At 70.9% G+C, this 111982-nt stretch carries 108 protein-coding genes, 9 tRNA genes, 1 other RNA gene and 5 pseudogenes (2 of these 123 only partly in view); 55 read left to right on the forward strand and 68 right to left on the reverse strand.

All coding sequences use genetic code 11. The features are described from left to right. Nucleotides 1-345 carry the start of a caspase, EACC1-associated type gene (locus tag LQ326_RS21385; protein WP_234538888.1) on the reverse strand. 1683 nt of this gene lie to the left of the window's left edge, so the window shows 345 of its 2028 coding nt (coding positions 1-345); the start codon lies at nucleotides 343-345; its stop codon lies beyond the left edge, outside the window. Next, nucleotides 342-710: an effector-associated constant component EACC1 gene (locus LQ326_RS21390; RefSeq protein WP_234538890.1), complete on the reverse strand. Its 369-nt coding sequence runs from the start codon at nucleotides 708-710 to the stop codon at nucleotides 342-344. Before LQ326_RS21390 ends, LQ326_RS21385 begins: the two co-directional genes overlap by 4 nt. A 333-nt stretch (nucleotides 711-1043) precedes the next feature. Here LQ326_RS21390 and LQ326_RS21395 point away from each other — a divergent pair, with 333 nt between their 5' ends. Together LQ326_RS21395 and LQ326_RS21400 are read left to right on the forward strand one after the other, a co-directional pair. Next, nucleotides 1044-1247, forward strand: a complete 204-nt coding sequence (locus LQ326_RS21395; RefSeq protein WP_181803533.1) for a helix-turn-helix domain-containing protein — start codon at nucleotides 1044-1046, stop codon at nucleotides 1245-1247. A 7-nt stretch (nucleotides 1248-1254) separates the two neighbouring features. Next, nucleotides 1255-1719: a Clp protease N-terminal domain-containing protein gene (locus LQ326_RS21400; RefSeq protein ID WP_234538891.1), complete on the forward strand. Its 465-nt coding sequence runs from the start codon at nucleotides 1255-1257 to the stop codon at nucleotides 1717-1719. A gap of 12 nt (nucleotides 1720-1731) precedes the next feature. On the opposite strand, the gene LQ326_RS21405 is transcribed toward LQ326_RS21400, so the two are convergent. Further along, nucleotides 1732-2253, reverse strand: coding sequence for a GNAT family N-acetyltransferase (locus LQ326_RS21405; RefSeq protein WP_234538892.1), 522 nt, complete (start codon nucleotides 2251-2253; stop codon nucleotides 1732-1734). Between the two features lie 120 nt (nucleotides 2254-2373). Between LQ326_RS21405 and LQ326_RS21410 the strand changes: the two genes are divergently transcribed. Then, nucleotides 2374-2964, forward strand: coding sequence for a Uma2 family endonuclease (locus tag LQ326_RS21410; RefSeq protein WP_234539025.1), 591 nt, complete (start codon nucleotides 2374-2376; stop codon nucleotides 2962-2964). Between the two features lie 61 nt (nucleotides 2965-3025). Here LQ326_RS21410 and purL read toward each other — a convergent pair whose 3' ends face one another. Genes purL through purS form a run of 3 tightly spaced genes read right to left on the reverse strand, consistent with a single transcriptional unit; the run spans nucleotide 3026 to nucleotide 6245 of the window. After that, on the reverse strand, nucleotides 3026-5284 hold the full coding sequence (gene purL / locus LQ326_RS21415) for a phosphoribosylformylglycinamidine synthase subunit PurL (RefSeq protein WP_234538893.1): 2259 nt from the start codon (nucleotides 5282-5284) through the stop codon (nucleotides 3026-3028). Beyond that, entirely contained in the window at nucleotides 5281-5985 is a 705-nt protein-coding gene (purQ, locus tag LQ326_RS21420) for a phosphoribosylformylglycinamidine synthase subunit PurQ (protein ID WP_234538894.1), read from the reverse strand. Before purQ ends, purL begins: the two co-directional genes overlap by 4 nt. Then, nucleotides 5982-6245, reverse strand: coding sequence for a phosphoribosylformylglycinamidine synthase subunit PurS (gene purS, locus LQ326_RS21425; RefSeq protein ID WP_015659417.1), 264 nt, complete (start codon nucleotides 6243-6245; stop codon nucleotides 5982-5984). The genes purQ and purS overlap by 4 nt, the downstream gene beginning before the upstream one ends. Nucleotides 6246-6571: 326 nt before the next feature. Between purS and LQ326_RS21430 the strand changes: the two genes are divergently transcribed. The 5 genes and pseudogenes from LQ326_RS21430 to LQ326_RS21450 all read left to right on the forward strand — a co-directional run bounded on the left by LQ326_RS21430 (nucleotide 6572) and on the right by LQ326_RS21450 (nucleotide 8304). Next, entirely contained in the window at nucleotides 6572-6889 is a 318-nt protein-coding gene (locus LQ326_RS21430; protein WP_181803544.1) for a histone-like nucleoid-structuring protein Lsr2, read from the forward strand. A gap of 135 nt (nucleotides 6890-7024) precedes the next feature. After that, nucleotides 7025-7096, forward strand: a tRNA-Gly gene (locus LQ326_RS21435). Nucleotides 7097-7178: 82 nt separating this feature from the next. Further along, nucleotides 7179-7254, forward strand: a tRNA-Gly gene (locus tag LQ326_RS21440). A gap of 264 nt (nucleotides 7255-7518) precedes the next feature. Continuing rightward, nucleotides 7519-8209, forward strand: a pseudogene (locus LQ326_RS21445) (DNA-binding response regulator). Nucleotides 8210-8231: 22 nt separating this feature from the next. Further along, nucleotides 8232-8304, forward strand: a tRNA-Gly gene (locus tag LQ326_RS21450). 72 nt (nucleotides 8305-8376) lie between these two features. Here LQ326_RS21450 and LQ326_RS21455 read toward each other — a convergent pair. The 6 genes from LQ326_RS21455 to ffs form a co-directional block, all read right to left on the reverse strand. After that, on the reverse strand, nucleotides 8377-9276 hold the full coding sequence (locus LQ326_RS21455; protein WP_234538895.1) for a phosphoribosylaminoimidazolesuccinocarboxamide synthase: 900 nt from the start codon (nucleotides 9274-9276) through the stop codon (nucleotides 8377-8379). Between the two features lie 92 nt (nucleotides 9277-9368). After that, nucleotides 9369-10865, reverse strand: coding sequence for a N,N-dimethylformamidase beta subunit family domain-containing protein (locus LQ326_RS21460; protein ID WP_234538896.1), 1497 nt, complete (start codon nucleotides 10863-10865; stop codon nucleotides 9369-9371). A gap of 352 nt (nucleotides 10866-11217) precedes the next feature. Then, a complete protein-coding gene (locus LQ326_RS21465) occupies nucleotides 11218-13035 on the reverse strand; it encodes a M48 family metalloprotease (protein ID WP_234538897.1) in 1818 nt (605 codons plus the stop codon). 276 nt (nucleotides 13036-13311) lie between these two features. Beyond that, a complete protein-coding gene (purD, locus tag LQ326_RS21470) occupies nucleotides 13312-14568 on the reverse strand; it encodes a phosphoribosylamine--glycine ligase (protein ID WP_234538898.1) in 1257 nt (418 codons plus the stop codon). A gap of 170 nt (nucleotides 14569-14738) precedes the next feature. Next, nucleotides 14739-16991, reverse strand: coding sequence for a DNA polymerase III subunit gamma and tau (locus LQ326_RS21475; RefSeq protein WP_234538900.1), 2253 nt, complete (start codon nucleotides 16989-16991; stop codon nucleotides 14739-14741). Between the two features lie 48 nt (nucleotides 16992-17039). Further along, nucleotides 17040-17134: signal recognition particle sRNA small type (ffs, locus tag LQ326_RS21480), an RNA gene on the reverse strand. A gap of 73 nt (nucleotides 17135-17207) precedes the next feature. Between ffs and LQ326_RS21485 the strand changes: the two genes are divergently transcribed. Continuing rightward, nucleotides 17208-17295 (forward strand) — tRNA-Ser (locus LQ326_RS21485). A 67-nt stretch (nucleotides 17296-17362) separates the two neighbouring features. Here the strand turns inward: LQ326_RS21485 and LQ326_RS21490 are convergent. Next, nucleotides 17363-18101, reverse strand: a pseudogene (locus tag LQ326_RS21490) (tyrosine-type recombinase/integrase); the annotation flags it as partial. A gap of 240 nt (nucleotides 18102-18341) precedes the next feature. Here LQ326_RS21490 and LQ326_RS21495 point away from each other — a divergent pair. From LQ326_RS21495 to LQ326_RS21505, 3 genes are all read left to right on the forward strand, one after another. Then, the gene (locus LQ326_RS21495) at nucleotides 18342-19265 is read left to right on the forward strand and encodes an alpha/beta fold hydrolase (protein WP_234538902.1); all 924 of its coding nucleotides are present in this window, start codon (nucleotides 18342-18344) and stop codon (nucleotides 19263-19265) included. A gap of 295 nt (nucleotides 19266-19560) precedes the next feature. Next, on the forward strand, nucleotides 19561-21996 hold the full coding sequence (locus LQ326_RS21500) for a helicase C-terminal domain-containing protein (RefSeq protein WP_234538903.1): 2436 nt from the start codon (nucleotides 19561-19563) through the stop codon (nucleotides 21994-21996). 211 nt (nucleotides 21997-22207) lie between these two features. Next, nucleotides 22208-22717, forward strand: coding sequence for a DinB family protein (locus LQ326_RS21505; RefSeq protein WP_234538905.1), 510 nt, complete (start codon nucleotides 22208-22210; stop codon nucleotides 22715-22717). Between the two features lie 29 nt (nucleotides 22718-22746). Here the strand turns inward: LQ326_RS21505 and LQ326_RS21510 are convergent, their stop codons facing one another. The 6 genes and pseudogenes from LQ326_RS21510 to LQ326_RS48745 all read right to left on the reverse strand — a co-directional run bounded on the left by LQ326_RS21510 (nucleotide 22747) and on the right by LQ326_RS48745 (nucleotide 27922). After that, on the reverse strand, nucleotides 22747-24618 hold the full coding sequence (locus tag LQ326_RS21510; RefSeq protein WP_234539026.1) for a copper resistance CopC/CopD family protein: 1872 nt from the start codon (nucleotides 24616-24618) through the stop codon (nucleotides 22747-22749). Between the two features lie 232 nt (nucleotides 24619-24850). Continuing rightward, a pseudogene (locus tag LQ326_RS21515) lies at nucleotides 24851-25159 on the reverse strand (SDR family NAD(P)-dependent oxidoreductase); the annotation flags it as partial. 98 nt (nucleotides 25160-25257) lie between these two features. Beyond that, complete coding sequence (locus LQ326_RS21520) at nucleotides 25258-25746, reverse strand: cupin domain-containing protein (protein WP_234538907.1); 489 nt, start codon at nucleotides 25744-25746, stop codon at nucleotides 25258-25260. Further along, nucleotides 25718-26365, reverse strand: coding sequence for a GNAT family N-acetyltransferase (locus LQ326_RS21525; RefSeq protein ID WP_234538909.1), 648 nt, complete (start codon nucleotides 26363-26365; stop codon nucleotides 25718-25720). The genes LQ326_RS21520 and LQ326_RS21525 overlap by 29 nt, the downstream gene beginning before the upstream one ends. Beyond that, nucleotides 26358-26741: a penicillin acylase family protein gene (locus LQ326_RS48740; protein WP_372496912.1), complete on the reverse strand. Its 384-nt coding sequence runs from the start codon at nucleotides 26739-26741 to the stop codon at nucleotides 26358-26360. The genes LQ326_RS21525 and LQ326_RS48740 overlap by 8 nt, the downstream gene beginning before the upstream one ends. 170 nt (nucleotides 26742-26911) lie before the next feature. Then, entirely contained in the window at nucleotides 26912-27922 is a 1011-nt protein-coding gene (locus tag LQ326_RS48745) for a penicillin acylase family protein (RefSeq protein ID WP_372496913.1), read from the reverse strand. 142 nt (nucleotides 27923-28064) lie between these two features. On the opposite strand from LQ326_RS48745, the gene LQ326_RS21535 reads away from it, so the two are divergent. The 4 genes from LQ326_RS21535 to LQ326_RS47955 all read left to right on the forward strand — a co-directional run bounded on the left by LQ326_RS21535 (nucleotide 28065) and on the right by LQ326_RS47955 (nucleotide 30073). Further along, a complete protein-coding gene (locus LQ326_RS21535) occupies nucleotides 28065-28694 on the forward strand; it encodes an HhH-GPD-type base excision DNA repair protein (protein ID WP_234538910.1) in 630 nt (209 codons plus the stop codon). A gap of 50 nt (nucleotides 28695-28744) precedes the next feature. Beyond that, nucleotides 28745-29398, forward strand: a complete 654-nt coding sequence (locus LQ326_RS21540; RefSeq protein ID WP_234538911.1) for an HdeD family acid-resistance protein — start codon at nucleotides 28745-28747, stop codon at nucleotides 29396-29398. Nucleotides 29399-29536: 138 nt separating this feature from the next. After that, nucleotides 29537-29881 (forward strand): hypothetical protein, encoded by a 345-nt coding sequence (locus LQ326_RS21545; RefSeq protein WP_234538912.1) that lies wholly within the window; start codon nucleotides 29537-29539, stop codon nucleotides 29879-29881. A gap of 60 nt (nucleotides 29882-29941) precedes the next feature. Further along, nucleotides 29942-30073 carry a hypothetical protein gene (locus LQ326_RS47955; protein ID WP_268207356.1) on the forward strand — a complete coding sequence of 44 codons (132 nt, stop codon included), beginning with the start codon at nucleotides 29942-29944 and terminating at the stop codon, nucleotides 30071-30073. A 41-nt stretch (nucleotides 30074-30114) separates the two neighbouring features. Here LQ326_RS47955 and LQ326_RS21550 read toward each other — a convergent pair whose 3' ends face one another. Beyond that, nucleotides 30115-31758, reverse strand: coding sequence for a helicase HerA-like domain-containing protein (locus LQ326_RS21550; protein WP_372496920.1), 1644 nt, complete (start codon nucleotides 31756-31758; stop codon nucleotides 30115-30117). A 115-nt stretch (nucleotides 31759-31873) separates the two neighbouring features. Between LQ326_RS21550 and LQ326_RS21555 the strand changes: the two genes are divergently transcribed. Both LQ326_RS21555 and LQ326_RS21560 read left to right on the forward strand, forming a co-directional pair. After that, a complete protein-coding gene (locus tag LQ326_RS21555) occupies nucleotides 31874-32170 on the forward strand; it encodes a type II toxin-antitoxin system VapB family antitoxin (RefSeq protein ID WP_003999914.1) in 297 nt (98 codons plus the stop codon). 111 nt (nucleotides 32171-32281) lie between these two features. After that, the gene (locus LQ326_RS21560) at nucleotides 32282-32947 is read left to right on the forward strand and encodes a LytR C-terminal domain-containing protein (protein WP_234538914.1); all 666 of its coding nucleotides are present in this window, start codon (nucleotides 32282-32284) and stop codon (nucleotides 32945-32947) included. A gap of 184 nt (nucleotides 32948-33131) precedes the next feature. On the opposite strand, the gene upp is transcribed toward LQ326_RS21560, so the two are convergent. Continuing rightward, nucleotides 33132-33767, reverse strand: a complete 636-nt coding sequence (gene upp, locus LQ326_RS21565; RefSeq protein WP_093508193.1) for a uracil phosphoribosyltransferase — start codon at nucleotides 33765-33767, stop codon at nucleotides 33132-33134. A 124-nt stretch (nucleotides 33768-33891) separates the two neighbouring features. Between upp and LQ326_RS21570 the strand changes: the two genes are divergently transcribed. The 4 genes from LQ326_RS21570 to LQ326_RS21585 all read left to right on the forward strand — a co-directional run bounded on the left by LQ326_RS21570 (nucleotide 33892) and on the right by LQ326_RS21585 (nucleotide 35700). Next, a complete protein-coding gene (locus LQ326_RS21570; RefSeq protein WP_234539027.1) occupies nucleotides 33892-34089 on the forward strand; it encodes a hypothetical protein in 198 nt (65 codons plus the stop codon). Nucleotides 34090-34533: 444 nt separating this feature from the next. Then, nucleotides 34534-35061, forward strand: coding sequence for a tRNA adenosine deaminase-associated protein (locus tag LQ326_RS21575; RefSeq protein ID WP_234539029.1), 528 nt, complete (start codon nucleotides 34534-34536; stop codon nucleotides 35059-35061). A gap of 56 nt (nucleotides 35062-35117) precedes the next feature. Then, the gene (gene tadA / locus LQ326_RS21580) at nucleotides 35118-35549 is read left to right on the forward strand and encodes a tRNA adenosine(34) deaminase TadA (RefSeq protein ID WP_234538915.1); all 432 of its coding nucleotides are present in this window, start codon (nucleotides 35118-35120) and stop codon (nucleotides 35547-35549) included. 66 nt (nucleotides 35550-35615) lie between these two features. Then, a tRNA-Ser gene (locus tag LQ326_RS21585) sits at nucleotides 35616-35700 on the forward strand. A gap of 46 nt (nucleotides 35701-35746) precedes the next feature. Here LQ326_RS21585 and LQ326_RS21590 read toward each other — a convergent pair. Beyond that, on the reverse strand, nucleotides 35747-35959 hold the full coding sequence (locus LQ326_RS21590; RefSeq protein ID WP_234538916.1) for a PLDc N-terminal domain-containing protein: 213 nt from the start codon (nucleotides 35957-35959) through the stop codon (nucleotides 35747-35749). Nucleotides 35960-36258: 299 nt separating this feature from the next. Between LQ326_RS21590 and LQ326_RS21595 the strand changes: the two genes are divergently transcribed. The 5 genes from LQ326_RS21595 (at nucleotide 36259) to LQ326_RS21615 (ending at nucleotide 39890) form a co-directional block, all read left to right on the forward strand. Then, nucleotides 36259-36435, forward strand: a complete 177-nt coding sequence (locus tag LQ326_RS21595; protein ID WP_234538917.1) for a hypothetical protein — start codon at nucleotides 36259-36261, stop codon at nucleotides 36433-36435. 18 nt (nucleotides 36436-36453) lie between these two features. After that, the gene (locus tag LQ326_RS21600) at nucleotides 36454-36747 is read left to right on the forward strand and encodes a Dabb family protein (protein WP_234538918.1); all 294 of its coding nucleotides are present in this window, start codon (nucleotides 36454-36456) and stop codon (nucleotides 36745-36747) included. A gap of 185 nt (nucleotides 36748-36932) precedes the next feature. Continuing rightward, nucleotides 36933-37790: an RNA polymerase sigma factor SigF gene (locus tag LQ326_RS21605; RefSeq protein WP_234539031.1), complete on the forward strand. Its 858-nt coding sequence runs from the start codon at nucleotides 36933-36935 to the stop codon at nucleotides 37788-37790. Between the two features lie 328 nt (nucleotides 37791-38118). Beyond that, the gene (locus LQ326_RS21610) at nucleotides 38119-39045 is read left to right on the forward strand and encodes an RNA polymerase sigma factor SigF (RefSeq protein WP_234538919.1); all 927 of its coding nucleotides are present in this window, start codon (nucleotides 38119-38121) and stop codon (nucleotides 39043-39045) included. Nucleotides 39046-39200: 155 nt separating this feature from the next. Next, the gene (locus LQ326_RS21615; protein WP_234538921.1) at nucleotides 39201-39890 is read left to right on the forward strand and encodes a hypothetical protein; all 690 of its coding nucleotides are present in this window, start codon (nucleotides 39201-39203) and stop codon (nucleotides 39888-39890) included. 90 nt (nucleotides 39891-39980) lie between these two features. On the opposite strand, the gene LQ326_RS21620 is transcribed toward LQ326_RS21615, so the two are convergent. Next, a complete protein-coding gene (locus LQ326_RS21620) occupies nucleotides 39981-40187 on the reverse strand; it encodes a hypothetical protein (protein ID WP_234538923.1) in 207 nt (68 codons plus the stop codon). A 206-nt stretch (nucleotides 40188-40393) separates the two neighbouring features. Between LQ326_RS21620 and LQ326_RS21625 the strand changes: the two genes are divergently transcribed. From LQ326_RS21625 to LQ326_RS21635, 3 genes are all read left to right on the forward strand, one after another. Further along, on the forward strand, nucleotides 40394-40981 hold the full coding sequence (locus LQ326_RS21625; RefSeq protein ID WP_234538925.1) for a MarR family winged helix-turn-helix transcriptional regulator: 588 nt from the start codon (nucleotides 40394-40396) through the stop codon (nucleotides 40979-40981). 94 nt (nucleotides 40982-41075) lie between these two features. Further along, entirely contained in the window at nucleotides 41076-43559 is a 2484-nt protein-coding gene (locus LQ326_RS21630; protein WP_491074089.1) for an MFS transporter, read from the forward strand. A gap of 106 nt (nucleotides 43560-43665) precedes the next feature. Next, nucleotides 43666-44487, forward strand: a complete 822-nt coding sequence (locus LQ326_RS21635) for a YceI family protein (protein WP_234538929.1) — start codon at nucleotides 43666-43668, stop codon at nucleotides 44485-44487. Nucleotides 44488-44571: 84 nt separating this feature from the next. Here LQ326_RS21635 and LQ326_RS21640 read toward each other — a convergent pair whose 3' ends face one another. Beyond that, nucleotides 44572-44835 (reverse strand): hypothetical protein, encoded by a 264-nt coding sequence (locus tag LQ326_RS21640; RefSeq protein WP_234538931.1) that lies wholly within the window; start codon nucleotides 44833-44835, stop codon nucleotides 44572-44574. 67 nt (nucleotides 44836-44902) lie between these two features. Here LQ326_RS21640 and LQ326_RS21645 point away from each other — a divergent pair, with 67 nt between their 5' ends. After that, nucleotides 44903-45376: a PPOX class F420-dependent oxidoreductase gene (locus LQ326_RS21645; protein ID WP_234538933.1), complete on the forward strand. Its 474-nt coding sequence runs from the start codon at nucleotides 44903-44905 to the stop codon at nucleotides 45374-45376. A gap of 25 nt (nucleotides 45377-45401) precedes the next feature. On the opposite strand, the gene LQ326_RS21650 is transcribed toward LQ326_RS21645, so the two are convergent. The 6 genes from LQ326_RS21650 to LQ326_RS21675 form a co-directional block, all read right to left on the reverse strand. Next, a complete protein-coding gene (locus LQ326_RS21650; protein ID WP_234538935.1) occupies nucleotides 45402-46136 on the reverse strand; it encodes a TetR/AcrR family transcriptional regulator in 735 nt (244 codons plus the stop codon). Between the two features lie 317 nt (nucleotides 46137-46453). After that, on the reverse strand, nucleotides 46454-48778 hold the full coding sequence (locus LQ326_RS21655) for a glycosyltransferase family 39 protein (RefSeq protein ID WP_234538937.1): 2325 nt from the start codon (nucleotides 48776-48778) through the stop codon (nucleotides 46454-46456). Next, complete coding sequence (locus LQ326_RS21660; RefSeq protein ID WP_234538938.1) at nucleotides 48775-50280, reverse strand: bifunctional glycosyltransferase family 2/GtrA family protein; 1506 nt, start codon at nucleotides 50278-50280, stop codon at nucleotides 48775-48777. Before LQ326_RS21660 ends, LQ326_RS21655 begins: the two co-directional genes overlap by 4 nt. A gap of 14 nt (nucleotides 50281-50294) precedes the next feature. Further along, a complete protein-coding gene (locus LQ326_RS21665) occupies nucleotides 50295-51953 on the reverse strand; it encodes a sensor histidine kinase (protein WP_234538939.1) in 1659 nt (552 codons plus the stop codon). Beyond that, nucleotides 51950-52690, reverse strand: a complete 741-nt coding sequence (locus LQ326_RS21670; protein ID WP_234538940.1) for a response regulator transcription factor — start codon at nucleotides 52688-52690, stop codon at nucleotides 51950-51952. Before LQ326_RS21670 ends, LQ326_RS21665 begins: the two co-directional genes overlap by 4 nt. A gap of 314 nt (nucleotides 52691-53004) precedes the next feature. Continuing rightward, nucleotides 53005-53892 (reverse strand): DUF2797 domain-containing protein, encoded by an 888-nt coding sequence (locus LQ326_RS21675; RefSeq protein WP_234538941.1) that lies wholly within the window; start codon nucleotides 53890-53892, stop codon nucleotides 53005-53007. A 215-nt stretch (nucleotides 53893-54107) separates the two neighbouring features. Between LQ326_RS21675 and LQ326_RS21680 the strand changes: the two are divergent. After that, nucleotides 54108-54278 (forward strand): annotated as a pseudogene (locus LQ326_RS21680) (site-specific integrase); the annotation flags it as partial. A gap of 94 nt (nucleotides 54279-54372) precedes the next feature. Here LQ326_RS21680 and LQ326_RS21685 read toward each other — a convergent pair. Next, nucleotides 54373-54445 (reverse strand) — tRNA-Arg (locus LQ326_RS21685). 244 nt (nucleotides 54446-54689) lie between these two features. Next, nucleotides 54690-54780, reverse strand: a tRNA-Ser gene (locus tag LQ326_RS21690). 172 nt (nucleotides 54781-54952) lie between these two features. On the opposite strand from LQ326_RS21690, the gene LQ326_RS21695 reads away from it, so the two are divergent. Beyond that, nucleotides 54953-55369 (forward strand): SSI family serine proteinase inhibitor, encoded by a 417-nt coding sequence (locus LQ326_RS21695; RefSeq protein WP_234538942.1) that lies wholly within the window; start codon nucleotides 54953-54955, stop codon nucleotides 55367-55369. Nucleotides 55370-55656: 287 nt separating this feature from the next. Beyond that, complete coding sequence (locus LQ326_RS21700; protein ID WP_234538943.1) at nucleotides 55657-59808, forward strand: hybrid sensor histidine kinase/response regulator; 4152 nt, start codon at nucleotides 55657-55659, stop codon at nucleotides 59806-59808. Nucleotides 59809-59915: 107 nt separating this feature from the next. On the opposite strand, the gene LQ326_RS21705 is transcribed toward LQ326_RS21700, so the two are convergent. The 8 genes from LQ326_RS21705 to LQ326_RS21740 all read right to left on the reverse strand — a co-directional run bounded on the left by LQ326_RS21705 (nucleotide 59916) and on the right by LQ326_RS21740 (nucleotide 67929). After that, nucleotides 59916-61571, reverse strand: coding sequence for a long-chain fatty acid--CoA ligase (locus LQ326_RS21705; protein ID WP_234538944.1), 1656 nt, complete (start codon nucleotides 61569-61571; stop codon nucleotides 59916-59918). 134 nt (nucleotides 61572-61705) lie between these two features. Further along, nucleotides 61706-62275, reverse strand: coding sequence for a SigE family RNA polymerase sigma factor (locus LQ326_RS21710; protein ID WP_234538946.1), 570 nt, complete (start codon nucleotides 62273-62275; stop codon nucleotides 61706-61708). Between the two features lie 216 nt (nucleotides 62276-62491). Then, a complete protein-coding gene (locus LQ326_RS21715) occupies nucleotides 62492-63658 on the reverse strand; it encodes a lipid-transfer protein (protein ID WP_234538947.1) in 1167 nt (388 codons plus the stop codon). Continuing rightward, a complete protein-coding gene (locus LQ326_RS21720) occupies nucleotides 63655-64119 on the reverse strand; it encodes a MaoC family dehydratase (RefSeq protein WP_234538950.1) in 465 nt (154 codons plus the stop codon). The genes LQ326_RS21715 and LQ326_RS21720 overlap by 4 nt, the downstream gene beginning before the upstream one ends. Next, complete coding sequence (locus tag LQ326_RS21725) at nucleotides 64109-65239, reverse strand: acyl-CoA dehydrogenase family protein (RefSeq protein WP_234538952.1); 1131 nt, start codon at nucleotides 65237-65239, stop codon at nucleotides 64109-64111. Before LQ326_RS21725 ends, LQ326_RS21720 begins: the two co-directional genes overlap by 11 nt. A gap of 1 nt (nucleotide 65240) precedes the next feature. Beyond that, nucleotides 65241-66200: a bifunctional MaoC family dehydratase N-terminal/OB-fold nucleic acid binding domain-containing protein gene (locus tag LQ326_RS21730; protein WP_372496914.1), complete on the reverse strand. Its 960-nt coding sequence runs from the start codon at nucleotides 66198-66200 to the stop codon at nucleotides 65241-65243. Further along, nucleotides 66169-67356 carry an acyl-CoA dehydrogenase family protein gene (locus LQ326_RS21735; RefSeq protein WP_234538956.1) on the reverse strand — a complete coding sequence of 396 codons (1188 nt, stop codon included), beginning with the start codon at nucleotides 67354-67356 and terminating at the stop codon, nucleotides 66169-66171. Before LQ326_RS21735 ends, LQ326_RS21730 begins: the two co-directional genes overlap by 32 nt. 255 nt (nucleotides 67357-67611) lie before the next feature. Then, nucleotides 67612-67929 carry a hypothetical protein gene (locus LQ326_RS21740; protein ID WP_234538958.1) on the reverse strand — a complete coding sequence of 106 codons (318 nt, stop codon included), beginning with the start codon at nucleotides 67927-67929 and terminating at the stop codon, nucleotides 67612-67614. Nucleotides 67930-68300: 371 nt separating this feature from the next. Here LQ326_RS21740 and LQ326_RS21745 point away from each other — a divergent pair, with 371 nt between their 5' ends. Together LQ326_RS21745 and LQ326_RS21750 are read left to right on the forward strand one after the other, a co-directional pair. Further along, nucleotides 68301-69176, forward strand: a complete 876-nt coding sequence (locus LQ326_RS21745; protein ID WP_234538960.1) for a bifunctional DNA primase/polymerase — start codon at nucleotides 68301-68303, stop codon at nucleotides 69174-69176. A gap of 262 nt (nucleotides 69177-69438) precedes the next feature. Then, complete coding sequence (locus LQ326_RS21750) at nucleotides 69439-69759, forward strand: hypothetical protein (RefSeq protein ID WP_234538963.1); 321 nt, start codon at nucleotides 69439-69441, stop codon at nucleotides 69757-69759. A 228-nt stretch (nucleotides 69760-69987) separates the two neighbouring features. On the opposite strand, the gene LQ326_RS21755 is transcribed toward LQ326_RS21750, so the two are convergent. The 11 genes from LQ326_RS21755 to LQ326_RS21805 all read right to left on the reverse strand — a co-directional run bounded on the left by LQ326_RS21755 (nucleotide 69988) and on the right by LQ326_RS21805 (nucleotide 76496). After that, nucleotides 69988-71166 (reverse strand): tyrosine-type recombinase/integrase, encoded by a 1179-nt coding sequence (locus LQ326_RS21755; protein ID WP_234538964.1) that lies wholly within the window; start codon nucleotides 71164-71166, stop codon nucleotides 69988-69990. Next, a complete protein-coding gene (locus LQ326_RS21760; RefSeq protein ID WP_234538965.1) occupies nucleotides 71166-71375 on the reverse strand; it encodes an excisionase family DNA-binding protein in 210 nt (69 codons plus the stop codon). Before LQ326_RS21760 ends, LQ326_RS21755 begins: the two co-directional genes overlap by 1 nt. A 2-nt stretch (nucleotides 71376-71377) precedes the next feature. After that, nucleotides 71378-72754, reverse strand: a complete 1377-nt coding sequence (gene repSA / locus LQ326_RS21765) for a replication initiator protein RepSA (RefSeq protein WP_234538967.1) — start codon at nucleotides 72752-72754, stop codon at nucleotides 71378-71380. Next, nucleotides 72751-72993, reverse strand: a complete 243-nt coding sequence (locus tag LQ326_RS21770; RefSeq protein WP_234538969.1) for a hypothetical protein — start codon at nucleotides 72991-72993, stop codon at nucleotides 72751-72753. Before LQ326_RS21770 ends, repSA begins: the two co-directional genes overlap by 4 nt. Then, nucleotides 72990-73196 (reverse strand): hypothetical protein, encoded by a 207-nt coding sequence (locus tag LQ326_RS21775; protein WP_234538972.1) that lies wholly within the window; start codon nucleotides 73194-73196, stop codon nucleotides 72990-72992. Before LQ326_RS21775 ends, LQ326_RS21770 begins: the two co-directional genes overlap by 4 nt. 90 nt (nucleotides 73197-73286) lie before the next feature. Further along, entirely contained in the window at nucleotides 73287-73613 is a 327-nt protein-coding gene (locus LQ326_RS21780) for a SpdD-like protein (protein ID WP_234538973.1), read from the reverse strand. Nucleotides 73614-73634: 21 nt separating this feature from the next. Next, nucleotides 73635-73790 (reverse strand): DUF4175 domain-containing protein, encoded by a 156-nt coding sequence (locus LQ326_RS21785; RefSeq protein ID WP_234538974.1) that lies wholly within the window; start codon nucleotides 73788-73790, stop codon nucleotides 73635-73637. 13 nt (nucleotides 73791-73803) lie between these two features. Further along, nucleotides 73804-73995, reverse strand: coding sequence for a mobile element transfer protein (locus LQ326_RS21790; protein WP_234538975.1), 192 nt, complete (start codon nucleotides 73993-73995; stop codon nucleotides 73804-73806). Nucleotides 73996-74016: 21 nt separating this feature from the next. After that, on the reverse strand, nucleotides 74017-74703 hold the full coding sequence (locus LQ326_RS21795; protein WP_234538976.1) for a DUF2637 domain-containing protein: 687 nt from the start codon (nucleotides 74701-74703) through the stop codon (nucleotides 74017-74019). An 84-nt stretch (nucleotides 74704-74787) separates the two neighbouring features. Beyond that, nucleotides 74788-76131 carry an FtsK/SpoIIIE domain-containing protein gene (locus LQ326_RS21800; RefSeq protein WP_372496921.1) on the reverse strand — a complete coding sequence of 448 codons (1344 nt, stop codon included), beginning with the start codon at nucleotides 76129-76131 and terminating at the stop codon, nucleotides 74788-74790. Between the two features lie 17 nt (nucleotides 76132-76148). Further along, nucleotides 76149-76496: an SCO3933 family regulatory protein gene (locus LQ326_RS21805; protein ID WP_234538978.1), complete on the reverse strand. Its 348-nt coding sequence runs from the start codon at nucleotides 76494-76496 to the stop codon at nucleotides 76149-76151. Nucleotides 76497-76921: 425 nt separating this feature from the next. On the opposite strand from LQ326_RS21805, the gene LQ326_RS21810 reads away from it, so the two are divergent. Next, nucleotides 76922-77962, forward strand: a complete 1041-nt coding sequence (locus LQ326_RS21810; protein WP_234539032.1) for an NsdA family TPR-like regulatory protein — start codon at nucleotides 76922-76924, stop codon at nucleotides 77960-77962. On the opposite strand, the gene LQ326_RS21815 is transcribed toward LQ326_RS21810, so the two are convergent. Next, on the reverse strand, nucleotides 77946-78740 hold the full coding sequence (locus LQ326_RS21815; protein WP_234538979.1) for an NUDIX domain-containing protein: 795 nt from the start codon (nucleotides 78738-78740) through the stop codon (nucleotides 77946-77948). The two genes, LQ326_RS21810 and LQ326_RS21815, sit on opposite strands and share 17 nt — an antisense overlap. A 630-nt stretch (nucleotides 78741-79370) precedes the next feature. Between LQ326_RS21815 and LQ326_RS21820 the strand changes: the two genes are divergently transcribed. Beyond that, nucleotides 79371-80591, forward strand: coding sequence for an IS110 family RNA-guided transposase (locus tag LQ326_RS21820; RefSeq protein ID WP_234539033.1), 1221 nt, complete (start codon nucleotides 79371-79373; stop codon nucleotides 80589-80591). A gap of 302 nt (nucleotides 80592-80893) precedes the next feature. On the opposite strand, the gene LQ326_RS21825 is transcribed toward LQ326_RS21820, so the two are convergent. Beyond that, nucleotides 80894-81520 carry a ribonuclease D gene (locus LQ326_RS21825; RefSeq protein WP_234539034.1) on the reverse strand — a complete coding sequence of 209 codons (627 nt, stop codon included), beginning with the start codon at nucleotides 81518-81520 and terminating at the stop codon, nucleotides 80894-80896. 7 nt (nucleotides 81521-81527) lie between these two features. Next, nucleotides 81528-82307, reverse strand: coding sequence for a hypothetical protein (locus LQ326_RS21830; protein ID WP_234538981.1), 780 nt, complete (start codon nucleotides 82305-82307; stop codon nucleotides 81528-81530). A 275-nt stretch (nucleotides 82308-82582) separates the two neighbouring features. On the opposite strand from LQ326_RS21830, the gene LQ326_RS21835 reads away from it, so the two are divergent. Beyond that, nucleotides 82583-83209, forward strand: coding sequence for a hypothetical protein (locus LQ326_RS21835; RefSeq protein ID WP_234538982.1), 627 nt, complete (start codon nucleotides 82583-82585; stop codon nucleotides 83207-83209). Between the two features lie 241 nt (nucleotides 83210-83450). Here the strand turns inward: LQ326_RS21835 and LQ326_RS21840 are convergent, their stop codons facing one another. Next, entirely contained in the window at nucleotides 83451-84002 is a 552-nt protein-coding gene (locus LQ326_RS21840; RefSeq protein WP_234538983.1) for a hypothetical protein, read from the reverse strand. A 327-nt stretch (nucleotides 84003-84329) separates the two neighbouring features. Between LQ326_RS21840 and LQ326_RS21845 the strand changes: the two genes are divergently transcribed. Then, on the forward strand, nucleotides 84330-84536 hold the full coding sequence (locus tag LQ326_RS21845; protein ID WP_234538984.1) for a hypothetical protein: 207 nt from the start codon (nucleotides 84330-84332) through the stop codon (nucleotides 84534-84536). 216 nt (nucleotides 84537-84752) lie between these two features. On the opposite strand, the gene LQ326_RS21850 is transcribed toward LQ326_RS21845, so the two are convergent. Together LQ326_RS21850 and LQ326_RS21855 are read right to left on the reverse strand one after the other, a co-directional pair. After that, complete coding sequence (locus LQ326_RS21850) at nucleotides 84753-85067, reverse strand: hypothetical protein (RefSeq protein ID WP_234538985.1); 315 nt, start codon at nucleotides 85065-85067, stop codon at nucleotides 84753-84755. A 593-nt stretch (nucleotides 85068-85660) separates the two neighbouring features. Further along, nucleotides 85661-85939 (reverse strand): hypothetical protein, encoded by a 279-nt coding sequence (locus LQ326_RS21855; RefSeq protein WP_234538986.1) that lies wholly within the window; start codon nucleotides 85937-85939, stop codon nucleotides 85661-85663. 78 nt (nucleotides 85940-86017) lie between these two features. On the opposite strand from LQ326_RS21855, the gene LQ326_RS21860 reads away from it, so the two are divergent. Continuing rightward, the gene (locus LQ326_RS21860) at nucleotides 86018-86773 is read left to right on the forward strand and encodes a GntR family transcriptional regulator (protein ID WP_234538987.1); all 756 of its coding nucleotides are present in this window, start codon (nucleotides 86018-86020) and stop codon (nucleotides 86771-86773) included. 168 nt (nucleotides 86774-86941) lie between these two features. Here the strand turns inward: LQ326_RS21860 and LQ326_RS21865 are convergent. Both LQ326_RS21865 and LQ326_RS21870 read right to left on the reverse strand, forming a co-directional pair. Next, nucleotides 86942-87026 (reverse strand) — tRNA-Ser (locus tag LQ326_RS21865). A gap of 60 nt (nucleotides 87027-87086) precedes the next feature. Next, nucleotides 87087-88568, reverse strand: a complete 1482-nt coding sequence (locus LQ326_RS21870; protein ID WP_234538988.1) for a S1C family serine protease — start codon at nucleotides 88566-88568, stop codon at nucleotides 87087-87089. 257 nt (nucleotides 88569-88825) lie between these two features. On the opposite strand from LQ326_RS21870, the gene LQ326_RS21875 reads away from it, so the two are divergent. The 3 genes from LQ326_RS21875 to LQ326_RS21885 all read left to right on the forward strand — a co-directional run bounded on the left by LQ326_RS21875 (nucleotide 88826) and on the right by LQ326_RS21885 (nucleotide 91802). Then, nucleotides 88826-89680, forward strand: a complete 855-nt coding sequence (locus LQ326_RS21875) for a glycerophosphodiester phosphodiesterase (RefSeq protein WP_234538989.1) — start codon at nucleotides 88826-88828, stop codon at nucleotides 89678-89680. Between the two features lie 199 nt (nucleotides 89681-89879). Further along, on the forward strand, nucleotides 89880-90518 hold the full coding sequence (locus LQ326_RS21880; protein WP_234538990.1) for an ATP-binding protein: 639 nt from the start codon (nucleotides 89880-89882) through the stop codon (nucleotides 90516-90518). 294 nt (nucleotides 90519-90812) lie between these two features. Beyond that, entirely contained in the window at nucleotides 90813-91802 is a 990-nt protein-coding gene (locus LQ326_RS21885) for a DUF5926 family protein (protein ID WP_234538991.1), read from the forward strand. A gap of 381 nt (nucleotides 91803-92183) precedes the next feature. Here the strand turns inward: LQ326_RS21885 and LQ326_RS21890 are convergent. Beyond that, nucleotides 92184-92693: pseudogene (locus tag LQ326_RS21890) on the reverse strand (hypothetical protein); the annotation flags it as partial. Between the two features lie 54 nt (nucleotides 92694-92747). Continuing rightward, nucleotides 92748-93422: a bifunctional DNA primase/polymerase gene (locus tag LQ326_RS21895; protein WP_234538992.1), complete on the reverse strand. Its 675-nt coding sequence runs from the start codon at nucleotides 93420-93422 to the stop codon at nucleotides 92748-92750. A gap of 646 nt (nucleotides 93423-94068) precedes the next feature. On the opposite strand from LQ326_RS21895, the gene LQ326_RS21900 reads away from it, so the two are divergent. Then, nucleotides 94069-95454, forward strand: coding sequence for a PP2C family protein-serine/threonine phosphatase (locus LQ326_RS21900; protein ID WP_234538993.1), 1386 nt, complete (start codon nucleotides 94069-94071; stop codon nucleotides 95452-95454). 189 nt (nucleotides 95455-95643) lie between these two features. Beyond that, the gene (locus LQ326_RS21905; protein WP_234538994.1) at nucleotides 95644-97113 is read left to right on the forward strand and encodes an aminopeptidase P family protein; all 1470 of its coding nucleotides are present in this window, start codon (nucleotides 95644-95646) and stop codon (nucleotides 97111-97113) included. A 261-nt stretch (nucleotides 97114-97374) separates the two neighbouring features. On the opposite strand, the gene LQ326_RS21910 is transcribed toward LQ326_RS21905, so the two are convergent. Continuing rightward, nucleotides 97375-97947: a GNAT family N-acetyltransferase gene (locus LQ326_RS21910; RefSeq protein ID WP_234538995.1), complete on the reverse strand. Its 573-nt coding sequence runs from the start codon at nucleotides 97945-97947 to the stop codon at nucleotides 97375-97377. 38 nt (nucleotides 97948-97985) lie between these two features. Then, nucleotides 97986-98435 carry an ATP-binding protein gene (locus LQ326_RS21915; RefSeq protein ID WP_234538996.1) on the reverse strand — a complete coding sequence of 150 codons (450 nt, stop codon included), beginning with the start codon at nucleotides 98433-98435 and terminating at the stop codon, nucleotides 97986-97988. A 300-nt stretch (nucleotides 98436-98735) separates the two neighbouring features. Here LQ326_RS21915 and LQ326_RS21920 point away from each other — a divergent pair, with 300 nt between their 5' ends. The 9 genes from LQ326_RS21920 (at nucleotide 98736) to LQ326_RS21960 (ending at nucleotide 108864) form a co-directional block, all read left to right on the forward strand. Then, nucleotides 98736-99599: a hypothetical protein gene (locus tag LQ326_RS21920; RefSeq protein WP_234538997.1), complete on the forward strand. Its 864-nt coding sequence runs from the start codon at nucleotides 98736-98738 to the stop codon at nucleotides 99597-99599. Nucleotides 99600-99848: 249 nt separating this feature from the next. After that, nucleotides 99849-100625 carry a YcnI family copper-binding membrane protein gene (locus LQ326_RS21925; RefSeq protein ID WP_372496916.1) on the forward strand — a complete coding sequence of 259 codons (777 nt, stop codon included), beginning with the start codon at nucleotides 99849-99851 and terminating at the stop codon, nucleotides 100623-100625. A gap of 106 nt (nucleotides 100626-100731) precedes the next feature. Beyond that, a complete protein-coding gene (locus LQ326_RS21930) occupies nucleotides 100732-101385 on the forward strand; it encodes an SCO family protein (RefSeq protein WP_234538998.1) in 654 nt (217 codons plus the stop codon). A 23-nt stretch (nucleotides 101386-101408) separates the two neighbouring features. Beyond that, a complete protein-coding gene (locus LQ326_RS21935; RefSeq protein WP_234538999.1) occupies nucleotides 101409-101888 on the forward strand; it encodes a copper chaperone PCu(A)C in 480 nt (159 codons plus the stop codon). 14 nt (nucleotides 101889-101902) lie between these two features. Next, a complete protein-coding gene (locus tag LQ326_RS21940; protein WP_234539000.1) occupies nucleotides 101903-103915 on the forward strand; it encodes a copper resistance CopC/CopD family protein in 2013 nt (670 codons plus the stop codon). Nucleotides 103916-103923: 8 nt separating this feature from the next. Continuing rightward, on the forward strand, nucleotides 103924-105204 hold the full coding sequence (gene efeB, locus LQ326_RS21945; protein ID WP_234539001.1) for an iron uptake transporter deferrochelatase/peroxidase subunit: 1281 nt from the start codon (nucleotides 103924-103926) through the stop codon (nucleotides 105202-105204). A gap of 122 nt (nucleotides 105205-105326) precedes the next feature. After that, nucleotides 105327-106262: a prephenate dehydratase gene (gene pheA / locus LQ326_RS21950; RefSeq protein ID WP_234539002.1), complete on the forward strand. Its 936-nt coding sequence runs from the start codon at nucleotides 105327-105329 to the stop codon at nucleotides 106260-106262. 530 nt (nucleotides 106263-106792) lie between these two features. Beyond that, on the forward strand, nucleotides 106793-108070 hold the full coding sequence (gene serS, locus LQ326_RS21955) for a serine--tRNA ligase (RefSeq protein WP_234539003.1): 1278 nt from the start codon (nucleotides 106793-106795) through the stop codon (nucleotides 108068-108070). Next, nucleotides 108067-108864, forward strand: a complete 798-nt coding sequence (locus tag LQ326_RS21960; protein ID WP_234539004.1) for an HAD family hydrolase — start codon at nucleotides 108067-108069, stop codon at nucleotides 108862-108864. The genes serS and LQ326_RS21960 overlap by 4 nt, the downstream gene beginning before the upstream one ends. 91 nt (nucleotides 108865-108955) lie before the next feature. On the opposite strand, the gene LQ326_RS21965 is transcribed toward LQ326_RS21960, so the two are convergent. The 5 genes from LQ326_RS21965 to LQ326_RS21985 all read right to left on the reverse strand — a co-directional run. After that, nucleotides 108956-109043, reverse strand: a tRNA-Ser gene (locus tag LQ326_RS21965). A gap of 302 nt (nucleotides 109044-109345) precedes the next feature. Further along, nucleotides 109346-109570 (reverse strand): SGM_3592 family protein, encoded by a 225-nt coding sequence (locus LQ326_RS21970; protein WP_234539006.1) that lies wholly within the window; start codon nucleotides 109568-109570, stop codon nucleotides 109346-109348. A gap of 79 nt (nucleotides 109571-109649) precedes the next feature. After that, nucleotides 109650-110369 carry an ABC transporter permease gene (locus LQ326_RS21975; protein WP_234539007.1) on the reverse strand — a complete coding sequence of 240 codons (720 nt, stop codon included), beginning with the start codon at nucleotides 110367-110369 and terminating at the stop codon, nucleotides 109650-109652. Between the two features lie 10 nt (nucleotides 110370-110379). After that, a complete protein-coding gene (locus LQ326_RS21980; RefSeq protein ID WP_234539009.1) occupies nucleotides 110380-111291 on the reverse strand; it encodes an ABC transporter ATP-binding protein in 912 nt (303 codons plus the stop codon). After that, on the reverse strand, nucleotides 111288-111982 hold the 3' portion of the coding sequence (locus LQ326_RS21985) for an ABC transporter permease subunit (RefSeq protein WP_234539010.1). It continues 214 nt past the right edge of the window; 695 of the gene's 909 nt are visible here — the last part of the coding sequence; its start codon lies beyond the right edge, outside the window; it ends in the stop codon at nucleotides 111288-111290. The genes LQ326_RS21980 and LQ326_RS21985 overlap by 4 nt, the downstream gene beginning before the upstream one ends.

Raw genomic sequence — 111982 nt, forward strand, 5'->3', positions numbered from 1 at the left:
CAGAGTGAGCAGCAGCTGCCGTTCGTGGCGGTCGATGAGCCCGTGACCGGCGTAGTAGACGATCAGCGTGTCCTCGGCGAGCGCGGCCGCCTCGCGGATCGGGCCGACCAGCTCGGCCGGGGAGGCGGGGTTGGCGACCGTCCGGATTCGCTTCCGCTCGTCGTCGGGGATGCCCCAGATATCCGGGTCGGTGAGCGCGGCGCGCAGCTCCTTGAGGTTGAGACGGACGCTGCGCAGCGGATCCAGGCGGCTGTAGTCGTCCACGCCGATCAGGACGCAGGCGGAGCGCTCCGGGTCGATCCGGCCGAAACTCTCGACGGCGGACGTCCGCGTGCTGTCCGTCACCGCGGCTCCCCGTCCGCGTCGTCGGCCGCGTCGTCGGCCGCGTCGTCGGCTTCCGCGAACCTGCGCATCAGCTCCGCCACCTGGTCGGGATCCCCGGTGATCTCGACGCTGACCCGGCTGCGGGGCCGGTGGCTCCGCAGCCAGGCCAGATACGACAGGTGGAGCTGGCCCACGCTGCTCACGGTGGACAGCACCGCGAGAACGGCGTCCAGGCCGGGGCCCATCCGGCCCGCGCCCGCCCCGGCCTCCGCCACCCGGGTCACCCGGACCTGGCCTCGCAAGGCGCGGTCGGCCGCCAACCAGTCGTACAGGGACAGCAGTTCTTCCTCGCGCGCGGATCCCGCCGCTTCGAACCTGATCTCCATCCGGCTGCTCCCCCAGCTCGCTCACGGATGCGCCCGCCCTCCAACTACCCCATGGACATCGGCAGTTGGCAAGTCACTTTTCCGGAGGGTAGCGGTGACACGACTGCCCCCGAAGAGCTGACTCCACTCCTTCACCGCATATCCCCGCAAGCCCTTCCCGACCAGGCCGAAGGCGGCGCCGGCCCGTTCCGGCGCACCGGCGGCGACGGCCTCGGTGTCCTCGATGTTCTCGCCCTCGGCGAGTCGGCGGTGGCGCAAGTAAGGGCGACACACCGAAAGCCTCCTTGTCAGTCTGGGTTGACAACCTCGATCCGTCAATCCAGACTGACAGACATGGAAGCACAAGAGCTCTCGGAGCGCCTCAGGTCGCACGACCCCGCGGTGGGACTGCGGGCCGTGGGTGCCCTGCACCGACTGGCCGAGCAGGTCGAGGCGGCAGCGGTCGTGCGCGCCCGCGAACAGGGCTGGTCCTGGGAGCAGATCGGGGACGCCCTCGGCGTCTCCCGGCAGTCCGTCCACGCCAAGTACGGGAAGTGAGACGACCATGTTCGAACAATTTGCGGCAGAGGCCCGGGCGACCGTCGCGTCGGCGCTCGAAGAGACCAAGCTGCGCGGCGACCGCCGCATCGGTACCGAGCACCTCCTGCTGGGAGTGCTGCACGATCCGGGCGCGGTCCGGGCCCTCGGTACCGACCTGGAGACCGCACGAGCCGCCCTCGACGCCCTGGACCGGTCCGCGCTGGCCGTGGTCGGCATCGACGTACGAGGGATCGAGCGGGCACCGATTCCCGCGTCACGCAAGCGCACACCCCTCACATCGGGCGCCCGCGCCGTGCTCCCCCACGCCCTGGCCGAGACGAGGAAGGCCGGCAGTCGCCGCATCACACCGGAACACCTGCTGCTGGCCCTGCTCGACTGCCGGCGGCCGGATCCCGTGGCGGAACTGCTGACAGAGCTCGGCATCGACCGCACGGCCGTCCGCGCCCGCATCCGGCAGACGGAGCGCTGAGGCGTCGGGCCCTCAGCGTCGGTCAGGGGCGAGGTCGGAAGCCGGGGTGATCACCCAGTGGTTGCTGTGGATGACCCGGTCGGCGAAGTCGACGTCGACCTCGCCGAGAAGGCGGAAGCCGAGGGAGCGGCAGATGCCGTTGGAGGGGCCGTTGACCGTCGCCGGGAAGGCATGGATGTCGCCCCAGCGGTCCTCGTCCCGGGCCTGTTCGAGAAGCGCGCGGGTGGCGAGCTTGCCGAGCCCGCGCCCCTGGAACTCGGGCAGCACCATCCACCCGATCTCCGAGACCGGCTCCCCGCCCTCGTCGTGCGCCCAGACGCACACACCCCCCGCGACGACCTCGGGAGCGCCCGGATCAGGGACGATCATCTTGATCCAGGAGGTACCGGCCGCCGCCTCCTCGGCATCCCGGCGCACCTTGTCCTCCATCCCGTCCCTCGGCAACGGCCCGCCGAGGTCCCTCATCATCACGGGGTCGCAGCGCATGCGGACATAGGCGGCCACATCGTCCGGGGTGACGTCACGCAAGTGCATGTCAAAAGGATGCGGTGTCCGGCTCGAACCCGAAAGGTTCCGGCCCCTTGATCAATCCCACGGGTGGTCCTCCGTGTCGTCGTGAGTGACCGTGATGATCGCGACGGCCGGTGGGTGCGGCTGCGGTGCGTACACGTACGCCACGGCGAGCCCAGGCATGGCTTCGCGGGGTTCGAGACGATCGCCTCCGCCGCTCCCGAGACCGTCACGTTGGAGTTCGCAGGCGGACGGATCGAAGTCAGGACGGCGGCGGACGGAGATCACGACACCGTCGTGACCTGGCTGGCCCGGCGCTGCATGCAGGCCAGGCCCGACCTGGACCTCTACCAGGGCCGAGGACTCCGGGTCGAGGCCTACCGAGAAGGCAGGGCGAAGCCCGATGCCGTGCTCGCGCCCGAGGCGCACTTCGCAGGGCACGGCGAGTGGGCCGACCCGGACGGCGCACTCATGGTCGTCGAGGTCACCTCGTACGACTCGGACACCGACAAGCGGGACCGGCACGAGAAGCCGACCGCGTACGGTCAGGTCGGAATCCCGCTGTATCTCCTGATCGACCGGGACTCCTGCACGGTCACGGTGCACAGCAATCCGGACCGGCAGGTCGGCGGCTATCGCGATGTCCACACCTCGAAGTTCGGCGAGAAGGTGTGCGTCCCCGAGCCGATGAGCATCGAGTTGGACACGGAGATCCTCAAGAACTACGTGCGGTGAACCGCGAAGACCCCGCCCGGAACCTGAACCCGGGCGGGGTCTTCGTCGTCGTACGGCCGGACTACGCCAGCAGCGCCTCGATCGTGCCCTCGTGCGCCTCGCGCAGCTCGGCCAGGGTGAGTTCGAACTCGCCCTGGACCTCGACGGAGTCGCCGTCCACGACACCGATGCGGGTCGCCGGCAGGCCCCGCGCACCGCACATGTCGTTGAAGCGGACCTCCTCCGAGCGCGGGACCGCGACGACGGCGCGGCCGGCCGACTCGGAGAGGAGGAAGGTGAAGGCGTCGAGGCCGTCCGGTACGACCAGCCGCGCGCCCTTGCCGCCGAGCAGCGCGGACTCGACCACGGCCTGGATCAGACCGCCGTCGGACAGGTCGTGTGCCGAGTCGATCATGCCGTCGCGGGAGGCGGAGATCAGGATCTCGGCGAGCAGGCGCTCACGCTCCAGGTCCACCTTGGGGGGCAGGCCGCCCAGGTGGTCGTGGACGACCTGGGACCAGGCCGAGCCGCCGAACTCCTCCCGCGTGTCGCCGAGGAGGTAGAGCAGCTGGCCCTCCTCCTGGAAGGCGACCGGCGTGCGGCGGGCGACGTCGTCGATCACGCCGAGAACCGCGACCACCGGGGTCGGATGGATGGCCGCCTCGCCGGTCTGGTTGTAGAGCGAGACGTTGCCGCCGGTCACCGGGGTGCCCAGCTGGAGGCAGCCGTCGGCGAGGCCGCGCACCGCCTCGGCGAACTGCCACATCACCGCCGGGTCCTCGGGCGAGCCGAAGTTCAGGCAGTCGGAGACGGCGAGCGGCTTGGCGCCGGTCGTCGCCACGTTGCGGTAGGCCTCCGCCAGGGCGAGCTGGGCGCCCGTGTAGGGGTCGAGCTTGGCGTAACGGCCGTTGCCGTCCGTGGCGATGGCGACGCCGAGGCCGGTCGCCTCGTCGACGCGGATCATGCCGGAGTCCTCGGGCTGCGCGAGGACCGTGTTGCCCTGCACGAAGTGGTCGTACTGGGAGGTGATCCACTTCTTGGAGGCCTGGTTGGGGGAGGCCACCAGCCGGAGGATCTGGCCCTTCAGCTCCTCGCTCGTCGCCGGGCGCGCGAGCTTGTTCGCGTCGTCCGCCTGGAGCTCGTCCTGCCAGGACGGGCGGGCGTAGGGGCGCTCGTAGACCGGGCCGTCGTGGGCGACCGTGCGCGGGTCGACGTCGACGATCTTCTCACCGTGCCAGAAGATCTCGAGCCGGTCGCCGTCGGTGACCTCGCCGATGACCGTCGCGATGACGTCCCACTTGGCGCAGATCTCCAGGAAGCGGTCCACCTTCGCCGGCTCCACCACCGCGCACATGCGTTCCTGCGACTCGCTCATGAGGATTTCCTCGGGCGAGAGGGTGGAGTCGCGCAGCGGGACGTCGTCGAGGGTGACGGTCATGCCGCCGGAGCCGTTCGAGGCCAGCTCGGAGGTGGCACAGGACAGACCGGCCGCGCCGAGGTCCTGGATGCCGACCACGAGCTTCTCCCGGAAAGCCTCCAGGGTGCACTCGATGAGGAGCTTCTCCTGGAAGGGGTCGCCGACCTGGACCGCGGGGCGCTTGGAGGGCTTCGCGTCGTCGAAGGTCTCGCTCGCGAGGATCGACGCACCGCCGATGCCGTCGCCGCCGGTCCGGGCGCCGTACAGGATGACCTGGTTGCCCGCGCCGGAGGCCTTGGCGAGGTGGATGTCCTCATGCCGCATCACGCCGATGGCACCGGCGTTGACCAGCGGGTTTCCCTGGTAGCAGGCGTCGAAGACGACCTCGCCGCCGATGTTGGGCAGGCCCAGGCAGTTGCCGTAGCCGCCGATGCCGGCGACGACACCCGGCAGGACGCGCTTGGTGTCCGGGTGGTCGGCCGCGCCGAACCGCAGGGGGTCGACCACGGCCACCGGCCGGGCGCCCATCGCGATGATGTCGCGGACGATGCCGCCGACACCGGTCGCGGCGCCCTGGTAGGGCTCGACGTACGACGGATGGTTGTGCGACTCGACCTTGAAGGTGACCGCGTAGCCCTGGCCGACGTCGACGACGCCCGCGTTCTCGCCGATGCCGACGAGCAGGGCGTCCGACTGGGGCGCCTTCTCGCCGAACTGGCGGAGGTGGACCTTGGAGGACTTGTACGAGCAGTGCTCGGACCACATGACCGAGTACATGGCCAGCTCGGCGCCGGTCGGGCGGCGGCCGAGGATCTCCACCACCCGCTCGTACTCGTCCTTCTTCAGGCCGAGTTCGGCCCAGGGCAGCTCGACGTCGGGGGTCGCGGCCGCGTGCTCGACCGTGTCCAGAGGCGTCCGGCTCATGCGCCCACCAGCTTCTTGAGGATCGAGGTGAAGAAGGGAAGGCCGTCGGTGCGGCCCGTGCCGATCAGCGGCTCGACGGCGTGCTCGGGGTGCGGCATGAGGCCGACGACGTTCCCGGCCTCATTGGTGATGCCGGCGATGTCGCGGAGCGAGCCGTTGGGGTTGCCGTATCCGTCACCGGCTTCGCCGCCGACGACGTACCGGAACGCGACCCGGCCCTCGGCCTCCAACTGGTCGAGCGTGTACTCGTCGGCGACGTAGCGGCCGTCCATGTTCTTCAGGGGGATGGAGATCTCCTGCCCCTCGCGGTAGTCGGCCGTCCAGGCCGTGGCCGCGTTCTCCACCCGCAGCTTCTGCTCGCGGCAGATGAAGTGGAGGTGGTCGTTGCCCAGCATTCCGCCCGGCAGCAGGTGCGCCTCGGTGAGGACCTGGAAGCCGTTGCAGATACCGAGGACCGGCAGCCCGGCCTTCGCCTGCTCGATGACCGTCTCCATCACCGGCGAGAAGCGGGAGATGGCGCCGGCCCGCAGATAGTCGCCGTAGGAGAAACCACCGGGAAGGACCACCGCGTCGACCTGGTGAAGGTCCTTGTCCTTGTGCCAGAGGGCGACCGGTTCCGCGCCCGCGAGACGGATCGCGCGCTGGGTGTCACGGTCGTCGAGGCTTCCCGGGAAAGTGACGACGCCAATACGAGCGGTCACTTCGCCGCCTCCGCGACTTCCTCCACCTTGACGGTGAAGTCCTCGATCACGGTGTTGGCGAGGAAGGATTCCGCAAGATCATGGATGCGGGCGAGCGCGGCCTCGTCGACCGGCCCGTCAACTTCCAGTTCGAATCGCTTTCCCTGACGTACGTCGGAGATGCCTTCGAAACCCAGGCGCGGCAGCGCACGCTGGACCGCCTGGCCCTGGGGGTCGAGGATCTCCGGCTTGAGCATGACGTCGACTACGACGCGTGCCACTTGCACTCCCGGTGTGTGGTGCTGAGCTGGTTCCTTCAGACTACCCGCACAGAATTTCTACGCGGGTAGAGTTGTAGGAAACTACGTGAGGCGCGTCACGATCGGGTGACAGCGGGGGATCCACACGAAAAATTCTGGGAAAGTTCCCCGGGTTCGCCCACGACATCTATTGCGCCGGGACACGCGGACGGATTTAGTCGGGCTTCACTTTGTATTGCCAGGCACTGTACAAATGAATTGGCAATAGCCGATACTCGGCACGTCACCGCCATCGCCGTCATCGCCGATGAGCTGTAAAGACGTGCCACACGAAGGGACCGATATTCGTGGCGCAGAAGGTCGTGGTCACTCTCTTTGACGACATCGACGGCTCGGAAGCGGCGGAAACGATCGCCTTCGGACTCGACGGCAAGTCGTACGAGATCGACCTGAATCAAGCCAACGCCAAGCAACTGCGCAAGGCCCTGGAGCCGTACGTGGTGGCCGGCCGCAAGCGGTCGAAGTCGGGCAAGGCGTTCAAGCAGACGGAGGTCGCCCCCGACCCGGCGGCCGTCCGCGCCTGGGCACAGGCGAACAAGATGGATGTCCCGGCCCGCGGCCGCATCCCGAAGAAGGTGTACGAGGCGTTCAGCGCCGCCCAGTGACAGGGCGGCCGGCTGCCCTCAGGGGGTGTCAGCCACCCCTGGGGGCAGCCGACTTGCGCTACCCCCCTGCTGATCAGCTAATGTCTGGAGCACGCCGAGGGGCGCGGCCGAAAAGCCGAAACCCACGGAGTACATGCGGGTGTAGTTCAGTAGTAGAACATCCCCCTTCCAGGGGGAAGGCGCAGTGTGCAATTCCTGTCACCCGCTCTGGCACCACCGGTCCTGAGGATGCTTGTGGATCAGGTAGGCTGGTGCCCGCACCGATCGGTGGGAGCCGGTCGGGAGCAGTGCGGACGTAGCTCAGTTGGTAGAGCGCAACCTTGCCAAGGTTGAGGTCGCGAGTTCGAGCCTCGTCGTCCGCTCCAGCTCATAGAGGAAACCCCGGTCATGCGACTGGGGTTTTCTTGTGTGCTCCGGCCCCTTACCGCCCCCGGCATTTGTCATGGCGGGCTCCGTCCCGCCCGCGTCCCCGGAGACGCGGAAGCCATGGACCGGGAACACATGGAACACATGATGGAGATCACAGATCTCGGGCTTCTCCACGGGGCGGATTCGACGCGTACCCACGGGGCGGGTTCGAGGCGGTCCGCGGAACATCCTTCTCCGTGGCCCGCGGCGAGATCTTCGCGCTGCCCGTCACCTGCAGCGCCGGAAAGACGTCCACGGTCGTACGGCTGCTGCCCGCGGGCGACGAGCATCTGCCCCGGGGCGCCCTGGCCGCGCTGCCCGGGCTCGGCGAGGGCGAACTGGTCGTCGTCGCCGAGGCGGCCGCCGGCCCGGAGGCGCCCGCCTCGACGCGGGCCCGTCGCCCGCGGCCCGGAGGCGCCCGCCGTGGCGCCGCCCGTCGCCCCGATGTCGCGGTGCCCGAGCTCCAGATGCCCGGCGCCGATGGGCCGATGATGTGAGGGTCGCCACATCGCTCCGTGCCGAACTGCCCGGCTGCCAGCTGCTGATCGGCACCGGTCGCGGGTGGGCCGGCCCTCCGAAGCGGACCTGGCGACCGCGGTGCGGGGGTGCGTCCTGAAAGCGGTGAGCGCGCAGCGGCTCGCGTGGATCCTCCGGGCCGGGCACGCCGGAAACCGTTACGTCGAGCCGGTGTTGGCCGCCGGCACGATCTCCGCCGGGGACTCGCAGCCGACCGCGCGGGAGGCCGAGGCGCCGCCGTCGGCGGCCGACGGCGCACCGGTCGCCGAGAGCGCCGAGCGGGCCGCGCTGTCGCCGGGGACCGTGCGGAACCATCTCTCCTCGGCCGTCACCAAGCCCGGTGCCGAGAACCGTCATGCGGCAGTGCGTCTCACGCGGGAGCGAGGTTGGGTATAGTTGCTCTCGCGCCACGGCGCATGCGGACGTAGCTCAGTTGGTAGAGCGCAACCTTGCCAAGGTTGAGGTCGCGAGTTCGAGCCTCGTCGTCCGCTCAGAAGAGAAGGCCCCCGGTTTCCGCCGGGGGCCTTCGGCGTTCCCGGGCCGAGGGCCCGGGAACGCCTCCGTCACGACCAGGTGTTGCCCGTCAGCCGCTCGTACGCCTCGATGTACTTCGCGCGGGTCGCCTCGACCACCTGCTCCGGCAGCGGCGGCGGGGGCTGCTCGCTCCCGCGGTCCCAGCCGGACTCGGCCGAGGTCAGCCAGTCGCGCACGTACTGCTTGTCGAACGACGGCTGGGCGCGGCCCGGCTGCCACTCGTCGGCCGGCCAGAAGCGGGACGAGTCCGGGGTGAGGACCTCGTCGGCGAGGACCAGGATGTCGTTCTCGAAGCCGAACTCGAACTTCGTGTCGGCCAGGATGATCCCGCGGTCCCGGGCGATGTCCCGGGCGCGGCCGTACACCGCGAGGGTGGCCTGGCGCAGCTGGGCGGCGGTCTCGGCGCCGACCTGGCGGGCGACCTCCTCGTACGACACGTTCTCGTCGTGCTCGCCGACCTCGGCCTTGGTGGCCGGGGTGAAGATCGGGGCGGGCAGCTCGGAGCCGTCGACCAGGCCCTCGGGGAGGGCGAGGCCGCAGACCGTGCGGGACTCCTGGTACTCGGCCAGACCCGAGCCGGTGAGGTAGCCACGGGCCACGCACTCGACCGGGAGCATCTTCAGGGACTTGCAGATCAGGGTGCGACCCGCCCAGTCGGCGGGGGCGCCCTCGGGCAGCTCGGTGCTGATGACGTGGTTGGGGACCAGGTCGGCGAGCTTGTCGAACCACCACAGGGAGAGCTGGGTCAGGACCCGGCCCTTGTCGGGGATCTCGGTCGGCAGCACCCAGTCGTACGCGGACAGGCGGTCGCTGGCGACCATCACGAGGTCACCGGCCTCGTTCTGGTACAGCTCGCGCACCTTGCCGGTGTGCAGATGCACCAGACCCGGCACCTCCAGGGGCTCGGGCTTTTCGACGAATCCGGACACGGTTCCTCCCCGTGGTTCTGTACAGGTGCCCTCGATTCTCCCGTATGCCGGGTTGCGCACGGACAGCGGGGCCGCGCGGCCACCTGTGCGGGTCAGTCGTGTTTGCAGATGCGGTCCAGGAGGTTGGCGGTGGCGCGCTGGACCCGGGGGTCGACGTGGCCGGGGCGGTCCAGGGCCGGGGACCAGGCGAAGGTGCCGGAGGCGAAGACCAGGGCGCCGGAGGGGGCGCGGTAGAGGGAGGTCTCCTGGTGGCGCAGGACGCCGCCGTTGTCGGTGTAGGGGGAGTGGGCGAGCAGGATGCGCTCCTCGTGCTCGGGCAGCGCGGTGCGCGGGAAGTAGCGGTCGGCCTCGCCGGCCACCAGACCCGGGAGTCCGTCGCCCTCGTGCGCTCCGGTGCCCTCCCAGAGCCAGTGCCCCGCGTTGCGCACGATCAGGGGGTACGGCTCGGGCACCCGGCCCGCGTACTGGATGCCGACCGTCTGCTGTTCCGGCCGGTCGATCTCACGCCAGAGCACGGGCTTTCCCGGGCCCTTGCGCTTTCGGCAGGTCAGCAGGCGGTTCTCGACCCCGGACGGGGAAGGCCCCAACTCCACCTGCCAGTACATCGTGTTGGCGGAGAGGAAGACGAGGCTCGTGCCGCTGTCGCGGGCCAGTTCGACCGTGCGGCGCATCTGCGGCGACCAGTACTCGTCGTGGCCCGGGAAGACCAGGCCCCGGTAGCGGGTGGGGTCGACACGGCCGGCGTGCAGGTCGCGGGCGTCGGCGTAGGCGAGGTCGTAGCCGTAGCGCTCGGCCCAGCGGATGAAGTCGTAGGCGTGGCCGACGTGCAGGGGCAGGCCGGCGCCCGCGTACGGCCGGTCGAAGGAGACGGTGGTCGCCGCGTCGGCCTCGCCGAGCAGCCGGCCCCGCTCGTCCCAGGCGTGGTAGAGGCTGGCGCCGGTGTGGCCGTCCTCGGGGTAGAGGTTGTACGCCTGCCAGGTGATGTCCGGCAGCAGGAGCAGCAGGTCGGCCGGGTGGTCGTCGCGGATGGTGAAGGGCACGTGGGAGCGGTAGCCGTCGGCCGTGGTGAGCACGGCGACGTACGCGCCGATGCTCCAGTACGACGGGACCTGCAGCCGCCACGACAGCCACCAGTGGTGGCAGGAGACCGTGCGGTCGGCGGTCAGCGGCGGCGGCTGGACGATGCCGGACAGCCGGGGGCTGGTGGTGATCTTGGATGCGCCGTCGCCGCCGTAGTGGCCGATGCGGTAGATGTCGACGCTGAATTCCTGTGGCGGATCGACGGTGATGTGGAAGTCGACGGCCTCGCCCGGGGCGACCGCGCCGGTCGAGGTGAATCCTTTGATCTGGCGGTGCACGTCGTCCGCCGAGCGCGGGCCGCCGATGGCGGTGCGCGGTGCGGGGACCCTGGGGTTCTCGCCGGTGGGCTGTGGCCGGCTGGGGTCCACGTACCAGGGGACGACATGACCGGTGTCGTCGAAGTAGGTCTCACTGCCGCGCAGCCAGGGAACGGGACCCTGGCCGAAGGGATCCGTGACGGCGTGCGCGAGTGCTCCCGACTCCCAGCGGCGGATCTGGTCCGATGCCATGGTGGCTCCCCTCCCGCGTGCCCCCGCGAAGTGTGCCGATACGAGCCGATGTGCGATGTGGGCGCACGTGCTGTGCTGTCGTACCTGTGTCCTGCGCCGTTGCGCCCGCGTCCTGCGTCGTCGTACCTGTTTCGGGCGCTGCCGTCTCGCCGATGGCGCCGTGTCCCGCCATGCGTGCCACGCGTGCCATGCGTGCGGTGCCGCGACTGTGGCGTCTGCCTTATGTCGGGTGCGCTTGCCACATCCGCGAACGATCCCAGCACATCACATAACGCACGCGTACGGTCACGGTTCGTCGTGAATTTGCCTGAAGTGGAACACTTCACTCCGCTAAAGCACCGAAAAGCCGAGGTCAGACCAGTCGGAGCGGTTTCTCCGGCCGTATTCCGGACTTGACCAGCCAGGCCCGCAGCGGGGCCGGGTCTCCCTCCTCGATGAGGCTGAGAACTCTGGGCGTCAGGTCGGCGGCCCGCTCGCCGCCGACCAGCAGGGACGGGCCGTCGAGCCAGTCCAGGCCGGGGGTGGCTCCGGCGGTGTCCACGGCCGCGCAGCACACCATCGCCGTCACGTGGTCGGCGAGGAGTTCGCGGGCGGTGCGCGGGGGCTGGAGCGGGAAGAGGGGCAGTGCGCCGTCGTCCCACAGAGGGCTGCCGGGGCCGCCCTGGCCGCCGGGGGCGGGGCCGCCGGAGGGTGGCACCGCGGCGGCCGTCGTCCCGGGCGTGCCCTCGTGCTCCTCGCGGGCGAGGGCCGCGGTGAGGCCGGCGGCGAGAGCGGCGCTGCGCTCGGTACCGGCGGGCTCGCCGGCTTCCTCGTCCTCGCAGCCGGGGGTGCGGGAGTCCGCGTCGTACGCCGGAGGGCACGGGCGGCTGCCGGCGGCGGACGGGACGGTCAGGTGGTCCAGGACGCGGGCCAGGGTCGGGCCGTCCGGCTCGGGGGCGGCGGGATCCGGGGTGGCGCGGACCCCGAGGGCGTCCAGGACGCGGTGCAGGCGGGCCGCCTCGGTGCGCCAGGTACGGTCGACGACCTCGTCCGGGTACTCCTGCCAGGCCACCGGCGACCAGGCCGGGCCGGGCTCGGCGGGGCCGCCGTGGAAGAGGCGGGCGGCGAGCAGCGAGGCGGCCTCGTCCACCAGCCCCGGCTCCTCCAGCAGGTCGCAGGCGGGCCGCTCGCCGAGCCGGGAGGCGAAGCCCTCGGCCAGCCGGTCGCGCCGGGACAGCTCGGTGAGGGCCGCGACCACGCCCGCGTCCAGCCGGGAGGGCCAGCGGCCCATCCGCCAGGCGGGCAGCGCGACCCGGGTGAGCAGGCGGTCCCAGCCGGCGTACGCGAGGCCGACCTGTTCCTGGGCGACGATCCGCAGTCCGTAGTCCACGGCCTGGGCCCGCTCAGCGGCCGCGGCGGCGACCCCGCGCTCCATCAGTGCCGCGTGCTCCCGGCAGCCGCGCAGCAGCAGCCGGGCCACCCAGCCGACGCCCGCGCACACCAGGCGGGCGGCCGGACATCGGGCGGGCGTCGCGGAGACGCCCACCGCCGCGTCCAGGCCTCGCACGAAGCGGCGGGCGGCCGCTATGTCCGGGTGCGCCGAGGGGCCCGTACCGGCGACGACCGGGGCGAGGACCGCGCGCAGCTCGCCGACGCGCATCCACCACAGGAACGGGGAGCCTATGACGAGGACGGGGGCGGCCGGGGTGCGGCGGTGCGGACCCGGGGTGCCGAGCTCGTCGCCGCCCTTGGGCGCGGGCGGGCCGTGCGCCGGGTGGGTGCGGTCCTCCAGCCAGCTGTCACAGTCCGGGGTGAGCGCTATGGCGGAGGGCGCCGGCACGTCGAGGCGGTCGGCGAGGTCGCGCATCATCCGGTACAGGTCCGGAGCGGACTCCTCCGGGATCGGGACGGTGGGGCTCACGGCCGGGCGGGCGCGGGCCACGACCAGGGCGACAGCGGCGGCGGCCAGCAGCACCAGTACGGCGAGGGCGCCGACGATCCAGCGGGCGGTGTCCCAGCCGTGGCCGACGAAGTGGCCGGTGGAACCGCCGGTCAGCAGGATCACCGCGGCCGCGGCGGGCAACAGGGCCATGGCCAGGGCCCGGCCGCGGATACGCAGCACGGCGAGCGCCCGGCTGCGCGCCGCCTGCGCTCCCGCCTCCGCGCCGATTCCGACGCTGGTACTGGTCACGTCCCGACCTCACCCCCTCCCTGCTGTCCTCGGCCTGTCCTGGCTGTTGCTCACTCCCCCACTGTGGCACCCGTCACTGACATCGCAATGCCGGTGGGCCAAGTGCCGGAACGCTTGCGCCGCACCCTAGTTGGGGCCTCGGCCCCCGTCAGCCGGATGGGGCATCGGTCACTCGATGGAATGGCTTTGGTCAGAGGTGATCGACAGACAGCAATGATCAGGCCCCGGATTTCGGGGTCCGGGGCCTGGTCGGGAACGGGTCTGCGGGAACCGGGGTCAGGCCTCCCCGGCCGCCGCCTTCGCGGCGATGTCCGTACGGTGCTGGGAGCCGTCGAGTCCGATCCGGGCCACCGCCGTGTACGCCCGCTCACGGGCCTGGGTGAGGTCCTTGCCGGTCGCCGTGACGGAGAGGACCCGGCCGCCGGCGCTGACCACGTCGTCGCCGACGCGCTTGGTCCCCGCGTGCAGGACGTAGGCGTGCGGCGCGTCCACGGCGGCGATCTCGTCGAGGCCGGTGATGGGGTCGCCGGTGCGCGGGGTGTCCGGGTAGTTGTGCGAGGCGACGACGACGGTGACGGCCGCGTCGTCGCGCCAGCGCAGCGGCGGCAGGTCGCCGAGGCCGCCGTTCGCGGCGGCGAGCAGGACGCCGGCCAGCGGGGTCTTCAGACGGGCGAGGACCACCTGGGTCTCCGGGTCGCCGAAGCGGGCGTTGAACTCGATGACCCGCACACCGCGCGAGGTGATCGCGAGGCCGGCGTAGAGCAGACCGGAGAACGGGGTGCCGCGGCGCCGCATCTCGTCGACGGTCGGCTGGAGGACGGTCTCCAGGACCTCGTCGACGAGCTTGGGGTCGGCCCAGGGCAGCGGGGAGTAGGCCCCCATGCCGCCCGTGTTCGGGCCCTCGTCCCCGTTCAGGGCGCGCTTGAAGTCCTGGGCGGGCTGCAGCGGGAGGACCGTCTCGCCGTCGGTGATCGCGAAGAGGGAGACCTCGGGGCCGTCCAGGAACTCCTCGATGACGACACGGTCGCAGGCGGCGGCGTGCGCCTTTGCGGCCTCCAGGTCGTCCGTGACGACGACGCCCTTGCCGGCCGCGAGTCCGTCGTCCTTCACGACGTACGGCGCGCCGAAGGCGTCCAGCGCCTCGGCGACCTCCTCGGCGTTCGTGCAGACGTACGAGCGGGCCGTGGGCACTCCGGCCCCGGCCATCACGTCCTTGGCGAACGCCTTGGACCCCTCGATCCGTGCGGCCGCCCCGGAGGGGCCGAAGACCGGGATGCCCGCCTCGCGCACGGCGTCGGCGACCCCGGCGACCAGGGGGGCCTCCGGGCCGACGACCACGAGGTCGGCGCCGGTCTCCCGGGCCAGCTCGGTGACGGCCGCGCCGTCCAGGGCATCGACCTGGTGCAGCTCGGCCACCTCGGCGATGCCGGCGTTGCCGGGGGCGCAGTGCAGCGCGGTGACGTCGGGATCGAGGGACAGAGAGCGGCACAGGGCGTGTTCGCGGGCGCCGCTGCCGATGACGAGGACCTTCACGGGGGCCAGCGTAGCCGGGTGGGCCGACTGGAGGTTCCTCCAAGGGGCCGGAGCTGCGGGGTGGCCGCCCGCTGAAGTGGCCGTCCTTGGGGGCTGCCGCCCCCAAACCCCCGCTTCGGCCTGAACGGCCTCGTCCTCAAACGCCGGACAGGCTGGGAGTGAACCCGGCGTCACTCGTTCTGGAACTCCTCCACCACCGTCGCCCCCAGTTCCTTCACGATCAGTTCGTGGCCGGAGAGGGCCGACTCGTCGAGGTCGGGGTCGTCCTCCTCGGGGATGTCGTCCTCGGGGGCTACCGGGGGCGGTTCCGGGGCGGTGGGGGCCGGGGCCGGCGCCGACGGGGAGGAAGGCCGGCTCTGGGCCGGGCCCGTTGCCGGGGCCTGCTGGGCGGGCGCGGGACGGGCCGGGGCCGCCGGGGCGGCACTGCCGTAGCCGGATGCCGCGGGCGCGCCGTAGCTGGCGGACGGCCCGCCGCCGTAACCTCCGCCGGGCGGCGGAGCTGCGCCGCCGCCACCTGTCGGGTCGACGACCGCCTCGATCCGCCACTGCACGCCGAACTGTTCGCCCAGCGCCTGCCGCAGCACCTCCTCGCTGCCACTGCTCGCGAAGTTGTCCCGGGCGCCGGCGTTGACGAAGCCGAGCTGGAGGGTGGTGCCGTCGAAACCGGCGACCTGGGCGTTCTGGCTGAGCAGGATCCAGGTGAAGCGGCGGCGGTTCTTGACCGCTTCCAGGATGTTCGGCCAGAGCACCCGCGGGTCGAGACCACCCGCAGGGGCGGCGGGAGCGGGAGCCGAAGCGGCGGTCGGGGCCGGGGCGGGGGCCGGCTGGGCCGCCCGCGTCGCCGGGGACGGCGGGGATGGCGGGGCCTGCTGAGCCGCCGGAGCGCCCGTGGCCGTCGGCCAGCCGCCGGGGCGGCGGGTACCGCCGCCTGCGGGGGTTGCCGTCGGCCAGGCGCCGGGCGCGGGAGGGGGAGGGGTAGGGGCGGAGGCAGGGGCAGCGGCAGCCGCCTCCGCGGCGACCGGAGGCACTGGGGCCGGTGCGGGTGCCGGGCTCGCCGCGGGGGCCGGGGTGGGCGCCGGGGGCGGGGTCGGCGCCTGGGTCGGGCTCGGCGCCTGGGTCGGGCTCGGCGCCGCTCCCCCTCGTACGGCCGCGCGGGCCGCGGCCGGGCCGCCCGCCTGCTGCACAGGAGCCGGGGGCGGCGGCAGGTGCGCCTCCGGACCAGGGACGTATCCCATGGCGGGCGCACCGCCCCCGCCCGAGAAGTTGACGCCCCGCTCCAGCCGGTCGAGGCGGGCCATCACGGACCGCTCGTCCCCGTACGCCGCCGGCAACAGCACGCGGGCGCAGATCAGCTCCAGCTGGAGGCGCGGGGACGTGGCGCCGCGCATCTCCGTAAGGCCCTGGTTGACGAGGTCGGCGGCGCGGCTGAGCTCGGCGGCGCCGAAGATGCCGGCCTGGGCCTGCATCCGTTCGAGAACGTCTGCGGGGGCGTCGAACAGCCCCTTCTCGGCGGCGTCCGGGACGGCGGCGAGGATCACCAGGTCCCGCAGCCGCTCCAGCAGGTCGGCGACGAAGCGGCGCGGGTCGTTGCCCCCCTCGATGATCCGGTCGACGACCTCGAAGGCCGCGGCGCCGTCGCCCGTCGCGAAAGCCTCGACGACGGAGTCGAGCAGCGACCCGTCCGTGTACCCCAGCAGAGAGGTGGCCATGGCATACGTCACACCGTCTGCACCGGCCCCGGCGAGCAGCTGGTCCATGACGGACATGGAGTCACGCACGGATCCGGCGCCGGCCCGCACGACGAGCGGCAGCACGCCCTCCTCGACGGGGATCTTCTCCTGGCCGCACACCTCGCCGAGGTAGTCCCGGAGAGTCCCCGGCGGCACCAGCCGGAACGGATAGTGATGGGTCCGCGACCGGATGGTCCCGATGACCTTCTCGGGCTCGGTCGTGGCGAAGATGAACTTGAGATGCTCCGGCGGCTCCTCGACGACCTTGAGCAGCGCGTTGAAGCCGGCCGACGTGACCATGTGGGCCTCGTCGATGATGTAGATCTTGTAGCGGCTGGAGGCGGGCCCGAAGAAGGCCTTCTCGCGCAGCTCACGGGCGTCGTCCACACCACCGTGAGAGGCCGCGTCGATCTCGATGACGTCGATGGAACCGGGCCCGTTGCGCGCCAGGTCCTGGCACGACTGGCACTCCCCGCACGGAGTCGGGGTGGGACCCTGCTCGCAGTTCAGGCACCGGGCCAGGATCCGCGCGCTGGTCGTCTTCCCGCACCCACGCGGCCCGCTGAACAGGTACGCGTGATTGACCCGGTTGTTCCGCAGCGCCTGCTGCAACGGGCCGGTGACATGCTCCTGCCCGATGACCTCGGCGAACGACTCCGGGCGATAGCGGCGGTACAGCGCGAGAGACGACACACCTACGAGGTTATAGGCGCCCACTGACAACCAGCCCCGCCCGCAAACGCAAGGGCCCCCCACGCACCCGCCAGAGCCAACCTACCCTTGCTGCCTTCCGGCCCTGGGGGAGTTCAGTCAGATAGCGCCGCGTGAGGGGCTCCGCACAGAGTACCCGACGTCAGCAGGTGAGAACGAGTTCGCGAGCACTCCTCTCGGTCATGTAATGTTTCCGGCGGAGGATTCGCCTAGAGGCCTAGGGCGCACGCTTGGAAAGCGTGTTGGGGGCAACCCCTCACGAGTTCGAATCTCGTATCCTCCGCCAGTGCCTCACCGGGCACGATGTCGAAGGGCCCCACCGCTTGCGGTGGGGCCCTTCGACGTTGTCCGTCTCAGTTCGTTTTCGGGAGCCCCCAGAGCGCATCGCCAACTTGCCGCGCGACCTTTCGGAGAGTGGTCCCGGTCACGTGCATGTACCGAGCGCGCATCCGGGCCGTTCCTCCGGGCTCCCACCCCATGATCGAGTCGATCACGACGTCCGGGACGCCGAGGATCAGGAGCACGGTCGCGGCGGTGTGGCGAGCGTCATGAAGACGGCCGTCTCGTACGCCGGCGTCCCGGAGAAGCCTCTTCCGGACATGGAAGTCGGTGTTGGGGCTCAGCGGTCCGCCGACCGGCGAGGCGAAGACGTACCCCTTGCCCTGCCGGTCGGCACCGGCCGCCCCCGTTTGCTCCCGCTTGGGGCAGTAGCCCGCCTTCCGGCCGCAGGGTTCGCCGCCGCAGCCGTGCGCGTGCTTCGGCCGGAGCCGGTTCTTGCGGATGCGGGCGTACCCCGCGTCGAGGTCGACGTCTTCCCAGTGCCCCGAGCGCCTCACCTTGCCGAAGGCCGAGCGCCAGGGCGACGACCCAGCCCGCGCTGCTGCGGAGCTTGGCCGCCTCGACGAGGAGGCTCTGTACCTCTTCGATCGTGTACGGCTCGATGTCCTCCTCTTCCAGGCGGGGAGCCTTGGCGATCTCGGCCGCGTTGGTGACGACGTGCCCGCGCCGGACCGCTTCACCGACGGCGACCCGGATCGTGCGATGCGCGTGATGGGCGGTGCCGGCGGAACTCCCGGAAGCCTGCGTTCTCCGAGACGTACGGCTTGGCGACGTTCTCAGTGCTCAGCACAGGCCTGGAGCCGGGGTGTCACCCGTGCGAGCTACGCGCGAGAGACATCTGGGGGGTGACGCCTCCGGGCTGCCGAATCCCTAGCGTCTGTGGTGTCGCCGCCGCACACCGGCGGCGGCGCCGGACAAGGGTCCGCGCACCGTCCGGGTGCAGGCCCGGAACCCACACCTACTGCGACTTTCCTCGTTCTGCCTGGAGGCCCCGTGAACCGCATACTCAAGACCATCGCCGTGGCTGCCACGTTCTCCGCCGTGGCCGGCGCGGGCTTCGTCAGCCACGGGGAACTCACCGCCCGGACGCGGACGGAGACGCAGACACTGAACGTGGTGGCCGCCACGACGGTGCGGCACGGACACCTGGACTCGTTCACGGGGACCGAGAAGATCCTCGTCAACGGCTACTCGGTGAACGTCTCGTGCTCCGGCCGTCCGGTGGCTGACCGGCCGGTCATCATGCTCATGGCCGGTGCGGGCGACGGGCTGGACACGATGGCCGGCCTGCAGGAGACCTTGAGCAAGGAGGACAGGGTCTGCTCCTACGACCGGCTCGGCGAGGGCCAGAGCGACCAGCCGAAGGGCCCCCAGACCATCCGCGACAGCGGCAGGATCCTCACCGGCGTGCTCGACCGGATCGCCGGTGATCGCCCGGTCGTGCTGGCCGCCCACTCCCTCGGCGGACTGATCGCCGGCCGGTACGCCCCCGACCACCGGGACCGGGTCAAGGGTCTGGTTCTGATGGACGCCACGCTCCCGGCCCTGAAGGCGAGCATCCTGAAGGTGATCCCCGAGACCGCCACCGGGATCGCGGCCGAGGTGCGTGCCCAGGCCATCGCGGTCAACGAGGGCCAGAACCCGGAGCGGCTCGTCGTCCCCGACGCCGAGGTCCGCTCCGCGGGGAACATCCCGGTGCAGATCATCAAGCACGAGGCAGCGTTCGGCGACATCCCCGACTACGGCCCCGCCCTGGAGCAGGCGTGGGCCGAGGGCCAGCAGCAGTGGCGCGCGCTCTCCAGGCGCAGCGTCCTCAGCACCGCCGCCGGCAGCGGTCACTACATCTACGTCGACCGCCCCGACCTCGCCGTCAAGGCTATTCAGACGGTCACCGCCCAGGCCGCCGCTGCTCGGTAGCCGCAGAGGGCTTCGGCCGCCGCGCTGTCGATCCAGCCCATCTCCGCCCGGGAAGCAGACAGCAACAGGTCAGGCGCTGACACCGCTGCGCCACGGGTCAGCCGACCGATCGCCCATAGAGGACCCGAGCTTCCCAAGCTCAGGGCTCAGGCCGAAGTCCCAAGGCAGCGCTTCCGCTTTCCGGGGGATGCTCCCCTCATGTGGGCCCGCTGATCACTGGCGTACGCCATCCTGGAAACCGGCGCCGGGACTCCGGCCCGCCGCGACATCCCTGGTCTTACGAGGTGCACACCACGTGAAGTCACGATCAACACTGACGGCATGGCTGGGCAGCCTCGACGCCTCTCGGCTGGCACGCGTACTCGGGACGCGGAAGGATGCCGTCTCCCCTCCCGAGCCGCGCTCAGTGGGAGAACTGGCGGACCGGCTTCAGCGCCCGGGATCGGTGGCACTGGCCCTGCCGCGGCTCGCGCTGCCGCATCTCCAGGTGGCCGAGGCGCTGGCGGCGCTGGCGGCGCCCGCGGCGCGCGATGCCCTGGCGGAACTGCTGGGAGTGGTCGGCGAGGAATCCACCCGCGAACTGGACGCCGTGCTGGAAGTGCTCGCCGATCACGCTCTGGTCTGGCCGGACGGCACCGGGCGGCTCCGTATGGCCGGACCCCTGCGGCAGGCCTGGGACACGCCCCTGGGGCTGGACGCGCCGCTGGAGCAGCTGCTCGCCGGCGCGACCTCCGACGAACTGCGCGGCATGCTGGCGGCACTGGGCCTCAAGCCGCCGGGCACCAAGCCCCAGCGACTGGCCGCACTGGTGGGACACCACAGCGACCCGGAGCAGGTTGTCTCGGTGGTCTCGAAAGCCCCCGCGGCGGCCCGGAAGCTGCTCGACCGCCGAGCGGAGGGTGTGTCGGGGCAGACCCGGTTCGTCGTGTTCGGCGCTCTCGGCCCCGGTCTCGAACCGGGCGAGCGATGGGCGCTGGAGCGGGGACTCCTGATCCAGGACCGTCACCGCCACGGTCCGGCGCGCATGCCGGCCGAGGTCGCGCTCGCACTGCGCGGACCGGGCTGGCACGCCCCGTTCGAACCCGTCCCGCCTGCCACGCGCCTGGCGTCCATCACCTCGACCGAGGTGGACCACGAGGCGTCGGCCGCGGCCACGGCGTTCGTGTCGCACGCCGCCTCGGTTCTGTCGGCCTGCTCGGCGACCGCGCCCGCCCGGCTGAAGTCCGGCGGGATCGGCGCGCGTGAACTGGCCCGCATCGGCAAGGCGGTCCAGACCGACGACGCCGTCGTACGCCTCACCCTGGAGACCGCGTACGCCGCGGGTCTCCTGGGCCGGGACGGCGATCGCGTCGCACCCACCGACGCGTATGACGCCTGGGCGGAACAGGAGCCCCCGGAGCAGTTCGCCGTACTGCTCCAGGCCTGGCGGAACCTGCCGCTCACCCCGACCCAGGCACGCGACGAGGACAACAAGGCGCTTCCCGCTCTTTCGGGAGCACCGCCCTGCGACGGCTGCGCGCAGGCTCGCCACGGGCTGCTGGCCGCAGCCGCGCGGCTGCCGGCAGGACAGGGTGCGACGGCCACCTCGGATCTGGGGCCCCTGATCACGTGGTACCGCCCGCTCGCCCACTCGTCGCCCTCGGACGGAACACCCTTCGCCGCCGTGATCCGTGAGGCCGAGCTCCTGGGCGTACTCGCCCGCGGTGCCCTGTCCGCCCTCGGCATCCACCTCGCAACCGGCGACACGGAGGGGCTGGGCATCGAGTGCCGGCGACTGCTGCCCTCGGCCACCGCGACGGCACGGATCGGCGCGGACCTCACCGCCGTCGTCACCGGCACACCGTCCGCGCGGCTGGCCTCACTCCTGGACTCCGTCGCCGACCGCGAGACCAGCGGCACGGCATCGGTGTGGCGGTTCGGCGCCGCCGGCATCCGGCGGGCCCTGGACGCGGGCCGTCGCCCCGAGGACATCACGGCCGACCTGGCCGCCGTCGCCGCCGGGCCCCTGCCGCAGCCCCTGTCGTACCTGATCGCCGACACCGCCCGCGGCCATGGGCGGGTGCGCATAGCCCCCGCCGCCTGTGTCCTCCACAGCGACGAACCCGCCCTCCTGGCCGAACTCGTCGCCCACCGCAGGCTCGCGCCGCTCGGACTGCGACAGCTGGCACCGACGGTGCTGGTCAGCCGCAGCCCGCTCGACACGACTCTCGGCGCGCTCCGGGCCGAGGGATACGCCCCCGTCGCCGAGACTGCCGAGGGCACGGTACGGATCGAGAAGGCCGAGTCCCAGCGGGCCGCCGCCGCTGTGCCGGCTCCGCGCGGCACCGGCGCGAGGGGCAACGGCCGGGCCAACGCCACAGCCGCGGCGAAGGCATCCGCCGTGGCCGACCCGAGCATCCTGGCCGCCCAGCTGCTGCAGGCTCCGCCGACGCCTCCCGAACCCGCGCCGTTCGACGGCGGACCGGCCTTCGCCACGGACACGGAGGAGATCGTCGCAGGGTGGGCGAAACGCCTGCCGTACAGCGACGTCCGTCAGCTCGCCCATGCCATCGACGCCGGTGAACCCATCACCGTCGAGTACGTCGCCGCCTCGGGAAACCGGACGATGCGCACCCTCAGCCGCCTCATGCTCGACCCGCCCTACCTCGAAGCGTGGTGCCATCTGCGGGACGACGAGCGCGTTTTCACCCTCTCCCGAATCCACGGCGTCATGAGTCCCATGCCCGAATAGGGGCCGAACAGGGGGCCGTTGCTCTTCCTCGGCTCGGTCAAGTGGGGCAGGGGCCGGAAGCTGAACCCCTGGTCGCGGTTCGGGTTCCGAAGGGCGACCGGGTACAGTCTCCGCTCATCTCTGGAGGGACTGCCGCCGTCGTACTTGTCCGGGCCGTTTTTCTCGTCGGGGCGGGCGAACGGGGGACCGGAATGGATGAGGAGTGGGGTCGGTGAGCGGCGACGAGCGGGTGGGACCGCCCAGTTTCGGCACTGAGCGGGACACACTGCGGGCTTTTCTCGACTACCACCGGGCGACCCTCGCCATGAAGTGCGAGGGGCTCACCGACGAGGAGTTGCGGCGGCGGTCGATGCCGCCGTCCACGTTGTCGCTGCTCGGTCTGGTGCGGCACATGGCGGAAGTGGAACGCGCCTGGTTCCGCCGGGTGTTCGAGGACCAGGGCGCGCCCATGGTGTGGTCCGACGAGATCGACTTCCAGGCGGCGTACGACGCGAGCGGGTCGACCAGGCAGGAGGCGTTCGCCGCCTGGGAGGCCGAGGTGGCGACCTCGCGCCGTATCGAGCGTGCGGCCGGCTCCCTGGACCAGGCCGGATACCAGCCGAGGTGGGAGGAGGAGGTGTCGCTGCGCATGGTGATGCTGCACGTCCTCCTGGAGTACGGCCGCCACAACGGGCACGCCGACTTCCTGCGCGAGGGCGTCGACGGGACCGTGGGCGCCTGAGCGGGCAGGCGCCCACGGTCGGGGTTCGGCTAGGCGGCGATCCGGATCTTCTTCGTCACCGTCACCTGGTCCAGGTCGGACACCCTTACCGTCACCGACATCGTCCACTCGCCCGCGATCGGGAGGTTGACGGAGTCGGCGGCCCAATAGCCGCCGCGGTCCGTCACGTTGGCGGGCAGGGGACCGATCTTCTGGGCGGCGAGGGTGAAGGAGAGGCGGAGTTCGGGAACGGAGGAGATGCCGCCGTCGGGGCCGAAGGCGACCGCCTGCACCGAGTTCGCGCCGACCCGGCCCGGGTCCAGGGTGATCTGTACCTTGCCGTGGCCGTTCGGAGTGCCGACGTCGAAGGGGACGACGGCGACGGCGGCCGCGGGGATGCCGGTCGTGCCCGGCGCCGTACCCGACTCGGCCGCCTCGGCCGCGGCCCGGCCGGGCAGGGTGCCGGTGAGGATCGTGGTGATGCCCAGGACGGCGACGCCGACGGCCACTTCGGTGAGGATCGAACGGCGCAGGGCGGCCTGGTGACGGCCGGTGGAGGTGGCGGGCGGTTCGTCCGGGCTTGACGGTTTGCCGAGGGGGGACGGTTCGGCCACGGGTGGTGGGTTCTCGGCAGTCGGTGGGTTCGCCGGGGCCGGGGCGCCGACCGGCAGGGGGACGCGGTCGGGGGTGGGCACGGCCGGAGCCGTTGCCGTCGCCAGTTTCGCCGTCCAGCGGCGGGACCGCGAGGCCGCCGCCAGCAGCAGGGTCACCGCGGCCAGTTTGAGGAGGAGGAGCCGGCCGTACGACGTGTCGGTGAGCGCCTGCCAGGAGCCGAGGCCGCGCCAGGACTGGTAGACGCCGGTGCCGACGAGGACCGTCACCGCGGCGAAGGCCACGCGGGAGAAGCGGGCGACCACGGCGGCGGGCAGGGGCGTGGCGGAGCGCTGGAGGGTGATGAGGAGGGCCGTGAGGCCGCCCAGCCAGAGCGCCATGGACAACAGGTGCAGCACGGAGGACGTCATCGCCAGCGGGACCTGGATGCCGGCCGAGGCATGTTCCGCCGCCGCCCAGGTCAGGGCCAGGGCGAGGGAGAGGACGGCGGCCGTGGCGAGGAGGGGGCGGGACGGGCGGGCCCCGTTCACGCGCTTGCGGAGGACGAGGTACAGGGCTGCCGTGAGGGCCAGGAGGGCCACCCGGGTCAGCAGGGCGAGGCCGGGGCGGCCGGTCGCGGACTTGGCGAGGGCGGAGAGGTCGAAGGCCGTCGCCGGGGAGGTGCCCTCCTCGTACGGGGAACGGAGGACGAAGAGGAAGAGGGTGGAGGCGAGCAGGGCCCACCAGGCCGCGCGGACCGGTCGGCGCAGAGGGGCGGGGTCCGGCGGGCGGCAGACGGCCATGAAGGCGACGGCGCCTATGAGCAGCGCCACGGCTGTGTACGCGACGTAGCGGCCGATGTTGTAGAGGCTGCCGGTGACCGGGTTCTCGTCGGCCCCGATGGCGACGGTCGCCCTGGTCGCCGACGGCTTGCCCACGGAGAAGGTGAGGGCGCCGGAGATGGGGTGACTGTCCGCCGAGACGATCCGCCACGCCACGGTGAACGTGCCGGTGCGGAGTTTCTTCGGGAAGGTGATCCGGGCGGTGTCCGAGCCGGCCGGGCCGTGTTCGGCCTCGCCGGTGGTCACCCGGTGGTTGGTGGGGTCGTACACCCGGAACGAGTCGTCGAGGAGGCCGACGGACTCGGTGAAGGTGAGGGTGATGGACCGGGGCGACGACTTGAGTACGGCGCCGTCGGCGGGGTCGCTGCCGCGCAGGGCCGCGTGCGCGGCCGCGGGGGTGGCAGAGCCCAGGAGGAGGGCGGCGAGGAGAGTGCCGAGGAGCGCGAGGGCGCGCAGGGTCCTGTTCCCGTGGTTGCCGGTCGGCGTCACCCGCCGCTTGCCGTGTCCTTCGCTCACGTCACCCGCTCCGAGTTCGGAAACACGCGTTCCCAGGTCGTACGGCTGAGAGGTCTGTGGCGCTCATTCTTCTGCGGGATCGGCGGGATCTGCGGGTCGGCGGGGGGCCGCGGCAGCGCCGCCGCGCGGACGCGATCAGCCCCCTGCCAACTCGTATCCCCCGCCGACCCGCCTGGTGCGGCTCCGCACCCCTGCGCGGGGCACCTCACCACGTCGGGCGCGCCGACACGCCGCCGTCGGCCACCAGGTCGTGGCCGGTGATCCAGGACGCGAGCGGCGAGGCCAGGAAGACCACCGCGTTCGCCACGTCCTCCGCGCTCCCCAAGCGGCCCGCGGGCACCGCCTCCTGCCATCGCCGCACCCCCTCCGGCCAGGCCTCCGCCGGCCCTTCCCGGTCGATCAGGCCCGGGGAGACCGTGTTGACGCGGATGCCGGAGCGGCCGTATTCCAGGGCCGCCGCCCTCGCGTGCATGACCACCGCCGCCTTCGCCGTGCTGTAGTGGGCGTGGCCGGCCAGGCGCCGGGCGATGACCCGCCCGATGCCGCCGCTCGCGCCCGTGACCAGGGCGGTCTGTCCGTCCAGCAGATGAGGCGGATGAGGCAGGTGGGTCTTCATGGGCGGCAGAGTTCCGTGATGCGGGCGGCTTCGGACGGGTAACGCGTCGTGAGGTGGGCCGGGTCCCCGTGTTCGTAACCCTCGAAGGTGAATCCGGGGGCCATCGTGCAGCCGAAGAGGGTCCAGGCGCCCGGGGGTGCCACGCGGGCGCCCATCCAGGTGCCGGCCGGGACGGTCAGCTGGATGTGCTGGCCGCCGAGGAGGTCGGGGCCCAGGACCGGGGTGCTGGTGGTGCCGTCGGGGGCGAGAAGCAGGAGGTTCAGGGGGTCGCCCAGGTAGAAGTGCCAGATCTCGTCGGTGGGGAGGCGGTGCAGGGCCGAGTGGTCGGCGGCGGTGAGGAGGGCGACGATGGCGGTGCCCTCGGGGCGGCCGTCGGCACGTGCGGGACCGGCCCAGGTCTGCCGGAACAGGCCGCCTTCGCGGGGGATCGGCTCCAGGCCGTAGAGGGCGATGAGGTCATCGGGGGTCGGTGTCGGGAAGGACATCTTGGAAGGCTACCGGCCGGGTGAGAAAAGCCAGTTGAGTGTGCTTTTCGGGCAGGTGGACGTCGGGGAGGTCGATCTCGGGGAGTACGACGGCGGGGCCGGGCTCGAAGCCGTGGCGCCGGAAGCGGGCGATCGCCTTCTCGTTGCGGACGTCGGGGTCCACGACGATGCGGTGCCGGCCGGGAGCGCGCAGGACGTACGCCGTGAAGGCGCTCAGCAGGGCCTGCGTCCAGCCGGGGCGGGGGCCGTCGGGGCCGGCCGGGGCGAGGAGGACGTGGATGCCGATGTCACCGGGGCGGACGTCATAGCACTCGCTCACCCGGTCGGCCACGGGGTCGTACGTCTGGAGCAGCCCCACCGGGGTGCCGCCCTTCTCGCCGGGGTGGGTGAGAAGGGCGAGGTATGCGTGGTGGGTGTCGAGGGCGGCCATGTGGGCGTAGATCCCGGCGACCTGGGAGCGGGTGAGGCCGGTCATGCCCCAGAAGGCGGCGCGTTCCGCACTGACCCAGGTGTGGACGACGTCCGCGTCGCGCTCGGGGTCGAGGGGACGCAGGCGGACGGTGCCGAACCCGGGGGCGGGGTGTTCGAAGGCAGGGTGGTGCTCGTGCTGCTCAGACATCGGCGTCCTCCGCGCGTTCTGTCAGGTGTACGCGTTCCAGGCGGGTCCAGTCGGTGACGACCGGCGCCAGTTCTCCCTTGAGCCACAAGGGGAGTTGGTCGGTGTGGTGCGGTGCGCCGGGGACGCCGTCGGCGCCGGACGGGACCACCCAGAGGCTGTCCTCGCGGTGGGCCAGGTCCCAGACGTAGCGGGCGGCGGGGCCCCGCGCGGAGCGGTCGGTGAGGCCGGGGACGGCGGAGGTGCACAGCACGCAGTCGTGGTCGCCGGACAGCGCCGGTCCCTCGGACGGCGACGGGTCGGGCAGCGCCCGCCAGGGGGCGAGGCGGTGGGTGTCCCCCCAGGTGCCGGCGGGCAGGTCGGCCGCGACGTCCTCCACGGCCGCGCGGACGGCGGCGGGGCGGTCGACGCCGTACAGCTCATCCGCCCTCAGGAGGTGTTCGAGGGCGAAGCCGATACGGGGGGTGAGGGCCAGCCACGGGAGCAGGACCTCGGGGTGGGCCGGGGGTTCGGCGAGGGCGGCGAAGGCGGGGCGGGCGTGGGGCGTCCCTATGAGGGGCCGGCGGCGTTGGCGGGTGCCGGTGTGGGGGAGGGGGGTCCCGTGGTTTCCGTGGCTTTCGCTGGGCCGGTTTCCGAGTTGTCCGGGGCCGCGGTGATGATCGGGCCCCGCGGGGTTTCGAGTACTTCGATGCGCAGCGGGGGGTTGCCGGAGATTTCGATGGTCTCCGTGTGTTGTTCGACCGGGGTCCAGGCGCCGTCCGGGGCGAGGGCCTGCACGCCGGTCTCCGTACGCCGCAGGCGCTCCCGGTAGACGTCCTGGTAGTCGGCCATCGCGTTGGTGACGGACCAGGCGACCGTGCCCGTGTGGGCGAAGTGGGCGATGCCGGGGACGCCCGGGACCGCCAGGCCGACGACGTCGAAGTCGGGGCAGGAGAGACGGATCTGCTGGTAGATCCCGGGGGCCTCGATGAAGCGGTGGGGGTCCCCGGCGAGGAGGGCGTGGCCCGTGGTGGTGCGGGAGCCGGCGAGGAGCCAGCCGTTGCTGCCGGAGGTACCCGGGCCGTCGGTGGCGAACAGGGGGATCGCCACCTCGCCCAGGTGCCGTACCGCCTCCTCGCGCCACAGCTTGGCCGGGAAGCCGGCGAACAGGATGCGGGTGGTCAGCCAGATGCCGAGAGGATGCCACGGCTCCCAGGTACCGGGGGCCAGGCCGGTGCGGGCGAACTCGGGCGCACGGGCGGCGCCGGCCGGCAGGCCCTCGTTGACGCCTGCCACGTACGCCCGTACCCAGTCCGCCGTCTCCGGGTCCCGTCTCTCCAGCGCCTCGAAGCAGCGGCTCGCCGTGTCCGCCAGGCGGGCCCGGCGGGCGAAGACGTCCCAGGCGACGGCCTCGGTGCCGAGGAAGGACGCCGACGTGCCCTGCGCGCGGTGCCGTTCCACCTCCAGTTGCCAGGCCCGGTCATGGGCCGTGACCCGGCCCTGCGCTCTGGCGAGTTCGCGGACATCACCCGCCCGCAGATGCGGGATGCCCCAGGCGTCGCGGTACGTCTCGATGGCCACCCGATGACCCCCTTGTATGAGGTTAGCCTTACCTAAGCAACTTGCGGAGGGATCGTACGTGAGGGGAAGCCGGACGGGAGGGGCGGGGGAGGCCCGCACCCTCGGTCGCGCGAAGCCGGTCCGCGCGCGGGATCATCGAGCCATGGACGCCAACGCCAACGCCCCCGCCCTGCGCCTCGCCCAGGACCCCGAGGCCGACGAACTCCTCAGCCGCAGCAGGCTCGCCGCGCTCACCGGCATGCTGCTCGACCAGCAGGTGCCGATGGAGTGGGCCTTCAAGGGGCCGGCGACCATCGCACAGCGCATGGGTACGGACGATCTGGACGCCCATGAGATCGCCGCCCAGGATCCGGAGGCGTTCGCCGCGCTGCTCTCCGAGAAGCCGGCGGTGCACCGGTACCCCGGTTCCATGGCGAAGCGGATCCAGCAGCTGTGTCAGTACCTCGTCGAGCACTACGACGGTGACGCCGAGGGCGTCTGGCGTGACGTCGACAGCGGGACCGAGCTGCTCAAGCGGCTCCAGGAGCTGCCGGGGTTCGGGAAGCAGAAGGCGCAGATCTTCCTGGCGTTGCTGGGCAAGCAGCTGGGGGTGACGCCGAAGGGGTGGCGGGAGGCCGCGGGGGCGTACGGGGAGGCGGCGGCGTACCGGTCGGTGGCCGACATCACCGGGCCCGAGTCCTTGGCGAAGGTGCGGGCCCACAAGCAGGAGATGAAGGCGGCGGCGAAGGCGGCGAAGGGCGGGGGCAGCGGCAAGCAGGACGGGGTCACCTGATCAGCCGCTCCCTGCTGGCCCGTCCGCCTCCCCCGGTCTCAGCTGGAACCATGACCGAGCCCCCAAGCACCGGCGGCCCCGCCGACGACGACCGGAAGGCGCATGCCACCGGCACCGTTCGGCATGAGCCCGAACCGCCCTTCGAAGGACCGCTGCACGCCCTCTCCCGGGCCGCCTGGCAGATCGTCCTGGTCACCGGGATCGCCTCCCTGATCCTCGGTGTCCTGGTCCTCGTCTGGCCCGGCGCCTCGCTGCTCGCCGCCGGTGTGCTCTTCGGCATCTACCTGCTGATCTCCGGTGTCTTCCAGTTGGTCGCCGCGTTCGGCACGCACCGGGCGACCTCGCTGCGCGTGCTGGCCTTCATCAGCGGTGCGCTGTCGATCCTGCTGGGCCTCTTCTGCTTCCGCGGCCCCATGGAGTCGATCCTGCTGCTCGCCCTGTGGATCGGCATCGGCTGGCTGATCCGCGGGATCACCCAGACCATGGCCGCCGTCTCCGACTCCCGGATGCCCGCCCGGGGCTGGCAGGTCTTCCTCGGGATCGTCACGTTCATCGCCGGCATCGTGCTGATCGTCTCGCCGTTCAAGTCGGTCGCGGTACTCACCCTCGTCGCCGGCATCTGGCTGGTCGTCGTCGGCATCGTCGAGATCGTCACGGCCTTCGGCATCCGCGGCCGCGCCAAGCAGATCCCACAGACCCTGTGAACGCGGGCTTCGCGGGCGCCGGCTCCGCGGACGCGGGGCCGTCCGCTTCGTCAACCTCGCGCCCCGCCAGTACGCCGAGCGAGCGGATCTCGTGCCCAGCGCGATGAACACCGCCCCGAACAAGGGGACATGACCCCCATGAGCAGCGGTCGATCGAGGGGACGCCACCCGCGGCCAGGCCCCGCCTGGCCGCGGGCGCTCGTGCTGCTGCTCGTCCTGCTGCTGGCCGGCGTCCCGACCGCGGCCGAGGCGCTCGCGGCCGCCACCCCGGCCGTATCGGCGGAGAGCGTCGAGCACGACGTCCTGGACACCCCGCTACGGCCCCCCGCCCGCGCCGTCCACCGCGCCGACGTACCCCAGCGTCCCGCGCCGCTGACCGACCCGGCGCCCGCCGGCCCGGCGGACCACCGCCGTCCCTGCCCGCCGGCACCGCGTCCACCGGACGCCACGCCCCTCCTGCGCACCGTGGTCCTGCGCTGCTGACCGACCCGCTGTCCCGCATTCCACCCCCAGGTCAGTCAGCTCTACGCAAGGAACACAGTCATGTCCTCAGACCTGTACGCCGTCCTGCGCGCCCTGCTGCGCGCGGAGGCCGTTCGCAGCACGCCGAAGCCGGAGGAGACGAAGACGGCGGAGCCGCCGCGGCCGCGGCCGCAGGAGCAGAAACGCGGTTGACCGTGCGCAGGTGAGCGCGGCGGCCCGTGCGGGGCTCCGGCTCACCTGCGCCTGCGGGCCGTACCGAACAGCGACCGCGTGATCTCCCGGCCGAGCTGGGTGCCCACCGACCGGGCGAGGGACTTGAACATCCCGCTGCTGACCACCTGTTCGACGAGAGAGGGCTCTTCCTTCCGGTCGGCGGCGGCCCCGGCGGCGGCCTTCGGCTCGGCCGGCGCCCGCCGCAGCCTCTCGTACGCCGACTCCCGGTCCACAGCCTGTGCATAACGTCCGTGGAGCGCCGACCCGCGCACCGCCGTGTCCACCTCCGCCGCGGGCACCGGCCCCATCAGGGACTCGGGGGCCCGCAGCCGGGTCGCCGCGACCGGGGTCGGGGCGCCGGTCTCGCTGAGCACGGTGACCACGGCCTCGCCGGTGCCGAGCCCGGTGAGCAGCTCTTCGAGGTCGTACGACGACTTCGGGAAGGTCCGCACGGTGGCCCGCAGCGCCTTCTGGTCCTCGGGGGTGAAGGCCCTGAGCGCGTGCTGGACACGGTTGCCGAGCTGGCCGAGGACGTCGGACGGTACGTCCTTCGGGGTCTGCGTGACGAAGAAGACGCCGACCCCCTTCGAGCGAATGAGGCGCACGGTCTGGGTGATCGACTCCAGGAACGCCTTCGAGGCGTCGTTGAACAGCAGGTGCGCCTCGTCGAAGAAGAAGACCAGCCCCGGCCGGTCGGCGTCGCCGATCTCGGGGAGATCGTGGAAGAGGTCGGCGAGCAGCCACATCAGGAAGGTCGAGAAGAGGAGGGGGCGGTCCTGGACGGCGGCCAGTTCGAGGACCGAGACGATGCCCCGGCCGTCCGGTGCCGTACGCAGCAGGTCGGCCGTGTCGAACTCCGGCTCCCCGAAGAAGTCCGCCATGCCCTGCGCCTCGAAGGCGGTGAGCGAGCGCAGGATCACCCCGGCCGTGGCCGTCGACAGCCCGCCGATGTTCTTCAGTTCCGCCTTGCCCTCGTCGGAGGTGAGGAAGGCGACCACCGCCCGGAGGTCCTTGAGGTCGATCAGCTCCAGGCCCTTCGTGTCGGCGTAGTGGAAGACCAGGCCGAGGGACTGCTCCTGGGTCTGGTTGAGCTGAAGCACCTTCGACAGCAGCAGCGGGCCGAAACTGGTGATCGTCGCGCGGACGGGGATGCCGTGGCCGACGCCGCCCAGCGCGAGGAACTCGGCGGGGAAGCCGGTCGCGGTCCACTGCTGGCCGACCTCGCCCGCCCGGCCGGTGACCCTGTCGTTCGGCTGCCCGGGCCTCGCGACGCCGGACAGGTCGCCCTTGACGTCCGCCAGGAACACCGGGACACCGTGCGCCGAGAGCTGCTCGGCGATCAGCTGGAGCGTCTTGGTCTTGCCCGTGCCGGTGGCACCGGCGACCAGGCCGTGCCGGTTGAGCATGGGGAGAGGGATGCGAACGGGGACGTCGGGACGGCACCGCCCGTCCCAGAGCAGGGCACCGAGCTCCAACGCCTGACCGGCGAAGGCGTACCCGGCGGCGATCCCGGCGACCGCGGGGTTCTCGGCACCCGCAGGGTTCTCGGCGTCCGCGGGACCCTCGGCACCCACCGATCCCTCGACACCCACCGGGCCCTCGGCGGCCGCAGCGTCCTTCGCCGGGGCCGGGGCACCGGCCTTCTCGGCCTCACCGGCATTCATCATCGGACCTCCTGATACCTTTTAGACCGTTTGATGACCTTTAAGGCGTCTTTTCCAGCGTCGCACTCGGTCGCCATGGCTGCGCCCGGAACGTCTGGACCGGTAGGCTTTCCGTGTGATCTTCAAGCGCATCGGAAACGGCCGGCCGTACCCCGACCACGGCCGGGAAAGCACCCGGCAGTGGGCGGACGTCGCACCGCGCCCGGTCCGCCTCGATCAGCTCGTGACGACCAAGGGGCAGCTCGACCTGGAGACCCTCCTCGCCGAGGACTCGACGTTCTACGGCGACCTCTTCGCGCACGTCGTGAAGTGGCAGGGCGACCTGTACCTGGAGGACGGGCTGCACCGAGCGGTCCGCGCCGCCCTCCAGCAGCGTCAGGTGCTGCACGCGCGCGTACTCGAACTCGACTGACACCCGTCGGCCGCCCGGCATTTGGCACCGGTTGACCCTTTCGGGTTGGAGCGGGCACCGTCGGATGATCATCTATTAGTCAACGCACCCGTGGCGCACTACGCTGCGCTCATGAGCATGCTGACTCCCCCCGGCATGGGCGGCCAGTACCGGATCACAGGGGACAAATACCCTCGCATGCGCCCACGCCGGCGGCGTGCCCGGCTCGTCCTCTCCGTGGTCGCCTCCGTCACCGTGCTCGGCCTGGTCGGCTGGGGCACCCTGCAGCTCATCGACGTCTTCACCGGCGGTGGCGGAACCGCCTCGGCGGCCGGCGCGTCGGACGACTGCGTCAAGCGGGCCGCCGCCAGTTCGAGCCCCGCGGCCGGGGCCTCGGCCGGAACGTCGGCCACGGTGCTGCCGAAGCCGGCCCAGATCACGGTGAACGTCTACAACGCCACGACCCGCACGGGCCTGGCCAAGGACACCGCGGACGAACTGAAGAAGCGCGGCTTCAAGATCGGCGACGTCGGCAACGCGCCGGCGAAGTTCGACCAGAAGGTCAAGGGCACGGCGATACTGGTCGGCCCGGCCTCGGCCCTGAAGACCTCGCTCCCGGTCCTGGCCACCCAGGTGACCGCCGCCGGCCAGCGCACGGAGGCCGGCCGCAAGGGCACCGCCGTGGACCTGATCCTGGGCGACGCCTTCAAGACCCTGACCCCCCAGGCGACGGCCGCGAAGGCCATCACGGCCCTGTCCGCCCCCAGGCCGACGGCGTCGACGAAGAAGAGCTGCTGAGACCCGGGCACCGCAGGGCACCACCGCCGTGGCCGGTCACCGTGGTCACCGTGGCCGCGGAAGGCCCTGAACGGGCGCGCGGCGGGGTTGGATCCGCGGTCGCCGCCGCGGGGCGCGACAAGCCACGACGGCCCGCGGCCGCCGACGCGCCCGCCTCCCTACGACACCCGAGCGAACGGGCCGGCTACTCGGCCGCCCCGTACAGCCGGTCCCCCGCGTCCCCCAGCCCCGGCACGATGTACCCCTGCTCGTTGAGGTGGTCGTCCACGGCCGCCGTCACGACCGTGACCGGCGTTCCCGCCAGCTCCCGTTCCATCAGTTCGACGCCCTCGGGCGCGGCCAGCAGGACGACCGCCGTCACGTCGTCCGCGCCGCGCCTGATGAGCTCGCGGATCGCCGCCACCAGCGTGCCGCCCGTGGCCAGCATCGGGTCCAGGACGTACACCTGACGCCCGGAGAGGTCCTCCGGCATCCGCGAGGCGTACGTCGACGCCTGCAGCGTCTCCTCGTTGCGGATCATGCCCAGGAAGCCGACCTCGGCGGTCGGCAGCAGCCGGACCATGCCGTCCAGCATGCCGAGCCCGGCCCGCAGGATCGGCACCACCAGCGGGCGCGGCCGGGCGAGCTTGACGCCGGTCGTGGCGGCCACCGGGGTCTGGATGTCGACGGCCTCGGTCCGCACGTCCCGCGTCGCCTCGTAGGCGAGCAGGGTGACCAGTTCGTCGGCGAGCCGCCGGAACGTCGCGGAGTCGGTGCGCTGGTCGCGCAGCGTGGTGAGCTTGTGAGCGACCAGGGGGTGGTCGACGACGTGGAGACGCATGTCCACAACAGTAACCGCGCCCCAAGCCCGCCTCGTGCAGGCCCGCGCAGGCGCACCCTGGCATCAAACCCCCCGTCCGGGGGAAAGTGGAGGTGTCGGACTGGGGTGGTGTGACGTGCCTGAACTGCCAGGGCCGCCTGAGCGGCCCGACCGCGCCTACGGCGCGCCCGAGGGCGAGACGGAGTCCGAGCGGCGGCGCCGCCGGGCCCGGTTCCTGCGCGAGCTCGCCGAGGCGCGGGCGCTGCGTGACCGGGTCCAGCCCCGCCGCGCCAAGACGGCCCGGCTGCGGCACGCGATGCGTATGCGGACGTTCCGCTGGTAGGACCGGCAGGACCGGTTGGGAATCGCCAAGGCCCACCGGCCCCGCGCCAGGAATCGGCGGGAATCGCCAGGAGTCGCCAGGACGCGGCGACACTCGGCGACACTCGGCAAGAGTCGTGAAGCCGATCCTTCGGTAAAGATCCACTGCTGGTGGCGCGTTGCGGTCCGTCACGGGGAAGGCCGTGCGTGGGCCGCGGGAAAACCCGCGTACGATCCGCAGGTGGCGGCAACGAGTGCGCTGGTGACTGCGTTGACGGACGCGCGGACGCCTCTTTGCATACGTGCGATCAAAACTGCCAGACACAGGGAGCCGAAGACGTCCCCTGAACGCCTTGTTTCTGCCACGATTCCGAGTGGGCGGGGCTCGGAGCACAGCTCTCCCCGCCCAGAACCTCCGCCGGGGGGACCCCCAACCGGCACGCCTATGACCAGTGGGAGAGTCACGGTGTACTTCGCCGCACTGCTCGCGCGCACCGAAGACGGGTGGGAAGCGAGCGACACAGAACTCGACGACGTGGAGACCCTGTCGGACCTGGCCGACCTGGCCCGGGAATCGGCCTCGGAGGCCGACGACACGGTGCTCGTCTTCATCGAGCAGGAAGACGCGTGGTTCGGCGTCGTCCGCGTCGACGGAGAGGAGGACCCCCGGGTCTTCGTCTCCAACGCAGCCGCCGCCGCCCGCAGCTCGTACGGTGAGCTCCTGCTCACCGACGAACTGCTCGGAAGGGAGCCCAAGGCCGCCGCCGACGACCTGGACGCCCTCGACCTCGACGGCACCGAGGACGGTGAGCCCGATGCCGAGGAGGACGACGACGCGGACGGTTCCGCCGTGCCGGCCGGCCCGGTCGGGGACGCCGCGATCCTGGACGACCTGGGCGTGAGCGCGAAGGAGCTGCTGTCCCTGGACGAGGACGCGCTCAACGAGATCGCCGACGCCCTGGGCGCCTCCGACGTCCTGGAGACCGTCCGCTGACCTTCCACGAGGCACCCGGGTCCCCCGACCCGGTACGCGACCGCTGGCGGGCCGCGATGCGGCTCGCCCTGGACGAGGCCGGCCAGGCCGTCCGGGGCGGGGACGTCCCCGTCGGCGCCGTCGTGCTGTCCCCGGACGGTACGACGGTCCTCGCGGCCGGGCACAACGAACGCGAGGCCACCGGCGACCCCACCGCGCACGCCGAGGTCCTCGCGCTGCGCCGGGCCGCCGCCGCGCTGGGGCAGTGGCGGCTCACCGGCTGCACGCTGGTCGTCACGCTGGAGCCCTGCACGATGTGCGCCGGCGCCCTGGTCCAGTCCCGGGTGGACCGGGTGGTCTACGGCGCCCGCGACGAGAAGGCCGGAGCCGCCGGGTCCCTCTGGGACGTCGTCCGCGACCGGCGCCTGAACCACCGTCCCGAGGTCGTCGAGGGCGTCCTGGCGGCCGAGTCCGCCCGTCTCCTCACGGACTTCTTCCGCACCCGCTGACGCGCCCTCGACGGCCCCTGAATACCGATTTCGGAGCGCGGCCTCCTGTGCTGTAAGGTCTCCCTCGGTAGCGTGTCCGAGCGGCCGAAGGAGCTCGCCTCGAAAGCGAGTGTGGCGCAAGTCACCGAGGGTTCAAATCCCTCCGCTACCGCTGTCACACGAAGGGCGGCTCCGCATCGGAGCCGCCCTTCGTGCGGTCAGGGCCGGGAGACCAGGTGCTCGGGGCGCTTGCCCGCGTAGTTCCAGACGAGGGCCCCGAAGACCGGGGCGTGCAGCAGGAACAGCAGCCAGAGCCACTTCGGGACGTACCTGACCCGCTCCGCCGGTGTGCGGACACAGTCGAGCGCTGCCGCCACGACGAACATGATCAGCAGGGTGACGAGGCCGAAGGCCATCGCTGTCATCAGCATCCGCGTTCTCCCTCTCGACTCCGGCTGCGCCGGGTTCGCGTTCGTTGCCTCGGCCCTTCATCGGACCGGACCCCGCGAGCGGTTCACGCTCCGGAGATCCGGCGATGCGGAGATCCAGAGACCCGGCGATGCGGAGACCCAGCGGGTCGGAGATCCGACGAGATCCGGCGGTGCGAAGTTCGGAGATTCGGAGATTCGGAGAAAAAAACCCGGCATCCAACGTGCCGTTGGTCATACAAAACGATCGGAGGGTTACACTCGCGCCCGGCAACCGGGGGAACGGACAGGGGAGAGGCCAGGTGGCGGTGAACGCCAAGAAGATCGCCGTCTACGTGCTCGTGATCTTCGCGCTCTACGTGATCATCACGGACCCGCCCAAGGCGGCGGACTGGGTCCAGATAGTCTTCCAGGGCATATCGGACGCCGCGAAGTCCGTCGGGAACTTCTTCACCTGGCTGGCGGACGGGGCGAAGTAGACGCACTGGGAGTGCCCCATGATCCGCCACCTGGTCCTCTTCAAGCTCAACGAAGGCGTCGAGCGCGACGATCCGCGGGTCGTCGCGGGCGCGGCGGCCTTCTTCGCCCTCGGCGACCGGATCGGGGAGCTGCGCTTCTGGGAGTGCGGCTGGAACGTCAGCGACCGCCCCATCGCGCACGACTTCGCGATCAACTCGGCGGTGGACGACCTGGACGCGCTCAAGCGGTACGTGGAGCACCCCGACCACCAGGCTGCCGCCGCGATGTGGCGGGAGTTCGCCACCTGGGTGATCGCGGACTACGAATTCTGAGCCGTACGGACGCCTCCCCAACCTGAGCCCCTCGCCTGCGACGGCGGGGGGTTTTGCTGTGTCTTATGCCCCAACTTGCCAGTATTAATACCCAACACGACGTTATCAGGTGCTTGCGCACAGTGCACATGTCTTGTGATGCTATGACCGCTTTTGACGGATGATTGACCGATGAAGAGGTGGCGTTGACCGTGTCGGCCAGTTCTGCGCCGCCCCAGGAAGAGGCGCCCGCCTCCACCCAGACTCCCGCCCAAGCCGCCGCCCCCGCCCCGGAGAAGCGGCGGGGTGCCGACACCCGGGCGCTGACCCAGGTGCTCTTCGGCCAGCTCAAGGAGCTCAAGCCGGGCACGCCGGAGCACAACCGCGTGCGTTCGGCGCTCATCGAGGCGAACCTCCCGCTCGTACGCTACGCGGCCGCCCGCTTCCGCTCCCGCAACGAGCCCATGGAGGACGTCGTCCAGGTCGGCACCATCGGCCTCATCAACGCCATCGACCGCTTCGACCCGGACCGGGGCGTGCAGTTCCCGACCTTCGCCATGCCGACCGTCGTCGGCGAGATCAAGCGCTACTTCCGGGACAACGTCCGCACCGTGCACGTACCGCGCCGCCTGCACGAGCTGTGGGTCCAGGTCAACAGCGCGACCGAGGACCTGACGACCGCCTTCGGCCGCTCCCCCTCCACCGCCGAGATCGCCGAGCGGCTGCGGATCAGCGAGGAGGAGGTGCTCTCCTGCATCGAGGCCGGCCGGTCGTACCACGCGACCTCCCTGGAGGCCGCCCAGGAGGGCGACGGGCTGCCGGGCCTCCTCGACCGCATCGGCTACGAGGACCCGGCCCTGGACGGCGTGGAACACCGCGACCTGGTCCGCCACCTGCTCGTCCAACTCCCCGAGCGGGAGCAGCGGATCCTCCTGCTGCGCTACTACAGCAACCTCACCCAGTCCCAGATCAGCGCGGAGCTCGGCGTCTCCCAGATGCACGTCTCCCGCCTCCTCGCCCGCAGCTTCCAGCGCCTGCGCTCGGCGAACCGCATCGAGGCGTAGGGCCGGTCCGGCGGGCTCGTTACCGGTCCGAGACCCGCTCCGGGTGACTTGGTACGACCGTAACCGCAAACAGGATCGAGCCATCACCAGTAAGAGCGAATCGCTCACCTGCGCACTTTCCGACAGTTGAGGGGCGAAAAAGCGTCAGACCCTCTTCATCCAGGGCGGATTCACGTTTCACATGTCGACATGTCACTACAGCGTGTTGCCGACATGTGACATTCTGCCGGAAGCGCGTTTGCCGGGCCTCCGGCTCCGGTATTCAGGTGAAGGCATCGTTCCTCCAGGGAACGCCGCCGCGACCGTCCCGCGACCCAAAGGGGGTGGCATGTCCGCAGACCAGGGCAGCTCGAAGGTGCTCACGCCCACGAAGAGCGAGGCAGCGCCCAAGGAGCTCGACGCCATCGACGTGCTCGACAGCATCGATGGCGCCATCGACGGCGCTCCGGCGCTGGAGGCCCCTCCGACCCCGGAACTCCCGGTGGCCCCGGAGATCATCGACACCCGCACCCTGTCCCGCTCCCTGTTCCTGCGCCTTGCCGCACTCGAAGAGGACAGCCCCGAGCGCGCCTATGTCCGGGACACCCTGATCGAGCTCAACCTCCCCCTCGTGCGCTACGCGGCGGCCCGCTTCCGCAGCCGCAACGAGCCGATGGAGGACATCGTCCAGGTCGGCACCATCGGCCTGATCAAGGCGATCGACCGCTTCGACTGCGAACGGGGCGTGGAGTTCCCGACGTTCGCGATGCCGACGGTCGTGGGCGAGATCAAGCGCTTCTTCCGCGACACCTCGTGGTCGGTGCGCGTGCCGCGCCGTCTGCAGGAGCTGCGCCTGGCCCTCACCAAGGCCAGCGACGACCTCTCCCAGAAGCTGGACCGCTCGCCGACGGTGACGGAGCTCGCGGCCGTCCTGGGCGTCTCCGAGGAGGACGTGGTCGACGGCCTCGCCGTGGGCAACGCGTACACCGCTTCCTCCCTCGACTCCCCGGCCCCCGAGGACGACGGCGGCGAGGGTTCCCTGGCCGACCGCCTCGGCTACGAGGACACCGCCCTGGAGGGCGTCGAGTACCGCGAGTCGCTCAAGCCGCTCCTCGCCAAGCTCCCGCCGCGCGAGCGCCGGATCATCATGCTCCGCTTCTTCGCGAACATGACCCAGTCCCAGATCGGCGAGGAGGTCGGCATCTCCCAGATGCACGTCTCCCGCCTGCTGACCCGTACCCTGGCCCAGCTCCGCGAGGGCCTGATCTCGGACTGAAGTCACGCCCGCCGCTTCCTTCCTGACGGTGCGTCAGCCACACTGGCGCGATGCTTCTCCGTAGGGCTGCGAGGACCGCGAGGACTCCGAGGACATTGGGGGCGCTGGGGGCGTTGGAGACACCGAGGCCTCCGGGTGGCCGCCGAGGCGCCGTCATGGCAGCGTCGGCGGCCGCCGTCTGCCTGGCCTCGGCGCTCACGGCATGCGGCGGGGCCGGTGACGGCGGCTTCACGGCGGTGGGGGCGGCGGGCGGCCCGGCACGGACGCCGGCGGCGCGGCCGACGGGATCGGTGACGCTGGTCCCGCTGGACGGGGCGAAGCCGACCCGAGGCCGGCCGGCGACGACCGCGCCTTCCGGGCCGGCCGGGCCGAGCGGCACAGCCGACTCCGCTTACGGCCCGGCGGCCTCGTCCCGACCGGCCGCGCCCGCCATGCCCTCCGCGTCCTCCGCGCCCCACCGCAACGGCACCCAGCCGGCGGCCTCCGGCCCGGCGGTGCCGAACTCACCGCGGCCCGGCGCCTCTTCGGCCTCCCCCGCACCCGCCGCGCTCACCTGGAGCACCCCCACCCGCGAGGCCACGGACCAGCGGTGGTGCGAGAAGGCGACCGTCACCTTCGTCAACTCCGGTGGTACGGCGGTCCGTTCCGGCACGGTCACGCTCGGCACGCACATCATCGACCTGCTCGGCATCGACTGGTCGACGATCAAGTCGACCGAGCCCCTGCCGGCGCCGATCGCGCCCCACTCCCGAACGAGCAGGACGTGGACCGTCTGCGTGGACGACTGGCGCGTCCCCCTGGGCATGCACATCGAGACCCGGGTCGCGGCCGTCGACTGGAGCTGAGCACGGCCGTCGACTGGAGCTGAGTACGACGAAAGCCCGGGGCGCGCGGCCCCGGGTCCTCTTCGTCGCACCGTCGGCGCGGCCGCCGCGTTACATGAGCGCGAGCCAGGCCACCGCCGCCACCACGACCACCACGGCGACGATGCCGAGGATCAGGCCGAGGCGGGGGCCGGAGGAGGAGGAGTACGTGGTCGCGGTCTGCTGGGAAGTCTGCGGGGCCTCGTCGACGAACGCGCGGAACATCTGGGTGCTGCCGGCGGGGTCGTAGTTGCCCTGGGGGCCCTCGGTGTTAGCCATGGCCCGAGACACTAGCGAATCCGCGAGTGCGGCCCAAGTGGGGGGCCTCCCGTAGGTGCGACCGACCCCACCTGCGCGTTTACGATCGCAATACTTCCCTTTGCCAAGTTTTTGTGCCCGCCCTCCATCGATTTATTTGCCTGCGGCAACCAAGCAGTTCTATGGTTGCCCCAAGCAACAAATACGGTCGTGAGGAGGTGTGGGTGATGGCGGAGCAGGCCCAGTTCGAGGAGCTGGCGCGTCAGCTCACCGCCGTCGGAGCCGTGAAGCGGGACCTGGGGCGCATTCTGCCGCCCGAGTGCCCCACCGGCTCGGCGGCGGTGCTGACGCTGCTCGGCCGCCACGGCTCCATGCGCATGAGCAAGCTCGCGGAGCTGCTCGCCGTGGACATGTCGGTGACCAGCCGGCACGTGGCGCACGTCGCCGAACGCGGCTGGATCGAGCGCTCCCCCGACCCGGCGGACAAGCGGTCCCGCATCCTGCACCTCACCCCCGCGGGCGAGGCGACCCTCGCGGAACTGTCCCGGCGCAGCACCGAACTGCTCGCCGAGCGGCTGGGCGACTGGAGCGACGAGGAGGTCGACCAGCTGATCAGGCTGATGACCCGGCTCCGCGCCAGCTTCGGGGACTGCCGGGCCGCGGCCCCGCACCCCCGGCCGGCCGCCGGCACCGCCCCCGCCCCGGGCACCGCGAAGCCCCCGGCCAAGGCCATGGCCGCGGTCGCCCCCGGCGCCCGCGCCCCCACGCCCGTACGCGACGTACTCGAACCGACCAGCACCCGTACACCCGCATAAGACGCAGAAAAGGAAGCCCATGGCAACGACCACACCAGCCGGTGTGCGGGCTCACGCCAAGCACGGGGGAGGCAGCTCCGTCGAGCAGACCCCGATGTCCCACCGGCAGATCATGGAGGCCATCTCCGGCCTGCTGCTCGGCATGTTCGTGGCGATCCTGTCCTCCACGATCGTCACCAACGCCCTGCCGCACATCATCACCGACCTGGGCGGCGGCCAGTCCGCCTACACCTGGGTCGTCACCGCCTCCCTGCTGGCCATGACCGCGACGACCCCGCTGTGGGGCAAGCTCGCGGACCTGTACAGCAAGAAGATCCTTGTGCAGATAGCCCTGGTCGTCTACGTCCTGGGCTCCGCCGCCGCCGGTCTGTCGCAGAACGCCGGCATGCTGATCGCCTGCCGTGTCGTCCAGGGCATCGGCGTGGGCGGTCTGTCGGCGCTCGCCCAGATCGTCATGGCCGCGATGATCTCGCCGCGGGAGCGCGGCCGTTACTCCGGCTACCTCGGCGCCACCTTCGCGGTCGCCACCGTCGGCGGCCCGCTGCTCGGCGGTGTCATCACCGACACCTCGTGGCTGGGCTGGCGCTGGTGCTTCTACGTCGGCGTCCCGTTCGCCGTCGTCGCGCTGATCGTGCTGCAGAAGACCCTGCACCTGCCCGTCGTGAAGCGGGACGTCAAGGTCGACTGGGCCGGCGCGTCCTTCGTCGCCGCCGCCGTCTCACTACTGCTGGTCTGGGTCACCTTCGCGGGTGACAAGTACGACTGGATCTCCTGGCAGACGTACGCGATGGTCGGCGGTTCGGTCGCCCTCGGCCTGATCTTCGTCCTGGTCGAGTCGAAGGCCAAGGAGCCGATCATCCCGCTGCGGCTGTTCCGCAACCGCACCATCACCCTGGCCTCGCTGGCCTCCCTGTTCGTCGGTGTCGCGATGTTCACCGGCACGGTGTTCTTCAGCCAGTACTTCCAGCTGGCCCGCGACAAGTCCCCGACGATGTCCGGTGTGATGACGATCCCGATGATCGGCGGTCTGTTCGTCTCCTCCACCGTCTCGGGCCAGTTCATCACCCGTACCGGCCGCTGGAAGGCGTGGCTGGTCAGCGGTGGCGTGCTGGTGACGGCCGGCCTGGGCCTGCTCGGGACCATCCGCTACGACACGGCGTACTGGAAGATGTCGATCTCCATGGCGCTGCTGGGTCTCGGCATCGGCATGATGATGCAGAACCTGGTGCTGTGCACGCAGAACCAGGTCGCGCCCTCCGACCTCGGCTCGGCGAGCTCCACGGTCACCTTCTTCCGGTCCCTGGGCGGTGCGGTCGGCGTCTCGGCGCTGGGCGCGGTGATGGCCCACCGGATCACGCACTACGTGACCGAGGGCGCCGCCGCCCTCTCCCCCAAGTACCAGGCCGCCCTGGCCGGTTCCAGCTCGTCCAGCGACAGCCTCCCGGACCTGGGCAAGCTGCCGGCCCCACTGCGCACCCTCATGGAGAGCGCCTACGGCCACGGCATCGCCGACGTCTTCCTGATCGCCGGCGGCCTCGCGGCCCTCGCGTTCCTGATCAGCCTGTTCATCAAGGAGGTCCCGCTGAGGACGAAGGGCGGGCTCGCCCAGGCCGCCGAGGCGGAGAACGCGGGAAGCCCGGAGACGGTCCCTGCCGCTGCCGCTGCCGCCGTCGCCGCTCCGGCCGGGGAGCAGCAGGTCCCCAGCTGGGCCGCCCCGGTCGTGAACAGCGCCGCGCAGGCCGCGGCCGTGCCGGAAGCCACCCGGCAGCTCGCCGCCGTGGCCACCATCGCCGCCCCCGAGCAGTCGGCGGGCTCCGGCGGCACCCCGGTGCACGGCTTCGTACGCGGTGCCGAGAGCGCCCCGGTCGCGCAGGCCGCGGTCACCCTCATCTCGCTGTCCGGCCGCCAGCTGGGCCGCGCGGTCGCGGGCTACGACGGTTCCTACCGGCTGGACGCGCCCGGTGCGGGCTCCTACGTCCTGATCGCCGCCGCCGACGGCTACCAGCCGCAGGCCTCCACGATCGTGGTGGGCGACGAGCCGGTGCCGTACGACATCCTGCTCAGCGGTACCAGCGGTCTCAGCGGTGTGGTCCGCGGCGCCGGCAGCGCGCTCCCGGTCAAGGACGCGATGGTCATCGTCACCGACGTGCGCGGCGACCTGCTGGCCACCGCGGCCACCGGTGAGCAGGGCGACTTCCGCTTCGGCGAGCTGGTGCCGGGCGCCGTCACGGTCGCGGTGAACGCGGCCGGCTACCGGCCCCGCGCCGTGCCGGTCGAGATCGGCGGCACCGGCGTCACCCGGATCGAGGTCGACCTGGACGCCGGCGCCCGGCTCCAGGGTGTCGTACGGGCCCCGCACGGACCGCTGGCCGACGCCCGCGTGACCCTCGTGGACGCGGCGGGCAACGTGGTCGGCACGGCCACCACCGGCGTGGACGGCGCGTACGCCTTCGCCGACCTGGACGGCGGGGACTACACCGTGATCGCGACGGGCTACCCGCCGGTCGCCACGGCCCTGCACGTCACCGGTGCCGGTGCCGACGGCCACGACATCGAGCTCTCCCACCCGGGCGAGTAGTTCGCACTCCGGCCCGTGGCGGGCGCGCCCACAAGGAGGCGCCCGCCACGGGCCGGCCCCATGAGACCGATTTGTAATCGTTTGAGTGTTCGCAGGGAGAAACGGGATGGGACTGACCGCGAGGATCCGCACCCGGGACGGATGGGCCGTGTCGCACGCGGTCGTCACGGTGACCGACATGACCGGTACACAGGTGCTGCGCGCCGAGGCCGACGGCGAAGGCACGGTGCGCGACCCGAATCCGCTCGCGCCCGGCGCGTACACCGTCATCATCACGGCCGTGGGCTACGCGCCCACCGCCTCCAGCGCCATCGTGACCGCGAGCGGCCGCGCCGAGGTCGGCACGGTGACGCTGGCCCGGCAGGGCGGCACCGAACTGCCCCCGCCGGGCCCGTGGACGGTGGACCCCGCGCACTCCACCGTGGGCGCGGTGGCCCAGCACCTGGGCATCTCCAGCGTCCGCGGCCGTTTCACGGACTTCTCCGCCGGCATCGAGATCGCCCCCGACGACGTCACCAAGTCCCGCGTCCAGGCGGTCATCCGTGCCGCCTCCATCGACACCGGCAACGGCATGCGCGACACCCACCTGCGCTCCGCCGACTTCCTGGACGTCGAACGCCACCCCGAGATCACCTACACCTCGACGGCCCTGACGGCGGCCGGCTCCGACCGCTGGACGGTCCACGGCGAACTCTCCCTGCACGGCGTCGTACGACCGGTCGACCTCGCCCTCGTCTACCTCGGCACCGGCGCCGACCCGTGGGGCGGCACGCGTGCCGCGTTCCGCGCGACGGCGGAGCTGCACCGCGAGGACTTCGCCATGAACTACAACCAGGTCGTGCAGGCGGGCATCGCCGCGATCGGTACGACGCTGAAGGTGGAGCTGGAGATCCAGGCGGTGCAGGGGGAGTCGCTGCCGCAGGCCTAGTCACGGCCGGGGCCGGCCCGACCCGCCCGCCCGTCGCCGTACACCCCCCGGGATGTGCGCGCGACACCGCGATGAACTCGTGGATCAGGGTCCGTGACGCCTCCCGGGCCGGGGCCGGTTCCGCACGCGAGCAGGCACCGGCCGGGCGCCCCGCCGACTGGAGGGCGCGCCGCCCAGCGCGTCGAACTCCGCGGAGTGCGTCAGCGGCTCGGACCGGAACATCGCCTCCATGGCCGCGGCCCTCAGCCGCTGGGCCTCCCGGCGCAGTTCACGGAGCGACTCCTTCTCGACCGTGCGGCCGTCGTCGGCGAGGCACGCCGGGCCCCCGTCGTCCGCGGCTTGTCCCACGCCACGAGCGTGAAGGTGCGCACGGCAGTGGCAGGCTGAGCGGCCCCCGCGGCCCTAGGCTGGCGCCATGGCACCGAACATCGCGACGAACACCGCCGTCTCCCTCGACGAACTGCTGGACTTCGTACGACCGCGCCACCGCGCGATCCTGCTCACCCGACGCGCCGACGGAAGCCCACAGGGGTCGCCGCTGACCTGCGGGGTCGACGACTCCGGGCGCATTGTCGTCTCCACGTACCCGGAGCGGGCGAAGACGCGGAACGCGAAGCGGGACGAGCGGGTGAGCGTGATCGTCCTGAGCGACGACTGGAACGGGCCGTGGGTGCAGGTGGACGGACGGGCCGAGGTTCTCGACACACCGGAGTCGGTGGAACCGCTGGTGGAGTACTACCGGAACATCGCGGGGGAGCACCCGGACTGGGACGAGTACCGGGCGGCGATGGTGAGGCAGGGGAAGTCGATCATCCGGGTGACGCCGGAGAAGTGGGGGCCGGTGGCCACAGGGGGCTTTCCCGCGCGGTTGGCTTCGCCTGAGGCCTGAGGGCTGAGGCCTCAGCGCCGCGCCCCTAAGCCGGTCGGCTCACCTTCGCCTCAATGCCGGCGATCAGCAGGTCCAGGGCGAAAGCGAAGTCCCTGTCCAGCATTTCGGCGACGGTGTCGCCGCCCCTCGCCGCCATGAGGTCTTTCGACTCCTCGACGATGGCGGCCGTTGCCGGGGCATCGGTCACCGCGTTCATCGCGGTGCTGAAGTACTCGTCCTGGGTCATGCCGGCCGCTGTCACGCGCTCGGCGAAGTGGCCCTCCATCGTGCCGTAGCCGTAGACGAACTGGAAGACGGCCGAGATCGCGCCGGTCACGCCGTACGCGGGCAGACCGGCGCGGCGGACCACCTGCTGGACCACCCGGGAGAAGGCGAGCGAGTGGGGGCCGATGTTGAGGTAGCGGCCGGCCAGCGGGGAGAGCCAGGGGTGACGGACCAGCAGGGCGCGGTACTCCGTGGCCAGCGCCCGCAGTCGCTCCCGCCAGTCACCGGCGTCGGCATCGGGCAGACGCAGCTCGCCGAAGGCCGCGTCGAGGGCGAGTTCGAGCAGGTCGTCCTTGGTGTCGACGTACCAGTACAGGGACATGGCGGTCACCTTGAGCTCGGCCGCCAGCCGCCGCATGGAGAACTTGTCGAGTCCGTCGGAGTCGAGGAGCCCGACCGTGGCGGAGGTGATCCGGGCCCGGTCAAGACCGGATGGCTGACCGCCGCGACCGCCGCCCCGGGGCTTCTCCTCAAGCCACACACTGGCCCGCGCCATCGCGACACCCTCCTCCACGACCACTTCTCAAGATGCTAAGGCTCCAACGCCCCGTCAGGGCGCGGGACCGTGTCTGACATGCGGATACCATCGCGTGGGCGCGACCAGCCCCAACCAGCCCGCCCTCGCCGACGGACAAGCGCCCCTCCCCCTCGGGCGGCATTCTCCTCCGCCCTCCCGAGAAGCCCCGCGGCCACGACCCCGGCCACGCCCCGGCCACGACAGCCGCGGCGGCCCCAGCTCCCCGGCGGTCTCTCGCGGGCGTACGGCGAAGGGCGGTGACCGAAGCCACCGCCCTTGCGCCGCTCAGGAGTCCGTCAGCTGCCGCTCGCCTTCTGTGTGAGGTCGTAGAAGGTGGACGAACCCACCGTCACCTTCTTGAAGTTCTTCTCGACCCAGGAGGTGATCTGCGAGGCCGTGCCGCTGCTGCTGCCGCGCATCATGCCGCCGCCGGTGCCGGAGGAGATGAAGTAGTGGATCTTGCCGTCCGCCACGTACTTCTCGAACTGGGCGAGCGTCGGGGACGGGTCGGTGCCGTTGAAGCCGCCGATCGCCATCACCGCGTCGCCGGTGGAGAGCTGGTAGCTCGCCGCGTTCTGGGCGCCGACGGCCGCGGCGACCCAGGTGTACTGGGAGGAGTTCTTCTGCAGCAGGGCCTTGGCTGCGGAGGAGACGGTCGCGCCGTTCAGCAGGCCGCCGACGCCACCGCCGCCGCGCATGCCGCCGGCCGCACCACCGCCCGTGCCGCCGCCGGGGAACCCGCCGGTGCCGTTCTGGGTGGTGCCGTTGCCGTTCTGCTGGTTCTGGCCGAAGCCGCCGGCCGCACCACCGCCCGTGCCGCCGCCGGGGAAGCCGCCGGTACCGTTCTGGCCCTGCCCCTGGCCCTGCCCCTGCGGGGTGCCGTTGCCGCCCTGCTGGTTCTGGCCGAAGCCGCCGGCCGCACCACCGCCCCGGCCGCCGCCGAAGCCGCCCCGGCCGCCGCCGGGACCGCCACCGCCGCCGAAGCCCATCGTGCTGGCGCCAGCCGGACCGGCTGTCGGGATGGAGCCGGTGTGCGCGGAGTTCACCGTGCTGAGGGTGTAGGCCGTCGGACCCGCCAGCGCGGCCACCAGGCCGGCCGCGGCGGCCCCGAGGGCCAGCCGGCGCGGGATCCGGCCCGCGAAGACCAGGCCGAGCGCGGCGGCCAGACCGCCGATCAGGACCAGGTACTTCAGCCAGGGCAGGTAGGCGGAGGTGCGGTCGAGGAGGACGTAACCCCAGACCGCGGCCGAGACCACGGCGGCGGCGAGGGTGATCGACGCCCACAGCTCGGCGCGTTTCTCCCACAGCAGACCCGCGCCCATGCCGACCACGGCGGCGATGTAGGGGGCCAGGGCGACCGTGTAGTACTGGTGGAAGATGCCCGCCATGTAGCTGAACACGATCATGGTCATCAGCAGCGAGCCGCCCCAGACCAGGAACGAGGCCCGGGTCACCGAGGTCCGCCGCAGCCTGCGGGTCGCCACCAGACCGGCGCCGAGGAGGATCAGCGCGGCCGGAATCAGCCAGGAGATCTGGCTGCCGATCTCGGAGTTGAACATCCGGTCCCAGCCGGTCTCGCCCCACTGGCCCGAGCCGGTGCCGCCGCCACCGCCGCCCACGCTGCCGGTCTCGTCGCCGCTGATGCGGCCGAGGCCGTTGTAGCCGAAGGTCAGTGACAGGAAGCTGTTGTCCTGGGAGCCGCCGATGTAGGGGCGGGACGAGGCCGGCCACAGTTCGACGATCGCCACCCACCAGCCGCCGGAGACCACCAGCGCGCCCGTGGCCAGCGCCAGTTGCCCGATCCGCTTCTTCAGCGTGTGCGGGCCGACGGCCGCGTACACGAACGCCAGCGCCGGCAGGATCAGGAACGCCTGGAGCGTCTTGGCGAGGAAGGCGAAGCCGATCGCCACGCCCGCCCACACCAGCCACCTGGTACGCCCGTCCTCGACGGCGCGGACCACGAAGTAGCAGGCCAGCGCCATCAGCAGGGCCAGCATGGCGTCCGGGTTGTTGAACCGGAACATCAGGGCCGCGACGGGGGTGAGTGCGAGCACGGCGCCCGCGATCAGTCCGGCCGCGGGGCTGAACCGGCGGCGCACGGAGGCGTAGACGACCGCGACCGTGCCGACCCCCATGAGGACCTCGGGGCCGAGGATCGTCCAGGAGTTCAGGCCGAAGATCCGGGCCGCGATCTCCATCGGCCACATGAACGCCGAAGGCTTGTCGACGGTGATCGCGTTGCCCGCGTCCAGCGAGCCGAAGAACATCGCCTTCCAGCTCTTGGTACCGGCCTGGACGGCGGCCGAGTAGAAGGAGTTGGAGTAGCCGTTGACGCTCAGGTTGGAGAAGTACAGCACCGCGGTGGCGACCAGCAGGCCGAGGAAGGCCGGGCGCGCCCAGCGCGGGTCCTCGGGGCGGCCGCGCCACAGTCTCCGTACGAAGGGCTGCTTCGGTTCACCCGGCTCGGGGACCGGCGGGGAGTCCTGGCCGATCCGTCCGTTCTGGCCGTCCGTGCCGTACGGCACGTGCTGGGGCTGCGGGGGATCCGTGGGCGGCGCGGTGGGAGGCGGCGCGGTCGGGGGCGGGCCCCACTGCGCGGGGTGGTCGGTGTTCGTACTCATCGGGTTTCCCCCGGGTCGCTGTCGTGGGGGCGCACCGGCTGCAACCGCATGGTGCTGTCCCTCCAGGTGCCGTCCGCGGCTTCACCGGCGCGGAACTGGGTGGTCGTGGTGCCGTTCTGGGCGTGCGGCTGGTGCGCCGGGCGCTGCGGGAGGGGGCCCTGCGGCTGGTACGGCTGCTGGTACGGCCGGAACCCGCCGGTCGGGTAGGTCGGGGACGACGGGTTGTGCGTCGCCACCACCGTCGACTCGTCCCCCGCGGCGCCGTCACGGTCCGGGAAGACCCAGGCGCGGAAGAGCAGGAAGCGCAGCACGGTCGCGGCGAGGTTGGCGGCAATCAGCACCGCCAGTTCGGTGGAGTGCGCGGGGTGGCTGCTCGCCGCGTTCAGGGCGGCGAGGGAACCACTGGTGAGCGCGAGACCGATACCGAAGACGACCAGGCCCTGCGCCTGGTGCCGGACCGCCCCGCCCCGGCCGCGCACTCCGAAGGTGAGGCGCCGGTTGGCGGCCGTGTTCGCCACCGCCGACACCAGCAGCGCGAGCGCGTTGGCGAGCTGCGAACCGGAGAACTCCCGGAAGACGCTGTAGAGGAGCAGGTAGAAGAGGGTCGACAGGCCGCCGACCACGCAGAACCCGACGAGCTGGCGGGCCAGGCCCTTGGGCACGTCCTGGATGTCGCGGTCGCGGGGGTCGTCGCCGAACGGGCGGGTGAGCCGGTCCAGCGGCAGCGACCCGGTGGTCAGCGCCTTGCCGACCCGCCACACGCCCTTCAGGTCGTCGGTCGCCGTCTTCACGATGTGCACGGTCGAGTCGGGGTCGTCGACCCAGTCGACGGGCACCTCGTGGATCCGGAGCCCGGCGCGCTCGGCGAGCACCAGCATCTCGGTGTCGAAGAACCAGCCGGTGTCCTCGACCAGGGGCAGCAGCACCTGTGCGACATCACGGCGGATCGCCTTGAAGCCGCACTGCGCGTCGGAGAAGCGGGCCTGCAGCGAGCCGCGCAGGATCAGGTTGTACGAGCGGCTGATGAACTCCCGCTTGGCGCCGCGCACCACGCGCGACGAGCGGGCCAGCCGGGAACCGATCGCCAGGTCGGAGTGGCCGGATATGAGCGGCGCCACCAGCGGCAGCAGCGCGTTCAGGTCGGTCGACAGGTCGACGTCCATGTACGCGAGGATCGGCGCGTCCGAGGCCGACCAGACGGTCCGCAGCGCGCGGCCGCGGCCCTTCTGCTCCAGCCGGAACGACTTCACCTCGGCGATCTCCGCCTCGAGCCGCCTCGCCACCTGGGGGGTGGTGTCCGTGGACGCGTTGTCCGCGACGGTGATGCGGTACGCGTACGGGAAGGTTTGCTTGAGGTGCTCATGCAGTCTGCGGACGCATGGGCCGAGGTCCTTCTCCTCGTTGTAGACGGGGATCACTACGTCCAGGACAGGCGTACCGGCGTTACCGGCCGGGAGGTGCTCCCGCGCCGGCAGGGTGCCGGGAGAAGAGTCGGTTCGCATGACACCGACTCTCGTCAGGCGCCCTGTTCCACCCATGTGGTGGCACTGTGCTGTGCCTGTGAGTGCGATTGCCAGTTGGTTTCGGGGTCCGGCTGGGGGGCCGCCGGGGCAAGCGCGGGCAGATACAGGGTGAACACCGTACGGCCGGGCACGCTGTCCACGGTGACGGCACCGCCGTGCGCGGTCGCCACGGCCTGCACGATGGCGAGACCGAGACCGGTGGATCCCGTGGCCCGCGAGCGCGCGGAGTCACCGCGCGCGAACCGCTCGAAGACGTGCGGCAGCAGGTCCTGCGGGATGCCCTGCCCGTTGTCCTCGACGTCGACGCACAGCCACGGTCCGCGCCGCTGGATGCGGGCGGTGACCGTGGTGCCCGGCGGGGTGTGCTTTCGGGCGTTGCCGAGCAGGTTGATCAGCACCTGCTGGATCCGGGCCGCGTCGGCGGCGACCAGCGCCGGCTCGTCGGGCAGGTCGAGGCGCCAGTTGTGGTCCATGCCGGCGGCTCGCGTGTCGCTGATCGTGTCGACGACGAGCGGGATGAGATCGGTGTGCTCGAACTGCAGCGGACGGCCCGCGTCCAGCCGGGCGAGCAGCAGCAGGTCCTCCACGAGCAGGGTCATCCGCCCCGCCTCGGACTCGATACGGCCGAGGGCGTGCCGGGTGTCGGGCCCGACCTGCTCCCTGCCGCGCCGGGTCAGCTCGGCGTAGCCGCGGATGGAGGCGAGCGGGGTCCGCAGTTCGTGACTCGCGTCGGCGACGAACTGCCGTACCCGCATCTCGCTCTGCTGACGGGCGTGCAACGCCCCGTGCACGTGGTTGAGCATGCGGTTGAGCGCGGAGCCGACCTGGCCGACCTCGGTGTGCGGGTCGCACTCGGTCTCCGGCACCCGCTCGCTGAGGTTCACCTCGCCGGTGTGCAGCGGGAGTTCGGAGACGCGGGTGGCGGTGGCGGCGACCCGGCGGAGGGGGCGGGTGGCGACGTTGACCATCACGGTGCCGGCCAGGGCGGCGGCGACGAGGCCGGAGACGGTGAGGCTGATCTCGACGATGATCAGGGTGTTGATGGTGCTGTCGACGTCGGAGGTCGGGATACCGACGTAGTAGCCGCTGGTGCCGTCGCTCGCGTACTTGACGAGGTACGCGCCCAGGCCGGGCATCTCCACGCTGTGGACGTTCTGGTCCTGGGAGACGGAGTTGAGCACCTTGAGCTGGGCGTCCGTGAGCGGTTTGGCGCTCATCGAGAAGTCGTCGCTGGACTTCACGCCCCGCTCGGAGTCGGTGATGCTGCCGTTCTGGACCATGGCCGCGATGGTGCCGTCCGGCTGCGGACCCGTCACGAATTTGGACAGGTCGGTCGTGCCCTCACCGTTCTGCTGCTGATTCGGGCCGGTGTTGAGGGTGCCCGAGCCCGTCCCGGTCCCGGTGCCGTTGCTCTTGGGCCGGTTTCCGAGCGGACCGCCGAAGTCGCGCGGCGTCACGCGCGCCGCGACCTCGCCCAGTTTGCCCTCCAGCTGCCCGTACAGGTGATCCCGCAGCACCAGGGTGGTGACCGTCCCGATCACCGCGCAGACCACGGCGATCAGGGTCACGGACACGACGACGAGCCGAGTCCGCAGGGTGCGCGGCTTTCCCGCCCGTCGCTTCTGCGTACGCGGCCGTCGTCGCCCGCTCATGCCGCGGCTGGCTTGATCAGATAACCGGCGCCACGCCGGGTGTGGATCATCGGCTCCCGGCCGGCGTCTATCTTCCGGCGCAGATACGAGATGTAGAGCTCGACCACGTTGGCCTGCCCGCCGAAGTCGTACGACCACACGCGGTCGAGTATCTGGGCCTTGCTGAGCACCCGCCGCGGGTTGCGCATCAGGAAGCGCAGCAACTCGAACTCGGTGGCCGTGAGATGGATCGAGTCCCCGGCCCGCGAGACCTCGTGGCTGTCCTCGTCCAGGGTGAGGTCACCGACGACGAGCACGGAGTCGGAGCGCCGGTCGGCCGCACCGGAGCGGCGGATCAGCCCGCGCAGCCGGGCCACGACCTCTTCGAGGCTGAAGGGCTTGGTGACGTAGTCGTCGCCACCGGCGGTGAGACCCGCGATCCGGTCCTCGACCGCGTCCTTCGCGGTCAGGAACAGCACCGGCACGTCCGGCAGTTCGCGCCGCAGGCGCCCCAGCACGGTGAGGCCGTCCATGTCGGGCAGCATCATGTCGAGGACGACGGCGTCGGGCCGGAAATCCCGTGCGGTCTGTATCGCGCCCTGCCCGTCACCGGCACTCCGGATCTGCCAGCCCTCGTACCGGAGGGCCATGGAAAGGAGTTCGGTGATCGACAGTTCGTCGTCCACCACAAGCACTCGGACGGGGCTCCCGTCCGGCCTCAGCAGTTCGGTGCGCCCCTGGGGCGAGGTCGTGGTCATGGTGGACACCTTGTCCGGGTCCTCTGAGAGCACGCTTTCACTAATCTGTGATTTCCCTGAGAACCACACAGGCGCCTCTCAGGCAACGCCTGGGAATCCCATCAGGGGTGCATGAACCCGTGACCACGCTCGTGCCGAGCTGCGCGGATCATGTCCGTCCGGGCCGCGCTTCCGACCGTTGGTGAAGTGCCGATGAGCCGCCGATGAGCCGCTGATGAGAGCGTGACGACCCGGCGCGGATCCCGCGCGCGGAGGACTTCCCCGGCGCTGGCGACGCGGCCGGCGCTGGGCGACGCGGCCGGCGCTGGCGACGCTCAGAAGAGCCCCTCCTGGGGAGCCTCGAACTCCCTGATGGGTACCCGCAGTTGGCCTTCTTCCCCCACCCCGGCAGCGGTCAGCTCCCACCCCGGCAGCAAACGCGTGTCGAGGACCACGACCCCGCGCCGGGTGGCGAGATGCAGATCCGGCCCGGCCGCCGCGACCAGCTCACCGCTCACCACGCCGCCCGGCACCAGCTCGACCACCTCACCGACCGCGGCGGACACCCCGTCCAGCCCGAACACCCCCATGTGATCGACGACTTGGCAGGGCTCCGGGACGAGCGACTCGGGCCAGCCGCCGAGCGCGACCGCCAGCGCGTGCAGTTCCGTGATCTCGACCGCCCGCTCGGCCCGGGTCACCGGCAGCAGGGCGCGTACGACGCGCTTGTCGCCGTACGGGATCCGGTCCGGCACCCGGAGCGCGGCCCGCAGCAGTTCCTCGGCCCGCCGGGCGGCCATCAGCGGCCCGGCGCCGAGCCAGCTGAAGCACACGGCTCCCTGCTCCAGCAGCCGGGCCGGCCCCCGCTCGACGGCCGTGATCCCCACTTTGACCATCCCGGGCCCGAACCACGCCAGATACACGTGGTACGGCCGGGGATCGTCGGCGACGGTGTCGGCGGCCACGGAGTGCGCACGGTCCAGCCGCGCACACTCCTCGCACCGGGCGCCGGTGGTCCTGCCGGACACGGGGGCCCGGGTCGGGCAGTCATGCCCGCGCGCCCCCACGCACTCCCGTTTCGCACCCGCGTCGGCGCCTCCTTCCGCGACCCCGAAGGCCACGCGCTTCCCCCGGGCGAGCGGACTGCGCCGCCCACCGCTCCACACCAGCACGGGTCCGTCGTCCGACCAGCGCAGTCCCGAGCATTTCCACACCTGTGCCATCAGTCGCGAGGGTAGCTGGCGGCACTGACAACGACCCGGTGCGGCCGACCCGCAGGGGCGCCCGCGGGCAGGGCGGGAGATCCACAGACGGGAGGCTCCCGATCAGCTGCCGGCCTCCGCGGTGGCCTCAGCAGCAGCCGGCGCATTCGCCGCCCCATTCGCCTCCGCGGTCGCCTTCGCGGCGATCACCGCCCCGTGATCGTCGTCGGGAGGCCACGACCGTGTTCGCCCTACGGGTCCGTCGCGCCGGCCTGCGCCTCCGGGTCATCCCGCTCCGGAACACCCGGCACATGTACGGCTCGCTCCTGGTCGCCCTGAAGGTGCACTCGAAGGTGGCACAGCGCAAGCTGTCCGAGGCGATGGGCGGCTCCCGGACCGACGGCTGACATCAACCGCTGACAGCAACCGTTGCCGTGCTTCGCTGCTGTACGCCCCCGAAACGTCAAAGGCCCCGGAGTGATCCGGGGCCTTTGACCTGTGTGCACTCGGCAGGATTCGAACCTGCAACCTTCTGATCCGTAGTCAGATGCTCTATCCGTTAAGCTACGAGTGCTTGTTCTTCTGGTTTTTCGTCTTCGCTTCCCGGCCCTTTCGGCCCGCTCGCGGCGACAGGAAGAACATTACATGACTGCCGCCGCCATGTGAAATCCGTTAGCCGCACCCCTTGTGAGCTGCGGAAACATCGGATCTGGCGAGCACCGCGCCGCCACCGCGTCGGCGCCTGCGCCGCTGCGGCAGGGCCCTAAACGCGACTCAGGGAGTCCAGACCGAAACGGTTGGACTCCCTGAGTCAGGTGCGGAGGCGGAGGGATTTGAACCCTCGATGGGCTTTAAGGCCCAAACCGCATTAGCAGTGCGGCGCCATAGACCGGACTAGGCGACGCCTCCCGCACAGCCGCCCGCGTGAGCGCGAGTGGTGCGTGCAGATGATGACACAGTCGAGCGTGCTGTCACCAATCGGCTCCCACGGTACTAGGCAGTCGGGCCACAGGGCAAAGCCCTTCTCGCGAGGCCATCAGGCGTCGCGCAACGTCTCGCCCGGCCGCGCGTTGGGCAGGGCATGTCGCACTTCGCCGTGCGGGGCGCCCTCGGGGCCGTCGCCGCCGTCCTCGGGTCCGTCCCCGCCCTGCCCGCCTCCGCCGCCGTCGCGGCCGACCACCTCACCGTCACCGTGCGCCACGCCGGGGACGGGCGGGACGGGACGTACGAGCTGTCCTGTCACCCCGGCGCAGGCAGTCACCCGGACGTGGACGGGGCCTGTCAGGCGCTCGACCGGAACACCCGCTGGGGCCGGGACACCTTCGCCCCGGTCGCCCCGGGCAGCGTCTGCACCATGCTCTACGGCGGCCCGGCCACCGCCCATGTCACCGGGACCTGGGCCGGCCGCCCGGTCGACGCCACGTACGACCGCAGCAACGGCTGCGAGGTCGGACGCTGGGACCGGATGGTGCCCCTGCTCCCCGACCTCGGCTCGTGAAAGTCCAGAACGTCCACCCGCACCCCCCGCACGCCCGTCACGCCACAACGCCGGCACAGGCGTTTCACGGGGGGCGGCTCCTCTTCCGTAAAAGTCTCGCGAAGGGTATGGCGGAGGTGGGGCGTGTCGGTCACATGTTCGCCGTCACTTCGTCGTGCGACCTGCCTCTCATCCGGCGCCGTGAGCGCAATAGGTGGCTTTAGACTCCCTCGCGTGACACGCCGCAGGCCGATTGGCAAGATGGCCCGAGCGGTCGGCAAGGTGCGGTAACAGGGAGGAAGCGTCTCGTGAGCAGCAGGCCATCCCGAGGCGCTGCTCGCCTCGCAGCCATACTGGACGCGCTGCCGGATGCGTTGGTGCTGGTCAACGCCAACGGCACCGTCGTCAACGCGAACACGATCGCCCTGGAGGCCTTCGAGGCGCCGGGTACCGCGCTGGTCGGACGAGGGCTGCTCGATCTGCTGCCGGAGTTCGACTCACGACTGATCCCGGGGTCGATGCGGCGGCCCGACCACAGGGACCCCCGGGGGCGGACCAAGCCCACCCGGATGGTGGCGCGGCGGACGGACGGGACCGAGTTCCCGGTCGAGGTCACCAGCGCCAACCTGGAGAACGGGCAGCAGGCGTACGACGGTTACGGCTACAGCGGCGACGAGCTGCTGATGCTGGTCGTCCGCGACCTGACCGGCACCGTGGACACCGAGGCCGAGCTGGCCCGCTCGCAGCGGCAGACCGAGATGATCCTGCGGGCGGCGAGCGAGGGTGTGGTGGGGACGGACACCGACGGGCGGATCGTGCTCGTCAATCCGGCCGCCGCTCAGATACTGGGGTACCGGGCCGGTGAGCTGGGCGGCAAGGAGCTGCACAACCTCGTGGTGCACTCGCGCGCCGACGGCTCCCCCTTCCCGTACGCCGAGTCGCCGCTCGCCGACACCCTCCGCTCCGGGCGCAAGCACCGGGTGCGCGGGCAGGTGCTGTGGGCCAAGGGCGACAAGAAGGTGCCGGTCGACCTGACGACCGCGCCGGTGCGCGACGGCGACCAGCTGGTCGGCGCCGTGATGACGTTCACCGACCGGCGGCCGTACGACTCCGTCATCGACGAGAAGACGGCCCTGGAGCAGGCGCACGCCGACGAGCTGGAGCGGCTCTCCGAGGAACACGCCTCCGACCTGACCGCGCTGCGCCAGAAGCACGTCACCGAGGTGGAGGAGCTGCTCGAGCGGCACGCCGAGGAACTGGCGGTCGCCGAGGACCGGTACGCGGCTCTCGGCGAGCGCGAGAAGGACCGGTACGAGGCCCTCTCCGGGCGGCACGAGCAGCTGCTGACGCTGCTCGCGCAGTCGCTGCGCGGCCCTCTCGACGAGCTGCGCCGGGAGCTGGCCGTGCTCGCCGCCGACGACGCCGGGCAGCTGTGGCCCGAGGCCAACCAGGTGCTTCACCATCTGTCGGCCGGCTATTCGCGGATCACCCAGCTCATCGACAACGTGCTCGGGTACCAGCGGCTGGACGCGGGGACCGAGGACATCACCCGGACGAAGGTCATGCTCGACGCCGTCGTCGCCGCCGGCGTGGACGGCGCGGTGGAGCTGATCGGGCCTGGACGGGTGCAGTTCGCCGTGCACGCGCCGCCCATCGAGGCCGAGGTGGACCCCCAGCGGCTCGCCGTCGCGCTGGCGCACCTCATCGCGGACGTGGCCGGCGTGGACGCGACCGGCAACGCGCCCGTCTCGGCGGGCGGCTACATGGACAACACGGTGGTGGTCGCGGCGGCGCAGCGCGGCGAGGTCGTCCGTATCGAGGTGCGCGGACCGTACGCCGGGGGCGACCCGGTGCACGAGCCGATCGTGCGCGGGATCGTCCGGGCCCACGGCGGTGTGCTGCAGACCCACGAGGTGCCGGGGATGAGCGGCAGCGCCTTCGTGCTGGAGGTGCCGATCGGGGGCGGCGCCGGCGCGGTGACCCCGCCGGCCGGTACCGAGGTCGCCATGGTCGCGGCCGCCGACGAGACCGGTGCCGGCGGACGGCGGCGGGCCCGGCGGTCCTCCGTGGACGCCTTCCTGGAGAGTGACGTGCCCGGCGAGACGGGCGACGAGGGCGAGCTCCCGGCCGCGCCGACCGGGCGGCGGCGCCGACGGGCCGCCGAGGCGGCGGACGTTCCGGACAACGGGCCCGCCGCGATCGAGAGCGCGGAATCGGCGTCCGGCGGTACCGGTCGGCGGCGCGGGCGTCCCGCCGACGGTGCCCCGGGGGTCGCCGAGGGCGCCGTGATGACGGCGGCCGAACAGGGCGCCGGGGCGGCTGCCTCGGGTACGGGGCTGGGCGGCACCGTTCCGCCGCAGGGCGTTCCCGTGCCGGCGCCGGGGCGGCGCGCCCGGCGTGAGCCCGACGAGCGGCAGTCGCTGCCGCCCGCGCTGCCCTCGGTCCCGTCCGAGCAGGCGGCCGACGACGGTCAGCCCGGCGGGCGCCGGCGCCGCGCGCTGGCCGCCGCGGCCGAGCGGGCCGAGCAGCAGCAGGCGGGGCCTCGTCCGGTCTTCGCGCTGCCGCCCGCCGAGGCCGACCGGGCACCCGAGCCGGTCACGGCCGTGGAGCAGGCGGGCGACGAGGGCCGGCACGATGCCGTGGCGCACGACCAGGCCGAGGACCACACCCCGCCGCAGCCGCACCCCACCACCGCGCCGACCGGCCGACGGCGGCGGGCCGTGGGCCAGCCCGCGGCGGAGAACACCCCGGGCACCCCGGGCACCCCGGGCGCCCCGGCCGTGCCGACGGTGCCCGCGCAGGCGGCCGTGCCCGGACAGCCGGTGCAGCCTCAGGGCATTCCGATGCAGGCCGGTCCGGCGGCCCAGGTCGCCGCGCCGGCCGGTGTCCCCGTCGCCCAGGCGGCCGGCGGGCAGCAGCCCGGGCCGGTGGGGCAGGGGCACGGGCAGGTCCAGGGACAGGCGCAGGTGCCGGGGCAGACTTCGGCCCTTCCGGGTCCGCAGGCACTGCCAGGCGCGGCCGTACCGGTGCCGGCGTCGGCACCGCCGCAGCCGCAGCCGCAGCCGCAGGGCGGTGTTCCGGTCGCCGAAGCCGCCCCGGCTCCGGCGCAGCCCGCGCAGCCCGTCCAGCCCGCCCAGCCGCTTCCGCTTCCGGCGGAGGCCGCGCCGGTGGCACCCGTGCCGCAGCAGTGGCCGGGCGCCGACGACGCCCCCGCCGCGCCCCAACCGGCCCCTTCCGCACAGCCGTTGCCCGCCGAGGCGACCGCGGTGCCGGCACCACCGGCGGCACCGATCGACCCGGACTCCACGCAGGGCCGGGCGTTCAGCGTGCGGACGCTGGGGCAGGGAGTGCCGTTCTCGCGGCAGGCCGCGCAGGTGCAGCACCCGACGGCGACCCCGCCCCCGCACCAGCCGGGCGGCAACGGGCGGCGCCGCAAGCTGGGCACGCCCCCGGACCCGGGCGCGCGTGCCGAGCAGCCGCAGCCCGATCAGCCGGCCCGGCCGCATCCGCCGGCCGAGCAGCCGGTCGCCGCCCAGCCGCTGCCGCAGCCGTCGCCGTCGCCGTCGCCGTCGCCGACCGGACAGTCCCGGCTGGTGGGAGCAACCGACGGCGCCGGACGGTCGTACGCGATAGGCGCACCGGACGTGAACGCCGCCGAGGGCCCGGAGCCGCTGGACGGTCCGGGCGGGGCGATCGAGGTCGCGGATCCGCCGCGCCCGCAGCCGATGGACGACGAGCTGCCCCCGGAGCCGCTGGACAACCCGCGCCGGCTGCTGGTGTGGCCCGCGCCGGACGTCACCACCCAGCAGGAGCTGAGCGACCGCGGCTACCGGCCGGTGATCGTGAACTCCCGTGCGGAGGTCGACGCGCAGATCGCCGCGTTCCCGGCGGCGCTGTTCGTGGACCCGCTGACCGGGCCGATCACCCGGACCGCGCTGCAGTCGCTGCGGCAGGCGGCGGTGGCCGCGGAGGTGCCGGTGATGGTGACGGCGGGGCTCGGACAGGCGACGCGTGAGGCGGCGTACGGCGCCGATCCCGCCGTACTGCTGAAGGCGCTCGCGCCGCGGGACAGCGAGCAGCATCCGCCGCGGGTGCTGCTGATCGAGGAGCACGCGGAGATCGCGCTCGCGCTGACCTCGACGCTGGAGCGGCGCGGGATGCAGGTGGCGCGGGCGGCGAGCGACGCGGACGCGGTGACGCTGGCGGGGCAGTTGCGGCCGAACCTGGTGGTGATGGACCTGATGCAGGTGCACCGCCGGCAGGCCGGGATCATCGACTGGCTGCGGGCGAACGGGCAGCTGAACCGGACGCCGCTGGTCGTTTACACGGCGGCGGTGGACCAGGCGGATCTGCCGAGGCTGGCGTCGGGGGAGACGGTGCTGTTCCTGGCTGAGCGGTCGACGAGTCCCGAGGTGCAGAGCCGGATCGTCGACCTGCTGGCCAGGATCGGGACGAACTGAGGCGGCGAAGCGCCGTTGGGGAACTGCCGGAGGTCGGCCACGAACAACCCGTGGCCGACCTCCGGCAGTTCCCCGCGCCCCTTGCAGAGGCGTTCACATGACGGCGCCTACAGGCTGGTGACGTCCAGTTCCCCGGCGGCGTACTGCTTCCTGAGCACCTTCTTGTCGAACTTGCCGACGCTGGTCTTCGGCACCGACTCGATGACCGTCCAGCGTTCGGGGAGCTGCCACTTGGCGATCTTGCCTTCCTCGGCGAGGAAGATGCGCAGGGCCTCGAAGGTGGCCGTGGAGCCCTCGCGCAGGACGACCGTGGCCAGCGGGCGCTCGCCCCACTTCTCGTCCGGTACGGCCACGACCGCGGCCTCGGCGACGTCCGGGTGGGACATCAGCGCGTTCTCCAGTTCGACCGAGGAGATCCACTCGCCGCCGGACTTGATGACGTCCTTCGCACGGTCGGTGAGGGTGAGGAAGCCGTCGGCGGAGATGGTGCCGACGTCACCGGTCTTCAGCCAGCCGTCCGCGCTGAACTTGTCGGCGGGGCGCAGCGGCTCGGCGTCGGGACCGTTGTAGTAGGCGCCCGCTATCCAGGGGCCGCGCACCTCCAGTTCGCCCGCCGACTCGCCGTCCCAGGGGAGGCGTTCGCCGGCCGGGCCGCTGAGCCGGGCCTCGACACTCGCCGGGAACCGGCCCTGGGTGAGGCGGTACGCGAACTCCTCGTCCGTACCGACCGCATGGGCCGGCGGGCGGGCGATGGTGCCGAGCGGGGAGGTCTCCGTCATGCCCCAGGCGTGGCAGACCCGCATGCCCAGCTTGTCGAAGGCCGTCATGAGGGAGGGCGGGCAGGCGGCGCCGCCGATGGTGACCTGGGTGAGGGAGGAGACGTCCCGGGGCCGGGCGGTGAGTTCGCCGAGCAGGCCCTGCCAGATGGTGGGGACCGCGGCCGCGTGCGTGGGGCGCTCGCGCTCGATCATCTCGGCGAGCGGGGCGGGCTGGAGGAAACGGTCCGGCATCAGCAGGTTGACGCCGGTCATGAAGGTGGCGTGCGGCAGGCCCCAGGCGTTGACGTGGAACTGCGGTACGACGACCAGGGAGGTGTCCTGGTCGGTCAGACCCATCGACTGGGCCATGTTGACCTGCATGGAGTGCAGGTAGATCGAACGGTGGCTGTACACCACGCCCTTCGGGTCGCCGGTGGTGCCGGAGGTGTAGCACATGGCGGCGGCCTGGCGTTCGTCGAGCTCGGGCCAGTCGTAGTCGGCCGGCTTGTCGGCGATGAGCTCCTCGTACTCGTGTACGGCCGCGGTCGCGCCGACGAGGGGGGAACGGTCGCCCGGGCCGCAGACCACGATGTGCTCGACGGTCGGCAGCTTGGCCAGCAGCGGCGCGATCATCGGGATCAGCGAGCCGTTGACGACGACGACCTTGTCCGCCGCGTGGTTGACGATCCAGACCAGCTGCTCGGCGGGCAGGCGCAGGTTGAGGGTGTGCAGGACCGCGCCCATGGCGGGAACCGCGAAGTACGCCTCGACGTGTTCCGCGTTGTTCCACATCAGGGTGGCCACCCGGTCGTCTCCCCGGACCCCGAGGTCGTCCCGCAAGGCGTGTGCCAGCCGGGCGGCCCGGTCGCCGATCTCGGCGAAGCTGCGGCGGTGCGGCTCGCCCTCGCCGGTCCAGGTGGTGACCTGTGACGCGCCGTGAACCCTCGACCCGTGGGTCAGGATCCTTGAGATCAGCAGCGGTACGTCCTGCATGGTGCTCAGCACGGCGTCCTCCCGGGGGCGACATTGCCTACTCGGCGGTAAAAGGGCTGCGCTGATTCTGCGCACATACCACTCGGTATGTCACTAGGAGAAAGCCAACAAAGCCCGTCCGGTCGCTCCGGCCACCGCCCCGGCCGCTATCGCGCGAGGTCCAGCTCGGGGTCCTCGCGCAGCTTGCCGAGCGCACGCGACACGGCCGACTTCACCGTGCCCACCGACACCCCGAGCACCTCGGCCGTCTGCATTTCGCTCAGGTCCTCGTAGTACCGCAGCACGACCATCGCCCGCTGCCGCGCGGGCAGTTTCATGATCGCCTGCCACATCGCGTCGTGCAGCGCCTGCCGCTCGGCCGGGTCGCCCTCGCCCCCCGTCGGCTCGGGCTCGGGCATCTCGTCGCAGACGAACTCGTCGACCCGGCGCTTGCGCCACTGCGAGGTCCGCGTGTTCAGCAGGGCCCTGCGCACATAGCCGTCGAGCGCCCGGTGGTCCTCGATCCGCTCCCAGGCCACGTACGTCTTGGCGAGCGCGGTCTGCAGAAGATCCTCGGCGTCGCTCGGGTTCGCGGTCAGCGAGCGGGCGGTGCGCAGCAGGACCGGCTGGCGGGCCCTGACGTACGACGCGAACGACGGGTACGGGCGGGTGTGTGCGCGGGTCTGCCTCGCCGAGACAGCGGCGTCCGAAGCGCTGGTGCAGACGGGTGTGGTCATGGCTCCACGCTATGAGCGAGCGATGTCACGGCGGATCGGCCGCAGGTCCCGAAGCAGGGTCCCCCTCAGGTTGTAGGAATGGGGCTGCCTACACCTCCTGAAGGTGGAGTACGGGTGCGAGACCGCTGCGGGTTTACCCCTGGGGGGAGCAGGAACGGGGGCGCGACCTCTCCTGCCCGCGGTCAGGAGACCTCACCCGTCCGAAGCCGGGAGAGCTCATCCGTCCGCGGTCAGGACCAGTCCGGACGTCGGTACGCCCGTGCCGGCCGTGACCAGGACCCGGTCCGCCCCGGGTATCGGGTTCACGGCCGTGCCGCGCAGTTGGCGCACCGCCTCCGCCACCCCGTTCATCCCGTGCAGGTACGCCTCCCCGAGCTGCCCCCCGTGTGTGTTCAGCGGCAGCCGCGCCTCGGCCACGAAGTCCGCCGCCTCGCCGCGCCCGCAGAACCCGAACTCCTCCAGCTGCATCAGCACGAACGGGGTGAAGTGGTCGTACAGGATCCCCACGTCGATGTCGGCCGGGGCGAGACCACTGGTGCGCCACAGCTGACGGGCCACCACGCCCATCTCCGGCAGCCCGGTCAGGTCGTCCCGGTAGAAGCTGGTCATCTGCTCCTGGGCCCGGCCGGCGCCCTGCGCGGCCGCCGCGATCACGGCCGGCGGATGCGGCAGATCGCGTGCCCGCTCCACCGACGTGACGACGAGGGCCTGGCCGCCGTCCGTCTCCTGGCAGCAGTCCAGGAGACGGAGCGGCTCGACGATCCAACGGGAGGCCGCGTGGTCCGCGAGGGTGATGGGACGGCCGTGGAAGTAGGCGGCCGGGTTCGTCGCCGCGTACCCGCGGTCCGTCACCGCCACGTGCCCGAACGCCTCGGGGGTCAGCCCGTACGTGTGCAGGTAGCGCTGCGCCGCCATCGCCACCCACGACGCCGGAGTGAGCAGCCCGAACGGCAGGACCCAGCCGAGCGCCACGCCCTCCGCCGACGGCTCCCGGTGCTGCACGCCCGAGCCGAAGCGGCGGCCCGATCTCTCGTTGAAGGCGCGGTAGCAGACCACCACCTCGGCGATCCCGGCCGCCACGGCGAGGGCCGCCTGCTGGACGGTCGCGCAGGCCGCGCCGCCGCCGTAGTGGACGCGGGAGAAGAAGGACAGCTCGCCGATCCCGCAGGCCTGCGCCACGGTGATCTCCGGGCTGGTGTCCATCGTGAACGTCACCATCCCGTCCACGTCCGCCGGAGCCAGCCCGGCGTCGTCCAGCGCGGCGCGCACCGCCTCCGCCGCCAGCCGCAGCTCGCTGCGCCCCGAGTCCTTGGAGAACTCGGTCGCCCCGATCCCGACGATCGCCGCCCGCCCGCCGAGCGAGTCCCGGGCCCGCACGCTCATGAGTCCACCTCGTCGGCGACGGTGACGGTGACGGTGCCCCTGTCCTCGGTGCTTTCGGTGAGGACGACGGTCACCGTGCCGGTCACGTGGTTCCCGATGCTGTTGGCGCCCACCACGCGGACGGTCGCCGTGCGGGTCTCGTCGTCCATCTCCTCGATCCGCCCGGTCAACACCATCGTGTCTCCGGGATAGTTGGGCGCGCCCAGGCGGATGGCGGCTTTACGGAGCTGTGCCGTCGGGCCGAAGCAGTCGGTGATGTACCGGCCGACCAGGCCGTTCGTCGTCAGGATGTTCATGAAGATGTCCGGCGAGCCCTTGTCGCGGGCCAGTTCGGCGTCGTGGTGCACGTCCTGGTAGTCCCGGGACGCGATCGCTCCCGCCACGATCAGCGTCCGCGTGATCGGAATCTCCAGAGCCGGCAGTTCGGTGCCCACGCCCGGCCGTGTCGTCTCAGCTCCCACTTGCGATCAACTCCCCCAGTTCCTGCAGCACTTCGCCTCCGCTGCCCAGATACGCGTCCAGTTGCCGGCCCCACAGGAAGTGCCGGTGCACCGGGTGGTCGACGTCGGCGCCCGTGCCGCCGTGCAGATGCTGACCCGTGTGCACGACCCGCTGCCCGGCCTCGGACGCCCACCAGGCCGCGGTCAGCGCGTGCGTGGCGTACGGCAGCCCGGTGTCCCGCCGCCAGGCCGCCTCGTACGCCGTCACCCGTATCGCCTCCGTGTCCATGTGGGCGTCGGCGGCACGGAGCTGGACGCCCTGCCGGGTGGCGAGGGGGCGCCCGAACTGCTCGCGGGCGTTGGTGTGGGCCACGGCCCGGGCCAGGGAGCCCGCGCAGACGCCCGCCTGGAGTCCGGCGAACGCGGTGCGGGCGGTGGCCAGGACGTCGGCGTAGGCGCCGGTGCCGGAACCTGGGCCAGAGCCAGAGCCAGAGCCGGTGTCGGGGCCGGGGTCGGGGCCGAGGGGCTCGGCGGGGGCGTCCTGGAGGGTGAGCCGCCCCGCCGACCAGGGCGCGGTCAGCTCGACCTCCTCGACGCTGGTGCCCTCGCCGATCGGCACCAGCCACAGCCTTCGTTCGGCGTCGGCGACCAGGACGTGCGTGGCGTCGCGCAGCCATGGGACGACGGGCACGGTGCCGTTCAAACCGCCGTACGCGGAAGGTCCTACCGACCCGCCGTACGCGGAAGGTTCCACCGACCCGCCGTACGCGGAAGGCCGTACCGATGGCTGTGCCGGAAACGCGCCGGTCACCACCACCGAGCCGTCCCCGATCCCCGGCAGCAGCCGCTCCCGCTGTTCGCCCGTGCCGTGCGCGGCGATCGCCAGCTGCCCGTACACACAGCTCGCCGCATAGGGCACCTGGGCCGTGGTGCGCCCCTGTTCCTCGAGAAGCAGCACCAGCCCCAGCAGCCCCAGCTCCGAAACCGCGGCCACCAGCCCGGCCGCGGTGAGGGCCTTCCACAGCTCCGGGTCGCTGCCGGTGCCTGCGGCCCGCAGCCGCTCGTGGGTGGCGAGGTCGCCGAAGACCCGGGCGGCCAGGTCACGAGCCTCGGCCTGGGCCTCGGTGGGCGTGAAGTCCATGTCATGCCTCCCCGTCCAGGACCCGGAAGACGGGCAGGGTCAACGCCCCGCCGTCATCGTCGTACCGGCAGAACTCCACCCGTACCGGCAGCCCGATCCGCACCTTGTCGTACGGCACCCCCACCACGTTGCTCACCATCCGCACGCCCTCGGCGAGTTCGATCAGGCCGACCGCGTACGGAGGGGCGAAGGCCGGGAAGGGTGGGTGGTGCATCACGACGTACGAGCAGACCGTGCCCTCGCCGGACGACTCGACCGTGTCCCAGTCGAGACAGCCGCAGGCGTTGCAGCCCGGCAGCCAGGGGTGGCGCAGGACGCCGCAGTCCGCGCACCGCTGGATGAGGAGGCGCTCCTCGGCCACGGCCTCCCAGAAGGCGGCGTTGTCCCGGTTGACCACCGGGCGGGGGCGCGGCGGCGGCTTGCGTTCGGGGCCGCTCGGCGCGTACTTGAGGACGCGGAAGCGGTGGGTGCCGACGAGTTCGGGACCGACGCGGACGTCCGTGCGGGTGGTGACGAAGTACCCCGTGCCCAGCTTGGTGGTCTTGCGCGCGGACACCGACTCGATCACCGTGTCGAAGGCGACCTCGTCGCCCGGCCGCAGGGGCCTGAGGTACTCCTGCTCGCAGTCGGTGGCGACGATCGAGGTGCAGCCCGCCTCGTCGAGGAGGGTCAGCATCTCGTCGTACGCGCCCGTGCGGGCGGTGTGCCCGGAGAGACCGCCCATCGTCCAGGCCTGGAGCATGGTGGGCGGGGCGACGGCGTCCGGCCCCTGGTACGCCGGGTTGGTGTCGCCCATCGCCTCGCACCAGTGCCGGATCATGGGCAGGTTGACCGGGTCCTTGCCCATGCCGGCGCGGGCCGCCGGCTGCCCCTCGTACACCTTGAGCCGCGCTGCGAGGTCGTCCGTCCCGGGCCGCGCCCCCGGCTCCTCACTCCCCCCTGCCGCTGCCACGGTCGCCACCCCTTCCCGTCCTGCGCATCCCGAGCCGCATCGTCGCGACGATCTCCCGCTGCACCTCGCTCACCCCGCCCCCGAACGTGTTGATCTGCGCCGCCCGGTTGAGCCGCTCCAGCTCGCCGTCCCCGAACGCCCCCGGCGAGCCGGACCGGACCAATGCCGCCTCGCCGACGATCTCCTGACACATGCGATACGTCGCGACTGCCGATTCCGTTCCCGCGAACTTCACCCCGCTGGCCTCCGCGGGGGCCACCCTGCCCGCCCCGGCATCCCCCACCAGACGCCAGCTGAGCAGGCGATTCGCGGCCAGCCGGGCATGCGCCTCGGCCAGCCGAAAACGCACCCAGGGCTCGTCAACACGGCGCCGCCCCGTCACCGGATCGGGGGTGCGGGCGGCGGTGAGCGCGTCCGCGTAGAAGTCCTCGGCCTGCATGCCGGTCGCGGCGAGGGCGACCCGCTCGTGGTTGAGCTGGTTCGTGATGAGCGACCAGCCGTCGTGCTCGGTGCCGACCAGGTTGCCGGCGGGGACGCGGACGCCGTCGTAGTACGTCGCCGTGGTGACCTGGCCGCCCACCGTCTCGATCGGCGTCCAGGAGAACCCTGGCGCGTCCGTCGGGACGAGGAGGATCGAGATCCCGCGGTGCCGGGGCGCCTCGGGATCGGTGCGGCAGGCCAGCCAGATCCAGTCGGCGTGCTGGGCTCCCGAGGTGAAGATCTTCTGTCCGTCGATCCGCCAGCCGTCGCCGTCCCGTACCGCCCGGGTGCGCAGCGAGGCCAGGTCGGTGCCGGCGGAGGGTTCGCTGTAGCCGATGGCGAAGACGAGGTCGCCACGGAGGATGCCGGGCAGGAAGCGGGCCTTCTGCTCCGGGCTGCCGTACTTCATCAGCGTCGGCCCGACCGTGTTCAGGGTGACCATCGAGACGGGGGCGCCGGCCCGGTACGCCTCGTCGAAGAACACGAACTGCTCGTCGGCGCCCCGGCCCTGACCGCCGTACTCGACGGGCCAGCCGAGGCCGAGCAGGCCGTCCGCGCCGATGCGACGCAGCAGGGCACGGCGTTCGGCGGGGTCCTCGGGGGCGGGCGTCGGGATCAAACTCCGGAAGTAGGCACGGAGTTCGGCGCGCAGCCGTTGCTGGCGTTCGGTGGGAGCCAGATGCATGGTTTCTGACTGTCCGTCAGATAAGGCTCGGTGTCAAGGTCGTCCGGGTCGGCGGAGGAGGCCGGCAGCGAGGGCCCGCGGAGGGGACCAAGGGGCGGCGAGCACCCTCGGCCGGGGGCGAAAGGGCGGCGGTGAGAAGCCCTCGGAGGGGGTGGCGAGGGCCGGAGAACACCTGCGCGGCGATGCCGAAGCACCGCCGCGCGGACGCACTGCCCCCCTCCCCACAGACTCACCTCACCAGGGCTCAGGCGGAGCTCACCACAGCCGGGTGAAGCGGACGGCGGCGTTGTCGTTGCCCTGCTGGATCGCCGTCCACGCGGAGCCCTTGACCTGAGCGGTACTGCTCTGGTTCGAGGCGCCGTTGCCCACCGCGTTCTGCTGGGTGGTGGCGGAGTTGCCGCTGTTGTTGTGGCCGACGCCGCTGCCGATGACGCCCGCCGTGCCGGCGTTGGCGCTCGATCCGTGGTCCGCGATCGCACCGTTGTCCGCGGTCGCGACACCGGCGAAGAGCGCGGCGGCGAGCGGAAGCGCCGAGACGGCGGCGAGAACGCGGGCGGTACGGATGCTTGCCATGTCGTTTCCTCTCAGAGCCCGGCTGTGCCGGAAATACATCAAGTAAGGCTTTTTCCAGGGCAGTTGGCCGACCGCCCTGGCGGTTGTCATCGACGTCGCGAGACCAGAGTTGCCCACCGAATCCCCGGCGAACCAGACCGGAAGCCGCTATTCGCCCTCAAGCGTGACGACAAGTCGATAAACCCCTTTCGCCATCTTTGATGGATTTCATCACCGGTCATCACCACTCAGGGCATTCCCCCCACCAGAGCCCCCAAGGGGAAAAACGTTCCGGCCCCGCACCGCGACGAAGCCACCGACCCTGCGCGCCCTCGGCGTGTCACACCGACCCCCTCTTCCTTTTTTCGAACGCACGTACGAACATGGAGGGCATGGCCACCACCGATCGGCAGGCCACGACGCTGGCCCTCGCACACGCCCTGTCAGCCGCCGAGCGCGGCCTGGCCGTCATCCCTCTGTCCCGGACCAAACTCCCGGCCCTGCGCTCCCCGCACCGCCACGACCCCGAGCCCGCGCTGCCGCCCTGCCACGGCGAGTGCGGCCGCCCAGGCCACGGGGTGTACGACGCCACCACCGACCCGGCCCGCATCCGGGAACTTTTCGCCGCGGCGCCCTGGGCGACCGGCTACGGCATCGCCTGCGGGCTGCCCCCGTACCGCCTCATCGGCGTCGACCTCGACGTCAAGTCCGGTACCGACGCCACGGCCGCCCTGCGCGAACTGGCCCTGCGGCACCTGTTCACCATCCCGCCGACGGTCGTCGTCCTCACCCCGAGCGGCGGCCGCCACCTCTGGCTGACCGGGCCGCCGGACGCCGTCGTCCCCAACTCGGCCGGCCGGCTCGCCCCCGGCATCGACATCCGGGGCGCCGGCGGCTACCTGGTCGGCCCCGGCTCCCGCACCGAACACGGCGTCTACGCCACCGCCCCCGGCACCGAACACCTGGTCCCCGCGCCCTGCCCCCAGGCCCTCCTACGCCTCCTGCTCCCGCCCCCGCGCGCGCCCCACCCCGCGACCCACCCCTCGGTCGGCAACCGCGGCCAGGGCCTGGTCCAGTTCGTCCTCTCCGCCCACGAGGGCCAGCGCAACACCCGCCTCTTCTGGGCAGCCTGCCGCGCCTACGAGAACGGCATCGGCCGGGCCCTGCGAGCCCCCCTGATCGACGCGGCGGTCCACACCGGCCTGACGGAACCCGAGGCCCGCGCGACCATCGCATCGGCGGCTCGCATGACCGGCCACCGGCCCTGACATCGATCAAGCCCGTCCACGGCCACCGGAAGCAAGGCGCCGGCTACGGACACACCAGGTCAAGGGCCTCAACGCGCTCCTCGCCATCATCTCCACCCCGCCGACCGCCCCGGTCACCGCCGCCACCCGGGTGCGCAAGGGAGCAGCCGACTCGGCGCGCGGTCTTTCGATAATCTCAACGCCCGAAGTCGCGTGCGGACCGACTGTGCGACGCGGCCATGTGACTACGCAGCTCGCGTCGTCTCACGGACTGGAGAACACCATGCCTCGATGGGCCATCGTGAAGGCTGACGGCGAGGCGGAAGCCTTCCGGTACAACATCCACAAGGAAGTGGAAGGGACCGAGGCGCAAGCCCTTGCCGTGATGCTGCGGCTCATCGACACCTGTGCACAGGCCTTGACCGAAGCAGGGCGCCGCCGAGAGAGAAGACGGGTCTTCCGCGTGTCCGAGCGCAGCTACGTCGTGCGCGTCGAAAGTCGGTGGTCGAACCACGAGGCCCACTTCACCCTCGCCGAACTCATAGCCGACACCCACGATGACGACCTTCCCAGCAGTGCATTCGGTTCGACGAAGGAGGCGTAAATCCTGGCCGCAGGTTGGCCGGGCGCGCTGGTCAGAGGTGGGATACCGGCGAGCCAGGGTGGGACAAGGTCACGCGGAAGGGGTGCTGCTCCGGAGAGTGGCACCCCTTCTGACCTGCAACGCTCTGACCTGCTGCGGTGGGTGTGGGATTTGAACCCACGGTGACTCGCGCCACGACGGTTTTCAAGATCTCTCGGCGATCATATCGGCTGATCGCTCCGCCGCAGGTCAGACGGATACGAGCGCTCCAGCGGAGCCGTCCTCATCGTCGTCGTGCCCGCTACGTGCCCCAGGGGCGGGGTCGTGCCCGCTGAGCCAGGAGTCGGCGGCCTCGGCGACCTGGTCGTCACGACCGGCGACGGGACGAGCGTAGTGCCGGGTGGTGACACTCGCGTTCGAGTGGCCGAGCCGATGCGCGGCGGTCATGACGCCGTACCGGTCGGCAACCCATGTGCCGTGCGAGGCCCGGAGATCGTGCGGGGTGACGTCAGTCAGTCCAGCCTCCGCAACGGCGGGGTCGAAGTAGGCCTTGCGCCACTGGTTGTAGCGCAGAGGCTTGCCGGCGGGGGTAGTGAAGAGGAGTGCGTCATCACCACCCGGAAGCGTCTCCAGGTACCGACCGAGCCGCTTGGCAAGGGACGGGCCGATACGGAGCAGCCGCTTTTGATGCGACTTGGGGGTGTCAAAGACCAGCGTGCCATTGGCTTCAGCCAGGTTCTCGTCGACCAGGACGACCCCGCCGGATACGTCTATGTCCGCCCGCCGGAGCGCGAACGCCTCACCGACCCGCAGACCTGCGTAGGCGAGCAGCGCGATCAGCAGGTCATGCGGCTTCGCCGCGCTCCGAACGATCCGGGAGGCTTCGAGCGGGGTCAGGATGTGCGGCTCGGTCTGCGGCATCCTCGGTAACTTCACGCCTCGGCAAGGTGTCTGCGGGATCATGTCGTTGTCGACGGCGGACCGCATGATCTGCGACAGGACCCGGTACGCCTGCCTGATCCGCGACGCGCTGAGCCCCTTCTTCTTCATCCCGCCGACCCACTCGGCGATCGTGATCGGCCGCAGGCTGGACAACTCTCGATCACCGAGCGCCGGGACGATCAACGAGTTAATCAGGGAGCGGTACGTCGCTTGCGTCTTGTGCTTGAGCTGCGGCGAGACGGCAGCCAGCCAACGGGCGGACCAGTCGCGTACGGTCGTCTGCCCCTCGGCCGGATCGAGCCAGCGGCCCTCTTCGATCTCCACGCGCTTCCGCACCAGCCAGCGATCAGCGTCCGTCGACGTGGCGAAGGTCCGATCCGCCGGCCGCAGGACACCATCAGGCCCCGGATACCGAGCCTGGAAGCGACCCGAGGGAAGTTTGCGGATCCGGCCGAAATTCCGGCGGGACTTGCGCTTACCGGCCATCAGGCGGCCCTCCTGAGGCCTGTAGGCCGCAGGGTGATCGGCTGCACGGTGTTGGCGTCCACGAACGCCTCCACGGCGCCCTCCGGGATGCGGACATGACGGCCGACCTTTACGAAGGTGATCCGGCGCTCCTCGATGAGCCGACGGGGGAAACGCACGCCCGTACCGAGCCGTTCGGCGACCTCGTACACGGTGAGAAGTCGGTCCATGGTCACCAATTCCCCTCGGTCGCCAGCGCCTCGCGAGCTGTCTCGCGGTTGAGTTGCAGGTCGCGGTGGATGGTGGTGGCGAGGGCGGATTCCCCCGGGGTGTGGCCGTGGCCCGCGTACTGCCAGTCGGCCAGGACGAGAACGGTGTCCGGCTCGACCGCGTCCAGGCCGAGGGTGGCGGCCTCTTGGGTCGCGCGGTAGTCGGCGCGGGCCTGGCGCAGGGCGCCGAGGGTGGTCGAGTAGCGGCGGGACTTGGAGGAGAAGTGGCCGCGGAAGCCGAGCATGTGCGCCCAAGCCCAGATGCGGCGGTCGGGGTAGAGCGGGTCGAGTTGCTTGCAGGCTTCGATGAGGCGGCGGGTGTGGTCGGGCACGTGATGGCGGTCGAGTTCGGATAGTTCGCCGATGCGGCGGTCCAGGGTGCCGGTGGTCTCGGCGGCCTTGGTGGCGTACTTGGCGACGTAGGCGGCGACGGCCTGTTCGGTGATGGCCGATCCGTCGCCGAACGCCTTCACGGGCTGTACGTCGAGTTGGGTGCCCCAGCGGAAAGTGCGGGCGGGCTGGTCCTCGACGGCCGGGGCAGACACGGACGTGTACGAGTGCGCGGTGGCGGCACGGATTGCGTCGCCGAGGAGATGCACGGTCGCCCAGGACGGCGGGGCGGTATCGGGTCCGTCGGGGCCGTCGATGCGTATGACGGCGTGGAAGTGGATGGCACCGCGCTTCTGGAACTCCGCGACCTTGCCGTACGAGATGCGGGCACGCTCCTTCAGCTCCCGCTGGGTGATTCCGGCGCGGGCGGCGATCTCGCGGCGAAGCCGGTTGGTGAAGCGCTGCCAGAGCTGTCCGGCGTGGTTGTTGAACAGCACGGCGCCCGCGTAGTCGTACGTGCCCGGGTCGAGGGCCGTGCCGAGGGCGGGGTCATCGGCGGGGTGGCGGGTGCCGCAACGGCAGGTGCCACGGTCGGGGCGGTTGTGGACCGGGCCGAAGGACGGGGCGGTGAGGGTGGCGAAGACGCGCGGATGGTCACGAACGGTGGCGGGGATGTCTCGGCGGTCGTCCCCGGCGAGGCCGGCGCGGATGAGGTGGTAGGTGTCGCCCGCGTACGTCCAAGCGCAGGCCGGGCAGCGAGAGGCGCGGCGGTTGCCGCAGGCGATGCGGAGCCGTCCGCCCGGCTCGGTCCCGGTGGAGTAGTGGTGCAGGGTTTCGCCGGTCGTCTTGTCCTTGTGGATCACCCAGCCGGTGAGGTGGACGGGGTCGGCGCAGCCCCCGGTGCGGCGGATCTGGTCCTGCCAGCGGTCGAAGCCCGGAGACCCGGCCACCCGCAGCGCGTCGCCAAGGGTGATCGGGTCCAGGCCCGCGAAGGTCGCGGGACGGGTCATGCGGCACCCTCCACGTCGTCAGCGGCCATCCGGTCGAGTTCGTAGGCGGCTTCCTCGGCGGCGCGAGCCAGGAGGCGCAGGGCTTCGGAGCTTTCAGGGCGGGCGATGAGCGCGATATCGACGAGGTCACCGCCAAGGCGGAGGCTGATGAAGCAGTCGCCGTGGTCGGTGCCGTCGAAGACCTGAACGCGCGCGGTCGTTTCCGGCTCGATGTGGGCGGAGGTGGTGATGCTCCTCATGCGGTCACCTCCAGGTCCGCCGCAGCCAGACGGGGGCGCGGGAAGACGGCGCCGGTGCCGTGGCAGGCCGGGCAGTCCACGAGGAAGGTGGGCAGATGGCCGCGGGAGTCGCGGGCACCCGCGGTGACGACGGCGGTGGCGAAGCCGTCGCAGTTCGGGCAGATCCGGGCAGTTGCGAGGGTGGCCGGGGTCGTGCCGGGCATGATGGGGGTTCCTTCCGGTTCCTGTGGATCGGAGAGAGTCGGCGCCCGGGCGGCGGATGCTTGGCGGTATCGGAGCCGCCCGGGTGCCGGTCAACGGCGCTTGACCTCGGAGGCGAGCAGGGAACGCAGGACGACGGCGCAGACGGCGACCGAGGCCCCAGTGATGGCGACGGCCAGGAGCATCGAGACGAGCACGGCACCGACGACCAGGACCGCGGCGGTACCACCGCCGACGAGGGCAAGTGCTGTCCCGGGCGTGAGCTGCACGACCGGCCGGGCGGAAGCCGGGGCGACCGGTGCCGCCGACGGCGAGGCCGGGGTGCCCGGGGTGATGGTGGTCGGCTCGATGACGGACGGCGTCTGCGGGGTGACCAGGCCGGTGGGCTGGGGCATGGCCGGGAGCTTGGGCCGGAGCATGAACGGTTCTCCTTCCTGGGCTTACTTGATGGCGGAGTCGATGAGGGGGGCCAGCACGCTGTCGGCGAGGAGGAAGCCGCCGAGCAGAAGCACGGCGATGAGCCACCAGGGCGGCCGGATGAGCTTGATGCCGAGCCAGCCGACGATGATCAGGGCGAGCCAGAGCGGGACGTGCACGGGGAACCTCCGGTCAGTTGATGCGGCAGCGGTGGGTGCGGGCGGCGAGCTGGGCAGCTGACTGGCTGGAGTAGTCGGCGGACCAGCCGCAGCGGTCGTTGGTGCACACGGCGGCGTGCTTGGTGTGGCCGTTCCGGTCGCGGTGGGTGCCGATCTGTACCGGGCCGATCCGCATCACGGAGTGGAAGTGGTCACGGGCGGGCATGGCGGTAGTTCTCCTTCCTGATCAGGCGAGTTGGGCGGCGATGGCTTCGGCGAGCTGGGGCGGGACGCCGAGGCGGGCGCGGAGGGTGTCGGTGTCGATCGGAGTTCCGGTGCGGGTGCGGTGGTCGTCGGCGACCTTCCGGGCGTGGTCGACCAGGGCGGACGGGACCGGGACGGTGGGAGCAGCGGACGGGGCGGGTGCGGGTTGAGGTTCGGGAGCGGGCGGCAGGGCGGCGGGGTCCTCGACGTCCGCGACCGGCGGGAGCACGTGTTCGGGTTCCTGGTCACGCTCAGCGGCCGGGTGCTGGGGTGCCGGATCAGGCTGTGCCGGCGGCGCTTCCGACTCCGGGTGAGTCGTGGTGTGGGCGAGGAGGGTGCCGCCCATGAAGGCGAGGGCCGGCCAGGCGGCGACGAGGATGCGCAGCCAGGCCGGGACGGCGTTCATGTCGAGGAGTCCGGCGGTGGCGATGTTGGCGCCGAGGGAGGCGGTCAGGGCGATGGCGAACCAGGACCAGGCCAGCTGACTGGGCCCGTCGGTGTGCAGTCGTCGCCAGGCGGCGACCAGGAGCAGGTCGACGCTGATCGGGTAGGCCCAGGCTTTCCAGCCGTCCTGTCCGGCGGCGGAGGCAAGGTCGTGCAGGTGGGCGAAGGACAGTGCCCCGGCGATGACGGCTTGGACCAGGACGGCGTCGACACGCAGGCGGGCCATCACGGGTTCCTTCCTGTCGTCAGGCATGGGAGGGGTAGGGACCTGGCGCGAAGGCGGCCGCGCCGACCGAGGAAGGGGTGAGGATCAGGTGGTGACGGGGGCTGTCTTGGTCAGCTGGACCCGGGCCGGGGGCACTGCGGCGGTGGCGGGGCGGAAGGCCGCCAGAGCGGGCAGATCGGGTGTGCGGTCCGCGTGCTTGTTGCAGATGTTCACGGCCTCGCGCAGCGAGGTGTGCGGGGCACGGATGCGGTGCCAGCCGCCGGTCGAATCTCCCGCGATGGCCAGGCCGCGGGTCTCGGCAGGGATCTGGATCGCGGCCAGGACGGCGTCGGGGGCGATGTCGCCGAAGGCCATGTTGGCGGATGTCTCGTCGTTGACGCGATGGGCGGTACGGCCGGTGAGCTGGGCGCGGAGCATGGTGATGCCCTTGCCGAGTTCGGAGCCGAAGCGCTGCCCGCAGATCTCCAGGTAGATGCCGGCTGCGCGGCCGAGCTGGGCCAGGCGGACCAGGGCGGTGACGATCCGGTCCCGGCGCTTCTCCTCGTCCTTGGTGGCGTACAGGGCAAGTTCGGCAACCTCGTCGACCAGGACCACGACCGGCACCGGTCGCAGATCCTCGGGCAGGTCCCAGATGTCGGCGGCGATCTCCGCATCAGGCACGGCGACGCTGATCCTCTGCTCGGCCCGGATGAGCTGGTACACCTCCTCCATGTGCGCCACCAGCGCCTCCAGCAGCTCTAACGCGGTGTCGGGGTTGTCGGCGAGCGCCGAGAACCGGCGGGCCAGCGGGAACAGCTCCACCCCCTGCTTGCAGTCGATGCCGACCAGGGCGACATCGTGCGGAGCGAGCCCGGCAACGAGATTGCGCTGGTAGACGGACTTGCCTGACTCCGTGGCGCCCAGGGTCAGGCCATGTGGGACAGCCCGGTAATCGCGGTAGTGCACCGAGCCGTCCTCCCGCAGGGCGACCGGAATGCGCATCGGACGGGTGTCGAGCCGCGTGGGCATCTGCACCCGCTTGAGTACGTCGTAGCCGGTCATCCGCACTTCCACCACACCCGAGCGGATCTCACGGGAGGTGACTCCGTACAGGCCGAAGGAGTGGCGGAGCCGGTCAGTGGCGGCGGCGACGTCGAACGCGTCCTGTCCCGGCTTCAGCTTGAGCCGAAGCACCAGGCCGGTACGAGTCGGACGCAGCCGCAGGATGCGCGGCGGACGCGGCTCCGGCACCTCTCGGCGAGTCATCCGGGCCAGGGCGAGGCGCCAGCGGGCGGGCGGGACGGTCAGCCCACAGGCGTCCATGACCGAGGTGTAGCGGACCAGGACCCGCACGGTGGCGAAGGTGACGCCGAAGGACAGCCAGTACCAGGCGGGGCGCCGCCACCGCAGAAGACCTGCGGCAGCAGCGACCACCATCCCGGCGACCATGAACCAGGAGGTCATGGTCAAGCCGCCTTCGCACCCGTGCCGGCGAGCGAGGTGACCGCGACGGCTCGGAAGGCGATCCCGTGCCGCCTCTGGCCGTTGAAGTCGTTCTCCCACGGCCGGGCGATCAGGCCGGTGAGCGCGACGGGCGTGCCCATGGCCAGGTCACCGGAGATGCCGGTCTCCGGGACAGTGATGGACAGGATCTCGACGTCGTCGTTGGACGCGAACATGACGTCCACGGTCATCAGCTTCATGCCGTCCGCATCCGTGGCGATCTCACCGGTACGGCGGTCACGGACCTTGGGCTGAGCGGGCTTGGCGACCATCACGGTCGCGGCGGACGTGTCGACGGGGATCTGACGCATGATGGGAAGTCCCTTCAGGGGCGGGAGCGGCGTACTTGCTTGGCGGTGGGTCGCCGCTCCTGAACGTTGATGGAATGCCGCAGCAAAGCCAGTGAGTGTTTGCACTTCCAACTGGTGCGCACCAGAAGGTTGCATCTGGTGCGCACCAGTTGTCAAGCGCTGCGATCTGCCCGGCGTCTCAACTCGCCTTACTGCGACACCTCAAGAGAACCGCGCAACCCAACGTCCCGGTAGACAACAGGGGTTAACACTCGTCCGGTTAACCCCTGCCGAGCTGGGCCGATGTGATGCATGCTGCTGTTACGGCTCAACACCCCGACGCGGAGCGGCAGTACGCGATGAGTGGACTCAAGGAAGCAAGGACGGCACGGGCGTGGTCGCAGGAGCGGCTCGTGCGCGAGATCGAACGCCACGCGCGCCAGCACATGCTCACCGTCGCGTCGACCGCGAGTTTGCGAGTGTATGTCTCGGAGTGGGAGAACGGTCGACGGTCGATCTCCAGCCACTACGCCAAGATCCTCCGCGCACTGCTGGGCATCACCGACGACGAGCTGACAAGCGGCTCCCAGCCGCCGGCACCTGTCACCGCCGACGGCTACGACGAGCTGATAGGCCGGATCGACGAGGCACGGAACGTCAGCCTGACCCTCGTCAAGACGTTCATGGAGCAGACCGAACTACTCCGGACCATCGACCGACAGATGGGCGCCGCCAGCCTGGTCGACCAGATGACCTCCCACCTCACGCGGCTGGAAGACGCCCTGACCTTCGCGGTACTCCCGGACACCCGGCGCCCGGTCGCTCTGGCCCTTGCCGGAGCGGCGACGCTGGCAGCCTGGCAGGCCCTCGACGTCGGAGCCGTCGAACGAGCCTGGCGCCACTACGAGCTGGGAAAGCGCGCCGCCCAGGAGGCCGAGGAGCCCATGTACCTCGCGCACGCCACCGCCGAGCAGGCATACGTGCTGTGCGACGCCGGACGCCCCGAGACCGCGGTCCAACTGGTGCGAGAGGCCCAGCGTCTCGGAGGACAGGGCATGTCCCCGCGCCTCAGAGCCTGGCTGTACGCGGCCGAAGCGGAAATCTGCGCCCGCGCTGGACTCCACGACGACTGCCGAGGGGCCCTTGAACTCGCGATGCGACACCTTCCGGCAGGAGAGGAAGCCCGCGACCCGGACATGCTGAGCATCTTCCTGAACGAAGGCCACCTCACCAGGTGGCGCGGGAACGCGCTCGCCCTGATAGGCGACGCCGAAGCAGTGGACAGCCTCTACGACGCACTGAAGGCGACCGATCCCACGTTCATCAGGGCAACGGCGGGACTGCGCTGCGACCTTGCCCAAGCCCATCTCGCCCGCGGCGAGTACGACGAGGCCCAAAAGCACCTGCGACAGGCCCGGCTGGTGGCCAGCCGCACAGGGTCAGTACGTCATCGGCGCCGGATCGAACAGCTCACGCAGCGTCTGTAGGCAACGCGCCGACACCTCGCGAAGCGAGCACATGCAGCAGGGCGACCAGGGTCCCCGACCCCATCAGCTCACCACGAGCCATGAGCCCGGGAACGTCGGACAAGGGCACCCAAGCGATGTGCGCAGCCTCTTCCAGATCCGTGGGCTCACCGACGAGCTTCGCTCCACGCCCGACGAAGATCTCATGCGGCGAGTCGACCATGCCGACCATGGGCTGGTAAGTGACCACGTGCTCCAGGGCGTTCGGCCGCCAGCCAGTCTCTTCCTCCACCTCACGCAAGGCGGCCTGAAGAGGCTCTTCCCCCTGGTCGACAATCCCGCCGGGGAGCTCCCACCCGAAGGTGTCAGGGACGAAGCGGTAGCGCCACATCATGAGCACCCGGTCCTGCTCATCGATGACGGCGGCGATGGCCACGTGGTGAAGCTTGACGACGTGGTGCTCAAAGCGATCGATGCCGGGCGGCTCCACGTCCACGAGACTCAGCTTCACCCAGCGGTTGTCATACAGCGTCCGCTCACCATGGATCTGCCAGCGCTCGATATCCGCCGGCGCCTCCGTGCTCACCGACCGATCCGGCACCCGATACGAGCTACGACCGTGCACCTCAACAACACCCTCGGCAACGAGCTTGGCCAGCACCTGGCGCAGCGCCGTGCGGCCGATCTCCAACTCCTCCGACAGCGTCCGCTCAGACGGAAGCCTCGAACCCGGCGAGTACTTGCCCGTAGCGATCCACTCGCGAATCGCGCGGTAGACCCGCTCCGACTTCGGTCCCATCCGGTGAGCACGCCCCTGCCGTCGTTGGGTGTTCGTTGGGTGTAGCCACACAAGCGTATCGGCGCACCTACTCACGTGAGTAGGCATCGACCGACGCAGACGATCAGCCCCAGCGCGGTAGAACTTTCCCTACTCGATCAAGGCCCGCGCACGGCGCGGGCGCGCGCCGCCTCTGCGGCGCGGCCTGCCTCCTAATGGTGCGGTAAGACGCTGGGCGGTTCTCATGGCCGAGCGTCCTTGGGCGGGTGGGCACGTGGTGATCCGTAGTCGCTCCTGAGGCCTGACCTCTCAAGACAGAGTCGGCCCCCCGTGTCTGCCCGCCCAGTGCAGCATCGCGGGGGTGGCGGGGCCGGCCCGCGCTCATGCCTTCGTCCCGCGCGGCCCGGCCCCGCCACCCCCGCTCGCACACAAACAGCGGCACAGTTGACTCTCGTGGTCCAAGCCGCCGCCAGGGAACACCTCTCACCGCTCGGCGAACGCCCCCAGTTCCGCAGCTGACCGAGGCCCCCGGCGACCGCTGGGATTGCGAACGGCCAATCGGATGACGGGCCCATGAGCCCTGCCATTAGGGAGACGCGCAACCCCGCCACGGCGACCACTCCACCACCGGCACCCCTCAAGGACACCACCATGACCAGCGTGTTCTGCGGCATCGACTGGGCCACCGACCACCACGACATCGCACTGCTCGACCAGGCCGGCACCCTCCAGGACAAGCTCCGCATCGACGACACCCCAGAAGGCCTCAGCCAGCTCCTGCAACTGCTGGCCCAGCACGGCGACAGCCCAGAGAACCCGATCCCCGTCGCCATCGAGACCTCCCACGGCCTCCTGGTCGCCTGCTTACGCGCCACCGGCAGACCCATTTACGTGATCAACCCGCTGACCGCCGCCCGCTACCGCGACCGCTACGCACTCAGCCGCAAGAAGTCCGACCACCTCGACGCCAAGGTCCTGGCCAACATCCTGCGCACCGACCCCGCAGAACACCGGCCCCTGCCCGCGGACAGCCACCTCGCCCAGGCCATCACCGTCCTGGCCCGAGCCCAGCAAGACGCCGTCTGGGACCGCGTTCAGACCGGCAACCGGCTGCGCTCCCACCTGCGCGAGTACTTCCCCGGCTTCCTCACCGTCTTCAATCACTTCCGCGAAGGCCTCGCCTCACCCGTCACCCGCACCCTGCTCGCCGCGGCACCCACACCCACCCAGGCCGCCCAGCTCACCCGCCCGCAACTGCGAGCGATCCTGAAGAAGGCCGGACGCCAACGGGAGATCACCGGTGAGGTCGAACGCCTCCACACCCTGCTCCGCGAACCCCAGATGCAACAGCCACCCGTCATCGAGCACGCCATGGGCATCAAAACCCTCGCTCTGCTGCGGCAGTTCGACGCAGCCTGCACCAGTGCCGACGACCTTGAAACAGCCACCACCACCGCCTTCGCCACCCACCAGGACGCCGAGATCATCACCAGCTTCCCCGGCCTCGGCGCTCTTACCGGCGCCCGCGTCCTGGCCGAACTCGGCGACGACCACACCCGCTTCACCAACCCGCGCGCACTGAAGGCCTACGCCGGATCCGCCCCCATCACCAGATCCTCCGGACGCAAAACCACCGTCCTGGCCAGGCACATCAAGAACCAGCGTCTCGCCTCGGCCGGCTACATCTGGGCCTTCGCCGCTCTCACGGCATCTCCCGGAGCACGAGCCCACTACGACCGCCGCCGTGCAAGCGAGGAACGACACGTCGCAGCCCAGCGCAACCTCTTCAACCGCCTACTCGGCTGCCTGCACCACTGCCTCACTCACCGCATCCCCTACGACGAGCAGACCGCCTTCCCCGACACCGCTTGACTGATCAACCGCATCGGATGTCTGTCTGCGCCCCGGCTGGCCGCGCCCGGCGGCGCGCTCGGCGGCTGCGGGCATGAAGGGGGGAGACACCCTCTGTGGCTGGGGCGGTCGGCTCCACGGCTTTAGGCAGCCACTTTGGGGCGAGCCTCTAAGATCATGGCCCCAACGTCGTGCTTTACGGGCAGGTCCACTGACTGCCCGACTCGCCATGAGCTTACGGGGCCATGATCACTCGCCCCAAAGCAGCTCCAGCCCAAAGCCGCTCCACCGACCTCGTAGGGCCTACCGAGCGGAGTTGCGGCTCAGTACTTAAAGGGATCTGCCACTCCGTGAAGTCGGAGCTCCACGTGTGCGGGAAGGAAGGCGCAACAGCGTTCGTAGAGGGCCAGAAGCCTCCTACCCTCAAGCCGCTCGCGGAGAATGTCGTACAGATCAAGAAGTTTGACCACATCCATGACGGCGTATTCCACTTGCCGCTGGGTCAGATCTTCCGCCAGCCAGTCCGTGAATCGGACAGACTTGTCGAGCTCCAACCCAAAGCTTTTTGCCATCAGGTACTTGAGGGAGTACTCGCCTTTCTGCGCATTGGGAGCGAGGAGCTTTGCTGCGATTTTCGTGCAAGCCACCCGCTCGGCCTTCACATCCCACGCCGCCGTCATAAACGATAGATCGAAGGGGGCGTGATGAAATACCTTCAGCACCCTTTCATCCATCAATAGGCGACGCAGGTTTGCCGGAACCTCACCTGCGAGGCCAGTGACAACGATTGTCCCTACTGTCGGCGCCGAGAGTTGGCAAGTACCGATCTGTGCCGCTTGCGGGTCGAGCCCGTTGGTCTCGATGTCCCAAGCCAGGCGGCCCGCTGAGACAATGTCGCGATAGATCTCAGAAGAGATGTCACCTGTCAAGACCTGAACGCCATCAGCCATAGTCACGCTACGGATAGAGTTTGACGCTGGCATCCAAGACCCCTTCGAGATCAGCGCGGAAGAATTCGTAAAGCGAACCGCCTTCTCGGCAGCTGAGGGCAGGAACAGCCCCGCTGCGGCTGTCCTTGTGGTGGTAGAGGGTAACGATGAACACGTCATCAACTCGGTATGCAGTGAAGGCTCTGAACGCAGTGGACCCATAGATCTCAACACGCCCAGTTCCAGCTCCCCCGTCGAGATCTTTATACCCATCGATCGCCTCCGTAAGCTTGCTCCGCACGCGGTCCTCAGACATGGTGAAGCGTGCAGCAAGGATCTTGACGCAGTCCACGTCGTTTGGGTTCGGAAGGCAAACTCGAATCTTGGAGTCAGGACGAGTAGTGATCCGGGTGAGGCGCGTCTGATGCGTATTACGCCACGTCGTTGCCCAAGCGGCAAAGATATCCAGCTTCTTTGCGCCATCAAGGCGATGCTCCCAATCGACTACCTTTGAATAGTCAGTGCCGATCGCATCAAGACCTGCCGATTCCACGTCGGTCTTCAGGCGGAGAACTTCCAGCATTTCCTGAAAGAAGGATCGCCGCCCGACCAGCTCCCATAGCAGAGCTAGAGCGACGGACGCGATCATCAGTCCACCGAATTGATTCGCGAGCGTACCGATTGACTTGTGTCGCTCGAACCAACCCAAGCCTGACAGGTAAAGAAAGCAGACTCCGACGATTAGCGAAATCAGTGAAACCAGCCAGTACTTAAGGCTAGTGACGCGACGGTATGGGTTATTCGCCACCTGTACCCCTCCTCCACAGATGCGACGGTATCTCGGGCCACTGACAGTGGGATGCCGTCGGAGTTGTACACGGGACTGTAGCGACCTGCGCAGGGCCTTCAGCCTGAGTGGTCACCCCGCTTTAAGCTCCGGATCGGAGGACGTAGTCGGTTCTCACGCACGAACGCCCTCCAGAGCGCATGTGCCGCCACGTCCTGGCTAGATCGCCCCCTTGTGTGCCCTTCGTGTACGTGTCACACAGTTCAGAGGCGGGACCTGGGGGAGGGGAGCACTGCATGTCGGTGTTGGGTGGTTATCCGGTAGGGCCATCGGCCTGGGCTGTCGAGCGGTTTGGGCGGCATGCCGGCGCGCTTGCTGCTGCGGTCCCGGTGCAACTGGCCAAGGCGCATGGGAAGGCTCATGCCGCGCACCTCGCTGCGGGGCTGAAGAAGCGCAGTCCGTACGGTGTCGCCCTTGCGGGCGTGGTCCGCGAGAACCTGGCGGAGACGGCGCGGGGGCTGGGGGAAGCCGTGCGCGACGTGCGCGGATATGAGTATGCGGTGATCAACGATCACGCACTCTTCCCGTTCCGGTACGCGGACAGGCCGAGGCCCCTGGACCGAGCCCGACTGCCCGCCAATGCGTCGCCCACTCGGCACCGGCTGTTCCGGGCGCACGGGCCGCAGCCTCCGGAAGGCCTGTTCGACGTCGACGAGGATTTGGCGACCGAGGAGTACCTGGGCCTGCACGAAGCGTTCGAGGAGCTGGGAGCTTCCACCAGGCTGGTCTGCGTGTTCTTCACGGCCGACGCCGAAAGCGGCATCCATGCCATCCACTGGGGGGACGCCCACCTCGAACCTGACCGCACCTTCACATGGCATTACAAGGAACAGCTCCCGCTCGCTCCCGTGCAGCTGGAGTGACGGGCGGTGGCGCCGCTGTTTGGGCACTACCGGTCAGGGGCCGCCCGAGTTCTGGGCCGTCCGAGGTCGACCAACGCTGACAGTCGGCGCCCGGGGGTGACCACCCCCACCCCGCTCTGGCCTGGGGTCCCGGAGATGATCTGCCACACTGGACGTGTTATGCCTGCACCCGGAGGACTCGCATCTGTCTAGCCTCCACGCGCCCTACCAGCTCGCGATGAGGGAGGGCTGTCGCGGGTCACTAGGCCGGGCCTGGGCCGTCAGCCGTCGCATCGAGGGCATTCCGAGCCAGCGTGAGGAACCTGTCCCGGCCGGTGTCCGTACTGGTCTTCATCTGCAGGAGGTCCGCGCCGGCCAACCTTTCGAGTTCGGGCATCCTGAGTGGCCGGTCCCCGTTCTGAATCTCCCAGAGGTGGACTGCGCCATTCCAGTCGGCGAAGAGATCACGGACTACCTCGGCCTGAGCTGCAACATCGGGCGGCCCTTCCAACTGCACCGTGTGACAGGCCTTGACTAACGCGGCCATCAGTTCATCTGGCACGTGAGTGGCGTACATGGTGCTGTGGTGAACTATCGCCACAGACCGCGGTTCTAGCTCCTGATACAGCTCGTACGCCGCGTTGATGAGATTGCCGTACGCCTCCCGCCGAACCTGGCGGCGCCAGTGAGCGTGCTGCGAACGATCCTGACTGCGACCAGTCACTATCGCTACAACAATCGCCCCGCTGGCGCCAACCGTCGCTCCCAGCAGACCGGCAGCAGAACCGATGATCGCGACAACCCCGGTGTCCATGGCGGTGATTGTGCCCGCAGAGCACTACCAGGTGGGGTGATTCACGGTAGGTCTGCTCGACCGCCCGCGGATCCTGGTGAACGCCCCGAGAACGACGCCCAAGGCTGTACCACCACAGTTGGAAAGCGTGCGTCGGCTCGCGTATGGACGGCTGGCACGGCGTGGGCGCGCTGTCAGAGGCTGGTGGCATCGTGCCGGTATGGACGCACTCTTTGACATGCCCGAACCGGAGACACCGGAAGAAGTCGTGATTGCTCGCTACCGGCTGAGCGATGACCAGTACGCTCGCGTGCCGAGCGGGAGGCGATCTTTGACGCTGAGCGCACCATGACGGCAGCCGTCGAAGAGGCGGGAGTCGGTGAAGTGGACGGGAACGAGTTCGGCGGAGGCGAAGCCGTGCTGTACGCCTACGGGGCGGATGTGAAGGCGCTCTTCATGGTGATGGAGCCGACCCTTCGCGGTCTGCCGTTCAGGCCGGCTCACGTCGTGCTGCGGCAGGGGAGCCGGGGGACGGAGACCCGAGCGGATCTGTGAGGCGGTACAGCAACGGAGTACAGCAACCCCAGCAACCGTCGGCACCCAGCATCGACCGTCCCGCCCCTCTCGGCAGCCTGTATGACCTCCAATGACCGATCTCTACAGAGCTACGGATCAGAAGCTAGGCAGGGGGCAACACGGCCTCCTGGCCGTGTTGCCCCCTGCCCTCAGCCTCATCCACCTAGTCAGCGACCGGACTTCTGAGCTGCGGTGCTATAGGTCGGAGTCTTCATCCGCGTCCAAGCTGGCCCCATGACAGCGCCCGCGGCTGGTAGCCACACGGAGCACGTCCCGTAATGCGCCGACCAGCTGCGCGGCGAGAAGACGCAACTGCTCCCCGTTCGCGGTCTCGTCATCGAGTGCCGGTGCCGCCTGCTCCAGAAGTTGGGACGCCATGCCGAGTTGAATCGACTCGATGTGGTCCGCGAGGCGGGACATGAAGCCTTCTGGGTCATCGGTGTTCAGGTAGCACGGCTTACCCCCCGGCCCCGCCCACGGGAGAAGCCTCAGCCCGCTGGGTGTCGTCATCCCTGCGCCTGCCTCTCGATAATCGATGTTGGCTACCGGCCGACCGCCTGAGTCCCGGACGCTCACCGCTTCAACGCCCCCGGAGTCGTGGGGACAGACGCCGAGTGGCACGAGCAGTCGCACGCCTCGTAGATCAGTGGGACGTCGACCGGTGCCGAAGCCGGGGAGGAGTCCGCGCACTCGTGGTGCGTGCCGACGCGGCAGGCAGTTGAGCGGTAGGGGGCGGCCGAGGCGTTCAGGTCGCGTGGCTGCTGTTGCGGAGACATCAGCCGACCCCCAGGAGGACCGACCTCGTGTCGATCGGAGCATCACCGGCCACGACATCCACCGAGTGCTGTCGTACGCGCTTCTCCCAGGCCAGCAAGTAAGGGCGGACAAGCGGGGTGTCCTCCCCTCTGAGCAGGTCACGGTGGCCCATCCGGTCAGAGACCGCTCCCAGAACGACCGTCGGCCCGCCAACAGGCGCGGAGGACGCACAGGCCGCTGGCGGCCGAGGCGGCGTTAAGCAGCGGCGGTGCCTGCCCCTGGGGACGTACCGCGCCCTGGTGCGGGCGACGGCGCGGCGGATACGGTTGAGCACGCTGAATCAGCTCCTATCGCTGATGGCTCGGTCCCCCGGCATCGCCCGCCGTGGGGACCACTTTGCGTACGACCGCCCAGAGGGTGCGGCCGCTCAAGCTGGTGGCGTGGAGCCCGAACCGATCGGCCTCGGCCACCACCTCCAGGACCTCCCTCCACACCTCTGCGGAGAGCGATTCCGGTAACTCCGCTTCGACCGACGTGAAGCCGGCGCGTTCCTCCACCCGCGTGGGGAGCCCGACAGCGGACAGCCGGGCGGCGATGGCCGCCGCGCTAACTCCCGAAGCGGGCACAGGGCAGCCTCCGTCACCAGCGATCACTTTCAGTGAAGCTAGTTAACTAGATTAGAGCTAGTGGACTAGATTTTCCACATGCCTGAGCAGCCGCCTTACCTCCGCATCGCCGACGAACTCCGGCGGCGGATCGCGGAGCATGTGTGGGAGCCGGGGGACCGCCTCCCCTCCCGCGCGCAGATCGGCCAGGAGTGCGGCGTGGGCGAGAACGTCGTCCGCCGAGCGCAGGAACTGCTGATCTCACAGGGCGTCCTGGAAGGGCGAGCCGGATCGGGCACCTACGTCGCCGAGCCACGGCAACGCGTGCGGGTCGTCCGGTCCTCGGCGCGCGAGCAGCACCAGGGGTCGCCGTTCCGCACGGACATGAAGGCCCTCGGCAAGCAAGGCGACTGGGAGAGCCGGACCGACGCCAAGGTCCCCGCCCCCGCCGACATCGCCGCGCGACTGGGCATCGCCGAAGGCGACTTGTGCGTACGGACCTCGTACGAGTTCCTGGCCGACGGCAGGCCCGTGCAGCTCTCCACGAGCTGGGAGCCCTACGACCTCACCGCCGGCACCCTCGTCGTCCTTCCCGAGGGAGGCCCGCATGCCGGGACGGGCGTCGTGAACCGCATGGCCGCCATCGGGATCACCGTCAGCCACGCCGTGGAGCAGCCCGAGCCCCGGCAGGCAACCGCCGACGAAGCCTCACTCCTCGGCGTTCAGAAGGCCGCTCTCGTTACCCACATCCGGCGGACCTACTACAGCGACCAAGGGCGCCCCGTGGAGACCGCGGACATCATCGTGCCGGCCGCCCACTGCGAAATCGTCTACGAGATTCCCATCAACCGGTAGGCGACAGCCCCCTCAGACCATGATCCGAGGCCCTCAAGTCGTGCCCCAGTCGTGCCCCTTCCGTGCCCGATAGAGCGGGAAACCAGGGGGAACAGCGGTGTCCATGGGGGAGCGCACACGCCAACGGCCCCCGACCATCTCACCTGGTCAGGGGCCATCCACGTCACGCGGTGGGTGTGGGATTTGAACCCACGGTGACTCGCGCCACGACGGTTTTCAAGACCGTTCCCTTAGGCCGCTCGGGCAACCCACCCCGCGCGGACGGAGATCCGCGCGGGGAACAGAGTAACCGGTTCGTGCGGGCGTGTGCCGGTCAGTTGTCGCCGACGCGGGAGCCGAGGGTGACGGTGACCGTGTGTTCCGAGCCGCCGCGCTTGTAGGTGATCTCGACCTTGTCGCCGGGCTTGTGGGTCCAGATCTCGCCGATCAGGGTCGGGCCGCTGTCGATCACCGTGCCGTCCAGCTTGGTGATGACGTCGCCGGGCTTGAGGCCCGCCTTGTCCGCGGGGCCGCCCGACTCCACCGGGGCGGAGCCGCCCGAGCCGGAGTCGGTGATCTGGGCGCCGGAGGAGCCGTCCTCCAGCGACACCGACGCGCCGATCTTCGCGTAGACCGGCTTGCCGGTCTTGATCAGCTGCTGGGCCACGTACTTGGCCTGGTTGATCGGGATGGCGAAGCCGAGGCCGATCGAACCCGACTGCCCGCCGCTGCCCAGGCCGCCGCTGGACGCGGACTGGATCGCGGAGTTGATGCCGATCACCGCGCCGGAGGCGTCGAGCAGCGGCCCGCCGGAGTTGCCCGGGTTGATGGAGGCGTCGGTCTGCAGGGCGCTCATGTAGGACGCCTTGCTGGTGGAGCTGCCGTCGCTGGAGGCGACCGGGCGGTTCTTGGCGCTGATGATGCCCGTGGTGACCGTGTTGGACAGGCCGAAGGGTGCGCCGATCGCGATCGTCTCGTCGCCGACGGCCACCCTGTCGGAGTCGCCCAGGGCGAGCGGCTGCAGGTCCGACGGCGGGTTCTTGAGCTTGATGACCGCGACGTCGTAGCCCTGCGCGTGGCCCACGACCTCGGCGTCGTACTTCTTGCCGTCCGGGAACGTGGCGGTCAGCTTGCCGCCGTCGAGGGAGTCGGCGACCACGTGGTTGTTGGTGATGATGTGGCCCTGCTTGTCGAAGACGAAGCCGGTGCCGGTGCCGCCCTCGCCGTTGGTCGCCTCGGACTCGATGGTGACCGTGCTGGGCAGCGACTTGGCGGCGACCGCCGCGATGGTGCCGGCGGCACGCTTGACCTGGGTGGCGCCGGTGTCGGAGGACGCGGAGATGGTCGTGGAGCCGCTGTCGTCGTTGTTCTTCGCCAGCGTGTAGCCGAGGCCGCCGCCGAGGCCACCCGCGACCAGTGCGGCCACCAGGACGCCGGCGATCAGACCGCCGCGCCCGCTGCCCTTCTTCGGCGCGTGCTGCGGCTGCTGGAACGGCTGGTGCTGCGGGTACGGGTGCTGCTGGTGCTGCTGGTCGTACGACGAGCCCCAGCCCGTGCCTGCACCCGCGCCGGGGTCCGCGTAGGAGGGGGTCACGGGGGGCGGGGGCGGCCAGGAGCTGTCAGGGGCCTGTGGTGCGGTGCCGTAAGGGTCACCCGCTGGTGCGCCGGGGGCCTGGGGCGTCGGCGGGATCGGGGTGGTCGGCGCTTCCCCGCCGTCGGACGCGGCCGCCTGCGGCGAGGTGGCGGGAGACGCCGGCGGCACGGGAGGTGCCGATGGGGCCGGAGGTACCGGGTTGCCCTCGTTCTCGGTGCTCACAGCTTCTCTCCTCGGTCCACGGCTTTTCTTCTCGGTCGCACTCGGTCACGCTCTTTCACGCTTGCTGTCGGTCCGGCGCGATTCGGCTGTGCATGTGCTTTTGTATGCCGTCAGCTTTTCCCACAGGGCGTCAGAGCACCATAAGCGGTGGCTGTGGGTACACGGACAACCTTTATATAGGGCCTGTCCGACAAAAGTTCTCTTTACCGGCATCCGCGGTGCTCCCAGGTACCCCCGCTCGGTGGCACCATGTCGCGGTGACCCACGCACCACAGCATCGCATCCAGGTCGTCGCGCACCGCGGGGCCTCCGAGGACGCTCCCGAGCACACCCTGGCCGCTTACAAGAAGGCCATCGAGGACGGCGCCGACGCCCTGGAGTGCGACGTGCGCCTGACCGCCGACGGCCACCTCGTGTGCGTCCACGACCGACGGGTCAACCGTACGTCCAACGGGCGGGGTGCCGTCTCGGCCCTGGAGCTCGCCGATCTCTCCGCCCTGGACTTCGGCGCGTGGCGGAAGGGTCCGGCCTGGCGCGGACGGGACGAGGAGCCCGACTGGGAGTTCCGGCCCGAGGACCGCGCCGACACCTCCGTACTGACCCTGGAGCGGCTGCTGGAGCTGGTCGCGGACTCCGGGCGGCGGGTGGAGCTGGCGATCGAGACCAAGCACCCCACGCGGTGGGCGGGGCAGGTCGAGGAGCGGCTGCTGGTCCTGCTCAAGCGGTTCGGGCTGGACACCCCGGCCACCCCCGCCGAGTCGCCGGTGCGGGTCATGAGCTTCTCCGCGCGGTCGCTGGCCCGGGTCCGGGCGGCCTCGCCGACACTGCCGACGGTCTACCTGCTGCAGTTCCTCTCGCCCCGGCTGCGCGACGGGCGGCTGCCGGCCGGCGTCCGGATCGCGGGCCCCTCGATCCGGATCGTGCGCAATCATCCGGCCTATGTCGAGCGGTTGAAGCGGAACGGCCACCAGGTGCACGTGTGGACGGTGAACGAGCCGGAGGACGTGGACCTCTGCGTGGAACTCGGCATCGACGCGATCATCACCAACCGGCCGGCGGCGGTGCTGCGCCGGCTGGGGCGGTGCGGAACGGTGAATCGGGACCTGTCCTGACCAGGGCTCAGATAAAGAGTCAAGTAAGGACACCTCGTACCTCTTGACCCGAAAGCCCGCTCACAGCATCCTCACTTCTCGGCCATACCATCGAAATCAAGCCATACGAAGCCTTATCTGAAGCCGTATCGGGGGGATAGGGCGACGGCCCGTCACAGGGGGTGCTCCGGCGCGTTCGGCACGTATTCGTTGGTTGCGAGTGCGTCACCGGACATTCACTGGCCGGTTTCCGGTTCAGGCCGATGGGGCATCCACACCGTGGCGTGGGGCGAAGGAGGTCTCGGGGGTGGCGTTGGTGGTGGCACAGGACGTGCCCACGTCGTCGAGCATGGCCGTACCCCATGGCCCTGCGGGCGTGGGGAAGGCGAGACACCGCATGCGCGAGCAGTTGCGCACCGGTGGTCTATCGGAATCGGTCATCGACGATGCCGTACTGATCCTTTCCGAACTTTTGAGCAATGCCTGCAAACACGGCCGTCCCTTGGGCGACGCACTGGCCGGGGACGGCGACGTGCGGGCCGCCTGGCGGGTGGACAGTCGCGGCCGGCTGGTCGTCGAGGTGACGGACGGCGGCGGCCCGACCCGCCCGGCCCCCATGACCCCGTCGGTCACGGCACACGGCGGCCGCGGGCTGAACATCATCACGGCCCTGGCCGACGACTGGGGGGTCCGCGACGACGCCCGGGGCGAGGTGACCGTCTGGGTCGTGATCCACAGGGACATGAGCGATCCCGGCACCCCGGACCACCGTGACACCTTGGCCACGCGCGTCATGGCACCCTCGGTCCCGGAGCTGCCGGGCCTGGACCTGACGGAGGCGTTCGACGACCTGGACTGAGCCTTCGTAGTATTTCCCGGCCTTTCCATGACGTCGGACGGCTTCGAACGGCTTCGGACGGCTGCCGGCGACTCGCGACAGCCTCCGACGGCTTCCCACGAGACTCGCAACAACTTCCAGACTTCCGGCGACTTCCGGCGGCCGGGAACGATCGGGTACGCGGCGTCGGCTCCGTCCACAGGGGGGACGGCCGTACGCCCGTGTCGGCGCGGTCGTCCACAGGTTCCCGTGCCTCAGGGCGGGAACGGCTAGGCTCCCGCCGTACGAGACGAGCCGTAACCGGGAGACACCCAGATGGCCAAGAAGCGACCCCAGACGACGGCCACGCGGCCGCAGCCAGGCGATGGAGCCCGCGCCGGAGGCGCTGATGGGAACTTTCCGGTCGTAGGTGCCCGTGAGCCCTGCCCCTGCGGCAGCGGCCGCCGCTACAAGGCGTGCCACGGCCGGGCCGCGGCGCACGCGGTGACCGAGCTGGTGCACCGCCCGTTCGAGGGGCTGGCCGGCGAGGGCGACTGGGTGGCGCTGCGCGAGCTGGTCCCGGCCGCCACGGTCGAGCTGACCCTGAAGGACGGTCTGCCCGAGGGCGTCCCCTCGGTCACGCTCGCCACAGTGCTGCCGATGGCCTGGCCGGCGCTGCGCCGCGACGACGGCTCGGTCCTGCTCGGCCTGCAGAACGACACGGCGTCCGGCGACATCAGCCGCGACCTCGCCGACACCCTCCAGCGCGCGCTCGCCGCCGAACCGGGCACTCCGGTGCAGAGCCGCCGTGCCCCCGCCGACAGCCCGCGACTGCAGGACCTGCTCGACCCGAAGGGCCCGTTCGAGCCAGTTGTGCACGACGGCTTCGAGTTCTGGGTGCAGGACGCGGCGAACGCCAGCCCGGACGTGGCCGCCTCCCTGGAGCGGGCCAACGCGGCGGCCATCCCGACGGTGAAGCTGACCGGCGTCGACTCCGCCTACTGGTGCGAGACGCCCGAGAAGAACCACCTGCGGTGGGTCATGCCGTATCCCGAGGAGCAGCTTCTGGACGCTCTCGCGCGGCTGCACGCGGCGGGCCGGTCCAGCCTCGGCGAAGGAACCCGGCTGGTCGGTTCCTTCCGTGCGCACGGTCTCATCGTGCCGGTCTGGGACCTGCCGAGCGGGGTCGGCGCGCAGGACATCGAGAAGCCGGCCGCCGAGTTCGCCGAGCGGCTCGCGACCGCCCTGGCCTCGGAGGCACCGCTCACGGCGGACGAGCGGCGGGCCCGCGGCGGGCTGACCAACCGACAGGTCACCCTCAGCTGACGATCGCTTGTCGATCAGCGTGGGCACAGGGGCGCGGCCGGCCGGTCGGTCAGCCGCCCCAGGCCCGTCGCACCGGGTGACTCCTGTCACAACTTCCCTACACGGCAAGCAAATACGTGTCCGAATAGCCGAGATCGAATTTGCGAACCGCCGATCTCTTGTTACCGTCTCAGTAGCCCGGTTGCTGGTGCATCCCCCGTCGCCAGCAACCGGGCCCTTTCATGCCCGCGTCCGGTGTACGGACGAAGCGGTTCGTCAACTCGCGTCTTTCTGCTGGGAGTTGTCCGCGAACAGGTCATCGGGGGCTCCCCCGAAGGCGCCCTCGGGGGCACTCCCGGTCGCGGCCCCCGACGCGCGCCGCGGCTCGCCCCCCGGGCCGTCCCCGGAATCGTCCCCCGAGTTGCTCGCGGAGCGCAGCAGCAGAGGTCCGTCGCCGTCGCGTGCCGCGAACTCCGTGACGGCCGAGTAGGCGTCCAGGGTGCTCCGGGCGCGCTCCCGGGGCGTCTCACAGGTGGCGGGCTCGTCGTCGGCGTCCGCGGGGCAGTGCGTCTGCACGGTGCGGCCGTGCGGGCCCAGGAGGCTGAGCACACCCTCCAGGGCCGCCCCGGTGGCGTTGCGGTAGTAGGTGCGCGCCCAGGTGTCCGCGCCCTGGGCCATCACACAGGTCTGCGCCTCGACGCCGTCGGGCGAGGTGAGTTCGGGACCGCAGCGGGCGGCCGTGGCCAGGCCCAGGCCGAGCACCAGCGGGGACCGGACCGGCGCCGGCAGCTTCTCGTCGTCCTGCCGGGCGTGGTGTACGGCATCGCCCACCTGTCCTGCGGACGCCACGGTCAGCGGCAGCGCGACCGCGCACACCATGACGCCCGCGAGGGCGAGTAGACGCACGTTCATGTGCGGAGGGTAACGAGGCGGACGCGGCAAACCGGGTTGTCGCGCCCGACACCCTTACAACTCAGGCGCGCTCACACCCGTACGGGTGAGGGCGTCGACCACGGCGTCCACCACGGCCTCCACGTCGGGCACCCAGGGGTTGGCCGAGCCGGGCAGCGGGGCCCGCTCCCAGCGGATGGCGCCCTGGCCGGTCTCGGAGGGCGGCAGGGCGAGATAGCCGCCCTCGCCGTGGAAGCGGAGTGAGCCGGGGACGAAGTCCTTGGCGTAGAGCAGCTCGCCCAACTGCTCCATGGAGTAAGGCTTGACGAGCAGCGCCCAGCGGGTGGGCGCGGCGACCACCGGGCCGAGGCGCATGCCGCGGCGGTCCAGGAGGGCGAGGGCGCGGGAGGCGGCGAGGGCCGGCAGGCTCACCGCGCAGGGCGCCTTTCCACCGGCGGCTCCGGTGGCGAGGACGATCGGGGCCGCCGGCCGGTTGCCCCACCACCAGCGGACCATGCGCGCGTCGGTGGTGGCGGCGAGCAGGCCGGGGTCGAAGGGGTGGGCACCGGGCACCGTGCACTCCGGGTCGGGACACCCGCACCGGGCCCGCCCCTGGGGGTCGGGAGCCACACCCGGGAGTACGGGCCACTGCCATTCCGTCGCGAAGGTCAGGGCCGCGCCGAGAAACTCAGGCCCCTTGTCGTTCCGCTTGGACAGGAGCCTGCGTCGCCTTCCGAGGATCTCGCGCATGAGCGCTCGTTCCTTTCCGTTGCACCGCTGGCAACACCGTGGACCACATCACATCATGTGTCGATCACTTCACTGTGCGTACCTGTTGGCGCATCACACCCCTGCCCTGGGCAGGGGGATCCCCTGGGGGTCGAGCGGAGGCCGCGCCCGCGTTCACAAGAACTGCGTCGTACTGCTCGTACTGCGTCTATCAAAAGCACGGCCACGGCGTGGGGTGGCGAAGTCTGGCGTTTTGCCGTTCCGAGTGTTTCTCTCCGCCTCCGCCACGGGAGGATGGGGCACGGTCGTCGGTGGTTAAGACGCCCGGGTCCGCCGCCAGGTTCCGGGTGCTCCCCCAACCACCCCTGGCCTTCTCCGAGTAGGTACCCATCACGACCGCTGTGACGCTCCGTGGAGCAAGGCCAGTCGACCGCAGTGAACCGTTGCCCGAGTCAGTTTTCAGCCAATTTCACCTTTGCGCAAGTCGTCGGGGACAACAGCTCACGAAGACCCCAAGAGGCCCACGGACACAAGGAATCCCGGCAGGACAATGCTGGACATCTCCTCACGAGTGCGTGTACATGTGGAGACACTGCTAGCGGCGCAGAAGGACATGGGGGTTTGCGATGCTTTTGAGCAATACGCACAGGTCTGAAAGCCGGACGCGATGAACGCCCCGCACCCTCCGAAAGTGGCCGGAATCGATCCAACGATCCCCACTCCCGCCCACACTGTCGCGCCGGTTCCCCCCGCCCCGACCGCATCGCCCGTCCCGCAGACGCCGCCCGCCCCGGCACCCGGCACCCTCCTCCAGGACCGGCTGGCCGGCTGGGTCTCCGACCTGACCACCCTCCATGAGCTGACCGAACGGCTCGCCCGGACCGGCACGCTGGAGCCGGCCCTCCAGGAACTGCTGTGCGCCGGTGCCGCCCTCGTGGGCGCCCGGCGCGGTCTCGTGACGCTGGAGCCCGCCGACGGACTCGGCCCGCACAACACGCTCGGCCTCGGGCTCGGCCGCGCGGACCTCGGCCACCTGGAGACCGTCCCGCGCGGCGCGCTGCCGTACGACAGCGGTACCGCCGCCGAGATCGTGCACCCCGACCTGTTCGCCGAGGACGGCCTCGACCCGCGCCACCGCGAGGTCGCCGCCCGCCTCGGCTACGCCGCCAGCTACGCACTCCCCCTCGTCACCGACGCGGCCGACCGCCTCGGCGCGGTCGCCTGGCTGTACGACGAGCCCGCCCAGCCGCACGAGCGCCAGCGCCACCTCATCGGCCGGTACGTCCAATACGCGGCCGAACACCTGGCCCGGCTGCTGGAAGTCGAGCGCACGCGCGCGTGCATGGCGACCATCGCCGAGGAGCTGCTCCCCTCCCGGCTGCCCCGGGTGGCCGGCGTCCAGCTCGCCGCCCGGCACCGCACCGGCCCGCGCGGCGGCGGCGACTGGTACGACGCACTGCCGCTGCCCGACGCCGCCCTCGGCCTCGCCGTCGGCTCGGTCACCGGCTCCGGTCCCAGCGCGGTCGCCGCGATGGGACGGCTGCGGGCCTCCCTGCGGGCGTATGCCGTGATGGAGGGCGAGGACCCGGTCGCGGTCCTCTCCGACCTGGAACTGCTGCTGCGGCTGACCGAACCGGCCCGCTGCGCCACCGCCCTGTTCGCCTACTGCGAGCCCGCACCGCGCAAGGTCACCCTCGCCGGCGCCGGCCACAGCCCGCCGCTGCTGATCGGGGAGCACCGCACCGAGTTCGCGGAGTCCTCCGTGTCCGCGCCGCTCGGCATGCTCGCCTGCTGGGAGGCGCCCTGCGTGGAGATCGAGGCGGAAGCCGGGGAAACCGTTCTCCTCTACACCGACGGGCTGCTGCACCGCACCGGCGACCCCATGGACCGCGCCTTCACCCGGTTGCACGCGGCCGCCGCGAGCGTCCCGCGCGCCCTGCGCCACGACCCCGGGGCGATCGCCGACCACGTCCTGCGCACGATGCTGCCGGACGGCCTGGACGAGGCCGACAGCGAGGAGGACGTGGTCCTGCTGGCGGCCCGGTTCGACTGACCGGTCAGTCAGAAGGAGTCGCCGGCCGGTCGGGAGGAGAACCGGAACTCGGTCAGGAGGAGAGCCGGCAGGAGAGCCGGAACACCGAGGCGGAGACACCTCACACCGCTGTGGGCCCCGGTCCATGGGACGCCGTTCCGTACGACCGTACGATGGACGGCACCCACTGCAGTGTCGAGGAGGATGACCGTGTCCGACGAGCTCACCCCGGAAACTCCGGAGACCCCGGAGACCGAGTCGGAAGAGCCGATCAAGCAGCGCAAGAACGGCCTGTACCCGGGCGTGTCCGACGAGCTCGCCGAGAGCATGAAGTCCGGCTGGGCCGACACGGAGCTGCGTGATCTCAAGCCCGTCGAGGAGGCCGGGCACACCGCCCGCCGCCGTGCCGAGCTGTCCGCCCGCTTCCCGGGCGAGCGCCTGGTGATCCCGGCCGGCAACCTGAAGACCCGCTCCAACGACACGGACTACCCGTTCCGGGCGTCGGTCGAGTACGTCTACCTCACCGGCAACCAGACGGAGGACGGCGTACTCGTCCTGGAGCCGAAGGACGACGGCCATGAAGCCACCGTCTACCTGCTGCCCCGCTCCGACCGCGAGAACGGCGAGTTCTGGCTCTCCGGACAGGGCGAGCTGTGGGTCGGCCGCAGGCACTCCCTGACCGAGTCCGAGGCGCTCTACGGCATCCCGGCCGCCGACGTCCGCGAGCTCGCCGGCAAGCTGCGCGAGGCCACCGGTCCGGTGCGGGTCGTCCGCGGGTACGACGCGGGCATCCAGGCCGCGCTGACCGACAAGGTCACCGCCGAGCGCGACGAGGAGCTGCGCGTCTTCCTCTCCGAGGCGCGGCTGGTCAAGGACGAGTGGGAGATCGGCGAGCTGCAGAAGGCCGTCGACTCCACGGTCCGCGGCTTCGAGGACGTCGTGAAGGTCCTCGACAAGGCCAAGGCCACGAGCGAGCGCTACATCGAGGGCACGTTCTTCCTGCGCGCGCGGGTCGAGGGCAACGACATCGGCTACGGCTCCATCTGCGCGGCCGGCCCGCACGCCTGCACGCTGCACTGGGTGCGCAACGACGGCCCGGTGCGCTCCGGCGACCTGCTCCTTCTCGACGCCGGCGTCGAGACGCACAGCCTGTACACCGCCGACGTCACGCGCACACTGCCGGTCAACGGCACGTACAGCGAGATCCAGAAGAAGATCTACGACGCCGTGTACGACGCCCAGGAGGCCGGGATCGCGGCGGTACAGCCGGGCGCCAAGTACCGCGACTTCCACGATGCCGCGCAGCGGGTGCTGGCCGAGCGGCTCGTCGAGTGGGGGCTCGTGGAGGGGCCGGTGGAGCGGGTGCTGGAGCTCGGGCTGCAGCGCCGGTGGACGCTGCACGGGACGGGGCACATGCTCGGGCTCGACGTCCACGACTGCGCCGCCGCGCGGACCGAGACGTACGTGGAGGGTGTCCTGGAGGCGGGGATGGTGCTCACCGTCGAGCCGGGGCTGTACTTCCAGGCCGACGACCTCACCGTGCCGGAGGAGTACCGGGGGATCGGGGTCCGGATCGAGGACGACATCCTGGTGACGGCCGACGGGAACCGGAACCTCAGCGCGGGGCTGCCTCGGCGGTCGGACGAGGTCGAGGCGTGGATGGCTTCGCTCAAGAGCTGACGGACGATGTGAAATGGCCGGGTACCACGAGGGTGCCCGGCCATCGTTGCGTTCTGCGGGCAATCGGTTGATCGGTGGCTGGTCGCGGCCAGGCGGTGGCAGCCGCACATCGAATACGGCTCCGCGCCCCTGAAGGGGCGCTGCGGAGAGCCCGTCCAGGAACAGTGCGCCGGCTATGGACGCCGCTTGTCAGGGACGTGGGCGGGAGCTGGGGACAGCCTGTGAACGCCAGGGAAGCCGGACCCGTCGGGAAGCCGCTGGTCACACAGCCGGGGCGCGGTCGTGCAGGATCCGCTGGAACAGCCGGCTGTCCCGCCATTCCCCATTGATGTGCAGATACTGCGGCGCATCGCCGATCGTCTCGAACCCGCATTTCTTCAGCACGCGTTGGGAGGTCGTGTTCTCGATCAGGGTGGACGCCTCGATCCGGTGAAGTCCCACGACATCCCTGGCGATCTCGCAGACCCGTTCCAGAGCGGCGGTGGCCAGACCACGGCCCTGCTGATCAGCGGCCACCCAATAGCCGACGTAGGAGCTGCAGAAAGGGCCCAGAGAAATTCCGGAAAGGGTGATCGCCCCGACGATCCGGCCGTCGGCCGACTCCATGATCCAGGGGGCCATGAGACCGTCGGCGACCTGTCCCAGCAGGCCTTCGATGCGCTCGGTCTGACCCTCGACGGTGAAGAAGGACTCGGGTCTGACCGGTTCCCAGGGTTCGAGATGGCTTCGGTTGCCGACGTATGCGGTGCACAGCGCCCCGGCATCGCCGACGGCAATCGGACGCAATATCACACCCGGGATGAGCAGGCTTTCTTTAATCTTTCTGAGAAGCATGCGCGCACCCTAGCGCGGGTGTTATGCGGGAGCGAGGGTCATGCCGAAAGCAGGGAAGGATCTTTCTTCCACTTGAGAATCTTGTCGAAGCTGACCACGGTGCCGCCCCGGCCGGGCTTGTTGCCGATGTGGACGTGATCCGCGAGTTCTCTGATGAGACAGAGGCCTCTTCCGTGCTCGGCGTCGGGCCGGGCGGGTCTTATGTCCTGGGTGCGGGCGAACCCAGGACCGAGCCCCGGCCCCGAATCGGCCACCTCGATACGGCACTTCTCACCGTCCAGGTAGGCGGTGACCCGGTACGCCTCCGAGGTACGGCCCGCCCCGCCGTGCTCGACGGCGTTCGCGCAGGCCTCGCTGAGGGCCACGGAGAGGTCGTAGGAGATGTCGGGGTCGACACCCGCCGTCTCCATCGTGCCGATCAGCAGCCGGCGGGCGAGCGGCACGCTCGCGGCCTCACGCCGCAGATGGAGTGACCACCAGATGCTCATGCTCCAGCCTCCTGGCCGCGGCTCGACATACCGATACCTATTGCCACCCGTGCGCGGGTGTAAGCACTCCGTTCATGTGAGAACGCCCATCCGGGGGATGCGCGGGGGGAGGTTTCGGTGTATGAGCGGGCGGTTCGGCACAACAATGATCTTTCGGTTCTTCCCCTCGAACACCCTCTGTCACGCGTTGCCGCCGTCCGTTCCCCGTCGTTCAGCGTGGTTTCAGCGTCTCCGCACGTAACGGAATCTTCCGGACCTGACGTCAGGCGGGCGCGGGTCCAGTGCGATGATGAGCGCGCCATGACTGCCCCCCACCCGCGCGCGGCGCGCACCGGAAGCGGACTGCGGCTCCTGCGGGCCGCGGTGTTCGCCGCGCTCTGCGTCGTGCTGGCCGCGGCGGGGCACACCCTGGCCTCCTGCGCGGCGGTTCCGCTGTGGACGCTCGGCGCGGGCTTCCTGGGCACCCTGGCGCTCGTCGCCCCGCTGACCGGACGGGCCCGCTCGCTGCCGGGGATCGTGACCCTGCTCGCGGTGGCGCAGACCGTGCTCCACACGCTGTTCGGGCTCGGTCAGCACGGCGACTCGGTGTCCATGTCATCGATGTCGTCGCCGATGTCATCGATGACGTCCATGTCGTCGGCGTCCCTGAGCGACGCCTCGCTGGTGGAGCGGGCCGCACGGTTGGTGTGCGGGGCCGGGGCAGCACAGATCACACCCGCCCACGCGTACAAGATCCTCACGGCCGCGCACCTCAGCACCTCCGTTCCGGCCACCGGCACGAGCGGTACGGCCCACGCCGCGGACGTCACCGGGGCCTCCGGCTCGCTGCTGCCCTCCGTGCCCATGCTGCTGGGACACCTCCTCGCGGCTGTGGTGGCCGGGTGGCTGCTGCGCCGGGGCGACCTGGCGCTGCTGCGACTGATCCGGCTGTCGGCCGACACGGCGCACGGGGTCGCCGAGGGGGCGCTCGTCCGTGCCCTGCACAGGGCGCTCGCGCTGGCGTGCGCCCTGTGCGCCGGGCTCGTGGCCGTACCCGAGGCACCCGCGCGCGGCCGTCGTAGCGCCTGGGACATAGCGGCCGCCCCGCGCACCGTCACCCTCCAGCACTCCGTGATCCGGCGCGGGCCGCCGGTGGCCGCCGCCGTACTCGTTCTCGCCGCCTGACACGACGCGACCAGCGCACTCCCCGGGATCTTCCCGGATCCGGAGGGGTCGGCCGCCGTCGTGCGGCCCGCACGCGTGCGCTTTCCGACGGCCGCTGTCGCTCTCCGGCTTCCGCTTTCACCTCCGGCCATCAACTGGCGGTTGGCGATCGGCTGTCGGTTGCCGGTTACCGGCTGTCGGCTTGCCACGCGCCCCTCAACGACAGAACTCACCCGGAGTGGAGTGCTCCCTGCCATGAAGGCTTCCGCCATGTCCGCCATGTCTGCCATGTCCGCCAAGAAGACCTCTCGTGTCGCCGCCGTCGCCGCCGTCACGGGCACGGCCGTACTGGCCGTCTGCTCGCCCGCGTTCGCGCATGTCAGCGTGCAGCCCGAGGGCACCGCCGCCAAGGGCGGTTACGCGGTGATCGACTTCAAGGTCCCCAACGAGCGCGACGACGCCTCGACCTCCAAGGTCGAGGTCAGCTTCCCCGCCGACCACCCGATCGCGTCCGTGATGCCGCAGCCGATGGCCGGCTGGAAGATCGAGGTCACCAAGTCCAAGCTGGCCAAGCCGCTGGAGATGCACGGCGAGAAGATCGACCAGGCGGTCACCAAGGTCACCTGGACCGCCGAGGACAAGGGCATCGAGCCGGGCTACTTCCAGAAGTTCCCGCTCTCCGTGGGCGCCCTGCCCGAGAACACCGACGAACTGGTCTTCAAGGCGGTCCAGACGTACTCCAACAAGGAGGTCGTCCGCTGGATCGAGGTCCAGCAGGAGGGCCAGGACGAGCCGGAGAACCCGGCCCCGGTCCTCGCGCTGTCCGCCGCCACCGACGACCACCACGGGTCCGCCACGGCCGAGGACACCGCCGAGGAGACGTCGGCCAAGACCGAGACCACCGCTTCCGGCGACTCCGGCTCCGCGGGCGGCAGCGACACCACCGCCCGCGTCCTCGGTGTCGTCGGCATCGTCGTCGGCGCGGCCGGGGTCGCCTACGGCGTCCTCGCCGGCCGCCGCCGGTCCACCACCGGCACCGAGGCCTGAGTTCCGTGTCCGTAGCGCGCACAGGGGGTCATGCGGCTGTCGTACTCCCACGACCGTCGTACGACCCCGGTGCGCGCCGGATCTCTCACATCTGGGACATTTTCGTATGCGCAAGAAGACGTTCGCCGCGGCCGCGCTGCTCGCCGCCGCCTCCCTGGCCCTCTCCGCCTGCGGCAGCGGCGACGACGCCAAGTCAGCCGTCACCGTGGTCTCCGGGGCCACCTCGAACAAGGCAGCGACCATCCTCGACACGCCCTTCGAGAAGCCGGACCTGGTGCTCACCGACACCCACGGCGAGAAGTACGACCTGCGCGCGGAGACCAAGGGCAGGCCGACGCTGGTCTACTTCGGCTACACGCACTGCCCTGACGTCTGCCCGCTGACCATGAACAACCTGGCGGTCGCCAAGAAGGCGCTGTCCAAGGCCGACCAGGCGAAGCTGCGGGTCGTGTTCGTGACCACCGACCCGGCCCGAGACACCCCGTCCGAGCTGGGCAAGTGGCTCAAGGGCATCGACCCGGCCTTCGTCGGACTGACCGGCGACTTCGCCACCATCCAGGCGGGCGCCCGCACCCTCGGCATCTCCATCGAGCCGACCCACAGGGACAAGAAGACCGGCAAGGTCGTCTCGGTGCACGGCACCCAGGTCATCGCGTTCTCGCCGAAGACCAACGGCGGATACGTCCTCTACGGCGAGGACGCCACCGTCGACGACTACACCAAGGACCTCCCCAAGCTGATCAAGGGGGAGAACCCGTGACATCCATAAAATCCGCGAAACCCGTGAAACTTGCAAAACACCTCGTCCTGACCGGGATAGCGATCACGGGGGCCCTTGCCCTGGCGGGCTGCGGCAGCTCGAACGTCTCGGGCTCGTCGGGCTCCTCGCTCCCCGAGTTGTCCGTCGGCGCCTCCTACATGCCGCAGCCGGTCTCCACGGACATGGCCGCCGGATTCCTGACCATCACCAACAAAGGCGGCACGAAGGACGAACTGACCTCCGTCACCAGTGACTCCGCCGGTGAGATCACCATGCACGAGACCAACGGCGGGGCGATGGAGCAGGTCAGCTCGTTCGAGGTGCCCGCCCACGGTCAACTCGTGTTCAAGAGCGGTGGCAACCATCTGATGTTCGAGAAGCTGAAGCGCCGCCCGGCACAGGGCGACACGATCACCTTGAAACTCAAATTCGCCGAATCCGGTCCGCTCACCGTCGAGATGCCGGTGAAGTCCGCCACGTACAACCCGTCGACCGGACACTGAGGGAGGGACCGACCTTGACGCGGACCATCACCCCCCGCCTGCGCACCCTGGTGCTGCTGTTCCTCGCCGTCACCGGCGCGCTGCTGGCCGGCGCCGGGCCGGCCTCCGCGCACGCCGCGCTGACCGGCAGCGACCCCTCCCAGGGGGTGGTGGTCACCAAGGCACCCGACCAGGTGACACTCACGTTCTCCGAGAACGTGTCGATGAACGACAACTCGATCCGGGTCCTCGATCCCAAGGGCGCGCGGGTCGACCTGGGCAAGCCGGACAACCTGAGCGGGACGACGTACGGCGTGCAGCTCAAGAGCGGGCTGGCCAAGGGCACGTACACCGTCGCCTGGCAGGTCGTCTCGGCGGACAGCCACCCCGTCGCCGGCGCCTTCACCTTCTCCGTGGGAACGCCCTCCAGGACCGTCGCCTCGGTCGGGGACCAGGACGTCGGCGGCGGAGTCGTCGGCTGGCTGTACGGCTTCGGGCGGTACATGTCGTACGCCGGGTACATCGTGCTTGTCGGCGGCGCCGCCTTCGTCCTCGCCTGCTGGCGGCGCGGCTCCGGGGTACGGGCCATGCAGCGCCTGGTGGTCGGCGGCTGGCTGACGCTCACCGCCGCCACCCTCTGGCTGCTGCTCCTGCGCGGCTCCTACACGACCTCCGGCAGCGTCGGCGACATCGTCGACCTGAACCTCCTCGGCCAGGTCCTGCAGACCAAGACCGGCGCCGCCCTGGTCTCCCGGCTGCTGCTGCTCGCGGCGGCCGCACTCTTCATCGCCGTCCTCTTCGGCGCCTACGACAAGCGAGAGGAGGGCGAGGACAAGCGTGACCTGACCTTCGGGCTCGCCATCGGCGGGACCGTCGTGGCCGCCGGGCTCGCGGCGAGCTGGGCCATGGCCGAGCACGCCTCCACCGGACTCCAGCCGGGCCTCGCGATGCCGGTCGACGTCGTCCACCTGCTCGCCGTCGCCGCCTGGCTGGGCGGCCTCACCGCGTTGCTGGTCGCCCTCTACCGGGCGCCCGCCGGCACCCCGGTCGAGTCCGTCGCCGTACGCCGCTTCTCCCGCGTCGCCTTCGGATCGGTGCTCGCCCTGGTCGCCACGGGCAGTTACCAGTCCTGGCGCCAGCTCGGCTCCTGGTCGGCGTTCACCGACACGACGTACGGCGAGCTGCTGCTGGTCAAGATCGGGCTCGTGGCGCTGCTCGTCGGGATCGCGTCCATCTCGCGACGGTGGACGGGGCGGCTCGCGGACAGCGCGGTGACGGAGACCGAGGCCGAGGCAGGGGCAGCGGCGTCGGAAGAGGCGGAGAAGGCGAAGGCGACCGTCAAGGCATCCGCCGCCACGAAGGAGGCGTCCGCCACGTCCGCCAAGGCCCCCACCGGCGCCTCCGGCAAGGTCGCGTCCGTCGATGACGACGCCAACGATGGCCCCGCCCCCGACGCCGACCCCGAGCGTGCCGCGCAACTGGCCCGGCAGCAGACCGCCATGGACACCGCCCGGCAGAAGCGGGCCCGCGACGCCGACCCCCACCGCTTCGGCCTGCGCCGCTCGGTGCTCGCCGAGGCCGGAGTCGCCGTCGTCCTGCTCGCCGTCACGACCGTGCTCACGCAGACCGAACCCGGCCGTACCGAACAGGACGCGAAGGCCGCCGCCTCGGCCGCCTCGTCCTCCTCCGCGTCGAACTCGTCCTCGGGCGCGCTGACCCTCGACATGTCCTTCGACACCGGCGGCAAGGACGGCAAGGGCGTCGTCCGCATCGACCTCGACCCCGCGACCGTGGGCAGCAACGAGATGCACGTCTACGTCCAGCGGCCCAACGGCCGCGCCTTCGACATCCCCGAGGTCAAGGTCGCCTTCACCCTCGCCGCCAAGAACCTCGGGCCGCTTTCCGTGGCCCCCGACCACGTCACCACCGGGCACTGGGCCGCGAGGGGCGTGCAGATCCCCATGGCCGGCGACTGGAGGGTCTCCGTCACCGTACGGACCTCCGACATCGACCAGGTGACCGTCTCCAAGAACGCGCAGATCGGCTGAACCGCACCATGCCCGAACAATCCCAGTCCGTCACCGAGGCCCGTACCGCAGCCACTGACGCTCCGCCGGCCGGGGGTGTCAGCCGGCGGGCGCTGCTCGGCACCGCCGGGGCCACCGGGCTCGCGCTCGGCGCGGCGGGCGCCGGCGTCGGCTACGCGGCCGCCCCCGCCCAGGCCACCCCGCTCAGCTCGGTGGGCTCCGACCGGGCGATGTTTCACGGGAAACATCAGCCGGGCATCACCGAGGGCCTCCAGGCACGCGGCCATCTCGTCGCCTTCGACCTGGCGGCGGGCGCGGGCCGCACCGAGGCCGCCGCACTGCTGCGCCGCTGGTCGGCGACGGCCGAGCGGCTGATGGCCGGCGAGCCGATGACGCAGGACGACACGGACGTGGCCCGGGACGCGGGACCCTCGTCGCTGACGGTCACCTTCGGCTTCGGCAACAGCTTCTTCAGCCGCACCGGCCTGGAGAAGCAACGGCCGTCCGCCCTGGACCCGCTGCCCGACTTCTCCTCCGACCACCTCGACACGTCGCGCAGCAACGGCGACCTGTGGGTGCAGATCGGCGCCGACGACGCCCTGGTCGCCTTCCACGCCCTGCGCGCCATCCAGAAGGACGCGGGCAGCGCGGCGAAGGTCCGCTGGCAGATGAACGGCTTCAACCGCACCCCGGGCGCCACCACCCACCCCATGACGGCGCGCAACCTCATGGGCCAGCTGGACGGGACGCGCAATCCCAAGCCGACGGACTCTGACTTCGGCCGGCGGATCTTCGTGCCGGCGAGCGGTTCGAGCGATCCGGCGTGGATGGCGAACGGCTCCTACGCCGTCGTACGCCGGATCCGCATGCTCCTCGACGACTGGGAGAAGCTGTCGCTCGCGGCCCAGGAGAACGTGATCGGGCGGAAGAAGTCGAACGGGGCGCCGCTGTCCGGGGGCACCGAGACGACTCCGATGGACCTGGACAAGGCCAGGGCCGACGGGGAGTACGTCGTCCCGGTCAACGCCCATGCCCGGATCACCCGGCCCGACCAGAACGGGGGCGCGGCCATCCTGCGGCGTCCGTTCTCGTACCACGACGGCATCGACGCGGACGGGACACCGGACGCGGGGCTGCTCTTCGTCTGCTGGCAGGCGGATCCGCTGCGCGGGTTCGTGCCGCTGCAGCGGAAGCTGGACCGCGGGGACGCCCTGTCGCAGTACATCCGGCACGAGGCGAGCGGGCTGTTCGCGGTACCGGGCGGCGCGGCCGCCGGGGAGTATGTGGGGCAGCGGCTGCTGGAGGGATGAACCCGGTTACCACAGTGGTCTCTGATCACTATTGGTGCGTTTCCGGGGTCCAAACCACCCGGTCGGGTGGATCCGATGAGACAGGCGAGCCGCGGCTCCCTGCGCCCATTAGGGTGAGTGACATGCCAGCGAGCTATGCGTATCTCGGTCCCGAAGGCACCTTCACCGAAGTCGCCCTGCGCACCCTTCCGGAGGCCGCCACCCGGGAGCTGATCCCGTACGTCTCCGTGCAGTCCGCGCTGGACGCGGTGCGGGGCGGTGAGGCCGAGGCCGCGTTCGTGCCGATCGAGAACTCCGTCGAGGGCGGCATCACCACGACCCTGGACGAGCTTGTCGCGGGCAAGCCGCTGATGATCTACCGCGAGGTGCTGCTGTCGATCACCTTCGCGCTGCTGGCCCGGCCGGGTACCAAGCTCTCCGACATCAAGACGGTCACCGCCCACCCGGCCGCCCAGCCGCAGGTCCGCAACTGGCTGCGGGCCCACCTCCCGGAGGCGGTCTGGGAGTCCGCCGCCTCCAACGCGGACGGCGCCCGCCTGGTCCAGGAGGGCCGGTACGACGCCGCGTTCGCCGGCGAGTTCGCGGCCGCGCGCTACGGCCTGGAGGCACTGGAGACCGAGATCCACGACGCGGAGAACGCGCAGACCAGGTTCGTGCTGGTGGGCCGCCCGGCCCGGCCGGCCGCCCCGACCGGCGCGGACAAGACCTCGGTCGTGTTCTGGCAGAACGACGACCATCCCGGCGGGCTGCGTGACCTGCTCGGCGAGTTCGCCACCCGGGGCATCAACCTCATGCTGCTGCAGTCCCGGCCGACCGGTGCCGGCATCGGCAACTACTGCTTCTGCGTCGACGCCGAGGGGCACATCTCCGACCGGCGGGTGGCGGAGGCGCTGATGGGGCTGAAACGGATCTGCCGCCAGGTGCGGTTCCTCGGCTCCTACCCGCGGGCGGACATCAAGCCCGGCGAGGCTGTGGCGCCCACCCCGCCGGGGACGTCGGACGAGGAGTTCGTGGCGGCCTCGGACTGGGTGGCGCGGTGCCAGGACGGCCGTTTCTAACCGGTCGTACCCTCATATCCTGGTTATCCACAGGAGTTATCCACAGGCCGCCATCTCGACCTGGGGACAAGTCGACACCGACACCTGAGTCTGTCGACAAATCTCCCTCCAGTCCATCGGCGCGGCTCCGCCCGCCCGCATCACCCTTCGTCCACTCGTTTCCCTTGGTTCATCTCTTGGGGCGACGCCTTTCCACTCGAAAGAGGGTGTTGTCCCGGTTTGAGGTGGGAATCCCGCCCTTCGCGCACCGCTTGCGGAGTGATCAATTCCGAAGTCCACATCTCATCCACACACCCTGTGGATAACTCTCGGGAGGGCATGGATTCCTGTGGACAACGACGCCCCCAAGTCCCGTTCTCCCCAGGGAAATCCAGTCAACCGCGGGCCGCGCGCTTGCCCCGTCCCAGGGAGTGAGACACTTTTTATTGACACGCCCGGCAATTCCCTCATAGCTGAACGTAAGCCACTATTCGGAACACGTGTGAATAGTGATTCGTGGGGGGCAACCCCACACCGGTAGCCTTGACCCCGTGATTGACCTTCGCCTGCTCCGTGAGGACCCCGACCGTGTGCGCGCGTCCCAGCGCGCCCGTGGAGAGGACGTCGCGCTCGTCGACGCTCTCCTCTCCGCCGACGAGCGGCGCAGGTCGTCCGGCGTCCGCTTCGACGAGCTCCGTGCCGAACAGAAGCAGCTCGGCAAGCTCATCCCCAAGGCCGCCGGCGACGAGAAGGCCGAGCTGCTGAAGAAGGCCGGCCAGCTCGCCGCCGACGTCAAGACCGCCGACGCCGAGCGCGACACGGCCGATGCCGAGACCCAGGAGCTGCTGCTCAGGCTCGGCAACCTCGTCCACCCCGACGTGCCCGTCGGCGGCGAGGAGGACTTCGTCACCCTGGAGACGCACGGCACGATCCGCGACTTCGGCGCCGAGGGCTTCGAGCCCAAGGACCACCTGGAGCTGGGCCAGCTCCTCGGCGCGATCGACGTCGAGCGCGGCGCCAAGGTCTCCGGTTCCCGCTTCTACTTCCTGACCGGTGTCGGCGCCCTGCTGGAGCTGGCCCTCGTCAACGCGGCGATCGCGCAGGCCACCGAGGCCGGCTTCACGCCGATGCTGACCCCGGCGCTGGTCCGCCCGCAGTCCATGGCGGGCACCGGCTTCCTCGGCCAGGCGGCCCAGGACGTCTACCACCTCGACAAGGACGACCTCTACCTGGTCGGCACCTCCGAGGTGCCGCTCGCCGCGTACCACATGGACGAGATCATCGACGTGGAGCGCCTCCCGCTGCGCTACGCCGGTTTCTCGCCCTGCTTCCGTCGCGAGGCCGGTTCGCACGGCAAGGACACCAAGGGCATCTTCCGCGTCCACCAGTTCGACAAGGTGGAGATGTTCTCCTACGTCGCCCCCGAGGACTCCGAGGCGGAGCACCAGCGTCTGCTGGCCTGGGAGAAGCAGTGGCTGACGTCGCTGGAGCTGCCGTTCCGGGTGATCGACGTCGCCACCGGTGACCTCGGCTCCTCGGCCGCCCGCAAGTTCGACTGCGAGGCGTGGATCCCGACGCAGGGCAAGTACCGCGAGCTGACGTCGACGTCGGACTGCACCGAGTTCCAGTCCCGCCGGCTGTCGATCCGGGTCCGCGACGGCAAGCAGGTCAGGCCGCTGGCCACGCTCAACGGCACCCTGTGCGCCGTACCGCGCACCATCGTGGCGATCCTGGAGAACCACCAGCAGGCCGACGGCTCGGTTTACGTGCCCGAGGTACTGCGCCCGTACCTGGGCGGCCGGGAGGTCCTGGAGCCGGTGTCCCGGTGAGCTTCCCCTACGGGCTCATCGCCACCGACCTCGACGGGACGCTGCTGCGCTCCGACGAGTCGGTCTCCCAGCGCACCCGTGACGCGCTCGCCGCGGCCACCGCGGCGGGCGCCGCGCACATCGTCGTCACCGGCCGCGCGGTCCCCTGGACCCGGCACATCCTCGACGACCTCGGCTACGACGGCCTCGCCGTCTGCGGCCAGGGCGCGCAGGTGTACGACGCCGGAGCGCACCGGCTCCTCACCTCCGTGACGCTGGACCGGCAGCTGGCCGGGGTCGCGCTCGCGAAGATCGAGGCGGAGGTCGGCCCGCTGTACCTCGCGGCGGGCCGCGACGGCCTCGACGGCGACGTGCTGGTGGGGCCGCGGTACGCGGTGGCGGGTCATCTCCCGTCGACCCCCTTGAGGGATGCCGCCGACCTCTGGTCGGCGCCGCTGAACAAGATCTACATACAGCACCCGGAGCTGTCCGACGACGAGCTGGCGGAAGCGGCCCGGCAGGCGGCCGGGGGTTTTGTCAGCGTCGCCATGGCGGGCGAGGGCATCGTGGAGCTGCTCCCGCTCGGCCTCTCGAAGGCGACGGGCCTGTCCCTGGCCGCACGCCGACTGGGCCTCAAGCCCGCCGACACGATCGCCTTCGGTGACATGCCGAACGACATCCCGATGTTCGCCTGGGCGGCTCGGGGGGTGGCCATGGCCAACGCTCATGAGGAGCTGCGGGCTGTGGCCGACGAGGTGACGTCCTCCCACGAGGAGGACGGGATCGCGGTGGTCGTGGAGCGTCTGCTCGGCTGAGGCCGTCGGCCGGCTGCGGGTGCGCGGGGGCTGAGCGCGCGGTTCCTCGCGCCCCTTGGGTGGGACCACTCACGCGTGTTCAAGAATTCTGCGGAGGATGCACGGATCGAACGTGCGCGGGCTTTCCAGGCCCGACCATGGCTTAGCAAGCCAGTGCCTTACCACTCGGCCAATCCTCCGGGTGGGCGGCCCACGCGAGAGCGACCATCGCGTGCTCGAAGCGGCCGCCCCGGGCAGCTACCCGGCGATCCGCCGCCGGCTGCCCTGACGGGAGCGGGACGTACTGTCGTGCATGGACATCGTCCGGCTCCTCTCCCCGTTTGCGGCGATGCAACGAGTGTGTCGTGGCGTTGAGTCGGGCGCCATCGAATTAACCGGCGCCGACCGGGGCGCACCGTAAGGGCGCGGGGCCGTGTTCGGCATACGGCTGCCGCCGTGGGGGGCGCGGCCGGCCCCCACCGGCCCGCAGCCGAAGCACCGCCTACCGGCGCCACCACTTGCGCCGGCCCCTGCTGAAGAACCACCCCGCCGGCGGCTCGTCCGATCTCCACGGCTGGGGTTCCGGCGCCTCGGCCCGCCACTTCGCGGCAAGCATCCGCGCCCGCGCGGACGGCTCCGCCGCCCCCGCGGACCGTATGAACTCCTCGTCCAGCGCCACGCCGTCCCAGTCCCCGTCGGCGTCGGCGTCCCGGAAGCCCTCAGCCATCCCCGTTCCTCTCCACAGAACGTCCCCTTTGCCCAGTGTGCCCGGGCGCAGATGAAGCCCCTGTCAACAAAGCGGGCGTCTACTCCTCGCCCGCCAGCGTCAGCGAGCGCAGCTTCTGGCCGGCGTACCAGGTGGCCAGGACGGTCACCACGACCAGCAGCACCGTGCCCGTCGTCAGAGACACGTCGGACGTGACCAGGTCACCGCCGGTCACCTTGTGGGCGACCGCCAGGGACCACTGCTGGACGCTCAGCGTCCGTGCCCCCGGGACCAGGGAGCCGAACAGGGCCTCCCAGACCAGGGCGTAGACGAGTCCGAAGACCACGGCGTGCCGGGACACCGTCCCGAGGAGCAGGAAGAGCGCGGCGTAGGCGATGGAGGCGACCAGCGCGGCGACCGTGTAGGCGACGGCGATCTGCTGGCCGTTGCCGTTGAGGATGAAGCCCGCGACCAGGGTAGGCAGGGCCGAGAAGACCATCGTCACGGCGATCGCCACGATCAGCTTGGTGAGGATGATCGTCGGCCGTTTGACCGGCTTGGACAGCAGGTACACCACCGAGCCGTCGTCGATCTCCGGGCCGATCGCACCCGTGCCGGCGATGACGCCGATGATCGGCACCATGGTCGCGAGGGCGAGGCCGCCGAGCAGGTCGGCGGCCGTCTGGTCGTCCGCTCCGGCCAGGCCGCGGACGACGACGGAGATCGCGATCAGCAGCATGGGCAGTGCGCCCAGGATGAGGGCCCGGCGCCGGCCGAGCAGGGCCCGGTAGGTGAGTCGGGCGACTGTGGGGTCGTACATCTTCGGCCTCCTACGCCGCGACCAGATACGAGAACACGGATTCGAGGGACTCGTCGGACGGCGAGACCGTGAGCAGCCGGATGCCGTGGTCGCGGGCGACCCTGGGCAGCAGCGTGGTGAAACGGCCGAAGTCGACGGCCTGGATGCGCAACGCGCCCTCGGCGAGGTCCACTTCGATGCCCGAGGTGGACGGGTCCGCGATGAGGGCGGCCGCGAGGGCGCGGTCGTCACTGGAGCGGACCAGGTAGCGGTGCGGGCGGTCGGTCATCAGGCGGCGGATCTTGCGGAAGTCGCCGCTGGCCGCGTGCCGTCCGGCGACCACGACCTCGATGTGCCAGGCGAGTTGCTCGACCTCTTCGAGGATGTGGGAGGAGAACAGGACCGTGCGGCCCTCGTCGCCCATGCGCCGCAGCAGTTCCATGAGCTGCATGCGCTGACGCGGGTCCATGCCGTTGAAGGGCTCGTCGAGGAGGAGCAGGGACGGCTCGTGGACGAGGGCGGACGCCATCTTCACGCGCTGGCGCATGCCCTTGGAGTACGTCGAGATCTTGCGGTCCTGCGCGTCCTCCATCTCGACCGTGGCGAGGGCCTTCTGAGCGGCCCTGGCGCCGAGGCCGTGCAACTCGGCGTTGGCCACGACGAACTCGCGGCCGGTGAGGAAGTCGTACATCGCCTCCCGCTCGGGGACGATGCCGATGTGCTTGTAGATGGCCTCGTTGCGCCAGGTCGGCTGCCCGTCGAGGGTGACCGTGCCGGTGGAGGGAGCCAGGAAGCCGCCCATCATGTTGATGAGGGTGGACTTGCCGGCGCCGTTGGGGCCGAGGAGGCCGGTGACGCCGGGGCCGATGGTCATGGTGATGTCGTTGACGGCGACCACGTTGCCGAACCAGCGGGAGACGTGGTCGATGGAGAGCGTGGTCACAGTCCCACCTTCTTGTAGCGGCGCAGCAGAAGGCCGTAGCAGGCGGCGATGAGGCCGACGATGACAAGCAGGTACACCGCGCCCTGGCCGTGGGAGGGCCCGTGGCCGCCCGGGAAGGCGCTGGTGCCGCCGAGGAGGGCGCTGCTCACGCCGCCGATCAGGGTGACCGGCGAGAACAGGCCGATCCACGGGACGGCACCGGTGCTGTCCTGGGCGTCGGCGATGGCCTGGAGGGTGGAGACCGCGCCGTAGGAGATGGTCAGGACGGCGATCACGGCGGCGATGCCGAAGCCGCGGCGCGGGGTGACCGCCGCGATGACCAGCCCGATGCCGGCGAAGAGGAGGGACAGCAGGGCCACCGAGAGCAGTCCCTGGCCGAACCCCTTGGTCTGGTGGGCGAAGTCCATCTTGGAGAGCAGGGCCCCCACGTACAGCACGACCAGCGGGGCGCCGGTGAGGATGAACATCGCGGAGGCCAGGGCCGCGAACTTGGCCTGGACGTAGTCGGCGGTCTCGATGGGCCGCGAGAAGTACAGCGGGATGGTCTTGAAGCGCAGGTCGCGGGAGACGGCCTGGGGCGCCTGGGAGGCGACGTACAGGCTGATGACGGCCTGCATGATGATCGCGTACCGCGTGTAGGACACCGGCAGGTCGTGCGCCTTGGTGGCGACGGCGACGGCGACCATGATGG

Origin of the sequence: Streptomyces shenzhenensis, assembly GCF_021462265.1 — a bacterium.
GTDB classification, from domain to species: Bacteria; Actinomycetota; Actinomycetes; order Streptomycetales; family Streptomycetaceae; genus Streptomyces; species Streptomyces shenzhenensis.

Coding starts and splice junctions, on each gene's coding strand:
- LQ326_RS21390 (WP_234538890.1), bottom strand. CDS start 710: ATGGAGATCAGGTTCGAAGCGGCGGGATCCGCGCGCGAGGAAGAACTG.
- LQ326_RS21395 (WP_181803533.1), top strand. CDS start 1,044: ATGGAAGCACAAGAGCTCTCGGAGCGCCTCAGGTCGCACGACCCCGCG.
- LQ326_RS21400 (WP_234538891.1), top strand. CDS start 1,255: ATGTTCGAACAATTTGCGGCAGAGGCCCGGGCGACCGTCGCGTCGGCG.
- LQ326_RS21405 (WP_234538892.1), bottom strand. CDS start 2,253: ATGCACTTGCGTGACGTCACCCCGGACGATGTGGCCGCCTATGTCCGC.
- purL (WP_234538893.1), bottom strand. CDS start 5,284: ATGAGCCGGACGCCTCTGGACACGGTCGAGCACGCGGCCGCGACCCCC.
- LQ326_RS21460 (WP_234538896.1), bottom strand. CDS start 10,865: ATGGCATCGGACCAGATCCGCCGCTGGGAGTCGGGAGCACTCGCGCAC.
- LQ326_RS21520 (WP_234538907.1), bottom strand. CDS start 25,746: ATGTCCTTCCCGACACCGACCCCCGATGACCTCATCGCCCTCTACGGC.
- LQ326_RS21525 (WP_234538909.1), bottom strand. CDS start 26,365: ATGTCTGAGCAGCACGAGCACCACCCTGCCTTCGAACACCCCGCCCCC.
- LQ326_RS21535 (WP_234538910.1), top strand. CDS start 28,065: ATGGACGCCAACGCCAACGCCCCCGCCCTGCGCCTCGCCCAGGACCCC.
- LQ326_RS21540 (WP_234538911.1), top strand. CDS start 28,745: ATGACCGAGCCCCCAAGCACCGGCGGCCCCGCCGACGACGACCGGAAG.
- LQ326_RS21545 (WP_234538912.1), top strand. CDS start 29,537: ATGAGCAGCGGTCGATCGAGGGGACGCCACCCGCGGCCAGGCCCCGCC.
- LQ326_RS47955 (WP_268207356.1), top strand. CDS start 29,942: ATGTCCTCAGACCTGTACGCCGTCCTGCGCGCCCTGCTGCGCGCGGAG.
- LQ326_RS21550 (WP_372496920.1), bottom strand. CDS start 31,758: ATGAATGCCGGTGAGGCCGAGAAGGCCGGTGCCCCGGCCCCGGCGAAG.
- LQ326_RS21560 (WP_234538914.1), top strand. CDS start 32,282: ATGAGCATGCTGACTCCCCCCGGCATGGGCGGCCAGTACCGGATCACA.
- upp (WP_093508193.1), bottom strand. CDS start 33,767: ATGCGTCTCCACGTCGTCGACCACCCCCTGGTCGCTCACAAGCTCACC.
- tadA (WP_234538915.1), top strand. CDS start 35,118: ATGCGGCTCGCCCTGGACGAGGCCGGCCAGGCCGTCCGGGGCGGGGAC.
- LQ326_RS21590 (WP_234538916.1), bottom strand. CDS start 35,959: ATGCTGATGACAGCGATGGCCTTCGGCCTCGTCACCCTGCTGATCATG.
- LQ326_RS21600 (WP_234538918.1), top strand. CDS start 36,454: ATGATCCGCCACCTGGTCCTCTTCAAGCTCAACGAAGGCGTCGAGCGC.
- LQ326_RS21610 (WP_234538919.1), top strand. CDS start 38,119: ATGTCCGCAGACCAGGGCAGCTCGAAGGTGCTCACGCCCACGAAGAGC.
- LQ326_RS21615 (WP_234538921.1), top strand. CDS start 39,201: ATGGCAGCGTCGGCGGCCGCCGTCTGCCTGGCCTCGGCGCTCACGGCA.
- LQ326_RS21620 (WP_234538923.1), bottom strand. CDS start 40,187: ATGGCTAACACCGAGGGCCCCCAGGGCAACTACGACCCCGCCGGCAGC.
- LQ326_RS21625 (WP_234538925.1), top strand. CDS start 40,394: ATGGCGGAGCAGGCCCAGTTCGAGGAGCTGGCGCGTCAGCTCACCGCC.
- LQ326_RS21630 (WP_491074089.1), top strand. CDS start 41,076: ATGTCCCACCGGCAGATCATGGAGGCCATCTCCGGCCTGCTGCTCGGC.
- LQ326_RS21635 (WP_234538929.1), top strand. CDS start 43,666: ATGGGACTGACCGCGAGGATCCGCACCCGGGACGGATGGGCCGTGTCG.
- LQ326_RS21645 (WP_234538933.1), top strand. CDS start 44,903: ATGGCACCGAACATCGCGACGAACACCGCCGTCTCCCTCGACGAACTG.
- LQ326_RS21650 (WP_234538935.1), bottom strand. CDS start 46,136: ATGGCGCGGGCCAGTGTGTGGCTTGAGGAGAAGCCCCGGGGCGGCGGT.
- LQ326_RS21655 (WP_234538937.1), bottom strand. CDS start 48,778: ATGAGTACGAACACCGACCACCCCGCGCAGTGGGGCCCGCCCCCGACC.
- LQ326_RS21660 (WP_234538938.1), bottom strand. CDS start 50,280: ATGCGAACCGACTCTTCTCCCGGCACCCTGCCGGCGCGGGAGCACCTC.
- LQ326_RS21665 (WP_234538939.1), bottom strand. CDS start 51,953: ATGAGCGGGCGACGACGGCCGCGTACGCAGAAGCGACGGGCGGGAAAG.
- LQ326_RS21670 (WP_234538940.1), bottom strand. CDS start 52,690: ATGACCACGACCTCGCCCCAGGGGCGCACCGAACTGCTGAGGCCGGAC.
- LQ326_RS21675 (WP_234538941.1), bottom strand. CDS start 53,892: ATGGCACAGGTGTGGAAATGCTCGGGACTGCGCTGGTCGGACGACGGA.
- LQ326_RS21695 (WP_234538942.1), top strand. CDS start 54,953: ATGTCGCACTTCGCCGTGCGGGGCGCCCTCGGGGCCGTCGCCGCCGTC.
- LQ326_RS21710 (WP_234538946.1), bottom strand. CDS start 62,275: ATGACCACACCCGTCTGCACCAGCGCTTCGGACGCCGCTGTCTCGGCG.
- LQ326_RS21715 (WP_234538947.1), bottom strand. CDS start 63,658: ATGAGCGTGCGGGCCCGGGACTCGCTCGGCGGGCGGGCGGCGATCGTC.
- LQ326_RS21725 (WP_234538952.1), bottom strand. CDS start 65,239: ATGGACTTCACGCCCACCGAGGCCCAGGCCGAGGCTCGTGACCTGGCC.
- LQ326_RS21735 (WP_234538956.1), bottom strand. CDS start 67,356: ATGCATCTGGCTCCCACCGAACGCCAGCAACGGCTGCGCGCCGAACTC.
- LQ326_RS21740 (WP_234538958.1), bottom strand. CDS start 67,929: ATGGCAAGCATCCGTACCGCCCGCGTTCTCGCCGCCGTCTCGGCGCTT.
- LQ326_RS21745 (WP_234538960.1), top strand. CDS start 68,301: ATGGCCACCACCGATCGGCAGGCCACGACGCTGGCCCTCGCACACGCC.
- LQ326_RS21750 (WP_234538963.1), top strand. CDS start 69,439: ATGCCTCGATGGGCCATCGTGAAGGCTGACGGCGAGGCGGAAGCCTTC.
- LQ326_RS21755 (WP_234538964.1), bottom strand. CDS start 71,166: ATGGCCGGTAAGCGCAAGTCCCGCCGGAATTTCGGCCGGATCCGCAAA.
- LQ326_RS21760 (WP_234538965.1), bottom strand. CDS start 71,375: ATGGACCGACTTCTCACCGTGTACGAGGTCGCCGAACGGCTCGGTACG.
- repSA (WP_234538967.1), bottom strand. CDS start 72,754: ATGACCCGTCCCGCGACCTTCGCGGGCCTGGACCCGATCACCCTTGGC.
- LQ326_RS21770 (WP_234538969.1), bottom strand. CDS start 72,993: ATGAGGAGCATCACCACCTCCGCCCACATCGAGCCGGAAACGACCGCG.
- LQ326_RS21775 (WP_234538972.1), bottom strand. CDS start 73,196: ATGCCCGGCACGACCCCGGCCACCCTCGCAACTGCCCGGATCTGCCCG.
- LQ326_RS21780 (WP_234538973.1), bottom strand. CDS start 73,613: ATGCTCCGGCCCAAGCTCCCGGCCATGCCCCAGCCCACCGGCCTGGTC.
- LQ326_RS21790 (WP_234538975.1), bottom strand. CDS start 73,995: ATGCCCGCCCGTGACCACTTCCACTCCGTGATGCGGATCGGCCCGGTA.
- LQ326_RS21795 (WP_234538976.1), bottom strand. CDS start 74,703: ATGGCCCGCCTGCGTGTCGACGCCGTCCTGGTCCAAGCCGTCATCGCC.
- LQ326_RS21800 (WP_372496921.1), bottom strand. CDS start 76,131: ATGGTCGCCGGGATGGTGGTCGCTGCTGCCGCAGGTCTTCTGCGGTGG.
- LQ326_RS21805 (WP_234538978.1), bottom strand. CDS start 76,496: ATGCGTCAGATCCCCGTCGACACGTCCGCCGCGACCGTGATGGTCGCC.
- LQ326_RS21810 (WP_234539032.1), top strand. CDS start 76,922: ATGCTCACCGTCGCGTCGACCGCGAGTTTGCGAGTGTATGTCTCGGAG.
- LQ326_RS21815 (WP_234538979.1), bottom strand. CDS start 78,740: ATGGGACCGAAGTCGGAGCGGGTCTACCGCGCGATTCGCGAGTGGATC.
- LQ326_RS21820 (WP_234539033.1), top strand. CDS start 79,371: ATGACCAGCGTGTTCTGCGGCATCGACTGGGCCACCGACCACCACGAC.
- LQ326_RS21825 (WP_234539034.1), bottom strand. CDS start 81,520: ATGGCTGATGGCGTTCAGGTCTTGACAGGTGACATCTCTTCTGAGATC.
- LQ326_RS21835 (WP_234538982.1), top strand. CDS start 82,583: ATGTCGGTGTTGGGTGGTTATCCGGTAGGGCCATCGGCCTGGGCTGTC.
- LQ326_RS21840 (WP_234538983.1), bottom strand. CDS start 84,002: ATGGACACCGGGGTTGTCGCGATCATCGGTTCTGCTGCCGGTCTGCTG.
- LQ326_RS21845 (WP_234538984.1), top strand. CDS start 84,330: ATGACGGCAGCCGTCGAAGAGGCGGGAGTCGGTGAAGTGGACGGGAAC.
- LQ326_RS21850 (WP_234538985.1), bottom strand. CDS start 85,067: ATGACGACACCCAGCGGGCTGAGGCTTCTCCCGTGGGCGGGGCCGGGG.
- LQ326_RS21860 (WP_234538987.1), top strand. CDS start 86,018: ATGCCTGAGCAGCCGCCTTACCTCCGCATCGCCGACGAACTCCGGCGG.
- LQ326_RS21885 (WP_234538991.1), top strand. CDS start 90,813: ATGGCCAAGAAGCGACCCCAGACGACGGCCACGCGGCCGCAGCCAGGC.
- LQ326_RS21895 (WP_234538992.1), bottom strand. CDS start 93,422: ATGCGCGAGATCCTCGGAAGGCGACGCAGGCTCCTGTCCAAGCGGAAC.
- LQ326_RS21900 (WP_234538993.1), top strand. CDS start 94,069: ATGAACGCCCCGCACCCTCCGAAAGTGGCCGGAATCGATCCAACGATC.
- LQ326_RS21910 (WP_234538995.1), bottom strand. CDS start 97,947: ATGCTTCTCAGAAAGATTAAAGAAAGCCTGCTCATCCCGGGTGTGATA.
- LQ326_RS21915 (WP_234538996.1), bottom strand. CDS start 98,435: ATGAGCATCTGGTGGTCACTCCATCTGCGGCGTGAGGCCGCGAGCGTG.
- LQ326_RS21920 (WP_234538997.1), top strand. CDS start 98,736: ATGACTGCCCCCCACCCGCGCGCGGCGCGCACCGGAAGCGGACTGCGG.
- LQ326_RS21925 (WP_372496916.1), top strand. CDS start 99,849: ATGTCCGCCATGTCTGCCATGTCCGCCAAGAAGACCTCTCGTGTCGCC.
- LQ326_RS21930 (WP_234538998.1), top strand. CDS start 100,732: ATGCGCAAGAAGACGTTCGCCGCGGCCGCGCTGCTCGCCGCCGCCTCC.
- efeB (WP_234539001.1), top strand. CDS start 103,924: ATGCCCGAACAATCCCAGTCCGTCACCGAGGCCCGTACCGCAGCCACT.
- pheA (WP_234539002.1), top strand. CDS start 105,327: ATGCCAGCGAGCTATGCGTATCTCGGTCCCGAAGGCACCTTCACCGAA.
- LQ326_RS21970 (WP_234539006.1), bottom strand. CDS start 109,570: ATGGCTGAGGGCTTCCGGGACGCCGACGCCGACGGGGACTGGGACGGC.
- LQ326_RS21975 (WP_234539007.1), bottom strand. CDS start 110,369: ATGTACGACCCCACAGTCGCCCGACTCACCTACCGGGCCCTGCTCGGC.